General features: G+C 43.2%; 104 protein-coding genes (1 of these 104 cut by a window edge). 51 read left to right on the top strand and 53 right to left on the bottom strand.

The window, feature by feature from the left end:
- Positions 1-1,012: 1,012 nt before the first annotated feature.
- Positions 1,013-2,173, top strand: a complete 1,161-nt coding sequence (locus NO992_RS08615) for an exo-beta-N-acetylmuramidase NamZ domain-containing protein (RefSeq protein WP_371376153.1) — start codon at positions 1,013-1,015, stop codon at positions 2,171-2,173.
- A 55-nt stretch (positions 2,174-2,228) separates the two neighbouring features.
- Here NO992_RS08615 and NO992_RS08610 read toward each other — a convergent pair whose 3' ends face one another.
- Complete coding sequence (locus tag NO992_RS08610) at positions 2,229-3,077, bottom strand: MurR/RpiR family transcriptional regulator (RefSeq protein WP_010375966.1); 849 nt, start codon at positions 3,075-3,077, stop codon at positions 2,229-2,231.
- Between the two features lie 212 nt (positions 3,078-3,289).
- Here NO992_RS08610 and NO992_RS08605 point away from each other — a divergent pair, with 212 nt between their 5' ends.
- Positions 3,290-4,666: a Na+/H+ antiporter NhaC family protein gene (locus NO992_RS08605; RefSeq protein WP_010375965.1), complete on the top strand. Its 1,377-nt coding sequence runs from the start codon at positions 3,290-3,292 to the stop codon at positions 4,664-4,666.
- A 13-nt stretch (positions 4,667-4,679) separates the two neighbouring features.
- On the opposite strand, the gene NO992_RS08600 is transcribed toward NO992_RS08605, so the two are convergent.
- The 3 genes from NO992_RS08600 to NO992_RS08590 all read right to left on the bottom strand — a co-directional run bounded on the left by NO992_RS08600 (position 4,680) and on the right by NO992_RS08590 (position 6,577).
- Positions 4,680-5,285, bottom strand: a complete 606-nt coding sequence (locus NO992_RS08600; RefSeq protein WP_010375962.1) for a hypothetical protein — start codon at positions 5,283-5,285, stop codon at positions 4,680-4,682.
- Positions 5,278-5,835 (bottom strand): RNA polymerase sigma factor, encoded by a 558-nt coding sequence (locus NO992_RS08595; protein ID WP_010375960.1) that lies wholly within the window; start codon positions 5,833-5,835, stop codon positions 5,278-5,280. Before NO992_RS08595 ends, NO992_RS08600 begins: the two co-directional genes overlap by 8 nt.
- 106 nt (positions 5,836-5,941) lie before the next feature.
- A complete protein-coding gene (locus NO992_RS08590) occupies positions 5,942-6,577 on the bottom strand; it encodes an energy transducer TonB (protein ID WP_371376148.1) in 636 nt (211 codons plus the stop codon).
- A gap of 168 nt (positions 6,578-6,745) precedes the next feature.
- On the opposite strand from NO992_RS08590, the gene NO992_RS08585 reads away from it, so the two are divergent.
- Both NO992_RS08585 and NO992_RS08580 read left to right on the top strand, forming a co-directional pair.
- The gene (locus NO992_RS08585) at positions 6,746-7,252 is read left to right on the top strand and encodes a DUF3087 domain-containing protein (RefSeq protein WP_017216312.1); all 507 of its coding nucleotides are present in this window, start codon (positions 6,746-6,748) and stop codon (positions 7,250-7,252) included.
- 110 nt (positions 7,253-7,362) lie between these two features.
- Entirely contained in the window at positions 7,363-9,177 is a 1,815-nt protein-coding gene (locus NO992_RS08580; RefSeq protein ID WP_371376144.1) for a DUF3413 domain-containing protein, read from the top strand.
- 66 nt (positions 9,178-9,243) lie between these two features.
- On the opposite strand, the gene NO992_RS08575 is transcribed toward NO992_RS08580, so the two are convergent.
- From NO992_RS08575 to NO992_RS08565, 3 genes are read right to left on the bottom strand one after another with little or no spacing between them, the layout of a single operon-like run.
- Positions 9,244-10,809, bottom strand: a complete 1,566-nt coding sequence (locus tag NO992_RS08575) for a sensor domain-containing diguanylate cyclase (protein WP_253107629.1) — start codon at positions 10,807-10,809, stop codon at positions 9,244-9,246.
- Positions 10,802-11,224: a hypothetical protein gene (locus NO992_RS08570; protein ID WP_017216309.1), complete on the bottom strand. Its 423-nt coding sequence runs from the start codon at positions 11,222-11,224 to the stop codon at positions 10,802-10,804. Before NO992_RS08570 ends, NO992_RS08575 begins: the two co-directional genes overlap by 8 nt.
- Positions 11,224-12,447: a hypothetical protein gene (locus tag NO992_RS08565; RefSeq protein WP_017216308.1), complete on the bottom strand. Its 1,224-nt coding sequence runs from the start codon at positions 12,445-12,447 to the stop codon at positions 11,224-11,226. The genes NO992_RS08570 and NO992_RS08565 overlap by 1 nt, the downstream gene beginning before the upstream one ends.
- 161 nt (positions 12,448-12,608) lie before the next feature.
- Between NO992_RS08565 and ribA the strand changes: the two genes are divergently transcribed.
- The 6 genes from ribA to csrA all read left to right on the top strand — a co-directional run bounded on the left by ribA (position 12,609) and on the right by csrA (position 18,877).
- Complete coding sequence (ribA, locus tag NO992_RS08560) at positions 12,609-13,235, top strand: GTP cyclohydrolase II (RefSeq protein WP_010375947.1); 627 nt, start codon at positions 12,609-12,611, stop codon at positions 13,233-13,235.
- A gap of 241 nt (positions 13,236-13,476) precedes the next feature.
- Positions 13,477-14,274, top strand: a complete 798-nt coding sequence (locus NO992_RS08555; RefSeq protein WP_017216307.1) for a BPSS1780 family membrane protein — start codon at positions 13,477-13,479, stop codon at positions 14,272-14,274.
- Complete coding sequence (locus NO992_RS08550; RefSeq protein WP_371376138.1) at positions 14,274-14,762, top strand: regulatory protein RecX; 489 nt, start codon at positions 14,274-14,276, stop codon at positions 14,760-14,762. The genes NO992_RS08555 and NO992_RS08550 overlap by 1 nt, the downstream gene beginning before the upstream one ends.
- A 4-nt stretch (positions 14,763-14,766) precedes the next feature.
- Entirely contained in the window at positions 14,767-17,370 is a 2,604-nt protein-coding gene (alaS, locus tag NO992_RS08545) for an alanine--tRNA ligase (protein ID WP_253107625.1), read from the top strand.
- Between the two features lie 7 nt (positions 17,371-17,377).
- On the top strand, positions 17,378-18,601 hold the full coding sequence (locus tag NO992_RS08540; protein WP_010375937.1) for an aspartate kinase: 1,224 nt from the start codon (positions 17,378-17,380) through the stop codon (positions 18,599-18,601).
- A 90-nt stretch (positions 18,602-18,691) separates the two neighbouring features.
- Positions 18,692-18,877 carry a carbon storage regulator CsrA gene (csrA, locus tag NO992_RS08535; RefSeq protein ID WP_010375935.1) on the top strand — a complete coding sequence of 62 codons (186 nt, stop codon included), beginning with the start codon at positions 18,692-18,694 and terminating at the stop codon, positions 18,875-18,877.
- A 75-nt stretch (positions 18,878-18,952) separates the two neighbouring features.
- Here csrA and NO992_RS08530 read toward each other — a convergent pair whose 3' ends face one another.
- A complete protein-coding gene (locus tag NO992_RS08530) occupies positions 18,953-19,447 on the bottom strand; it encodes a hypothetical protein (RefSeq protein WP_010375933.1) in 495 nt (164 codons plus the stop codon).
- Positions 19,448-19,905: 458 nt separating this feature from the next.
- On the opposite strand from NO992_RS08530, the gene NO992_RS08525 reads away from it, so the two are divergent.
- The 6 genes from NO992_RS08525 to NO992_RS08500 all read left to right on the top strand — a co-directional run bounded on the left by NO992_RS08525 (position 19,906) and on the right by NO992_RS08500 (position 24,783).
- A complete protein-coding gene (locus NO992_RS08525) occupies positions 19,906-20,154 on the top strand; it encodes an OadG family protein (protein ID WP_371376131.1) in 249 nt (82 codons plus the stop codon).
- 12 nt (positions 20,155-20,166) lie between these two features.
- Complete coding sequence (gene oadA, locus NO992_RS08520) at positions 20,167-21,948, top strand: sodium-extruding oxaloacetate decarboxylase subunit alpha (RefSeq protein ID WP_371376128.1); 1,782 nt, start codon at positions 20,167-20,169, stop codon at positions 21,946-21,948.
- A 10-nt stretch (positions 21,949-21,958) separates the two neighbouring features.
- Positions 21,959-23,089 carry a sodium ion-translocating decarboxylase subunit beta gene (locus NO992_RS08515; protein WP_045989904.1) on the top strand — a complete coding sequence of 377 codons (1,131 nt, stop codon included), beginning with the start codon at positions 21,959-21,961 and terminating at the stop codon, positions 23,087-23,089.
- Positions 23,090-23,321: 232 nt separating this feature from the next.
- On the top strand, positions 23,322-23,498 hold the full coding sequence (locus tag NO992_RS08510) for a hypothetical protein (protein ID WP_019647498.1): 177 nt from the start codon (positions 23,322-23,324) through the stop codon (positions 23,496-23,498).
- 274 nt (positions 23,499-23,772) lie between these two features.
- Complete coding sequence (gene bla, locus NO992_RS08505) at positions 23,773-24,456, top strand: subclass B1 metallo-beta-lactamase (RefSeq protein ID WP_371376123.1); 684 nt, start codon at positions 23,773-23,775, stop codon at positions 24,454-24,456.
- 9 nt (positions 24,457-24,465) lie between these two features.
- Positions 24,466-24,783: a hypothetical protein gene (locus tag NO992_RS08500; RefSeq protein WP_371376120.1), complete on the top strand. Its 318-nt coding sequence runs from the start codon at positions 24,466-24,468 to the stop codon at positions 24,781-24,783.
- A 60-nt stretch (positions 24,784-24,843) separates the two neighbouring features.
- On the opposite strand, the gene NO992_RS08495 is transcribed toward NO992_RS08500, so the two are convergent.
- Positions 24,844-26,388 carry a basic secretory protein-like protein gene (locus NO992_RS08495; RefSeq protein WP_371376118.1) on the bottom strand — a complete coding sequence of 515 codons (1,545 nt, stop codon included), beginning with the start codon at positions 26,386-26,388 and terminating at the stop codon, positions 24,844-24,846.
- Positions 26,389-26,637: 249 nt separating this feature from the next.
- A complete protein-coding gene (locus NO992_RS08490) occupies positions 26,638-27,645 on the bottom strand; it encodes an alpha/beta fold hydrolase (RefSeq protein ID WP_371376116.1) in 1,008 nt (335 codons plus the stop codon).
- Positions 27,646-27,857: 212 nt separating this feature from the next.
- Here NO992_RS08490 and NO992_RS08485 point away from each other — a divergent pair, with 212 nt between their 5' ends.
- Positions 27,858-28,040 (top strand): alternative ribosome-rescue factor A, encoded by a 183-nt coding sequence (locus tag NO992_RS08485; RefSeq protein WP_010606219.1) that lies wholly within the window; start codon positions 27,858-27,860, stop codon positions 28,038-28,040.
- Between the two features lie 3 nt (positions 28,041-28,043).
- Here the strand turns inward: NO992_RS08485 and NO992_RS08480 are convergent, their stop codons facing one another.
- Together NO992_RS08480 and NO992_RS08475 are read right to left on the bottom strand one after the other, a co-directional pair.
- Complete coding sequence (locus tag NO992_RS08480; RefSeq protein ID WP_371376113.1) at positions 28,044-29,618, bottom strand: diguanylate cyclase; 1,575 nt, start codon at positions 29,616-29,618, stop codon at positions 28,044-28,046.
- 87 nt (positions 29,619-29,705) lie between these two features.
- Positions 29,706-30,113, bottom strand: a complete 408-nt coding sequence (locus NO992_RS08475) for an MAPEG family protein (protein WP_010375915.1) — start codon at positions 30,111-30,113, stop codon at positions 29,706-29,708.
- Between the two features lie 94 nt (positions 30,114-30,207).
- Here NO992_RS08475 and NO992_RS08470 point away from each other — a divergent pair, with 94 nt between their 5' ends.
- Positions 30,208-31,164 carry a GlxA family transcriptional regulator gene (locus tag NO992_RS08470; protein ID WP_371376110.1) on the top strand — a complete coding sequence of 319 codons (957 nt, stop codon included), beginning with the start codon at positions 30,208-30,210 and terminating at the stop codon, positions 31,162-31,164.
- 120 nt (positions 31,165-31,284) lie between these two features.
- Here NO992_RS08470 and NO992_RS08465 read toward each other — a convergent pair whose 3' ends face one another.
- The 4 genes from NO992_RS08465 to NO992_RS08450 all read right to left on the bottom strand — a co-directional run bounded on the left by NO992_RS08465 (position 31,285) and on the right by NO992_RS08450 (position 33,669).
- Entirely contained in the window at positions 31,285-31,572 is a 288-nt protein-coding gene (locus NO992_RS08465) for a hypothetical protein (RefSeq protein ID WP_349197858.1), read from the bottom strand.
- 340 nt (positions 31,573-31,912) lie between these two features.
- On the bottom strand, positions 31,913-32,467 hold the full coding sequence (locus NO992_RS08460; RefSeq protein WP_371376107.1) for a hypothetical protein: 555 nt from the start codon (positions 32,465-32,467) through the stop codon (positions 31,913-31,915).
- A 117-nt stretch (positions 32,468-32,584) separates the two neighbouring features.
- Complete coding sequence (locus tag NO992_RS08455; RefSeq protein WP_010606229.1) at positions 32,585-33,319, bottom strand: YafY family protein; 735 nt, start codon at positions 33,317-33,319, stop codon at positions 32,585-32,587.
- 32 nt (positions 33,320-33,351) lie between these two features.
- The gene (locus NO992_RS08450; RefSeq protein ID WP_010375910.1) at positions 33,352-33,669 is read right to left on the bottom strand and encodes a hypothetical protein; all 318 of its coding nucleotides are present in this window, start codon (positions 33,667-33,669) and stop codon (positions 33,352-33,354) included.
- A 430-nt stretch (positions 33,670-34,099) separates the two neighbouring features.
- Here NO992_RS08450 and NO992_RS08445 point away from each other — a divergent pair, with 430 nt between their 5' ends.
- Together NO992_RS08445 and NO992_RS08440 are read left to right on the top strand one after the other, a co-directional pair.
- Complete coding sequence (locus tag NO992_RS08445; RefSeq protein ID WP_371376104.1) at positions 34,100-35,110, top strand: hypothetical protein; 1,011 nt, start codon at positions 34,100-34,102, stop codon at positions 35,108-35,110.
- 132 nt (positions 35,111-35,242) lie between these two features.
- On the top strand, positions 35,243-35,629 hold the full coding sequence (locus tag NO992_RS08440) for an MmcQ/YjbR family DNA-binding protein (RefSeq protein ID WP_010375908.1): 387 nt from the start codon (positions 35,243-35,245) through the stop codon (positions 35,627-35,629).
- Here NO992_RS08440 and NO992_RS08435 read toward each other — a convergent pair.
- On the bottom strand, positions 35,607-36,488 hold the full coding sequence (locus NO992_RS08435) for a LysR family transcriptional regulator (protein ID WP_174169916.1): 882 nt from the start codon (positions 36,486-36,488) through the stop codon (positions 35,607-35,609). The two genes, NO992_RS08440 and NO992_RS08435, sit on opposite strands and share 23 nt — an antisense overlap.
- A gap of 216 nt (positions 36,489-36,704) precedes the next feature.
- Between NO992_RS08435 and NO992_RS08430 the strand changes: the two genes are divergently transcribed.
- Both NO992_RS08430 and NO992_RS08425 read left to right on the top strand, forming a co-directional pair.
- Positions 36,705-37,088: a rhodanese-like domain-containing protein gene (locus tag NO992_RS08430; protein WP_371376101.1), complete on the top strand. Its 384-nt coding sequence runs from the start codon at positions 36,705-36,707 to the stop codon at positions 37,086-37,088.
- Between the two features lie 104 nt (positions 37,089-37,192).
- Entirely contained in the window at positions 37,193-38,638 is a 1,446-nt protein-coding gene (locus NO992_RS08425; protein WP_371376098.1) for a serine hydrolase domain-containing protein, read from the top strand.
- Between the two features lie 174 nt (positions 38,639-38,812).
- On the opposite strand, the gene NO992_RS08420 is transcribed toward NO992_RS08425, so the two are convergent.
- Positions 38,813-39,409, bottom strand: coding sequence for an ACP phosphodiesterase (locus tag NO992_RS08420; protein WP_371376095.1), 597 nt, complete (start codon positions 39,407-39,409; stop codon positions 38,813-38,815).
- 158 nt (positions 39,410-39,567) lie between these two features.
- Here NO992_RS08420 and NO992_RS08415 point away from each other — a divergent pair, with 158 nt between their 5' ends.
- Entirely contained in the window at positions 39,568-40,146 is a 579-nt protein-coding gene (locus NO992_RS08415) for a YqaA family protein (RefSeq protein ID WP_371376091.1), read from the top strand.
- 84 nt (positions 40,147-40,230) lie between these two features.
- Here the strand turns inward: NO992_RS08415 and NO992_RS08410 are convergent, their stop codons facing one another.
- Positions 40,231-41,715 carry a sulfotransferase gene (locus tag NO992_RS08410; RefSeq protein WP_371376088.1) on the bottom strand — a complete coding sequence of 495 codons (1,485 nt, stop codon included), beginning with the start codon at positions 41,713-41,715 and terminating at the stop codon, positions 40,231-40,233.
- Between the two features lie 54 nt (positions 41,716-41,769).
- Positions 41,770-44,217 (bottom strand): TonB-dependent receptor, encoded by a 2,448-nt coding sequence (locus NO992_RS08405; protein ID WP_371376084.1) that lies wholly within the window; start codon positions 44,215-44,217, stop codon positions 41,770-41,772.
- Positions 44,218-44,557: 340 nt separating this feature from the next.
- Between NO992_RS08405 and NO992_RS08400 the strand changes: the two genes are divergently transcribed.
- The 4 genes from NO992_RS08400 to NO992_RS08385 all read left to right on the top strand — a co-directional run bounded on the left by NO992_RS08400 (position 44,558) and on the right by NO992_RS08385 (position 48,574).
- The gene (locus NO992_RS08400) at positions 44,558-45,022 is read left to right on the top strand and encodes a CreA family protein (protein WP_371376081.1); all 465 of its coding nucleotides are present in this window, start codon (positions 44,558-44,560) and stop codon (positions 45,020-45,022) included.
- A 130-nt stretch (positions 45,023-45,152) separates the two neighbouring features.
- The gene (locus NO992_RS08395) at positions 45,153-45,326 is read left to right on the top strand and encodes a hypothetical protein (RefSeq protein WP_155940707.1); all 174 of its coding nucleotides are present in this window, start codon (positions 45,153-45,155) and stop codon (positions 45,324-45,326) included.
- A 409-nt stretch (positions 45,327-45,735) separates the two neighbouring features.
- The gene (locus NO992_RS08390; RefSeq protein WP_371376078.1) at positions 45,736-46,422 is read left to right on the top strand and encodes a transposase; all 687 of its coding nucleotides are present in this window, start codon (positions 45,736-45,738) and stop codon (positions 46,420-46,422) included.
- A gap of 283 nt (positions 46,423-46,705) precedes the next feature.
- Positions 46,706-48,574 carry a DUF885 family protein gene (locus NO992_RS08385; protein WP_222241157.1) on the top strand — a complete coding sequence of 623 codons (1,869 nt, stop codon included), beginning with the start codon at positions 46,706-46,708 and terminating at the stop codon, positions 48,572-48,574.
- 109 nt (positions 48,575-48,683) lie between these two features.
- Here NO992_RS08385 and NO992_RS08380 read toward each other — a convergent pair whose 3' ends face one another.
- The 3 genes from NO992_RS08380 to nfsB form a co-directional block, all read right to left on the bottom strand.
- Positions 48,684-49,745, bottom strand: coding sequence for an endonuclease/exonuclease/phosphatase family protein (locus NO992_RS08380; RefSeq protein WP_253103514.1), 1,062 nt, complete (start codon positions 49,743-49,745; stop codon positions 48,684-48,686).
- A gap of 124 nt (positions 49,746-49,869) precedes the next feature.
- Positions 49,870-50,982 (bottom strand): M35 family metallo-endopeptidase, encoded by a 1,113-nt coding sequence (locus tag NO992_RS08375; RefSeq protein WP_010375891.1) that lies wholly within the window; start codon positions 50,980-50,982, stop codon positions 49,870-49,872.
- A gap of 387 nt (positions 50,983-51,369) precedes the next feature.
- Positions 51,370-52,029, bottom strand: coding sequence for an oxygen-insensitive NAD(P)H nitroreductase (gene nfsB / locus NO992_RS08370; protein WP_371376073.1), 660 nt, complete (start codon positions 52,027-52,029; stop codon positions 51,370-51,372).
- A 96-nt stretch (positions 52,030-52,125) separates the two neighbouring features.
- On the opposite strand from nfsB, the gene NO992_RS08365 reads away from it, so the two are divergent.
- Positions 52,126-53,037 carry a LysR family transcriptional regulator gene (locus tag NO992_RS08365; protein ID WP_017216275.1) on the top strand — a complete coding sequence of 304 codons (912 nt, stop codon included), beginning with the start codon at positions 52,126-52,128 and terminating at the stop codon, positions 53,035-53,037.
- Positions 53,038-53,041: 4 nt separating this feature from the next.
- Here the strand turns inward: NO992_RS08365 and NO992_RS08360 are convergent, their stop codons facing one another.
- Complete coding sequence (locus tag NO992_RS08360; protein WP_371376070.1) at positions 53,042-53,890, bottom strand: sterol desaturase family protein; 849 nt, start codon at positions 53,888-53,890, stop codon at positions 53,042-53,044.
- A 121-nt stretch (positions 53,891-54,011) separates the two neighbouring features.
- Between NO992_RS08360 and NO992_RS08355 the strand changes: the two genes are divergently transcribed.
- Together NO992_RS08355 and NO992_RS08350 are read left to right on the top strand one after the other, a co-directional pair.
- The gene (locus NO992_RS08355; protein WP_371376066.1) at positions 54,012-54,980 is read left to right on the top strand and encodes an AraC family transcriptional regulator ligand-binding domain-containing protein; all 969 of its coding nucleotides are present in this window, start codon (positions 54,012-54,014) and stop codon (positions 54,978-54,980) included.
- A gap of 128 nt (positions 54,981-55,108) precedes the next feature.
- Entirely contained in the window at positions 55,109-55,234 is a 126-nt protein-coding gene (locus tag NO992_RS08350) for a hypothetical protein (RefSeq protein WP_371376063.1), read from the top strand.
- A gap of 15 nt (positions 55,235-55,249) precedes the next feature.
- Here NO992_RS08350 and NO992_RS08345 read toward each other — a convergent pair whose 3' ends face one another.
- From NO992_RS08345 to NO992_RS08315, 7 genes are all read right to left on the bottom strand, one after another.
- Entirely contained in the window at positions 55,250-55,612 is a 363-nt protein-coding gene (locus tag NO992_RS08345) for a hypothetical protein (RefSeq protein ID WP_371376060.1), read from the bottom strand.
- Positions 55,613-55,734: 122 nt separating this feature from the next.
- Positions 55,735-56,100, bottom strand: a complete 366-nt coding sequence (locus tag NO992_RS08340) for a VOC family protein (RefSeq protein ID WP_371376056.1) — start codon at positions 56,098-56,100, stop codon at positions 55,735-55,737.
- Positions 56,101-56,218: 118 nt separating this feature from the next.
- Entirely contained in the window at positions 56,219-56,341 is a 123-nt protein-coding gene (locus NO992_RS08335; protein ID WP_371376053.1) for a hypothetical protein, read from the bottom strand.
- Between the two features lie 178 nt (positions 56,342-56,519).
- Positions 56,520-57,386 (bottom strand): hypothetical protein, encoded by an 867-nt coding sequence (locus NO992_RS08330; protein ID WP_371376050.1) that lies wholly within the window; start codon positions 57,384-57,386, stop codon positions 56,520-56,522.
- A 99-nt stretch (positions 57,387-57,485) separates the two neighbouring features.
- Complete coding sequence (locus NO992_RS08325; protein WP_371376047.1) at positions 57,486-57,704, bottom strand: hypothetical protein; 219 nt, start codon at positions 57,702-57,704, stop codon at positions 57,486-57,488.
- Entirely contained in the window at positions 57,694-58,083 is a 390-nt protein-coding gene (locus NO992_RS08320) for a pentapeptide repeat-containing protein (protein WP_371376044.1), read from the bottom strand. Before NO992_RS08320 ends, NO992_RS08325 begins: the two co-directional genes overlap by 11 nt.
- Positions 58,084-58,425: 342 nt before the next feature.
- Positions 58,426-58,668 (bottom strand): hypothetical protein, encoded by a 243-nt coding sequence (locus tag NO992_RS08315; RefSeq protein ID WP_371376041.1) that lies wholly within the window; start codon positions 58,666-58,668, stop codon positions 58,426-58,428.
- A 307-nt stretch (positions 58,669-58,975) separates the two neighbouring features.
- Between NO992_RS08315 and NO992_RS08310 the strand changes: the two genes are divergently transcribed.
- Positions 58,976-60,424, top strand: coding sequence for a RimK family protein (locus NO992_RS08310; protein ID WP_371376038.1), 1,449 nt, complete (start codon positions 58,976-58,978; stop codon positions 60,422-60,424).
- Positions 60,424-61,533 carry a GNAT family N-acetyltransferase/peptidase C39 family protein gene (locus tag NO992_RS08305; protein WP_010375872.1) on the top strand — a complete coding sequence of 370 codons (1,110 nt, stop codon included), beginning with the start codon at positions 60,424-60,426 and terminating at the stop codon, positions 61,531-61,533. The genes NO992_RS08310 and NO992_RS08305 overlap by 1 nt, the downstream gene beginning before the upstream one ends.
- 66 nt (positions 61,534-61,599) lie before the next feature.
- Here NO992_RS08305 and NO992_RS08300 read toward each other — a convergent pair whose 3' ends face one another.
- Complete coding sequence (locus NO992_RS08300) at positions 61,600-63,438, bottom strand: di-heme-cytochrome C peroxidase (RefSeq protein ID WP_371376034.1); 1,839 nt, start codon at positions 63,436-63,438, stop codon at positions 61,600-61,602.
- Positions 63,439-63,622: 184 nt separating this feature from the next.
- Here NO992_RS08300 and NO992_RS08295 point away from each other — a divergent pair, with 184 nt between their 5' ends.
- The 5 genes from NO992_RS08295 (at position 63,623) to NO992_RS08275 (ending at position 70,309) form a co-directional block, all read left to right on the top strand.
- Positions 63,623-65,125 carry an ethylbenzene dehydrogenase-related protein gene (locus NO992_RS08295; RefSeq protein ID WP_371376030.1) on the top strand — a complete coding sequence of 501 codons (1,503 nt, stop codon included), beginning with the start codon at positions 63,623-63,625 and terminating at the stop codon, positions 65,123-65,125.
- A complete protein-coding gene (locus NO992_RS08290; protein WP_371376027.1) occupies positions 65,122-65,793 on the top strand; it encodes a DUF1566 domain-containing protein in 672 nt (223 codons plus the stop codon). The genes NO992_RS08295 and NO992_RS08290 overlap by 4 nt, the downstream gene beginning before the upstream one ends.
- An 11-nt stretch (positions 65,794-65,804) precedes the next feature.
- A complete protein-coding gene (locus NO992_RS08285) occupies positions 65,805-67,769 on the top strand; it encodes a pre-peptidase C-terminal domain-containing protein (protein ID WP_371376024.1) in 1,965 nt (654 codons plus the stop codon).
- Positions 67,770-68,025: 256 nt separating this feature from the next.
- Positions 68,026-69,753 carry a hypothetical protein gene (locus tag NO992_RS08280; RefSeq protein WP_371376021.1) on the top strand — a complete coding sequence of 576 codons (1,728 nt, stop codon included), beginning with the start codon at positions 68,026-68,028 and terminating at the stop codon, positions 69,751-69,753.
- Between the two features lie 88 nt (positions 69,754-69,841).
- Positions 69,842-70,309: a DUF4920 domain-containing protein gene (locus NO992_RS08275; RefSeq protein ID WP_010375863.1), complete on the top strand. Its 468-nt coding sequence runs from the start codon at positions 69,842-69,844 to the stop codon at positions 70,307-70,309.
- 3 nt (positions 70,310-70,312) lie between these two features.
- On the opposite strand, the gene NO992_RS08270 is transcribed toward NO992_RS08275, so the two are convergent.
- The 5 genes from NO992_RS08270 to NO992_RS08250 all read right to left on the bottom strand — a co-directional run bounded on the left by NO992_RS08270 (position 70,313) and on the right by NO992_RS08250 (position 74,736).
- Positions 70,313-70,801: a hypothetical protein gene (locus NO992_RS08270; RefSeq protein WP_017216263.1), complete on the bottom strand. Its 489-nt coding sequence runs from the start codon at positions 70,799-70,801 to the stop codon at positions 70,313-70,315.
- A 116-nt stretch (positions 70,802-70,917) separates the two neighbouring features.
- On the bottom strand, positions 70,918-71,595 hold the full coding sequence (locus tag NO992_RS08265) for a hypothetical protein (RefSeq protein ID WP_371376018.1): 678 nt from the start codon (positions 71,593-71,595) through the stop codon (positions 70,918-70,920).
- A gap of 113 nt (positions 71,596-71,708) precedes the next feature.
- Entirely contained in the window at positions 71,709-73,475 is a 1,767-nt protein-coding gene (gene phaC, locus NO992_RS08260) for a class I poly(R)-hydroxyalkanoic acid synthase (RefSeq protein WP_371376015.1), read from the bottom strand.
- Positions 73,476-73,537: 62 nt separating this feature from the next.
- Complete coding sequence (locus tag NO992_RS08255) at positions 73,538-73,885, bottom strand: phasin family protein (RefSeq protein WP_371376013.1); 348 nt, start codon at positions 73,883-73,885, stop codon at positions 73,538-73,540.
- Between the two features lie 101 nt (positions 73,886-73,986).
- Complete coding sequence (locus tag NO992_RS08250; protein WP_045964280.1) at positions 73,987-74,736, bottom strand: SDR family oxidoreductase; 750 nt, start codon at positions 74,734-74,736, stop codon at positions 73,987-73,989.
- A gap of 213 nt (positions 74,737-74,949) precedes the next feature.
- On the opposite strand from NO992_RS08250, the gene NO992_RS08245 reads away from it, so the two are divergent.
- Both NO992_RS08245 and NO992_RS08240 read left to right on the top strand, forming a co-directional pair.
- The gene (locus NO992_RS08245) at positions 74,950-75,492 is read left to right on the top strand and encodes a hypothetical protein (RefSeq protein WP_371376008.1); all 543 of its coding nucleotides are present in this window, start codon (positions 74,950-74,952) and stop codon (positions 75,490-75,492) included.
- Between the two features lie 115 nt (positions 75,493-75,607).
- On the top strand, positions 75,608-76,453 hold the full coding sequence (locus tag NO992_RS08240; RefSeq protein WP_371376005.1) for a hypothetical protein: 846 nt from the start codon (positions 75,608-75,610) through the stop codon (positions 76,451-76,453).
- A 25-nt stretch (positions 76,454-76,478) separates the two neighbouring features.
- Here NO992_RS08240 and NO992_RS08235 read toward each other — a convergent pair whose 3' ends face one another.
- Positions 76,479-77,996, bottom strand: coding sequence for a winged helix-turn-helix domain-containing protein (locus NO992_RS08235; protein WP_371376002.1), 1,518 nt, complete (start codon positions 77,994-77,996; stop codon positions 76,479-76,481).
- A gap of 138 nt (positions 77,997-78,134) precedes the next feature.
- On the opposite strand from NO992_RS08235, the gene NO992_RS08230 reads away from it, so the two are divergent.
- Positions 78,135-79,562: a serine hydrolase gene (locus NO992_RS08230; RefSeq protein ID WP_371375998.1), complete on the top strand. Its 1,428-nt coding sequence runs from the start codon at positions 78,135-78,137 to the stop codon at positions 79,560-79,562.
- Positions 79,563-79,678: 116 nt separating this feature from the next.
- Here the strand turns inward: NO992_RS08230 and NO992_RS08225 are convergent, their stop codons facing one another.
- Positions 79,679-81,307 (bottom strand): methyl-accepting chemotaxis protein, encoded by a 1,629-nt coding sequence (locus NO992_RS08225; RefSeq protein WP_371375995.1) that lies wholly within the window; start codon positions 81,305-81,307, stop codon positions 79,679-79,681.
- Between the two features lie 414 nt (positions 81,308-81,721).
- Positions 81,722-82,270 carry a hypothetical protein gene (locus NO992_RS08220; RefSeq protein ID WP_371375992.1) on the bottom strand — a complete coding sequence of 183 codons (549 nt, stop codon included), beginning with the start codon at positions 82,268-82,270 and terminating at the stop codon, positions 81,722-81,724.
- A gap of 113 nt (positions 82,271-82,383) precedes the next feature.
- Between NO992_RS08220 and NO992_RS08215 the strand changes: the two genes are divergently transcribed.
- The 5 genes from NO992_RS08215 (at position 82,384) to map (ending at position 86,839) form a co-directional block, all read left to right on the top strand.
- A complete protein-coding gene (locus NO992_RS08215) occupies positions 82,384-82,872 on the top strand; it encodes a hypothetical protein (protein WP_371375987.1) in 489 nt (162 codons plus the stop codon).
- Entirely contained in the window at positions 82,869-83,243 is a 375-nt protein-coding gene (locus NO992_RS08210) for a rhodanese-like domain-containing protein (protein WP_371375984.1), read from the top strand. The genes NO992_RS08215 and NO992_RS08210 overlap by 4 nt, the downstream gene beginning before the upstream one ends.
- 184 nt (positions 83,244-83,427) lie before the next feature.
- Entirely contained in the window at positions 83,428-85,701 is a 2,274-nt protein-coding gene (locus tag NO992_RS08205) for a TonB-dependent siderophore receptor (RefSeq protein ID WP_371375981.1), read from the top strand.
- 165 nt (positions 85,702-85,866) lie between these two features.
- Positions 85,867-86,067: a ParD-like family protein gene (locus NO992_RS08200; RefSeq protein ID WP_010606564.1), complete on the top strand. Its 201-nt coding sequence runs from the start codon at positions 85,867-85,869 to the stop codon at positions 86,065-86,067.
- A 1-nt stretch (position 86,068) separates the two neighbouring features.
- Positions 86,069-86,839: a type I methionyl aminopeptidase gene (map, locus tag NO992_RS08195; protein WP_371375978.1), complete on the top strand. Its 771-nt coding sequence runs from the start codon at positions 86,069-86,071 to the stop codon at positions 86,837-86,839.
- 12 nt (positions 86,840-86,851) lie between these two features.
- On the opposite strand, the gene NO992_RS08190 is transcribed toward map, so the two are convergent.
- Together NO992_RS08190 and NO992_RS08185 are read right to left on the bottom strand one after the other, a co-directional pair.
- Entirely contained in the window at positions 86,852-87,655 is an 804-nt protein-coding gene (locus NO992_RS08190; RefSeq protein WP_371375975.1) for a methyltransferase domain-containing protein, read from the bottom strand.
- 31 nt (positions 87,656-87,686) lie between these two features.
- Positions 87,687-88,442, bottom strand: a complete 756-nt coding sequence (locus NO992_RS08185; protein WP_371375972.1) for a Nif3-like dinuclear metal center hexameric protein — start codon at positions 88,440-88,442, stop codon at positions 87,687-87,689.
- A 191-nt stretch (positions 88,443-88,633) separates the two neighbouring features.
- On the opposite strand from NO992_RS08185, the gene NO992_RS08180 reads away from it, so the two are divergent.
- Positions 88,634-90,667, top strand: a complete 2,034-nt coding sequence (locus NO992_RS08180; protein ID WP_371375969.1) for a tetratricopeptide repeat protein — start codon at positions 88,634-88,636, stop codon at positions 90,665-90,667.
- An 85-nt stretch (positions 90,668-90,752) separates the two neighbouring features.
- Here the strand turns inward: NO992_RS08180 and NO992_RS08175 are convergent, their stop codons facing one another.
- Positions 90,753-91,826 (bottom strand): efflux RND transporter periplasmic adaptor subunit, encoded by a 1,074-nt coding sequence (locus NO992_RS08175; RefSeq protein ID WP_371375966.1) that lies wholly within the window; start codon positions 91,824-91,826, stop codon positions 90,753-90,755.
- A 14-nt stretch (positions 91,827-91,840) separates the two neighbouring features.
- Positions 91,841-94,951, bottom strand: coding sequence for an efflux RND transporter permease subunit (locus NO992_RS08170; RefSeq protein WP_371375963.1), 3,111 nt, complete (start codon positions 94,949-94,951; stop codon positions 91,841-91,843).
- Positions 94,952-95,236: 285 nt separating this feature from the next.
- Here NO992_RS08170 and NO992_RS08165 point away from each other — a divergent pair, with 285 nt between their 5' ends.
- Positions 95,237-95,701: a hypothetical protein gene (locus NO992_RS08165; protein WP_010375813.1), complete on the top strand. Its 465-nt coding sequence runs from the start codon at positions 95,237-95,239 to the stop codon at positions 95,699-95,701.
- A gap of 63 nt (positions 95,702-95,764) precedes the next feature.
- On the opposite strand, the gene NO992_RS08160 is transcribed toward NO992_RS08165, so the two are convergent.
- The 7 genes from NO992_RS08160 to dinG all read right to left on the bottom strand — a co-directional run bounded on the left by NO992_RS08160 (position 95,765) and on the right by dinG (position 101,470).
- A complete protein-coding gene (locus NO992_RS08160; protein WP_010375811.1) occupies positions 95,765-96,559 on the bottom strand; it encodes an NPP1 family protein in 795 nt (264 codons plus the stop codon).
- Positions 96,560-96,659: 100 nt separating this feature from the next.
- Positions 96,660-96,821, bottom strand: a complete 162-nt coding sequence (locus NO992_RS08155; protein ID WP_010375809.1) for a DUF2496 domain-containing protein — start codon at positions 96,819-96,821, stop codon at positions 96,660-96,662.
- Positions 96,818-97,090, bottom strand: coding sequence for a late competence development ComFB family protein (locus NO992_RS08150; protein ID WP_010375804.1), 273 nt, complete (start codon positions 97,088-97,090; stop codon positions 96,818-96,820). Before NO992_RS08150 ends, NO992_RS08155 begins: the two co-directional genes overlap by 4 nt.
- Before the next feature lie 27 nt (positions 97,091-97,117).
- A complete protein-coding gene (locus NO992_RS08145; RefSeq protein ID WP_010375801.1) occupies positions 97,118-98,023 on the bottom strand; it encodes a histone deacetylase in 906 nt (301 codons plus the stop codon).
- On the bottom strand, positions 98,023-98,622 hold the full coding sequence (locus NO992_RS08140) for a primosomal replication protein (protein ID WP_039496840.1): 600 nt from the start codon (positions 98,620-98,622) through the stop codon (positions 98,023-98,025). Before NO992_RS08140 ends, NO992_RS08145 begins: the two co-directional genes overlap by 1 nt.
- Entirely contained in the window at positions 98,619-99,398 is a 780-nt protein-coding gene (locus NO992_RS08135) for a TSUP family transporter (protein WP_010375797.1), read from the bottom strand. Before NO992_RS08135 ends, NO992_RS08140 begins: the two co-directional genes overlap by 4 nt.
- A gap of 2 nt (positions 99,399-99,400) precedes the next feature.
- Positions 99,401-101,470: an ATP-dependent DNA helicase DinG gene (dinG, locus tag NO992_RS08130; protein WP_017216240.1), complete on the bottom strand. Its 2,070-nt coding sequence runs from the start codon at positions 101,468-101,470 to the stop codon at positions 99,401-99,403.
- A gap of 167 nt (positions 101,471-101,637) precedes the next feature.
- Between dinG and NO992_RS08125 the strand changes: the two genes are divergently transcribed.
- The 3 genes from NO992_RS08125 to NO992_RS08115 all read left to right on the top strand — a co-directional run bounded on the left by NO992_RS08125 (position 101,638) and on the right by NO992_RS08115 (position 110,644).
- Complete coding sequence (locus NO992_RS08125; RefSeq protein WP_371375956.1) at positions 101,638-103,974, top strand: DNA polymerase II; 2,337 nt, start codon at positions 101,638-101,640, stop codon at positions 103,972-103,974.
- 380 nt (positions 103,975-104,354) lie between these two features.
- Positions 104,355-107,222 (top strand): TonB-dependent siderophore receptor, encoded by a 2,868-nt coding sequence (locus NO992_RS08120; RefSeq protein WP_045989197.1) that lies wholly within the window; start codon positions 104,355-104,357, stop codon positions 107,220-107,222.
- 497 nt (positions 107,223-107,719) lie between these two features.
- Positions 107,720-110,644 (top strand): TonB-dependent receptor domain-containing protein, encoded by a 2,925-nt coding sequence (locus tag NO992_RS08115; RefSeq protein ID WP_371375953.1) that lies wholly within the window; start codon positions 107,720-107,722, stop codon positions 110,642-110,644.
- 109 nt (positions 110,645-110,753) lie between these two features.
- On the opposite strand, the gene NO992_RS08110 is transcribed toward NO992_RS08115, so the two are convergent.
- Complete coding sequence (locus tag NO992_RS08110; RefSeq protein WP_371375950.1) at positions 110,754-113,090, bottom strand: helicase-related protein; 2,337 nt, start codon at positions 113,088-113,090, stop codon at positions 110,754-110,756.
- 303 nt (positions 113,091-113,393) lie between these two features.
- On the opposite strand from NO992_RS08110, the gene NO992_RS08105 reads away from it, so the two are divergent.
- The gene (locus NO992_RS08105) at positions 113,394-114,218 is read left to right on the top strand and encodes a M90 family metallopeptidase (RefSeq protein ID WP_371375947.1); all 825 of its coding nucleotides are present in this window, start codon (positions 113,394-113,396) and stop codon (positions 114,216-114,218) included.
- A 73-nt stretch (positions 114,219-114,291) separates the two neighbouring features.
- Here the strand turns inward: NO992_RS08105 and NO992_RS08100 are convergent, their stop codons facing one another.
- On the bottom strand, positions 114,292-114,739 hold the 3' portion of the coding sequence (locus NO992_RS08100; RefSeq protein WP_371375944.1) for a DEAD/DEAH box helicase. The gene runs 1,376 nt beyond the window's last position; 448 of the gene's 1,824 nt are visible here — the last part of the coding sequence; its start codon lies beyond the right edge, outside the window; its stop codon occupies positions 114,292-114,294.

Here is a 114,739-nt window from a genome sequence, read left to right as displayed (position 1 = left end):
GTCCTGCATCCACTACTTATCTCAAGTGGTAAAATAAAGAGATAAACAAGCCGACAGAAGTCGGTTTTTTTGTGCCTAAACATTTCGTGTAGGAGCAGGCTTACCCTGCGATCTTTTACAAAAGTTGAATATGATGGCGGTCGGAGATTCACTCTCCATAACACACGTCCTGCGACCGCCACTTTTCCTCAAGTGGTTAAAGAATGAAGGTAAAAGCAGGCTGTCGGAGGTTCACTCTTCACAATACACGTCCTGCATCCACTACTTATCTCAAGTGGTAAAATAAAGAGATAAACAAGCCGACGGAAGTCGGTTTTTTTGTGCCTAAACATTTCGTGTAGGAGCAGGCTTACCCTGCGATCTTTTACAAAAGTTGAATATGATGGCGGTCGGAGATTCACTCTCCATAACACACGTCCTGCGACCGCCACTTTTCCTCAAGTGGTTAAAGAATGAAGGTAAAAGCAGGCTGTCGGAGGTTCACTCTTCACAATACAGGTCCTGCATCCACTACTTATCTCAAGTGGTAAAATAAAGAGATAAACAAGCCGACGGAAGTCGGTTTTTTTGTGCCTAAACATTTCGTGTAGGAGCAGGCTTACCCTGCGATCTTTTACAGAAGTTGAGTATGATGGCGGTCGGAGATTCACTCTCCATAACACACGTCCTGCGTCTGCCACTTTTCCTCAAGTGGTTAAAGAATGAAGGTAAAAACAGGCTGTCGGAGATTCACTCTTCACAACACACGTCCTGCATCCGCCACTTCTCCTTAAGAGGTTAAATAAAGAGATAAACAAGCCAACGGAAGTCGGTTTTTTTGTGCCTAAACATTTCGTGTAGGAGCAGGTTTACCCTGCGATCAGTTACGAAAGTTGAATATGAAGGCGCTCGGAGGTTCACTCTCTACAGCACACGTCCTGCGTCCGCTACTGCATGATAAAACTCCCTAAACACTTTTCATTTTTTTTCTGACTGATACCCTAATCGCGTATTTATTTAGAGAAAGCGTTATATGTTTCAATCACTCAGAGTTTATTTACTGCTTGTTTTTTGTTGTGTTCCTTTAACCGTTGAAGCGCTTACATTAGGTGCTGAGCGCGCAGATGAGTATTTACCTGTGTTAAAAGGTAAGCGCGTCGGGTTAATCGTAAACCAAACATCCCGCGTTGACGACCAACATCTAGTTGATTACTTACTTAATAAAGAAGTGGATGTTAAAAAGGTCTTTGCACCGGAACATGGGTTTCGTGGTAATTATGATGCGGGTGCTAAAGTAGCTGATGCAAAAGATGTGAAAACTGGGCTACCAATCATTTCGCTTTATGGCAGTAATAAAAAGCCAAGGCCTGAGCAGCTCAAAGATATCGATGTGCTTATTTTTGATATTCAAGATGTGGGGTTGCGTTTTTATACATACATCAGCACTATGCACCTCGCGATGGAAGCCGCAGCCGATGCAAATATTGAATTTTGGGTTTTTGATAGGCCAAATCCAAATATCGCATATGTTGATGGCCCATTATTAGAAAAACCATTTCAATCTTTTGTTGGTATGCATCCCATTCCCGTATTGCATGGCATGACCGTTGGCGAACTGGCAACTATGATTAAAGGAGAGGGGTGGTTAACCTCGCTTAAAGCGCCACAGTTACGTGTATTTCCAATGCGAAACTATAGTGGCAGCACGGAATATAGATTGCCGATCCCGCCAAGTCCTAACCTACCAAACCAGCAAGCAATCTATTTGTATCCATCATTGTGCTTTTTTGAAGCGACACCTATTTCTGTAGGTCGTGGAACGAATTTTCCATTTCAAGTTTTTGGCTACCCAGCTCCTAAATTGGGTGAGTTTCAGTTCACACCTAGACCTGTGTTGGGGGCGGCTTCCAATCCTAAATTAAATGGTGTGACTGCGTTTGGCTTGGACTTAAGAAACAGCAAAGTACGAGGTTTTGATCTAACTTGGTTTGTCGCTGCATACGCACAGTTCAAGTACGAGAATAAAGCGTTTTTTCAGTCCCCCGATTTTCTCGATAAGCTTGCAGGTACGGACAAAATCCGCAAAGCCATTGAGTCTGGCCAATCGGCATCAGAGTTGAGAAAGCTGTGGCAGCAGGATGTACAAGATTTTTTAAAGCAGCGAAAAAAGTATTTATTATACCCGAGACCGTAACGGGTTTTTGCTAGAGGTAAACGGCAGCACGAGTCTGCCGTGAGCAGATTAAGTCTTACTCGCTACGCAATACTTGCATGTTTTCATTGGCCTTATCCACGCGTTTTTGCCAATGCAGGTTTGATTGTGCAAGTGCCGTGAATAAAACATCAATAAGGTAGGCTTGAGAAGTACGAGACAGCATACCTGAATGTTTAAGTGGCTCCCCTTCATTGATGCAATACAGTATCGCATCTGCCATTTCCGCAAGTGAGTGGCTACCATAACGAGAAATGGCAAGACATTTACAACCATTATCCAATGCTTGATTAGTCAAGGTTAGCAAGCTCTTACTGGTTCCTGTATTGCTGATCACAATAAAAAGATCGTCTTTCCCCATCGTTGCAATAAAGCTGGAGGCGCTGATTTCATCAACCTGAGCAATTGCCGGAATACCAAGCTTTTGGAGTTTCCAAGTTAAATCTTGGGCCATAGTGAAAGTACTACCAAGTGCACACACAATGACTTTTCGTGCGTTCTTCACCAACTGAATTGCGTTCTCAAACTGTTTTGCTGAGTTAAGTTTTCGAGTTTCGGAAATAACATTTTGCTGTTTTAGTTGTAATTTATCTGCGATTAACTCGATGGAGTCATTACTGGAAATTAACTCATCAATTGGTGCGCTGGTATCTGTTTGCTCGTTGAGCGCATCAACAACGGCAAGTTTAAATGCTGGAAATCCTTTATAACCCAGCTTTTGGGCAAATTTTACGACGCTAGATTGGCTGACACCGGCTTCGCGTGCCAGCTCAACGGAGGAAAGCGCACGGATTTTATCGCCCGAGTTCAAGGTAAAGTCAGCAAGCTTTGCTTCACTATTTGATAGTGATGGACGAAGTGCTTTTATTTTGACAAATGTAGACATGCGATACTCAATCCGAACTAAATTAATCTGTCCATATTATAGGTTCAATTGGAACGTTACGATAGACCAAAAAGGAATATCATTGCACAAAACACACTCATTGTACCAGTATTGGGGTTAAATGTTGACTTAAATTTAATTTAGTCGCAAAGACTTGGTGTTTTAAACCGCTTAACTTAAGCTAAGTGTTTTGAATTTATAGATTAAACTATATGGCTTGGTACTCGATTTTGCCACCTTTGATTGCAATTGCAGTCGTGTTTTGGCGTAAAGAAGTGATTATCGCATTGATTTTAGCGCTAGTTTCTTCCGAATTTTTATTGGCTCTACATGGTCAGCAGTCACTAGTCGCTGGCACATTCGTAGGCAGTATTGAACGTGTTATTGAGGTTGCAACATCGGCAGGTAACAGCCGGATCTTGATTTTTAGTATAGTGATCGGTGCATTGCTCGCCTACATCAGAGAGTCTGGCGGGGTTGCTGCAACGGTGAATATGCTGCTTAATCGAGGCGTCGCTAAAAGTAAACGTCAGGTTGGCTTACTAACCATGTTTACTGGCACGGCAGTGTTTATCGAATCAAATATGAGTGTACTAACCTCTGGTATTGTTGCGAGGGGACTATTTGATAAGTTCAAAATGAGTCGGGCTCGTTTGGCTTATATCATCGATAGTACTAGCGCTCCTGTATGTATTTTGATTTTACTTAATGGTTGGGGCGCTTATGTGCTTGGATTGCTGAGTAACTACGAACTTGAGCAGTCGGCAGTGAGTATTTTATGGGGTAGTGTTGCCTTTAATTTCTATGCGATTATTGCACTGTTAATTGTTCTCTATACGATTGTCTTTGATAAAGTTCATGGACCGATGAGGGCCGCAGAGCAAGAGTTAAAGCACCATACAGCTGAAATAAGTAGTGGGCCAAGTGCCACCAAATCGCGTTATATGCTGATCCCTTTGTTAACTCTGATTGTAAGTATGATTGGATTTATGTTTTGGACAGGCAACGGTGTATTGGCAAATGGTAGTGGCTCTAAGTCAGTACTTTATGCCACAATTTTAGCTTCAACCGTTGCGTACCTGCTGCTGTTAAGTGGTAAGAGATTTAGTCATCACGAGCTAATGGATGTTGGATTTAAGGGGATGGGGGAGCTGCTGCCATTGGTAAGCATTGTGTTACTCTCTTTGACTTTAGGCGCAAGTCTAAAAGAGTTGGGAACAGGGACTTTTGTTGCGTCTTTAGTTGGTGACTATCTGCCTATTTACTTGATAGTACCTGTACTCTTTATTACAGGTGCAATCATGTCATTTACAACGGGTACATCATGGGGAACTTTCGCCATATTAATACCGATTGGCGTGCCACTTATTCAAGCGCTAGGCCTGCCACCGTCGCTTGTGCTTGGTGCTATCTTAAGTGGCGGAATATTTGGCGATCACTGCTCGCCTATCTCTGATACCAGCGCGGTATCGGCACTGGCATCTGGATGTGACTTACTGACTCATGTTAAAACCCAGTTGCCTTATGCATTGGTGGGTGGGGTATTAGCAATTATCTGCTTCTTTATTGCCAGTCTTATTATGATTTAAAAGTAAGCGCCAGTTAGGGGCAAGCCAAAACTTGGTTTTGTCCCGTACTTTCAATAGCAATAATTTGCCCGTTGTTGGCGGTCGACAGTGCTAGCATAACTGGCGTATTAAAATTGATAACACTAGTTTTTGGCTGTGGCATCACGCTAAGTAGGCTTTGTTTTAACTCTATGAGAGTATGGGTATTACACTCTTCAATTAACCAAGCATCATCGTTAATCGCAACGAGTCGACCGTAACGCTGTTCTTGAACTTGTTGTTGCGTAGCCTCAAATCTAGCATCCAGCACTTTTTTCTGTTTATCTATACGGGCAAGATACTGGCCTTGCTGTAGCTCATGTGTTTCGATGTGTTGAAAATCTCCATAGCTGACTAAATGAGCACTTGAGTTATATTCTTTATCAATATCAACATGTTGATTTTGATACCATAAGGTGAAAAGTAAAGCGACTGAACAAGTAACCGCGCTCCATTGCCAAGTTTCTATACGACCCAAAAAATGATGGACAAAGCTAACTAGTCGCACCTTGATGCGAGTAGCCAAAGTTAACGGTTTGTTCTGCTTGTTGGCTTGGTAAGCCGCTTTTAACTTGGCGTCAAATTTGTCTAAATTACTCATGATTTTCACCCACTTGAGACTTAAGTGTCTCTTTTGCGTATCTAATTCGAGTTTTTACGGTCTCTTGTGTGGCCCCTACAATTTGTGCTATTTCAGCTAAGCTGAACCCCTCTAACTGTAAGCTTAGCGCTTCTTTTTGTAATAAAGGAAGTGCAGCAATTTGCTGGTATAGCCACTGTTCCTCCGAGGCTTTTGTAAACTCATTGGAGTTGGTCATACCTACTTTACTATCTGTCAACTCAGAGAGTTTACCTGACGCTCTGATTGAATCGATTAGCAGGTTACGTGCAATGTGAAACAAGTAAGCCTTGGGGTGGCCCTGCTGTCGATAAGCGCTTTTCTTTTCGATGACTTTTAGCCATGTTTTTTGACATATATCTTCTGCCGACGCCGCCTGTGTTTGTGTTTTCAGAAAGTGAAATAAATCACTTTGATAGCGCTCAATGACTTGCTCGAGGTATTTTACTTTACCCGTTGTTGCATATTCATAAAGCGGATCTTCTACGTTGCTGATGGCGCGAGCACGCCACATTTTCAAGCTACTCAGCATAGGCAATCCTAAGTCTCAAGGGTCAATAGACCCTAATATCAATAAGCTAAATTAAGAAGTTTACTTCGTGAATCAGCGACTCAAATTGATTACATATCAATGGCTGTTACTGTTCCAGTGTAAACTCTAATACAACGCGCTGAGCGTATTGCGGTTGCGGTTTTCCATCAACAATAAGTGGTCTATATTTCCATTTCCTTAGTGCTCTGACAGCAGCCTGATCAAATACTCTTTTAGGTTCCGCATTCGTCACTTTAACATCAATCACTTCGCCTTGTGGAGAAATGGCAAACTCCATTTCTACCCAGCCTTCCACTCCATCTCTCGCAGCCGCAGGTGGATAGTTAGGGTTGCTTCTAACAAGTGGAGTCGCTTGCCCATCGGTGGAGAATTGCAGCGTCATTGTGTTAGTAAACTTACCTAAATCTAAGCTAGGTGTCTCGCTACTAATTTGTAGATTATCTCCTGTATCAACGATATTTTCAGTAGGTCTAATCGGGGCCGTTATTGGTTTTGGTGGTTCTGGCATTATCCTTTTTTCTTCGACTGGAGAGTCCTCTCTATCTGCTGCAATAGTAAGATCAAATACTTCTATGTCGATAATGGGGCGAGTGAGTTCTTGAGAAACCAAGTTTTGCATAAAGCCAAAGGTGGCAAAAGTAATAATAACTGCGCCAACAAGTGCTAGTGCGAGTTTTGGAATTGCTGAGTTATGCCGTTGAAGAGTGGCTAATGTCGTCATGATTTTATCCCCGTTATGTTGTTTTCGTAAATAGAACGTTTGGGTAACGGAAACGGGGTGAAAGTTTTTAGATTTTTTTGATATGTATCTTGGTTTGGCTACAGGCCTTGGATTACAATGCACGAGGAGCAGAGTGCATTATTTAATTTTTCGTGATCATAGGTTGTTATGAAGTTAGTTGAGATCAACAAGGCGCGTTATCGCAAACATTTAAATCAAGTTATCATTGCTTGCGTTGCAGCGCTAACAATCGGTAGTTTAGGGGTTGCTCAGTTATTGATCCAATTATTTCCTGATGTAGATGGTAGCCATTTTCATTGGAATTTAACTGGTGTAGTCGTGACCTGCATCGTTATTGGGCTCGTGCTCAAAAAGCATAAAGCGCACCCCTTTATGACCGAAGTAAGTTATGTGTGGGACTTAAAGCAATCACTGAACAAAATCACTCGTAAAATGGCGAAGTTAAAACAGGCTGCGCAGCAGGGGGATGTGGACGCGATGACGGCGATTCAGTATAGCTATGCGGGATCTCGTCAGCTATGGCAATTGGATGACAATACCATAACGATGGATGATTTGGCGATGTGGCAAGCGGAGCTGGATTCACTGGCTAGCAAATATCAAGTTGAAATAAAAGCAGAAAACTATAAAGAAACGATGTTGAAACAGTACTAACAAAGCGGCTTGATTCGGCGTTAAACTTTTTCACAATTTTTAATGTGACACTAATGTGTCAGAACGGTAATATAATAGTCGAATTTTCTATTAAAGGAACAAATTGAACTGTGCTATTGCGTCATCGGTTTCACCAGTTCGGCTGGTTGGTTCTTATCAACTCTCTTTGCTCAATCTTAATTACCATAAACGTTGTAAATACCAATCCTGCCGATTATCAAGGACTGACATTATTTTACGTTTCCGTATCAACGTGGAGCCATATGGCTTTACTCACAGCTTTAGTGAGTATTGTTGCAATGCCTTTAATATGGTTACAGTCAAATAAAGTGAGATCCGTATGCTTTGCTTTATTTTATGCATTGTTTTTCGTAGCGCTTATTGCAAATAGCTTGTGCTTTGAGCTATACAAGTTTCATATTAACGGTGTTATTGTCGATATGCTGCTTGCAGGCCAAGTTATTGAGTTCTCAGCAATTGCATGGGCTCAAGCGATAGCTATTTTTGTTACGATATTTGTGATTCAGTTTTACCTGTCAACGTGGTTAAGTAAGCCCCGAGCCGTAATGCAGCTGCGCTTTGGTCGAAAGTTTACCAGCGTAACCATTATTGCCCTGTTGGCGAGCAATACAATTCATGCTTGGGCAAGTGCGACGGTATATCAACCAATCACAGGGTTCAGTAAGTACTTACCCCTCTACAAACCCGCAACAGCAAACTCTTTTTTGCGTAAATATGATTTGCTAAATGAAGCCGCATTGGCGCAGCAGAAAAGAATGTCTTTAACACAAGGACAATTTAACTATCCTTTACAACCTATTGAAGTAGAGCCAGTTAAGAAGCCTCTTGATATTGTTTTTGTGGTGCTGGATTCATGGCGGTATGATGCTTTTACAGCGCAAGTGACTCCCAATATTTGGCGGTTCTCACAACAAGGAGCGGTCTTCAATCACCACTTTTCTACTGGAAATTCTACACGTACAGGGATAACCGGGTTATTTTATGGCTTGCCTGGAACCGCTTGGCAGGACATTTACAATAATCGAGTAACTCCATTATTGATGGATAGAATGCGCGATTTGGGTTATCAATTTGGAATATTTTCTTCTGCTCAGCTTGTTCGCCCTGAGTTTAATGAAACCGTCTTTGCTCGCGTTGAGGGGCTAAAAACGCATACTGAAGGCGATGACGTATTAGCACGAGATAAACAGGTCACTAATAATTGGTCCTCTTGGTATTCAAAGCGAGATCCAGATAAGCCTTCATTTAGTTTTATTTTCTATGATGCAATCCATGGCTACGCAGTTCCTGAGGGTTACCATGCTGGCTTCGAGCCGATGCACGGTCCCATTAACCATATGCTATTGGACAACGATTATGATAGAGAGCCAATTTTAAATCGTTATCTTACCAGTACACACTTTGTAGATAGTCTTGTTGCATCGGTATTAGCGCAGCTTGATATAGAAAATACGCTGGTGATTATAACTTCTGATCACGGTGAAGAGCTTAATGACAATAAGCTTAATTACTGGGGACACAATAGTAACTTTACTGAACCACAGATAAAGGTGCCATTTGTTGTGGTTGGGCCAAAAAGCGAAAAGTGGCAGCATTGGCAAGCCTCAAATGCGGTAACCAGTCATTTAGACGTAGTACCGACTTTGATGAGTGAGTACTTAAGGGTTAAAAACACGCCTGAAGATTATAGTACGGGTTATAACTTAACCGGACCAGTTAAAGAGAGAAATTGGTTACTACTTAGCAGCTACAATAAATATGCGGTTGTGAGTAAGCAGCAAATTATTGAAGTCTCGCCCATGGGAACATATGAGACGCTCGATGAAACGAACAAGCCATCTGAGCAAGAACCAAACTTTGAATATATTCAAGAGGCGATGCAGCAGATAAACCACTTTCAGTAGATAAAGGAGAGTTAGGCGTGCAGGTGAGCTGTTGTGCATCGGTACACACTAACTCAAGCGGTATAACTAAGCGCTTAATGAGTAAAATTGAAAGGCGTTTTTCTTGTCTTTTTTAACCGTGTACATGGCGACATCAGCACATTCGATTAATTGGCTTAGCTCAATAGCGTCTCTTGGGTAGCTTGCAATACCTATGCTCGCGCCAACTCGCAGTGGCAGTGATTTCCCTTCTGGCGTTTGCCAAATCATTTCGGTGTTAATCGCCTCTAGCAGGTTTTCAGCGATGCGCTGCAGCTTTTCATTTTTGGCGCAGTGCAAGGCAATCAAAAACTCATCACCTCCCCAACGACAAACTACATCTTGTTCTCTAACCTGAGTACTAATTTGAGTGGCGATATGTTTTAACATAGCGTCACCGGCGTTATGGCCATAAATATCATTGATTGGTTTAAACTCATCTAAATCAAGAATAAATAAGCTAAACGGAGTTTCGTTATCTAACCACTCGTTGATTTTGATCTCAGTACCATGGCGATTGTAGAGGCCTGTTAGCTTATCGCGGTTAGCCTTTTTATTGAGTTCTTGAAACACGGTTTTTCTCAGCGTGATATCTGATAAAAATACCTGTAAATAGAAATGTCCGCTACTTTCCACTCTCAGCATGATGACACTCAGCCAAACAGGTTGCTCGGTCAAGGGGTTGATAAACTCAAACTCTGACTGAGTTGGCTGGTTAAGCTCCAAAGTATGCTCCGTAAAGGTATAAAGAATATCCGGAGTTTTGCAGTAGCGACCAAAGCTTTCTGGAAAATATTCATCAAGGTCAATCGCCATACCAGCCAGCAAATCACAAGCGGCATCATTAGCTAAGATCACTTCCCCTTTGTCTTTTACCAGTAGGGTGGGAGAAGATGAGCGCTCAAACATGAGTCTAAAGCGCTTCTCAAGGATTTCGATATCAGCTCGAAGTTGCCGTTCTTGCTCGAACATGGAAGCGGTTTTAGCAATAAGTTGATTGGTATTGCTTGCAATATCACCGATTTCGCTTGATTCATGTCCTTTAGGTACGATTAAATTTAAGGGGGCTCCAGGAATAACCCTCGCAATTTGGCTGCTCAAGTTACTCAGGGGCTTTGTCACGATAAAGTGTGTCACAACCGTGAAGATGATTAAGATGGGGATGATGACGACCAACAAAGTCTGAACGCTTGAACGAGCGATATCTCTAGCGTTTTGCTCGATAAAAACGGAGTTTGGTTGGATATAGATCTCACCAACGATTTCACTCAATAAAAACGGATGATTGAGCTTAATAATGGTAGCATTTTGCGGCTTAAATCCTACGCTTTGAGCGAGCCACTTTTCTTCACTTTTGATTGCGGCTGAAGAGATTACATCGTTACTGACTAGGCCATTAATGACTTCTACAGCCAGGTCTTTGTCATTGAGATAAGTTGCAATAGAGGAAGAAGACGACACGGTTTGGCCAATTTGCCCGATAATAGTATTAGAGCGCCGAAGTTCACGCTCAACAATATGGTCGTGATATAACTTAGCGTAAAGCATTGAAAAAATAAAAGTTGAGACAACCAGCACGAGTGCCAGTCGTACAATCAATCCATACTTAGTCATCGATTTGATAGATTACCTTTACATCACCCGTCACAAAGTCTGCTGGAATGTAGCCGATTGCATTTGGCGTATTTCTTATATTTTCAAGTATAGCTGATGGTGAAGAAAATGATTGTGGGGGAGAAACTTTGCCGCTGAATTTTATTCTCGACCAATAGGCGTTAATTTGGCTCTCATTTCGGCCAGTCAGTGCCAGAAAAAAAGGGCCTCTTAATGGATGCGATTTTTCGTAGTCATAGGTCACGGCTATATCACCGTTAGGAAAGGCAACGTATTTTCCCATATACATGTCGATGAGTTGACGCTGTGATATCGACTCGATGGGGTTGTCTTTGTTAACGATGACGGCAATATCAGCGGCTGCTGAAATAGGGTATGAAACGAGGAAGAAAACAGTAATAAGTAACCTTTTCATCAGAACACCCAATTAAAGCTAAGCGTAAAGGTATTAAACGAAAGGTCTGGGTTACTAAATTGCTCTATATTGTGAAGATAGAAAGCACTGGGTAGGTGATTTGTAGAAGTATGTTTCCAGTTAAGCTTCAATGCGAGTGTTGGGCTGAGTTCGCGCCGCCACGTTAAGGAAGTGCTGCGCTGATCCAATTGATAAAAACCAGAGTATGTTGAGGCTTCTTCATAGAGATATAATAATTCTGGTGATGGAGTCAATGGACCGGATTCAATCATTGTCTCATTATCTGATTCAGCGACAGAATAGGTAAAAGAGACCGTGTTTAAACCAAATCGCTTACCTAAGGTAACATACCCCGCCTTGAGATGGTTGAGGATGTTAGAGGTTGAGTCTGTTAGCGATATTTCACTTTGTATGAGCCAGTCTGAGTCATCGTATCTCATGCTGAGCGCACTGTAGGTAAAGCGCTCGTCAATAATGTATAAAGAATCAATTAGTTCGTTTTTGGTCGGCCAAATTTGCAATGGAACTTGCGCTAAAGCATCGCGTAACAATCTTTGCTGTTCATGCTCATTGGCGGATTTGGTCGTTGTGTAGTTTGCTCTAAACAGCCAGTTTAACGTTTCGTATTGCGCGACCATACCAACGATAGACTTGAGCTCTACATTCCAATAAAAGTCGATATCACTGTAGATTGGCGCTTCGGATCGTCCCCAATAAGCTTTGATACTTGCGATACCTTGTTCTAGAGGCACGCGATACTGAAGGTCTACGCCATCCAAGTTCTGATGAGGAATAATAGAATAAAACTCGACAGGAGGGTGTTCCATATCCATCGAATAACCGATATCTCGATACTCGGTCATCAGGAACAAGTCTAAACCAGTACGACCCGCACGGATTTGCCAGTTTGAGTTTAAATTATAGCGTAAGAAAGCAAGCTTTATTGCATTGTTAATTTGGTTATCATGCTGTTCTTTTAACAGCAGTTGGCCCACGAGTTCTAGATTGTCACTTGCATGCCACTCGGCTTGCAAGCCTAAAGAAGAAAATGAAAAGTTGAGTTCATCTCTTTCTACACCGTTGGGTTGTGAGATGGACTCTCTTATTTTGGCGGTATGGGAGTCTGTTTTAACCGCTTTGAGCGTAGCAAAGCCACTGAAATCGATGTCAGAGCCATAGCTGAATGGGGTTAAAAATAGTAGGCAGATAAAAACAGAGCGCATGAGTTATAAATGTATTCGCTTTCCTTTTTTATATAGCCTAGTTCGAATTTTGACATTTACCAATGCGATGTCCGCCTTGCCCTTGTATAATGAACTTAGAGACACCATATCCCATTTATGGTAGCATATTGTTATATTATCACATTAGGCAAGATTAAGACGTGGCAGAAGTAAGAGCGAGAGTCGAGCTGAATGTAGGGCAGCATAGTAATATCCCTGCAGAAATAGTTTCTTTTTCAGGGCTAAAAGATGGCCAAGAACATGTTGCGCTGGTATTTAATAGCGCAGACAGTCAGCAGCAAGTCCCCCTAATTCGTATGCACTCTGAGTGCTTAACCGGCGATGTCTTTCATTCTTCTCGTTGTGATTGTGGCGAACAGCTAAATGAATGTATCGAGGCGATGCATAAACAAGGCGGCATTTTATTATATTTGCGCCAAGAAGGTCGTGGCATTGGCCTGTACAATAAAATCGATGCTTATGTATTGCAATCGCAAGGGATGAACACCTATGAGGCAAACAATCACCTCGGTTTTGAAGATGACTTAAGAGATTTCTCTGATGCAGTATTGATGCTTCAAGCGCTAGGGTTAAACCATGTTAAGTTAATGACGAACAATCCAAGAAAGCTAAAGGCGTTAAGAGAAGCTGGTATTACCGTCGATGAAGTCGTTGGTACTCAGGCACATGTTAAGGCAGGGGTTTCTGGTAATGAACAGTATCTAAAAACGAAGATCCAACATGGCGCGCATATGCTGGATATCAAAAAGATTTCAAAAGCGGATTAGCCTAAGCGTATATGCTTATCACAACAAGCCGACTAGATAAGTGCTTCGGTTGGCTTGTAATATCAAACATTCTATTCTCATTCCAATCCCTTCAAACTTAAGATGCTCAAGTAGGTTACGTCTACCGCCAGTATTTGTTTAAAATATGCTAAAAAGCGCTGACAAATCCGCCTTTCATGCCTTTTCACTCGACGCGGTAATCAGTATAATCAAAGACGTTATAGCTTAAATTAAGTGGACTATGTCGACACCAATTAGAACATTCAAAGCAAGCATGGGCGTGCAGTGGCTAAAAGCCGGGTGGGCAATTTTCAAAACCCAGCCTATGACTTTCATGCTGATGTACATTTTTATGGCGGTAGTAAGTCTATTACCCCTGTTCGCACCTATTTTTCATATTATCGCTGCCTTGTCTGGTCCTTTCTTAAGTGCAGGCTTCTATCTTGCCGTTATCAATAAACAGATCAATAAACCAATAAAGTTGGCAGACATTTTTGAGCCTTTCGCAGCAAAAGGCCGTCGATTACACTTGTTCCGAGTTGGTATTTATCAAATGGCAGGTGCACTGTTGCTGACTATGGTTGCCGGTGTGCTATTCAGTGATGTGGCGAGTGCGCTAGAGAGTGTTGGCCCAAACACCGATCCGAATGAACTTATCGGGCTTATCGCGAGCAATATTAGTTTTGCCGAAGTTGCAGTATTTGTGATTGCACAATCGGTCATTATGATGGCCTTTGCTTTTGTTGTGCCACAGGTTTTTTTCCAAGGTGAAAAACGTATTTTTCACGCGATGAAGTGCTCGCTTGCCGCTTTTTATCATAATATGGCTGCATTGAGTATTTACGGTTTAGTCGTCGCAGCGCTTATCGTCGCGTCTATACCGCTGTCGATGATCCCGGCGATTATTATCATGCCGGTCGCCATGATAGGTTTTTTTGTTTCTTTCCAGGCGATGTTTATGCCAATTATCGTTGAAAAGAAGGAAAATGATGAAAATGCTGACATTTCTCAGTCTGACTCAGGACGCTTTGACGCCTGATGGATGAACAAGAAGTTAAAAAGCTAAAAAACTATGCGGTTTGGTTACTATCGAGACAAGAGTACTCTGAATCAGGACTGACGCAAAAGCTACTGCAAAAAGGGGCTACAGCGGCAGTCTCGGAACAATTGGTATCTTGGCTAAAGTCGCTCGATTATGTTAATGACGACCGCTATGCAGAGAGTTTTTTAAACCGCCAGATTGCAAAAGGACTTGGAGAAAAGCGTGTATTAATGGATGCAGGGCAAAAGGGTGTGAGCCGAGAGACTTTGCATACACTAATCGCCGAGCGTGAAATTGATTGGTACATGCAAGCCGCAAAAACCTATGAAAAAAAGTACGGTCTTTGCGCACAACCGATAGAATATAAAGAAAAAACTAAGCGCGTACGTTACATGAGTTATCGTGGCTTTAGTTTTGATGAAATAGATTTTGCAATTGAAGCTGCAATGACTGCAGCAGAGCAAGAAGAAATAAAGGGTGAATGATCACATGCAGCATATGACTACCGCACAAATCAGGCAAAGCTTCTTAGATTTCTTTGCTAAACAACAGCACCAAGTGGTGCCTTCAAGCTCGTTAATTCCGGGTAATGATGCCACCTTACTGTTTACCAACGCTGGTATGGTGCAGTTTAAAGATGCATTCTTGGGTGCGGAAAAACGCCCTTATACGCGAGCAACCAGTTCACAGCGTTGTGTTCGTGCTGGTGGTAAACATAATGACCTTGAAAACGTAGGTTATACCGCAAGGCACCACACTTTCTTCGAAATGCTAGGTAACTTTAGCTTCGGTGACTATTTTAAAACCGACGCAATTAAGTTTGCTTGGGGCTTCCTTACGGATGTGATCAAGCTGCCAAAAGAAAAGCTACTAGTCACGGTCTACCATGAAGACGACGAAGCATTTGATATCTGGTCAAAACAAGTTGGTGTTCCTGAAGACAGGATCATCCGTATTGCAACGGCGGATAACTTTTGGTCAATGGGCGACACGGGTCCTTGCGGTCCTTGTTCTGAAATCTTTTATGACCATGGCGAGCACATTTGGGGGGGACCTCCGGGCTCACCAGAAGAAGACGGTGATCGCTTCATCGAGATCTGGAACTTAGTATTCATGCAGTACAACCGTCATGCAGACGGCACAATGGAACCGCTGCCAATGCAGTCGGTTGATACCGGAATGGGTCTCGAGCGTATCTCTGCAATTATGCAAGGTGTGCATTCAAACTATGAGATTGACCTGTTCCAAGCGCTGATTAAAGCAGCTGCAAAAGTAACAGATGCTCAAGATTTAGAAGATAAATCACTACGTGTAGTTGCTGACCACATTCGTTCGTGTGCGTTCCTTATTGCTGACGGCGTCATGCCATCGAATGAAGGTCGTGGTTACGTGCTACGTCGTATCATTCGTCGTGCAGTTCGCCACGGTAATAAACTCGGTGCAAAAGGGGCATTCTTCTATAAGTTAGTTGCTGCACTCGCTGAGCAAATGGGTGAAGCTTACCCTGAATTAGTGAAGCAACAAGCAATTATCGAAAAAGTATTGCGTATCGAAGAAGATCAGTTTGGTAAAACCTTAGACCGTGGTTTAACTATTCTAGAAGAAAGTCTAGCTGGTATTGAAGGCGACGTTATTCCAGGCGATTTAGTGTTTAAACTGTATGACACTTACGGCTTCCCTGCAGACTTAACGGCAGATGTGGCACGTGAGCGTTTTATGACGATCGATGAGCGCGGCTTCCAAGCATGCATGGAAGAGCAGCGTAAAAAAGCGCAAGCGGCTGGCAAGTTCGGTGCAGATTACAACGAGCGCTTGAAGTCTGATAAAAACACTGACTTTAAAGGCTATGACGCTGAGCACTATACCGGTACTGTGGTTGAAATCTTTAAAGAAGGTCAACACACCAATACGTTAGAAGATGGTGAACAAGGCGTGGTTATCCTTGACCGCACGCCTTTCTATGCTGAGTCAGGCGGCCAAGTTGGTGATACGGGTGTACTAAAAGTAGCTAACGGCGAGTTTGTAGTTACTGACACGCAAAAGCTAGGTAATGCATTTGCACACCATGGTCATGTGGTTGGCCGCATTGGTGTTAACGATAAAGCCGATGCACGTATTGATGCTGAGCGCCGCGAGCGAGTGAAGAAAAACCATACTGCAACGCACTTGGTACATAAAGCACTGCGCGATTTGTTGGGTGACCATGTTACTCAAAAAGGTTCATTGGTACTGCCAGATCGTTTGCGTTTCGACTTTTCACATTTTGAAGGCGTCACTAAAGCACAGCTACAGCAAGTAGAAGATGCCGTGAACGCAGAGATCCGCCGTAACTTTGCTTTACAAACTGAGTTGATGGATATCGATGCTGCCAAAGACAAAGGTGCGATGGCGCTCTTTGGTGAAAAATACGATGATGAAGTTCGAGTCGTTTCAATCGGTGGATACTCAATTGAGCTTTGTGGTGGCACACACGTGAAGCGTGCAGGTGATATTGGTCTATTCAAGATTGTCTCAGAAGGCGGTATCGCAGCGGGTGTTCGTCGTATCGAAGCGGTAACGGGAGCTGATGCCATCGCTTATGTTAATGAGCAAGAGCAAGTGCTTTCTGAAATTGCGGCTTTGGTTAAGGGGGATACCTCATCTGTGCTAGAAAAAGTATCTGCGCTACTTGAAAAGTCAAAAGGTCTTGAGAAGCAAGTTGCTCAACTAAATGACAAACTAGCAAGTGCTGCGGGTGCAACGCTACTTGACTCTGTAACCGAAGTGAATGGGATTAAATTACTCGTTGCAAACGTTGCAGGAACTGAGTCTAAAGCACTGCGTGGCATGGTCGATGACCTGAAGAACAAGATTGGCTCAGGTGTCATTGCGCTAGGTGTAGCTAATGGCGATAAAGTAAGCCTAATCGCTGGCGTAACGAAAGACTTAGTTGGTCAGGTAAAAGCAGGTGAGCTAGTTAATCACATGGCTTCTCAAGTCGGTGGTAAAGGTGGCGGTCGTCCTGATATGGCGCAAGCTGGTGGTTCACAACCAGAAAACCTAGACGCAGCACTAAACAGTGTTCCAACTTGGTTAAATGAAGTAACGCAGTAATCAGCAAGTGGCGCTGATTGTACAAAAGTTTGGCGGCACCTCGGTAGGTTCGGTAGAACGTATTGAGGCGGTTGCCGAACACGTTATCAAAACACAACAACAAGGCCACCAAGTGGTGGTCGTGTTGTCTGCAATGTCAGGCGAGACAAACCGTCTCATTTCCCTTGCCCAACAAATCGATGCACGTCCGAGTTCTCGTGAACTAGATGTATTGATCACCACCGGCGAACAAGTTTCTATCGCGTTATTGGCGATGGCCATCATTAAGCGTGGGCATTCTGCCGTGAGCTTACTTGCCGATCAGGTTGGTATTAAAACCGATAACATGTTCTCTAAAGCGCGGATCACAGAAATAGACACAACCCGCTTAAAGCAAGAACTTGAGCATAACCGGATAACCATTATTGCCGGATTTCAAGGGCGTGATGGAGAAGGTAATATCACCACGCTAGGACGCGGCGGTACAGATACCTCAGCAGTTGAAATCGCAGGGGCTTTGCAAGCAGACGAATGTCAGATATATACTGATGTCGATGGTGTTTACACTACCGATCCGCGAATAGAGCCAAATGCAAGGCGTCTATCACATATTACTTTTTCTGAGATGTTGGAGCTAGCAAGTGTTGGCGCTAAGGTCTTGCAGATCCGTTCGGTTGAAGCGGCCGGTCGATATAATGTACCGCTGCGCGTACTTTCTTCGTTTTCTCCTGATAACGGCACCTTAATTAGCTATGAGGAAGGTAAGATGAAAAACACCAAAGTGGTCTCTGGGGTAGCGAGTGTCAAAGACGAAGCGCTTATCTTAGTTAACAATGTAGATGCAAAACCTAGTAATCTTGCCAATATACTTTCTCTTCTTGGTGAGCATAATATCGAAGTCGATATGATTAACCATTTGAACCACAGTGAGAAAAAAATAGACTATGCTTTTACTGTGCACACAAATGATTGTATTCTGGCGGAAGAAGTTTTAGCGCAACATGCACAAAATTTAGGTGGCGCAACGGTAGAGGTTAATGCTAACGTGGCAAAAATCTCAGCGGTTGGCATCGGGATGAAATCTCATTCAGGTGTTGCTGGTCTCTTTTTTATGGCATTGGCCGAAGAAAATATTCACACTCTATTAGTGTCTACATCAGAGATAAAAATCTCGGCACTAGTAGAAGAAAAATATTTAGAGCTAGCTGTACGGGCTTTACATGCCAAATTTGAATTGGAAAGTACAGAGTAAAAGAAGTTTTTGCTTACTTTTCTAGGAACTTTTATTTAAAATGGATTTGACGCGGAATCTTTTAAATTTTGGAATAACAGGAGCAAGAGAATGCTAATACTAACTCGTCGAGTAGGTGAAACCCTGATGATTGGTGATGAAGTGACTGTAACAGTACTAGGTGTTAAAGGTAACCAAGTACGTATTGGTGTAAATGCGCCTAAAGATGTTTCAGTTCACCGTGAAGAAATTTACATGCGAATCCAGGCTGAGAAATCTAGCCCGGGCAATATGTAATTGACCAAATACTGAATTACGATGTTAGTTAACATGGTTTAACTGGCATAAAAAACCCCGCCATTGCGGGGTTTCTTATTTCTGGCTTTGCTCAGATAAAAAGGCTATCGCTTCTTCGTTAAGTCCAGATTTACTGATATAGCTCGGTTTGTTTTGGTGAAATACCAAAAAACCTCTGTTCGTTTCAACAAGTTTATCTAAGTCGTCAAATAGGTAAGAAAATTCGGCATGTGTCGCTTTGGTGCTAATGCCTGCTTTAGAGATTGAAACCTCGACGATATTGCCGGCGGCACGAGAATATGACTGTCTTATCACCCACCAAGCTTTGCGATAGTAGAAAGCAACGCATTCAACTACAGCCAATAGAATAAGAAAGTTCCCGACGTAGTGCTCCTGCAATCCGTAAATAGCAAACAGCCCCAGTACAATTAGCAGTACAAGCAAGCCATATTTCGGTTTAACAGCAAGCCCATTGGCTTCAGACTCTTCAAAACACTCTCGATAATAGGCTTTATCTAACTTAAATTGGCTTTGAAAAGATAAATTTTCATTTTGTTCAAGGGAGGGCATAGACGTTCGTTTTGGTAAAAATTTCCCCTTATTATACCCATCTATATTGAAAAAGCTGTAACGCGAATAAATTGTTTGCAGCTCCCTTTTCCCACATCCAGCGAAATACGCGTTATACAGGGTGACGTTAACGTAAACGTTAATTGTTGGTCAGTCCAATTTACAATTTATCTTGCGTAATCAAAAATCCATTCTATATTCATTAAAATCTCAGTATTAGTTGGCGCTATTTTGAATATTTTTCATATTTATTACGTTAATTTTCCATATTTATTAATGTTTTCTTAGCTAACTCACTGATAGTTTGTAAGTTAAGTGCTTTGGTAATACCAATTTACAACACGCTTTACAGTGGAACATTTTTTGTTATAAGGTGAATAAATATCTACAAAAAGTGAAGGTTTATACCGGTTCGTTAACATCGAACAGGAAAACCAAACAGCAAGTAAGGGGTAAAAATGGATATTGGATCGCAGCTACTGCAAGCAGGAAATCTCATGCTGACCGGTATGGTTGGTGTTTTTGTTTTTCTGTCCATTTTGATTTTTGCGATGCGACTGTTGGCCAACTTTGCTGCTCAATTTGAAGAAGTAGAGCCAAGTACCACAAGATCAAAAACAACCAGAGCAACATCGTCACAGGGTGTGCCGCAGGCACATATTGCAGCCATTAGCGCTGCCGTTGCAGCCTACAGAAAAAACAATTAATAGGGGTTTTGCATGTCACAGTTAAAGCTAACCGAATTAGTGCTGCGCGACGCGCATCAGTCATTACTCGCCACCAGAATGCGCTTGGAAGATATGCTTCCTATCGCTGAGAAGCTCGACAATATGGGCTATTGGTCTGTTGAATCATGGGGGGGAGCAACCTTCGACTCGTGTATTCGCTATTTAGGCGAAGATCCATGGGAGCGGATCCGTGCACTGAAAGCTGCAATGCCAAAAACCAAACAGCAAATGCTACTGCGTGGTCAGAATCTATTGGGCTATCGTCACTATGCAGATGATGTTGTCGAAAAGTTTGTTGAGCGTGCCCACCATAACGGGGTAGATGTATTTAGAATATTCGATGCAATGAACGACGTGCGCAACTTAGAAACGGCTATTAAAGCGGCCATCAAAGTGGGCGCGCATGCGCAGGGCACGATTTCGTACACCGTAAGCCCTGTTCATACGCTGGAAATGTGGCTCACGCAAGCTAAGCAGCTCGAAGACTTAGGCTGTCATTCCATTTGTATTAAGGACATGGCTGGATTACTGAAACCCTATGATGCTGAAAAGTTAATCTCTGGGCTCAAAGCGTCCGTCTCTATTCCTATCGCAATGCAGTGCCATGCAACCACAGGGCTCAGTACTGCAACTTATCAAAAAGCCATAGATGCGGGTATCGATATGCTCGATACGGCGATATCTTCGATGAGTATGACCTATGGCCATAGTGCAACAGAAACTATCGCGGCGATTGTGGAAGGCACGGAACGTGATACAGGGCTTGATTTACTAGAGCTAGAAGAGATCGCAGCCTATTTCCGTGAAGTGAGAAAGAAATATGCAGCTTTTGAGGGCAGCTTAAAAGGAGTAGATGGTCGTATTCTATCTGCACAAGTGCCTGGTGGCATGTTAACCAATATGGAAAATCAACTGCGAGAGCAAGGTGCGGGTGACAAGCTTGACGCAGTACTAAAAGAAATTCCAAGTGTGCGTAAAGAGCTTGGCTATCTGCCACTCGTAACACCAACCTCACAGATTGTCGGGACGCAAGCGGTATTAAACGTACTTACCGGTGAGCGTTATAAGTCTATAACCAAAGAAACGGCTGGCGTGCTGAAAGGCGAATATGGAGCGACACCAGCGCAAGTCGACCAAGCTTTGCAACAACGAGTACTTGAAGGCGCAGAGCCTATTACCTGCCGTCCTGCAGACTTAATTGAACCTGAGCTAGATAGTTTACAAAGCGAACTAGTCGCGACGGCAAAAGAGGAACAAATTACCTTAGCCGACGAGGTTATTGATGATGTGCTTACCTATGCATTATTCCCGCAGATTGGCCTTAAATTCTTGAAAAATCGCAATAACCCAGATGCGTTTGAGCCAAAACCGACGCTTGTTGAAAACAAACAACAAAAAGCAGCAGCGGCGCCTGCTAAAGCTAAGTCATCAGCTACTGAGCGTTACAGCATAAAAGTGGATGGCAAAGTATACGATGTAGTGGTTGCGCCGGGAGGTGAGTTACAAGAAGTACAAGTCAAAGACAGTGAGCTCATTCCGCAATCAACTTCGGTGAGCTCCAGTGAAACTTTGAATGCGCCACTTGCCGGCAACATCTTTAAGCTTATGGTGCGCGCAGGAGATGAGGTGCAAGAAGGCGATGTAGTACTCATCATGGAAGCCATGAAAATGGAAACCGAGGTGCGTGCAACACACAGTGGTCAAGTCGCAGAACTACTCGTCTCTGAAGGCGATTCCGTCAGTGCTGGCGATGCCATCATGTCTTTAGCATAAGGATGTCGTGATGGAAGGGTTACTTAATTTATGGCAAGCGACAGGGCTTGCCAACTTCACCGTGCCTGCACTTTGCATGATGGCTGTGGGCTGCGGACTTTTGTATCTTGCGATCGCCAAAGGCTTTGAGCCGTTGCTATTAGTGCCTATTGGCTTTGGTGCCATACTCACGAACATTCCTGTTGCTGGGCTTGCCGATCCTGGTGGGCTTTTATACTACGTGTATTACATTGGTATAGACAGCGGAGTATTCCCCTTGCTGATCTTTATGGGGGTGGGCGCGATGACGGACTTTAGTGCACTGATAGCCAACCCCAAGATGCTGTTGCTTGGTGCCGCAGCGCAGTTTGGGATCTTTGCCACTTTGTTTGGGGCTATATTGCTGAACTATATTCCGGGCTTTGAATTTACCTTGCAAGACGCTTCAGCAATCGCCATTATTGGCGGTGCAGATGGACCAACTGCGATATTCCTCGCGTCTAAGCTTGCACCAGAGTTACTAGGGGCAATTGCGGTGGCAGCCTATTCGTATATGGCGTTAGTGCCAATTATTCAACCACCAATCATGAAAGCACTCACGACGCAAGAAGAGCGTCAGATTGCGATGCCGCAGCTGCGCCATGTATCAAAAACCGAGAAAATCCTCTTTCCTCTGGCGGTACTAGGTTTGACGATATTGTTTTTACCTGCTGCAACACCTTTGGTTGGTATGTTTTGCTTAGGTAACTTGATGAAAGAGTGCGGTGTAGTAGACCGCTTGAGTAAAACGGCGCAAAACGAGTTGATTAATATCACCACTATTTTCCTCGGACTGGCGGTGGGCTCAAAGCTGGCCGCAGATCAATTCTTAACGGTTGAGACGTTGGGGATTTTAGCGCTGGGTGCCGTGGCTTTTGGAATTGGTACCGCAGCAGGTGTATTAATGGCTAAAACCATGAATAAGTTTAGCGATACCCCCATTAATCCGCTAGTTGGCGCCGCTGGGGTATCTGCAGTCCCGATGGCTGCGCGCGTGGTCAATAAGGTTGGCCTTGAAAGTAATCCGCATAATTTCTTGCTGATGCATGCGATGGGCCCCAATGTAGCCGGTGTATTAGGCAGTGCGGTTGCTGCCGGTATTTTGCTTGCACTAGTAGGTTAATTTACACTTCTCCAACCATTTGCGTGGCGATTTTAGATTGCCGCGCATTTTTTCGACCTATAATACCAGCTCAGTTGGGGAAATAAGACGGTAGTAAGTTTTGTTGTCACTTTGATGCTTTTTGGTATCAAATTGTTTAAAAAAATCTTTTTTGTTTCTATTTGGGGGTTGTTTTTCTGTTTTTTTTGGGTACTGTATTACTTGAGTATAACAATGAAAATAAGGAAGTAACATGAAATTAACTATAAAAAAAACCAACTTAAAAAGCTTATTAGGTAAAGAAATTGCAGCGTCTCAAACTAAAGATGTTGCGGGTGCAAGAGGGACTGATACATTAACAGGCCTAATGGCATGTAATCCACCTCCTACAGGTAAGCACTACTGTCAGCGTCCAAAAGATATGCTTTAAGCGCTATCTGAACTCATTCAGATTACAACTATATTACGCCTGATGTGAAACCATGTTGGGCGTATATACAACCAATAACTAAACCATAGAAAACATAACAATCCACTCTCCCACACGTGTTTAACACCAAAAATAGATTTCCGTTATTTAGCAGTTTGACGTTTCATTTCGCTGGACTTTACATTCTGGAACTTGATAGTCTTTCGTCACTTTTAATTAACACGAACAACCTCAGATGAAGCTTTTAGCTCCTTTCTTATTTTTGTTACCCTGCATGACAGTTGCAACGGAAGCATCGACTTTAGTGGTAACGCCGATTGCAGAGCATGTTTATAAACATGAATCTTCGCTACATGTTGAACCGTGGGGGTTAGTGGCCGGCTCTGGTCTGGTTGTGGTTGACGGTCAAGATGCTTACATTGTTGATACTCCTTGGACTGAGCAAGACACAGAAGCGCTGCTATTATGGGCTGAGCACCGTAAGCTCAATGTTAAAGGGGCGGTGGTCACGCATTACCATCAAGATGCAAGTGGTGGTCTAGCAGTATTAAATAAACATCAGATCCCAACCTATGCATCAGCCCAAACCAATCATCTATTAGCCCGAAAACACAGCGCGATTGCGTTACATAATTTGCCGCAAGTCTCATCAGCGATTAAGTCAGGTGTCGTTGAAACCTATTACCCTGGTGCAGGGCACTCGGAAGACAATATTGTTGTGTGGCTGCCACAATCTAAAATTTTATTCGCAGGATGCTTTGTGAAAAGTATGGCGAGTAAAAGTTTAGGTAACTTGGAGGATGCTTCGGTTGATGAGTGGCAAGCGTCTATACACAATGTATTGAGCCGATATCCGCAAGCAAACATGGTTATCCCAGGGCATGGTAAAGAAGGGGATTTATCTTTGTTGCACCATACCGTTAAGCTAATCAAAATCGAGCAATCAAAAGGTAAATAAAGGACTGACATGAAATTTATTCCATTTCGTAATTTACGCTGTCCGGGTTTAGAAACTGCGCTGTGGTATTGTCGCTTGTTGTTTTTAACGGGCGTAGCCTTGATAGTGTTTGGGGTGATCAAAGAGGGGATTGCAATCTATCATTGGCTAGTCGCCATGATAGAAAACGGCGACGCGCCAATAAAAGCAGCTTACCTCTATGACTTAGATTTACTTTCACACCCAAACTTTCATTTGATCATTGTTGGAGTGGTGAAGATCTACTTCTCCTGTGGTCTTGCGATTAAATTGAAAACAATGTCCCATGAACAGGCGCCACAAAATTAACGGATACCACGTAAAGGAATCTCCTAGACTCTTTTACGTGGCAGGGTTACGATTTAAAAATTAATACTCCAGTTGTCCGCCATTTTGGATAAAGGCGACATATTCGTTCCAAACATCTTCAACACTTCGGCCCAAGATATGTTGAAATGCAGCATCAAATGACCAAGTATAATTGCCCATATCTTTCGCCGCTTTATTAAACTTGTAGATAAACTCTGAGTCGTGCTGTTGTTTGACGTAATGTAAGAAAAACCCAGTAGTGGTGTAGCCACTAAGCCAGCGTTTAGCGTTAATGATATCCGGTGAGCGTGATTTATGAAAACCAGCACCGATCCGCACGGCATCAGCTAGGCCTTCGGTGTATGCCCAATTTGCCTTGCCATCACCATAGCTGTCATGAGTCAGCGGCGAGTTATTGTAACCATGGGTGACTTCGTGGAATAAAATGCCGTCGATTTCATCACGGATCACGGCATCGTTGTTATTATTATCACGATAAATACGCTCTAAGTGCGCGGTGCTAACGACGATAGTCATCTCACCCGAACCGTCTTGTCCCATCTTATAGGCAACGAAATCCTTACCCCAATGATCTTTGGCTCTCAGCTCAAACTGCAATTTTCTAAAACGCTGGGATTCACTGGCGTTGCGGTATAATACTTTTGCTACATCCACACAGCGCTCGGCCATGTGTGCAGCTGGGTTTGGTATGATCCATTTAAATAATGCCGAGCCTTGTGTTTCAGGGTTTACATCAACAAAGTTCACTTCCGGACGTTGCCACGTGTCGTTTGGTGGTGTGCTATCGCTACTGACGGTTAATTCATAATTGGCGCTTTGGAAACCGTATACAGAAACATAAACCGGTGCGTTTGAGCTCAAATCACAGCGCTCGTTGGAGCTGGCATCATTGATACTTTGGCAGTCATAACTTGCGGTGGTCGGTTGGCTATTTGCTTTTAGGTATAGATCTGCATCACCGCTGCCAGTCAAGGTTGCTGTGATAGGAGCTGAGCTTGTAAATGGCCCAAAATGTGCCCATTGGCCAGGAATAACGCTACCACTTCGGTTAAATGGCAAGGTTGTACCACCGTTTGCCGGAGCACCGATAAATTCGATTTCTGCAAGCTGTAATAAATTGGCACCTTGCGTTGCAGTAACATTTAAGCGCACAAAGCGGTACGCTTGATTGGTACTGACATTGAACTGCTTAGCTTGATGTCTCGAAGCAAAACTTTGATTGTTTTGCGAATCTATAGTGAACCACACTTGACCGTCTTGAGAGCCTTGAAGCGTCCAATTTTTGGGATCTCTTTGTGGCGCATCGTTCGCAGAAGTGAGGGTGTAAGCTGTTAAATTCACCGCTTCACTAAACGCATAACTTATCCAACCGGAAGCTGAAAAAGTAAGCCACTTGCTGTAGTGGTTATTATCAAATGCGTTGACTTTGCCCTCATAGGGTTGGTTTTCTCCTGAAACGCTGATAGCTGCGGCATTGGCAGTTGTCAGATCGCTATTTGCGTGCGCCGAGCTTAAGCCCAAGCTTACCAAAGCGGCTGCTATAAAAGAACGTTGGAATCGCGTTTTAGCTATACTCATGTTCATGTTGACCTCTTTTGTATCGTTCCACTTTTTGTGGGTGGATATCTGTTGATGTTGTATCCATGGCTATTTTTATTTTGACGTCCAAATGGATTTGGAACGGTTTAATTGTTGTTGCTTTTATGTACGTTTGTCAAATAGAAATTTACTTTAATTTAACGATAAGGGCAGAATTGGTGTTCCTGATTTAGGTTGAATTGCGATGCGAAGGCTAGCTCTGTCAGGCGTTACAGGGCGTAATGTTAGGGAATGTTATTTATTGTGAACTGTGTTTTGTTGGGGCGTGTGTGATTGATTTTTCGGGACTTTTTTATTCGCAGTCTCCTTGGCTGCATTTTGTTTGTGTTGTTTCTTCTTTAATCGCTTTCGCTCTGCTTTTGTTACGTGTTTTGCCACCCATTTGGCAATCTTTTGCATGAGCATTGGAGGGAAGTCATGACCCATCCCATTGACCAGTTTTAGTTTGGATTTGCGAATAGTAGCGGCGGTTTGCTGGCCAGCGGCCGCGGGGAAAATAGGGTCGTCGGTACCATGGATAACAAGTGTAGGCGTTTTTATCTTTGCCAGCGTGCGCTTGCGACATTGGCTTGCGACAATCGCCGCAAGCTGACGCTTAAATCCTTGCGGGTTATGTGCGCGTTCAATACTGTGTTTGGCTTGTTGATGTAGCGTCCCTTCGTCTTGAGGGTAGGCGGGACTGCCGATCAGCTGGTTGAGTTTTATATTGTATTGAATGGCAGATTGGTGGCAGTCTGACTTTGGCCGTGCTTTTGCTAGTTGCAGCATGACTTTTACATTTGCTGCGGTAAACTTGGGATATGCTGAGGTTGACATAATTGAGGTCAAACTTACCACTTTCTTTTTATGCTTAGCGGCAACGATTTGTGCAATCATCCCGCCCATAGAAGCACCAACAAGGTGGGCGCGTTTAATCTTAAGTCCTGCCATCAAAGCGACAACATCTTCAGCCATATCTTCTAGGGTATAGGGAACAGAAGCGCGGATGGGAAGCTTTTTACTTAGCATGGTTTTTATCACACTCGGTGAACCAAGATGATCCAAGTGGCTCGATAATCCCGTGTCGCGATTATCAAAACGGATCACCCGAAAACCTTTATTGACTAGCCCAAAGTACAATTCATCTGGCCAAATCGTCATTTGTGCCCCAAGACCCATTATCAAAATAATGACGGGGGCGTGAGGCGCTCCCTCGTCCTGATAATGTATGCTGATCCCGGTTGCAATCTTGATATCGGTCATTGTCGCGAACGTTTAGCTTGACTTGAAAGGGCTGCATTTAAGTATAGAGTGTGGGTATGAACTTAACTTTAAAATAGCAGTCAAAAAAGACGAAAATTTATTGCTAAATACCATTGCGCTTTAAAACATTTAGGTTAATATTCGCGCTTGTTGATGGTCGGAAATTATGCATCAACACTATCAATTTATATGATTCTTATTTGGAGTAAGTCATGACTAAAAAAAGCAAACTTCAGCATGCGCACCAGCGTGGTGAAATTAAAGACAACGCACTAAAAGCGTTGGTAACCAGCCCGTTGTTTAAGGCGAAAGTTGAAAAGAGCAAAAAAGGCAAAGGTAGTTATCAACGTAGCGTAAAGCACAAAGGCCAAGAGCCTTACCTTAAGGCAGCCTAAGCTTTAAGATAAGGTTTTTTGCTGATACATTTGCTTGTCAGCTTGTGCGATTAAATCGCTGATATCTGTTATCGGGTGTTGGGAAAATGCTCGCCCGACACTACCTTGAATTGCTACCTCTTGTTTTCCATGACTAAATTGCAAGGTATTGAGTTGTTGTTGCAGCTGTAGTGCTTTTTCTTCTGCAGATTGTGTGTCGTCAAATAAGCAGAGCGCTGCAAACTCATCGCCACCTAGGCGTCCTACAATATCTTGTTTTCTGATACTTGATGACAAAAACGTCGCAACATGGGCAAGCGCCTTATCTCCAGCATCGTGACCAAATTGGTCATTAATCAACTTAAACTTATCTAAATCGATGTAAAATAATGCCAGCACACCACCACGCTTATTAAATTGCTCGACTAGCACATTGGCTTGTTTGTACCAGCCTCGACGGTTAAAAATGCCGCATAATTGATCATAATTTGCTTCATTTTCAGCTTGTTGCTTTTGCTGTCTGAGCCGTCCAATGCGTTTAGATACGGCAACGGCAAGCAGTAAAGACTCAATGGCAAACGCAAAAATAAGTGCATAGCGCTGCATAAATGGACTATATCCCACTAACAGCACGCGAAATACCATACCGACTAATACTAGGCTCAGTGCCGCAAAAACCAAACTTGCTTCGCCAATTTTGCGTTTGGTTTGAAGAGCAGATAGCACAAAGATAGTGGCGACAATAGCGAGGGTTATATAGGCCATAATTTGGCTTAATAAGTAAGACAATTGTGCTTGTTGAGTGGGAATTTTAAGTATGCTCAGGAGCATCACGATACCCGCGGCACTTTTAAGTAACAACACGAGTTTTGGCCACTGTTTGTCAACAAGTAGGATACTCAACATAAACCAGGTTGCCGAAACCACAGTGAGACCAATACTAAGTAAATATGCGTGTTTGAGTAATGATTTATACTGAGATGAAACAAAAAGATTTAATTGCCCTTCTTGGAATAATACAAATCCACAAAGGCAGAAGATATAAGCCCCGTAAAGCCTAAATATAGGATCATTGAGGCGACTACCCATGATCAATACATAGCAAATTAAGGTAAAGCAAAGGCCATAAAATGCGCCCATGACTAGGCTGGTTTTTTGACTTTCCCAAATAAATTTCGGCACGCTCATCAGCCTAAATCTTGGCGTATGAATTTGCATAGAATCTAAGCTTAAGGTTGCTGTGTACTTACCTTTTGGAATGATAAATGCGGGCTGTGAGAACTTAACGGGCGAAGGGGCATTGACTCGCCACTGATAGTGTTCAAGGCCAACATCTACAAATGAAATAACGCTGTCTTCATTTAAATTGCAGGCTATCGAGACGGTATTATTGCCGCGTTTAATTTTGCTATAAGACGTGGTATTGATAGCAAGCGAAATCGAGTTGCCGTGAGCAATCGTGAGTGAGCAATTGTCATCAAGCGCAAAAATTGAGGGGCTAAACAAAAATACAGCGCCGTAAATAACAGCGAGTAGGAGCGTAAGCTTCCCACTAAAGTTGCTGTATATTTTGACGCCATTCAACCTAGACTGCAGCACAACGAAAACCTAAGGTTATTGTTGTAGTTAATGTAACAAACTTGTGCGTAACTTAGCCAGTGTAAAAACCCTTTGACCAGAGACTTTTTACACCCTATCGAACAAGAAGCTAAACCAGGCAAAAAACAAGCAAAAGCTACTTAACCCAAATGCTAGGGTTCTTAATCGTAAGTTACTGCCCAGTACGTGCTCGTAGCTGTGCCAATATCTTGCTGCGACAAACACAGTGCTGAGCACAAACCAAAATTGTCCTGTCATTTGCTCAATATGCAAAAGTATCAGCAGTGCAATAAATAAAACGGGCTGCTGAAACTGGCTGTCATAGCTATTACCTAATAATCTTATGCGCTCGGGGAAGGCATGTTTTTCGACATAGCGAATATCTTGAAGTGCAATATCACCATTTTTGACTGCGCGAATTCTACTCGTTGCGGTCAAAAGGAATAATAACAGCGTTAGGCTAAGCAAAAATAAAATCGGAATATGGATCCACATAGTAAAGCTCCTGAGTTTGAAAGAGGTTTTACTTTAACTAGATTGATTGCTAACTTATCGTGTCAATAATGACTGATTTTGGTTTGATATTGCCATGAAAGTGATTTTGCTATGTCCTGAACATGTATTTGCGAGTGCATTAACTGGCGTAATTGATATTTTGAATGTGGCAAATAAAGTCGCTGGTAAGACGGTGTTTTGCTGGCAGACGGTTGCACTTTCTGGGCAAAAGTCGGTGATGAGTAGTCAAGGCTTAGAATTTGTTTGTCATGCTGAATTTAGCGCATTGGCTGATGCTGATGTCGTTATCTGGCTCGGCAGCCAGTTTTCGTCAGAGCCTTTGTTGTGGCAACAATGCCAACAAGTCAACGCCCAATTAAACAAGCATGGTATTGAATTTCATCCCGCGACTTATCAACTTGCCGGATGTTGCGGTACCGCATTTTTAGCCACAGCAGGATTGTTAGATCAAAAACAATTTACATGTAGCTGGTGGCTTACGCCCTTTTTTACACGATATTATCCCGTTTTAAAGCCCAACAGCCAAAAGGTAACAGAGCAAAGCGGTATGGTGTATACCGCGGGCGCGGCTCATAGTTACTTGCACTTGATGTTGCGGTTTATTACCGACGTGCTGGGTTCAGAAGTGGCAAAAACAATCGCCGCCTGGCTGGCGATACCAAACGAGCAAGCGAGTCAAAATGAGTTTGTGCAGCTCAGTGGCTTTTTACAACATAGAGATGCGCAATTGCTCAAAGCACAGCATCATATTAGCGATAATCTCGATGTTTCGCATAGCTTACAGAGCCTTGCGAAACAAGCTTGTATGTCAGAACGCACGCTAATTCGACGCTTTAAACAGCACACGAGTATGACGCCGTTTGAGTATGTGCGACTTGCGCGACTCGTTCGCACCAAACAGCTATTGCATAGCACTAATATGAGTGTGGAGCAGATAGCCAATCAGGTTGGCTACCAAGACAGTCAGGCTTTAGCGAAGCAATACAAAAAGCACTATAACCAATCGCTTAATCGAGTGAGAGGGTCGTAATAGTGGGTGTTAACCTTTCTCTTTGTGCAATAAAAAACATTGGCTGTTATCGCTATAGTTAACTGCAAAACATGACAACAGTTAACTATGGCAATACTAACTTGGACATGTGTTATATGTTTACTCGTAAAGTTTCTCTGTTGCTTCTTTAAGTCCCGAGTGGGGTAAAAATTGATCTGTGATTGTTAAAATTGAGTGCAGGTTATTTTTTAATTTATCAAGCTCTATGTTACCTGGTTGAATAGCCGTTTGTAATAAATGAATGGCCATATCAGCTAATAGAATACGCTGTTTTTCTAGCCATTCTTCATCGCCTTTGGTAGCGGGGTTGCCACGGTAGCTACTTTCTACCAAACTATGCAAATCCCAGCTAGTTTCGATTAACTTATTCCTTTCAATATCATTCACTGCCGACCTTCCGAACTATAGATATAATGACTCCCACACCGTGCTAGCCTTCTCTTTTTCGTGGGTTAGCTTTATATAAAGCAGAGCCATAATTAATTTGTTAAATAACTAAACAGCCATAATTAATTTGTTAAATAACTAAACAGCTGAGGCTAGCATGAACAAACATAACACATTTTATATGTGAACTAATACGCATAAAGCATTTCATGAAGTAGCCATATTTTGCTCAAAACCGCCTGTCAGCTAAAGTCCTTACTAATTTGTCTACATGGTAAGGCAAGTGATGAGCAAATACAGTTGGAGGAATAATTTCCTCCATTCAGTCAGTTCAACTTGCTTAGCTTGACGCGAGGCAACGGGCACTCTGGGTTTCACCGGGTTCGATGATATTAATATTGACCTCTTTTAAGTCACCGATTATGGGTTTTAACGCCTTATCAAAACGATTTGCTGCGGCTTCGATTTTTTCGGCATAGTCGTCAATGGCATCAAAATTAGCTGCGTGACTTTCAATTACTGCCTCAATTTGCTTGGCCTTTTCTTCTTGTTTTGCCAGTAGCGCTTTATTGATCACAAGTCGATCGTCGTCTTCTTGTATCGCCTCTTTATTAATGGCTTCCATTTCTTTGCTGAGCAGTGCGAGCTTGTCTTCAATATCTTTTATTGGTAACTCAGAAGCTGAGATATCAAGCTCTGCCGCTTTGAGTGCTTTGTATGCGGCCACCTGTTCGGCGTCCATGGTGTGTTTGATTATTGGGTTACAGTCTTGGTAAGCGATAAGCCGGTAGCTGCCTTGTGTTTGCGGCTCGGTTGTATTTGCATTGGAGTAGCCAATGCAGGCACTCAAAGCCAGTGTTACCGAAATAATGAGTATTGATTTTGTGGTTTTCATAAGCACCTCGAAGGAATAAGTCTGATTTACAAAATTAGTCGCGGTGCAGTCTGAAAAGGTTGATTTTAGATGCGCAAGTATTAGTAACAAAATATGAATCGGGCAGTGAGCTTAGAATTAGTTGCTACTTTTATCAGGCGCTTGGCATTGGTGCTGTGCAATTTCTTCGGCGTATTTGGCTTTAACTAATTCAACATAATGATTGAGGTTTTTATCAGGATTTACGGTAAAGGTCAGCTTACTTTTATGTATCGCGGTGATACGGTCCAAGCGAAATTCACGGTAATCACTGCGGAGCTGACAAAATGCGACCAGCGTCCACTTTCCACCCCAATAAACCAATCCGAGTGGCTCGATAATACGCTGGGTTTGTTGCTTTGCAACGTCTTGATATTCAAGTTGTACACACTGCTTAGCCGCAATGGCCAGCCTAAGTGTAGCGCTAAAGGATTGTTGTTGTGGTCCGTGTTTAAAACTCGAAACCAAATAAGGGGAGTGATCATGCTGTTGTTTGAGGTGAGCGGGTAGCACGGCCTCTATTTTGGCAATGGCCGCTTTTGCATGTGCGCTTAGTTCGGGATCCGTCCATGCTCCAACCATTTTACTGCCAAGTAATAATGCGGTGAGTTCATCATAGCTAAACATCATAGGGGGCAGTGGGTAGTCACCAATGATATAGCCGACACCTGCTTCCCCCTCAATTGGCACGCCAGAACTTTGTAAGTCCTGAATATCGCGATAAATCGTACGCTCTGATACCGTAAAGTGATCGGCCAATGACTTAGCGGTAACCGCTAATCGTCGACCCTTGAGCAGATCCACTAATTGAAAGAGACGTTCTGATTTATGCACGAGTTTTCCTTGTTATTCAAATCTCAGATTAATTAACCGCTACATGGCGTTTGAGAGAGTACATTACTGTGACTAATGGTGACACTCTCGCTGTCTATGTATTGCGTTAATCTTTGGCATACTTCGGTTGTTGGGAATTGCGCTGAAACCGCTTTTGCATGCTCCATCGATTGCCAATAAATAATATCTAAATACTCGCCAGTCTGACTGTCTTTAGTCAACGAACGATATAGTAACCCAGGTTGCTGTTCTACCCACTCGGTAAAAGCTGGGTTTACACCCATAATGTCGCTCTCTGTAGCACCAAGAGCCAATTTAAATTTTACAATCTCTACGACATTTTGTTGCATGGTCTTTCTCCTTTTTGAGTTCAAGATGAGTAAACCACGATGTTGTGTCAGGGAGTGTCAGTAGTGTTTAAATATACAGTGCATTTTATATCGAGGGCCTGTTTATCTTTCAAGTTTGTTTTTGCAGCAGCTTGATTGGTATTTATACAAGGCAGAGTCTGCGTAGCATAGTTGTTCTATGTAAGTCAGGCGATAACACAGTAGAAATGCCAATCAAGCACTGCCCTTTGGGTTCACCTGAGTGCGCTCTGTTCATTGTTGCTCAACTTTTGCCTAGATTACTAGGCGGCAAGTCGAGCGTCGCGACCAAAACACACTCAGGAGAACAAAATCAAACAGCAAAGGTCAACAGGCCCTGGCAAAACAAAGGATCTGTATTAGGATTTAGGGTACTGCAATTGGCAGGATTAACCGTGTAAAGGATAAGGAAATGAAATTAAGTACAAGCATATTTGCAACCAGTTTGGTTGCATCCGCTATCTGCGCTTCCCATGTTTTTGCAAAGGACACAAATGACAGCGATGTCAAAAGGCTGCATGTCTTGGCAAAGCAAGTCGCATCACAAAGTGCCAGTGGGTCGTATACTTTTGCTATCAACTGTCATACTAACCGCAGCTTACTGAAACGTGCCGTTGAGCAAGTAAGTTGGCCTGTCGATGAAATTACCTTTGCTATTCAAGGACAATGTCAGGGCCCAATTAAGATCACGAGACGTGGTATCACCATTTCAGGGTCTGATAATACTCAAGATGTTATCTCTGCGGCGCTAAACGGCGTGCAGCCGACCGTATTAGTGGAGTCTGGTTCGGTTAAGCTCAATAACTTAGGGGTTGTTAGCACCGCTCAGCAAAGTAGCGTAACGGTGACGGCGCAGGGAATGGCAAGATTGGATAATGTCGCGACTCAAGTGCAAGGCACTGAGCCTGAATACCACTATATCGTGACAGATAATAGTAATCTTTACTTAAGTAATCTAAACCAAGCCAAAGTGAAAATAGCAGGGGGCGCTTTTGCTGAATTTGTAGCCGGAAATCAGGCGATGACAGCATATGTGTTTGACACCGCCAATGCTAGAAGTACCCAAGGGAACCTGTTCGACGCAGTACAAGTTGCTGGAAATGGCTACTTTTTAGCAGATGGGCAGTCGCATATAAACCTATTGATGATCTGGAGTAAAGGCGCCGCCGAAATCGACCAGCAAAGTAGTGTTGGTGAACTGATGATGGGCGGCCAAACCTTGTTTGCTGCTTATCGAAACTCGACCTTATCAGGGCCTTACAGCTTCTTTGGTAATGTGGTTTTTGAGTTGGAGCACTCCTCTGCGACAAATTGGGTAACGCAAGAAAGGCCGCACTCGCTGTTTTCTGGTAATAATGCCGTCGTGAATGGCGAACTCTTTCCAAGTTGGAGCTGGCAAGGACAGGCACCGCAACCTGAGTAACCTGAGCTTCAAAACAATGAGTTAGCGTATTTCTTATTCAAACCTCAGGTTGCGTAATTTATGCTACTACGCCGCTTGGTATTATGCTTTACTACTAAGCGGCAACGATTAATCTAAAGGCAGAAGAATAAGATGAACCATCAACAAGTACACGACTACTTGCTTGCAAAACCTTATACCAGCGTAAGTCAGCCTTTTGGTGAAGGCGTGGATGTATATAAAGTGAAGGACAAAATGTTCGCGACGTTGGCGCTTGGTAAAATGGGTAAAGAAGATGACGAGCACTCCCATTGGCGCGTAAATCTCAAATGCGATCCTGATGAAGCGCAAGCGCTGCGAGACATTTTTAGTGCGGTGTTACCGGGTTATCACATGAATAAAAAGCTCTGGAACACGGTGGTGCTCGATGGCTCCATTCCAACTGGAGAACTTGAGCGGATGATGGATAACTCATTTCGCCTTGTAGTCGAAAAAATGCCGAAAAAGCAGCAGGGGATTATCCTTGCGCAGCATCAATAGATGCACAAACGACTTGGTACACGGCGTTCACTTTAGGCTCTGTGAGCGCTTGATTTGCCACAACAAAATGTACAGGGAGCGAAAAGTCTAGCAAACTAGACAAGGCAACCTCTGCTCCTTGATCTGCAATGGCGTTGGCTTCAATAAAACTCACGCCGAGTCCTGCCTTAACTAAAGCCAAGCGGGAGCGCTCATCTGCAGCATTAATATTTACCGCGTTTACTTCGCTTAGCTGTTGATCAAGTTGCTTATCAAAAGGGCAGCCTTTTCCCATACGTATCCACGTCATCTGTGCCAATTCGGCTTTATGTGATGGCGTAGGCCAAGATGCAGGATAAGCGGTGGTAACCGCAACTTCTGTGAGCGGTACAGCGCTAAAATGAGCAGGTACTTCGCCATAAATAACCCCACCATCAAGGAGGCCATCACTGAGTTTGTCGACGATGACACCACTTGAGAGTAATTCCAGAGAAAAAGAAAGACTTGGAAAGTGCTGGTTGAGGGTTTTTATCAGTGTGCCAAGTTCGCTCGAGGTGCCAATAGGGTGGTTCAAGCCAAGTCTGAACTCGCCGGTGAGCAGTGTTTTGGCTTGCGCTGCGGTGTGCATTAAATCATTTGCACTTGCAAGCGTTAACTTAGCTTTGTCTAGCAAGATCTTACCTTGTTCTGTGAGCTGCATCCCTTTGCTAGAACGGTGGAACAACACAGTATTGAGTTCCTCCTCAAGCGCTTTGATATGGGCGCTGATAGCAGGTGGTGTGGTGTACAGTCGTTTCGCTGCTGCCGTTAGATTTTGGGCCTCTGCAACCGCAACAAACGACCTTAAATGGTAAAACTCCATTGCACTAAACTCAATCACGTATTGAATACCACCAGTTTAAATGAGCTTGCTGCGATTGCCTATTCTGAAATGATGAACATCGCCTTCAAAAAATATGAATTCATTAACGCCTATCAAGTGCGTAACGTAGTTGACCTCGGGTGAGGTTAAATAACCTGAGCTAGCTCATTCCTTATCCAAACCTCAGGTTAAATAATTATCCGCAGCTCAGATTATTTAAATAGGAGTTAGAAGATGAAAGTAGATGTATCACAGTATTTTGCAATGAAGCTGGCTTGCGAAACGGATTGTGCTGATGTTTATCAGGCGATATTAACGGGGCAGCAGGATTTTGTGCTATTTGATGTCAGGTCGAATGAAGCCTTTGCCAAAAGTCATGCTCAAGGCGCAGTCAATATGCCAAGCGCAGACATAAGCGAACTGACGATGGCTAAGTATGACAAGGTCACACCAATCGTGGTTTATTGTTGGGGTCCAGGGTGTAATGGCGCGACAAAGGCTGCGTATAAGCTTGCAAAATTGGGCTATCAAGTAAAAGAGATGATAGGTGGAATTCATTACTGGGAGGATTTTGAGCGTTACCCCGTTAATCGCCGAGTGTCTCAGGCTCAAAGTTGATGTAGGTGCATTTTTCTTTATCTCATGATTATACTGTTATTCATTCACGGCACATTTATCAATGTGTAAAGTGAGTGAATAACGATAATAACAAGGGAAATATCATGTCGAAACTATTGTACTGCGCCATATTTTGCTCGTCTTTGCTAAGTCAGACATCCTTCGCCACTGACTCGGGCCAACATCAAGTTCAACAAGTTGCACAAAATCTTTTACCTAGAGTGCAATTGGAAGGCCAAAAATATAAACCTGTAGATTTGCAGACGCGTCTTCAAGAAACGCATTTGCCGGGCTTAAGCCTTGCCGTGATCAAAGATGGTAAAGTGGTGTGGGCTGAGGGTTTTGGCATTGCAGATAAAAAGCAAAATCGAAAAGTGACTACTGAAACGCTGTTTCAGGCAGGGTCAATTAGTAAGCCAGTTGCTGCGCTTGCGGTATTAAAGTTAGCGCAAGATGGTAAAGTCGATTTAGATGCTGACGTTAATCAATATCTCACCTCTTGGAAAGTACCAACGAACGAATTTACCAAAGCCAATCCTGTTACTTTGAGACAGTTAATGACTCACACCTCGGGGCTCACTCAACATGGTTTTCCGGGCTACGTGCGTGGTAGTAAAATTCCAACTGACGTTGAAGTCTTAATGGGTAAAGGCAATACCGACTTAGTGACGGTTGACACTTTGCCAGGTAAAGCTTGGCGCTATTCTGGCGGTGGTTACACGGTAATGGAATTGCTCGTGGCAGATGTGACAAAAATGCCATTTGAAGAGTATGTCCAGCAGGCAATTTTAACTCCGCTAGGGATGCACAATAGTACCTATGCGCAACCATTACCGAAAACGCTATGGTCAAAAGCCAGTGCTGCGTTTGACGATAAAGGCGAGCAAGTTGAAGGGGACTGGCATCTTTATCCAGAACAAGCCGCGGCTGGCCTTTGGACCACTCCGGTGGATCTCGCTAAATATATTATGGCCGTACAACAAGCGTATGCAGGCAATACCGTGGGGCCCATCACACCAGAGCTGGCGAAGCAAATGCTTGAAGTTCATCATGACGTATGGGGTTTGGGACCAGAGCTTGAACAGCGAGAGCAAGGGCTTGTTTTCACCCATGGTGGTAAAAATAAAGGCTTTAGCAATCGTTTTGAAGCATTTGTAGAAAAAGATGAGGGTATGGTGTTGATGTCCAATGGCGACTCAGCGAGTACCGTATTTGGTGAGCTTCGCATTGCCATCAGCGAACATTACGGCTGGAATTTTATACGCAGTAAAAAGATAACCGCGATTACATTACCTGAGGCACGCGCAAAGCAATTGGAAGGCCTGTATGCTTATGAGAAAGATCATCAGTTTAAAATGAAAATCACCCGAGAGGGGACGCGATTTAACGTCTTAGATATGGCCCGTGACAACCTGATGGCCTTTGTTGCCACAGAGGAAGACACCCTGATTGAGCTTGAAGGGGGCGCAGATGTCACCATTGAAACGAATGATAAAGGTGAGATCATCGCGGTGATTTGGCGTGGCCTATATCGTTTTGAGCGGATTTAATCGGAAACTTCACGTCAACGAGTAGTCTGTCTCTGGTATTGGTATAAAATACACCTAGCGTTTATGTACCGTTTTGACTGGTTAGATAGCAGCCAAAGAACAGGTGTCCAGCGGGGGGGCAGCCCTTCCTGGCAACCTTGCAATCGAGTTGGTATTGAGTAACACGGCGACAGTTTACTCTATTTTCTGGTGCTCTATGGATTGCTGCCTTATGTGCTCAACCAACTGCGGAAAAAAGGTTTGAAATCCAGATTCAAGTTGGTGGTAGTGCTCTTTTATATCCACTTCAGTGCCTGAGAATTGGTTTTGAAAACGAATACGTTGGGCGATGTTATCGAGTGCATGACCCACACCAGCTACGGATTCATAGGTGGCAAACCAATCATTTTGTGTCATTGCGCTAACGACTCGTTGCATGTGCGCAGGCATGATGTGCAAGTTATCGTGCAGCAATGAAAAGCTCTGACGTTTAAAGTCATCAAGCGAGGTGCTGTGATATTGCTGCCAGTGCTTAATCAAAAAGTGGTCATATAACACATCCAGTGCAATGCCTGCAAAGCGGCGACGCGCGGGCGAAAAAAGTTGTTTAGCAGATTTTGTTATCGAGTGGCTATCGGTAAATTTATCGACTTGCATATGTGTTTGTAGACCAAGTTGCACAGGTTTGGGCAGTACTTGTATATTCACGCCTTTTTGAAAGTCACCGAGCAAGTTGCCAAAGTGCGATGCGGCAGTTGGTTTGGCAAAGTACAAATGCGCCAAATAATTCACAGAAACATCCCCCCCCCAATAATTCACTCTAAAACAGAGTATCGCATTTGTCCGCACATACAAATACCAGCATATATGAATAACCATTTAATTCAGGAAGGAGAAACATAGCTTAGGCTATGCTTGTCTCCATTACTTAGAACATCAGGGGAAGTGTGATGGCGCTAACGGCTGAATTGAAGCAAAAGACCAAGCGATTAGTAGAATCAAAAAATATGCTCAAAGGGATCACGATTGCCTCTTTTTTAGAGTCAACCATCGTGCCTATTCCGCTTGAAGCTGTGATGGTGCCGCTAATGCAGGCAAGGCGAGAAAAACTATGGCTAATTGCGCTAATGGCGACGGTTGGATGTGTAATTGGTGCCTTATTTGGTTATGCGTTGGGTTACTATTTATTTGATGCAGTGGGGGATTCCGTTATTGAGCTGCTGTCGAGTCCGTCTCAGTTTGAGCAAGTGAAAGCGCAGATGCAAAGTCAGGGATTTTGGTTTGTGTTGACCTTAGGTATTGCGCCAGTACCTTTTCAGATTGCCATGCTAGCAGCAGGCGCCACAAAATTTTCACTATTACAATTTCTAATTGCAACCTGTATTGCCCGTTCTTTACGTTATTTTGGCTTGGCGGCGGTCGTTTACTTTGCTGGTAATCAGGCTGAAAAGCTAATTAAAAAACATAAAATAAAAGCCGTTATTCTCACAACGGCCATTGTGCTGCTCGCATGGTGGATAGCTAGTTAAGGCATCTTTATTTTAACCGTTTGGGAGAGCAAAGGAGCGGCTACTACTAGTCGTTCCTAGTTAATGGGACCATTCACGGCTAGGTTAGATCGCGTATTTTCCTCTGAATTTCCCAACACTTGAGTTATTCAATGGCTGTCTGATCTGCATTTTGCTGGCTGTCGCTGAGTAATAACCCTGCTTATAAAAGTGAAGTGCATTATCTTGCCAATCCAATTCGAGAAATTGACAGACTTCCTTCATCACAGCCTGGGGTATTTCTACCAGCGATTCATAATTCACAAACTTAATTTGAGTCGGATGTCTTTGTGCAGCATCTTGCAAAAACGCATAAGTATTATCATACATAACTTGAATATCTTGCATCCGGTATGAGTAGCCATGAAAGGGGCTATTCGTTTGATATAGCTGACGGAAGTTTGCGATACAAGTATCTGTTCTGTCTCGTTTCATCACGACAAACTTTGCGCGTGGAAACGCCTTTGCAAGCAAATCGGTAAAGAAAAAATGAAATGGTTGTTTGTCTATAAAACGTTGGTCACCAGCAACGGATTGCACGGTGAAGAGGCGGTATTGCTCAATGGCGTTAGCTTCTTCATAGGCGTGGCTGATGTGCTGAATATTGCTGTTATAGTCACAAGAAAACCTAAGTGCTTGGGGTAATACACTGGTTTCTCCCAGCGGTTGTAGCGACAATTGCGCTAAGATCTGCTCCATTAAACTGGTGCCCGAACGTGGCAGACCAATGACAAATATTGGTGCAAGCGTTTGCTCTGGAGCAAAATTAATAGGCTTGTCTAGAAGTTTGCCAAGTGTTTGAAAATAGCCAGTCATTTGTTCAGATGAATAGGAAACCTCAGTACTAATCGCTTGTTTACTGGCAATAAAGCTTTGCCATGCCTTGGGATAATTTTCCTGCTTTTCGTATTCGATTGCCTGCGCATGGTAAAGCCGTTGTAATGCAAGTGGTGCAGTTTGCACTGTTATCTCAGTTGCTAACTGAGTGATGCGAGTCGATGCTAATTCTACAGGAGTAAGCTCTGAGTAGGCTAACTGGCACTTAGCATTACTTGGCTTTGCTTGCACTAAAGAGGCAAGCAGCGTCCGCGCTTGTGCTAATTCACCAGACATCTTTAAATGCATTGCATAGTTGAGCGCGATTTCAGGACAGTGTGGTGAGCGTGTATAGGCATGGTTAAAATGCCAACCAGCGTCAGTGTATTGGTTTAATCTCAGTAAGATATTTGCGAGGGTATCGTGCTCTGACCCCGACAATTGTGTGTTACCTAGCAAATGCAGAATATAACGCTTTGCCACTAATGGTGCTTGGGTAAAAAGCGCAAGTTTGGCAGCACTTAGGGAGTAAAGTGCGCATGGAAATAAACTTAGGCACTTGTCGTAAATTTTTAGCGCTTTGCTGAGGTTACCGAGAGCGATATTCAAATCGGCCAATAAGGCGTACGCGTGGTGATCGTTGGCATTGCTGTTAATGCGAGCGACTAATGCGTGATGCGCCGCTTGAAATTGACGCTGTTGAATATAGCTTTGGATCTGATTGTATGATGTCATCGCAACGTAAAGAGAGTGAAGGTAACTTCACTCTCTATTTTAGTTTTTTGCTGATTATAACTCAAACTGGTAGTTAAGCTTGACCCCAACGGTGCGAGGTGTTGTGACGTAGTGTCCGTACACACGCTGCTGCTCTGGCAAGGCTTTATTTAACGCCGAAAATTTAGCTTCACCAGCCCAAGATTTGTCGCGCCTTACCGAGGTGAAAGCAAATTTGTCAAACAGGTTGTCGACATAAAAAGTGACGGCCCATTGCTCGCTTGAAAGCTTCGCACTGAGGTTAGACAAGGCAAATCCTGGCAATACCTCTCCGTCAGCTTTGAGTCCGACTTTCGTGTATACGTCACTCTGTGCGGTTACTCCATAATTAACGTTAAGCATTTTGTCGTCGAACACTTCCTGTTCGTAGCTTAAACCGAATGAGAACTGCTGTTTTGGCGCGCCAGGTAAGCGGTCACCGTCTGTACCGTCATAGTACGGCTGGTAAAGCGCGATTTCTTCAGCGCTATAGTCACCTTCTTTGAATACCGCAAACAGGGCTGGTGCATCATCAGTTAGCTGTGCTTTTGCATAAGAATAGGTTGCATACACCGTCCACTGGTCGTTCAATATCGCCCGGGTTGACAACTCAATCCCACTAGCGTTCGCAGAACCAGCATTGGAGGTAATGATCTCTTGGCCGTTTACCGTCACAGATGAGATCTGTGCATCTTCCCAATCAACACTGAATAATGCGGCATTAAAATGCAGCTTGTTATTTAGCCATGTTGACTTTAATCCCAGCTCATAGTTAGTGGTGGTATCTGGTTTATAGCTAAGCTCATGCGGCAGTGCACAGATGATCTGTTGCTCTGGTAGTGTTTCTGGACACGATTCCAAACCGTTACCACCGCCTAACCTAAATCCTTCACTGACAGTGAAGTACGTCAGTAGTCCATCTTGCCAAGTGTAATTGGCATTAAACTTAAACAAACTACCATTGTCTTTGGCACTGACTTGTTCAAATGAAATTTGTTCGAGGCTTGGCAGGCCTCCAGAATAGAGTGGGGTTTCAGCCGCTGACTCAGTTTTAACATCATAGCGATAGAAACGAGCGCCCACTGTGATATTAAAATCGTCTGAAAATGCATAGCCAATTTCGCCAAACAATGCTGACTCTTTGCTGGTGGCATTGGTCAGTGCGATATACTCAAGATCTTGCTCAATATTGTCGATTTCATCGCCCCAAAACTCCGTGAGTCCTGGCGTGTACTCTCTATCGTCCGAACTAATTTCTTGTTTGCTGTAATATACCCCTGCAATCCAATTTAGCGCGTCATCCCCTTTAGAGACTAAACGGATCTCTTGGGTAAAAGTGTCTTGATCAGTAGTATCTTTAGTCAAAGCGGTAAAACTAGGAAAATCCGCATAACCCGGCCAAATATCATAAAGTAGATCGGTTTGATCTCGTTGGCCTTGTTGTTCTTTGCTTGACCAACCGGATGCCGAAACTAAATCAGCAAACTCTAAATCGGCGTTGATTTCAAGGCTAAGCAGGTCGTCTTCTTGTTCGTTAGGTTCAAGCACACGGTAGGCTGACTCGTATGGTTTAATAGAATCGGCAAGCGGGTGCTGTGCTGCAAGACTTTGATATTGTGAAATTGAGTTAGCGCCATTTTCTTGCTTCTGATGAAAATAGTTTAGTGTTGTATCGATATTCTCACTCACCAACCAACGTAGAGAAACCCGTGTGGTTGTTATGGTCTCATCATTTGCATCCGCAACTGCGTTGATGTTTGCTTTTACATCCTCAGCATTGGACCAATCAGGATCTGGGTTTGAAACGCCAGCTTGCTTAACCACATAACCGTAATCCATAAAGCCGGGGTTGTGATAGCGGTTAATGCTCGCACGAACGGCTAATTCATCCATCACTACAGGCATATTGAAGACAGCACCCACTTCATGACCATGACTGTCACTTTCATTGATACTGAATAAGTCACCACTTAGTTTACCTTCAATAACGTCAAGCACTGGCGCTTTAAGCATGGTTCTAATCGCACCACCTAGCGTGCCTGCACCGTAAAGCGTACCTTGTGGGCCGATCAAGACTTCAACACGTTCGATATCGGTTAGTCGCAAATCCACATTGATTGGGATTTCGCCTAGGTAAGTTGCCACTGTCCCTGAGTCAGAAGCACGTTCCGACGAATTAGTATTCAAGCCACGAACAATAATAGGTGAGCCCTCACGGCCACCTTGTTCTGTGATTGTCAAACCAGGAACCCATCTTGCTACATCTTCAAGGTCGCCAATATTTTGGTCGCTCATAACATCGCTGTCGACGGCAGTAATGTTTAATGGCGCTTCTTGAACTGTGCCTGCGCGTCGAGTGGCTGTTACTTGAATTCGCTCAATTGACTTTTCTTGAATCTTACTTTCTTCAGCTTGTGATTGATTAACAACAAAAAAACTCGAACTAACAGCTAGTGCGACTAAGCTTGGATGGAGCTTACTCATGGATGGTGGAACCTCAAATTAAGAATTAAACGTGACGAAATTTCAATCTTTAGAAATGGGTAACTATGCAGGTGGTGCATTTATGTCCCGAGTTTAGAGAGAATTTCATACAACCGGTGGTGAATTAACTAGCCATGTTTTGTTCATGGTTTAGGTAAATTTAACCACCCTGAAACTGCGGCGCATGCTAACATGCTTATTCGTATTTTGTGAATAATTATTTTGATTTTTTGAATGGTTATCTCTTTTTTAAATAAGGTGATTTGCGAAAATTTTCAAATAGCTTAGAGTATTAACTCCGTATGTTTCTTTTGTACGTCGATTATCTTAAGGAAAAACAATGAAAAAGCTGATGTTTGCATTGTTGGCATCTTGTACGTTACTTGGTTGCTCTGACAGTGAAGTTGGTGATGTGTCACTCGGTCTATTTACGCTCAAAGATATAAAATTAGACTCTATGGTTGATCCCGTTGTAACGGGTGTGACCTGTCATGTGGCGAGTGTTGAAGATGATTTGAGCTTTTCGGACCCAAGCGATAGCTCTATTTCTTGCCGTCAAACGAGTGAAATAACACCGGCAATGCTGGCGAGTATAGATAAAAGTGATTCAGGCGAAGTGGTATTTAAAAAATCAAAAAGTGTGTTCTTTAAAGCAATGAAGGTGAGAAGGATCTTTGATGCAAAAAATCAAACCTTGATGTACTTAGCCTATACCACTAAGGAAACCTCTGGTAGCTTTAAGCATAGCTTATCAACGGTTCCATTATGGGGAACTCAGGCTTATCAAGGCGTTAAAACCAATTAACTCGAACGTTGGCTAACGCATAATCCCACACGCTTCGATAATTGCATTTAGTAAATTATTTTTTATTTGAATTAAACCTTTTTGCTCACGATTTCGACTAAGCTTAGTAGGAATAAGTTTAGGAGAAATCGTGATGTTAAAAACACGCTTTTTAGGGAAAACGGTCAATATTGCATTTGCAGTGATGACTGTATTGTTTGTTATTTTAACGTTAACAACTGATGCTCATAGCATCTCATCTCAAGCAACTCAGGTTGAGATGTTTAGCCAAGACGAGGTGATTACCGAGTCCAAATCAAAGTAAGTTTGGACCGTGGTTTATCTTGTTTTGCTGATTAGTGTCATTCGAAACGATGAAAATATAATATAGATATTGCGCTCGGCTCAGTCTCTATTGCGCGTGATGTTAAGTGCATAAATTTGCATGAAGTTTTTATGACATATACTCATGCTTCACTTATGCTCTGTATAGCGTATAAACTCTAAACTACCACCTCTGACTCATCTCATTAATAGTCTTAACTAGGCTGTCACCAAAATTGTAATTAATTTGTTGCGTTCTCCCCAGTCTGCATTAGCTTTAATTAGGGACTAAGAAAAAAGCAGCGCAGTTTGCAATCGGATATATGCAAGTTTCTGTTTTAAAAAATACGAATTTTAGCTGATGTACTCACTATTCGTCTGACTAAAACGCTCACACACAAGGAAGAAATATGGCACGCCAATTCGATAACTTTTATAGTCATGGGGCAATTAATTTTAGTGATTTTATTAATTGTGTTTCTAGCTTATATACTGGTCCAGACTGCTTGGATGATAGTACATTAAGACTACTTGCTGAGATGTTGTATCGGCTTTCGCAAAACAAGCAATTTCTCGCAGCTCAAGTTGCGGGCAGCAGTAATTACCAGCATCATGCCAGAGGGATGTTGGACAATGATGATCTATATGTACTTTATGAAAATAAACGACCATTTTTTAAAGTATGCGCACAAATTTGGCATCCAATGCCAAAGCGGGGGACTCAGCACTGTTTTATTCCGCAAGTGCGGGACTACAATTTTACGGCATTGACAACCAATTATTTTGGCCCCGGTTGTGGCAGCAAGCTCTACCAATATGAATATAGGAAGGACTTACAGCAAGGCGAGCATTGTGATTTACAGTTTGGGCAGTTTTATCAATTTACCCCTGAATCTGTACTCTTTACAGAAGCCTCGAGAGATGTGATAGCGCAGGCTTTACCTAAAAGTTTGAGTATCACCATCAGCTTACAGTTGGAGCAAAGGCCACATGCTTGCTTTGTGTTTGACAAGTCATCTGGTCGCGTGCAGCAGATTATTGCTGACTCTGCATTTGGCCACAACGAAATACCTGAACCTCTGTTGCTTGAAGACTAAGCACTCTATCTAAGGTTATGTACTTTAGTTCAGGTGTAGAGAAAGTAACTTATTTTGCAGGATTCTATCTTTTATAGCTGTAACAAAAGCGCAAATATGTTACTTGTAGTTGCATCTATGAGAATAGCGTGAGCACTTTATTGCATTCTGATTTCTCAATGAATGAAGTGCTTATATCAAATTGAACAAGTGTTCAGTCAAATTGGTATGACTATTCTATCACCAGTCTGATCTGCACTGGTATTTTTAGCTTTGACAACAACCCTAATGGAGCGGCGTAATAATGAATAAAATAAGCTTGGTAGCACTCTCTGTCGTGCTAGGTTTGAGCGGATGTGCTCAAGACAAGCCGGTAACGGAAACTACATCTGTTGCTAAAACCACTGAATCAACTCTCTCTCGTGCAGAAATCGACAAAGTCGTAGAACAGTACACCAAGCAGTTTATTAACCACGAACCCGCACTTGCCACTTCGCTCAAATTATCAAGTAATGAATATGGTCACTATGCTAATAGACTGCCGGATTACTCGGTTGTCGGAATGCAGGCGCTCCAGGTGGATATGAATGCAGCCGCAGATAAATTAAAACAATTACAATCGGGCGTGGCGAACTCTGATGACTTGTTGCACCTTAAAGTAAATGAAGTTATTGCACGTTATTATGCTGGTGATAAGGGCTTCTCAGCAGGTTATATTGATACTTGGGGCGGACACCTGCCATATATTGTCAATCAATTGTCTGGCCCATTGCTGGATATTCCGAATGTGCTTAAAGACCAACATGGAATAGAGAGCGAGCAAGATGCAAAAGACTATGTTGCGCGCCTAAATGCCTTTGTTGAAGTCACGAAACAAGTTGCAAGTAAGGTAAAAGCGGATGCCAATAAAGGCGTAATTTTACCAAAAGTTTTATTTCCGAACACGCTAGGTTATTTAGATAACTTCACGGCGCCAAGTGGTGCAGAACATCCTTTAGTTGCGTCGTTTAAAGATAAACTTGCGAATATTGATGGTATTACGGATAAAGCCGCCGCTGATTATGTTGCACAGGCAACACAAATTGTTGAGCAAAAGCTTTATCCTGAATTTAAAAATGTGTCTGCGATTATGCACGCTCTAGAGAGCAAAGCGCCTGAAAATGTTGGTATTTGGGCCCAACCAAATGGCGAAGCTTTCTACCAGCATGAGATCACCTATTTGGCCGATTCTGATATGAGCGCGGAAGAGATCCACCAAATTGGTCTTGCTGAGGTGGAACGTATCTCAAAGCGTATGGACGAAATTCTCAAACAAAATGGCTATGCACAAGGCACCGTTGGTGACCGGATGAAGCAGCTCAATGAAGAGTCGAGATTTTTATATGCGGATTCTGACGAAGGTCGTGAAGCGTTATTATCGTTCTTGCGTGGTGAAATAGGGACTATTTTACAAAAAGCGCCAGATTATTTTTCTACTATTCCACCGCAACCTGTTGAAGTGAAACGTATACCAAAAGCAGTGGAAGCAGGCGCGCCGGGTGGTTACTACAACGGTCCATCGCTTGATGGAAGTCGCCCTGGGGTATTTTCAATCAACCTAAAAGACATGAAAGCAGTACCAAGCTTTGGTATGAAAACCTTAACGTATCATGAGGCGGTTCCTGGTCACCACTTCCAAATTGCGCTTAATATGTTGCAAACAGAAATAGGTTTGATGCGTCAAAATGCTTCATTTAATGGTTATGTTGAGGGCTGGGCACTGTATTCAGAGCTATTGGCTTACGAAATGGGGATGTATAAGGACGACCCATTTGGAGACTTAGGGCGTCTGCAAGCTGAGGCATATCGTGCTGCTCGACTGGTGGTGGATACGGGCCTACATTATAAAAAGTGGACACGAGACCAAGCGATCACTTATTTTGCTGATGCAACCGGTACGGCGATGAGTGATGTGGTATCGGCTATCGACCGTTATATCGCTTGGCCAGGTCAAGCGCTTGGTTATAAGTTAGGTATGCTTAAGTTGGTTGAGCTCAGAGAGCATGCTAAGCAGCAGCTAGGTGATAAGTTTGATATTAAAGCATTCCACGACGTGGTGTTGCTAAAAGGCGCAAGGCCAATGGCGCTTGTTGAAGAAGATATCAAGACTTGGATTAACTCTCTGAAGTCGTAAATATACTTTTCGGCTTGAAGTCAGTGAGAGATGCTGGCTTCAAGCTGACGTTATTTAAAAACCTCTATTTATAGCGCTCGTTCATAACTCACCATACTTAAACTCACTATCATAATTTGCAATTCGGCTTTGCCACGGCATTTTCAATAATTTCTTTGCTGCGATGGATATCTTTCTTTTTCAGCTCAAGACCTGCTTCATCTTCATTTTTTACGGGTTGATAAGCGAGTTTTGCATAAAGCGCAAAGTGATCTGACCCTATGTTGTTGAGCCTTTTAATATTGATCACTGTGAAATGGTGACTCGCAAACAAATGATCTAGCGGCCAGCGTGCAAACGGGTACTGTGCATGAAAAGTGTTAAACATGCCTCGGCCAACTCTCGGATCAAGAAGCCCACTTATTTTCCTAAATAACCTCGTGGTTGGTGACCAAGCAACATCATTGAGATCGCCTGTGACTATGGTAGGCAAAGGCTCCTTTATGACGCGTTTGGCAACAACCACCAGTTCTGCATCTCGCTCAATGGCCGTTTCGTTCTCGGTGGGGCTCGGCGGTGCTGGGTGCAAAAAATGGGTTTGGATAGTGATATGGGGAGCGATCTTGAGTCTTGCATGTATCGAAGGCACGCCTTCTTCAACGATATACTCACATTTTGCCTCGTCTAGCGGGTAGCGAGAATAAACGTGCATGCCATATAAATTGGATTGTGGACATTTAACGCTGTAGGGCAGTATATCTAACAACGAGTCTAATTGTTGCTCCCATAACTCATCACTTTCTAACGTGACTAAAATATCAGGTTGATGTGTCCTAACTTGCTCCAATATCAGATTAAACTGTCGATTGGTTTGCAGGATATTGGCGGTGATCAAACTGATTGTGTGAGTATTGGTTGTCGCTTTTTTTACCTCGACCGGCCAAAGCGGGGTGTAGGGTAAAATCCACCACAGTTGAAAACTTAAACAACCTAATAGAGCAATGACAGCAAGCGCGGCTACGCTTTGAAGATTAAGGTAGAAAATGGACAGCAGTAGCGTAAATGCAGTAATAATAGCGAGCTGAAGCCGTGGGAACTCCATTGCTCTGACACTCCAGTGCGGATGCTTAGCAAGTGGCAATAACGTAGCAAGTAGGATAAAACCACACAGCGCGACGATAACCCAAGTCATGAAATTCCTCAGCAAATAGATGAATTTAAGAAGTATATTTCATGTTAGCTGAAATCGCTGTGAATAGTATCGGGTTTAGACGGTTGCCTAAACCCGATACTCGTTCAGGGATAACTAGTTGAGATTAGTTTTGGTACGGGGTGTTTTCCGCAAAGTATTCATGGCTGTCAGCATTTTGAATCGCTTGACTTGGGTTTGAGTTTGCTAAGTTTTTCGCGCCAGATTGACCATAAACGATGTCATCTGTACCCGCCACGGCGTTAAAGTGACTTAGCTCGTGAACAATCGTGCCTGCACGTGAATCCGTACCCAGCTCATTTGCGCTCCAAAATGCGCGGCATAGATAGACTTTGTATGGTTGATTTGGGTATACATAAGCAAAGTATGATTTGTTACAACTACAGTCAAAAGTGAGATCTTGGTTGTCGATTGCATCATTGATTGCATTGAAGTTAGATTTCACGGTTGCGTAACGGCTGCTTGTCGCTGCGCCAAACCAAGTTTGATAACGCGTAGATGGGTTGCTTGCTGAGTGGCTATTTAGGTAAGCAACGGAGTCATTAGTGATCTGGTCTGCAGCATTTAGTGCTGACAAAATACTGGTTTTTTCACTGTTACTACAACGACCTGTAAAACAAGTGCCATCAGTACAATCGGCCGCGCCTGCGGTTGGTTTTGCATTGACTTGAACATTGCCCTTCGTCATCGCAACGCCTTCAAGCCACAGATTTACCGAATTTGAGCTGAGTTCTGCTACATCGGCACGCATCATCGATTGCTGACCCATCGTTCTTGTAGTCATGCTCGGGATTTCTTTTTTACCGAAAAGATCAAATGATTCAACATCATAACTAATTTCGTAGTTACCTGGCTGGCTAAGATCATAAAGGCCTGAAAGCTCAAATGATTTAGTGAGCGTTTCGCCAGACTTTAACTTGATAAAGTCAGCTTCAGTAGGAGCTGGGCGTTTGTAGTGAGGACCAAAGAAATTAACTTCTTTACCATCACGCGTAATTTTGAAAATATGCTCTTCTTCAAGGTCTGTATACCAGCTTAAGATTTTTTGATTGCCTTTACCCTGATTGGTGATGTTTAGCGTCGCAACAACATCGCCATTGCTTTTTGTGTCGACATCAACACTTACCGCTAGGTTTTTATTCATTGCTTGAGCATTCAGTGATGCGGTTACGGCTGCTGCGAGTAACCCTGTAGATAGTGTGCGTGATAGTAGCTTCATTATTTCTTCCTGTTGAGGTTGCTACAGTCTCTCGGTTGGCAGGTACAAAACCAGTGGCGAGGACTGAGTTTACTTGTTGTCATTTCGTTATTTTTAAAGGTGAATTCACTCTTCACTTTTAATTAACAATAATATATTCAATGTTTCAAGCAGAATTTTCACAACAGAGCTAAAAAATTCACATTAAAAAATTACCAATAATTTCAAATAACTGTAATGTTATTGAAAAGTATGGATAAATTTAATACAAAACTGGGGAGAGGATAGTTGTGAATTTATTGTTTCATTCACATTGGTTTACATTGAGGTGTTTGAAATGGTATTCCAACCGAAGTTGGAGTGGCACTGACGTTATCTAGCTAGCCATTATCAGTGCCAAACTGGGTATTAGATTTCGGTAATGATATCGTCGATAGCAAGGCGAGATTTAGGTAATTTAGCATTAAAATCACCTTCGTCTCGATAGCCCAATGCGACAATGGCAAGAGCGTCAAAGCCTTGCTCAGTTAACCCAAGCTCATTGCTTAGGATTTCAGCATCAAAACCCTCGATAGGAACTGAGTCAATGCCAAGAGATGCCGCACCGAGCAAGAACTGTCCAAGATTTAAATAAACTTGTTTGCCAGTCCATGCTTTGATTGCTTCATCGCTGGTTTGATTTAAGCCGACAAAATAGCGACGGCCATTGTTCATTTGTGCCTCGATCTCAGAGCCTTTTTCAAACCGGCCATCGGCACTTTCTTTGGCAAGCACTTTATCTAAATGTGCATCATCTATATTTTGTTTTGAAGAAAATACAACAACATGCGATGCATTTAGTATTTTTGCTTCATTAAATTTGTAATTCTCTTGTGTGCTTTTTGCCACTTGAGTTTTGCCAGCCTCAGTACTTGCGATGACAAAATGCCATGGCTGAACGTTGGTGCTAGACGGGCTTAGTCTTAGCGCCTGCTTGAGTAGGTCAATATCTGAATCACTAATTTTTTTATTAGGATCAAAGGCTTTTGTGGAATAACGATTGTTAATTGCATCGCGTAACGTGTACATATCAGACTCCTAAAATTGCTTTAAAGACATAATATGGATTTACATAATCAATAAAAAGATGATAATGAGTTAAATAGTTTCAAAAATTTTTTGAAAATGAATACGCAAGATTTAATTGTCGTGATGAAAACGGCTAAACTTGGCAATATTAGTGCGGCGGCTGCGCAGTTAGATATGCAAGTTGCCACGGCGAGCGCTGCGATAAAGCGAGTAGAAAAGCTCCTTGGCTTTCAACTTTTTGTGCGTTCTACGCGCAGCTTAAGGCTATCAAAGCAAGGTGAAACTTACTTGCCAATTTGCGAGCAGGCACTTGCGCTTTTGGCTGATGGCAAAAAGCAGGTGCTCGACAACGACAACGAAATTGACGGTGAGCTAAGGTTAACCGCACCGTCAGATTTTGGTCGTAATATCCTCCTTCCTTGGCTAGACGAATTACTTGATGAATACCCTAAACTTGCCCTGAAGCTTATTCTTAATGATCACAATCTCGACTTTTATCGTGACGGTGTTGATATCGCGCTGCGCTATGGTGCGCCTGAAGACAGTAGCTTCTACGGCTTTAAAATTTGTGATGTGCCATTGCTGCTGTGTGCCTCTACGGAATACCTAGAAAAACAGGGTACACCAAAGGATCATGAGGATTTAAGTGAGCACCAAGGGCTATTCTTTTTGATCAGAGGCAGTAAGTTTGATACGTGGAAACTGACGAAAAATGAACAAACTTACAAAGTGGTGCTTAAAGGGCGTAGAACCAGTAATGATGCGGATGTGGTAAAGCGCTGGTGTGCGCAAGGAGCGGGTATTTCATTGCGCTCCGCGATAGATGTAGCAGACCAACTGGAACAAGGTGTGGTGCAAAGTATATTAAATGACTACCGCGTTGAATGTAAGCCACTGTGGTTGATCTGCCCGTCAAAGCAAATGATCAACCCAAGCGTGAGAGTGCTGCGCGATAAACTAAGAATGTATTGCCAAGCGCTTGTAGAAAAGGCCGAGCGATATAAATAACACACTAGGGCTTGACTGAAGCAGTATTCTTAGGCTTTTCGGATAAGTGGGTTGGATAACCAAATAGCGCTAACCATTTGCCCTTTAAGGTGTTTGCTTGTGAAAAGCAGTGGAACATATGGCGCCACTGAGCAAAGTTAACATCTAAAGGAGTCTGCTTTGGGGCTGCACCTCTTATTCCATAGCAAATTGTTATATCTTCACGCTCTTCAACAAAAGTGCCAAAAAGCTTATCCCAAATGATCAGCACCCCGGCAAAGTTTTTATCTATATAGTCAGGATTACTGGCGTGATGGACTCTGTGGTGGGAAGGCGTATTAAAAATTCGCTCTACCATCCCTAATCGATTAACCGTTTGTGTATGAACAAAAAATTGAAAAGCCAAGTTGATTGCGACGATGGCAAATACCAAGGTCGGGGTAAATCCAAGCAGTATCATAGGCAGCCAGAACAGCCACATACCGACAATAGGGTAAAGTAAGCTTTGGCGAAATGCGGTGGTAAAGTTCATGTTGTTAGAACTGTGATGGACCACGTGTGCACTCCAAAGCCAGTGAATACAATGTGATGCCCGGTGAAACCAGTAATACAAAAAATCTTGCAAGATAAACCCAAAGAGCAAAGTGAAGATATTTAATTCGATTGTGAATAAGGCAAATTGATGAAGCCAGTAAAAGAGCGGCATCAGTACAAGCAAAGCCAGCGCGTCGCTGCCTTGATGGAGCAACGCAAGTAGGGCATTGAGTAATGAATCTCGCCAATCATAGTATTCGTGGTGCTTAATATATTCCCATGCAACACAAAGTAAAAAGACGGGACTGAGTGCCAGTAAAATTAGTGATACATCAATCATATACAGCTCCTTCTTTAGCCAAAGCTTTGGTACTTTATATGCGTAAGCGTAGCGGGTTAGCCATTGACAATCCTGCCAAACTGCGCCAACAATTTGTCCAAATACGACAAAAGGAACTGCAATGCACTCCACTTCGTTTGTATATTTTTATAGTGCGTGGGTATATCTCCATGACCGTTTTACCGATAACAAGAGACTGCAAGGCGAGTTTGCTGAGCTAGTAGCGTCACGGCCTGAACGTGTAACACTCATTGAGTACGAGCGGTTGCTTGAGATAGGGCTGGAGTTAAGCGGCGATCCTTTAATTGGTTTTGAATTGGGTAAAGCCATTCAGCTGCATGACTATGGGGCGCTTGGTTATTTGGTCGAAACTAGTAAAGACTTACAGCAGGCTATTACCTCATTATTGCATTACGACGCCATTGTCGCCGATATTGGCCTCGCTGTATTCACAAGTGATAGTGACAATGCCAAGTTAACTTGGCAACCAAAAACCCCGCTGGGTAAGCAAGCCATTTTGCGTAATATGACCGCTTGGGTGAGCGCTGCACGGCAGCTTTTGCGATCAACTTTATCGCCTAACCAACTCCAGCTTAGCTTTAGCGTGTGTGACCTAGAATTACAGCGGTTGCAAACTTGGTTTGGTTGCCCCGTATCACAAAATTGCCCTGAAAATGCACTGTCGTTTCCGTTAGATTTTCTTACCATGCCAGTCGCTACCGTCGACAGCCTAATGCACGAACATATTGAGCAAGCGGTTGCAAAAAGCGTATCAGCGCTTTGTGATAATCATGATTTAAAAACGCGTGTTGCCAATTTACTGGCGGCAAAGCACTCACTGACTGGAGTCAACCAAGCAAGTATGGCTAAGGCATTAAACATGAGTGTGCGTTCGATGCAGCGTAAGCTAAAAGCACAACACACCAGTTTTAGAGCCTTACTCGACCAAGAGCGAAAGCATAGATTTGAACAGCTCATCGGCAACACCAGATTGCTCGATATTGTAGACGCGCTTGGTTTTACAGAGCAAAGTGCGCTGAATAAGGTTTGTTTAAAATGGTATGGGAAGTCACCGTCAAAGCTAAAGTGAAGAACCGAAGGTAGGTAAGTTTTGGTTTGTTAGTCAAATTCCCAGCTTCGGTGCAAATATTTAGTGGGTATCATCGATTTCCTATCGTGCTTGGATAGTTGCTCAGAACATCGAAACGATCTCGAGATTTGCCAGCAAGTGTTGTTAGTGGTGCAGGAATGTATCGAGAAGACTCAGCATCTTCGACAGTGACACTGATGTTTGCTATCGCTGAGCTACGTAAGACCAGTGCTGAAACCAGCAAACCTTTTTAAATATAAATTAATCATTTATATTTTATTGTGATAAAAACTCCCAGCTTCATAGGGGGTTACAGCAGAAAGCACCCCATACCGGTCTTTTTTAATAGCTAAATTTGATAGGGAGTCACTATTTAGTTCTATTTCGGTGCCTATTTGACCTGCTTTGAGTCCAAGCTGCTTGCCCAGCTGTTCCATCTCTTTTTCCATCTGAGGAAGAACTTCTGTTCTTAGCTGTTTTGCCGCCAGAGCATAACGCTCTTTCTCTTCGGCAGAAGAAGCGTTTTGGGCAATTTGCTCAAACTCAACAATACTCTCCTTGGTCCCTTTTACATCACCAACCCGGAAGTTGTAACCAAAATACATATCCATCATATTACGTGGTAGTTGCATAGCGTAGGCTCCTTGCTATTAGTAAACTCTATGAAAGATAAGCAAATATCACACCAATTAAATAAAATGCTTAATCGGTAAAACATAAAGTCAGTTATTGACGCCAAAGTCTTTTTGTTAGGTTACTGATTCTCGGCGATGCGCCACAACACGCCACTAGGATCAGTAATACAAAATTCGAGCATTCCCCATGGCCGCTCGACAAGTTCAGTTACTCTTACGCCAAACGCTTTGTCCAGCTCGAGTTTTAAAACATGTTCATACCAGCTTTGGGCATCTTCGACTAAAAGGTGCATCATAAAGTTGTTGCTGTGCAATGGCTCATAGAAATCTTGGAGCAAAAAAGAACAAGAGCCAGATTTAAAATAAGCGATATCCCCAGCTTCAAAAGCCATTTCAAAGCCAATCATCTGATAAAAGCGTTTAGAGCATTCAAAGTCTCTAGCTGGAACAAAAGACTTTATTTCTACGGTATTCAGGTTTGCCATATTTACGTCTATATTGTGGGTACTGCTTGTAGCCTAACATTATAGTATTTATGAGACACGCGGTTTGTGTTAACAATCGCTTGTTGGAGTACAAGTAGTGATGGGTGTCATCGATTTCTCAAGCGATATCTCCAGCTTCAAAAGCCATTTCAAAGCCAATTATCTGATAAAAGCGTTTAGAGCATTCAAAGTCTTTAGCTGGAACAAAAGACTTTATTTCTACGGTATTCAGGTTTGCCATCTTTATGTGTGCATTATGGGTACTGTTTTTAGCCTAACATTTTAGTATTTATGAGACACGCGGTTTGTGTTAGCAATCGTTTGTTGGAGTACAAGTAGTGATGGGTGTCATCAATTTCTCATCATCGATTTCTCATTTTAACGAAGCGCAATCCATACTATCGATTCCCTGTGCCCTGTTATAAGTAGCCTTGATGAACAATAAATTTCACATTGTTCTTTTTATCAAAGATAACTAGATCTAAAGCGTCTATTTTCCACTCTAGCTTGTACCTTTCTGGTGATGGCATATTTGCATCGTGGTATAACTGATTGGCAAAAGTTCTTTCAGGCAACTTCGAGTCATATTGCTCTACTATATTCATGTATTGATCGCCCATGGATCTAATTCCAGCTGGATGACCTGAAGTAGCTATTGGTCTTGTCATATAAACAGTACCTGGAGCCATGCCCATTGTGGTGTATTTTTCATGTATTTCCCACATGCGCCGTCTTTCAGATTCTAAGTTCCCATTCTCATCTGCAGGGGCAAATACTGAATGATCAAAAATCGCTACAGCGTGAAATTCTGTTCGAGTGATCTTCGCAAACAGTACTTCGTTTGTACGGATAGACAAACCAGTATTTTGAACTGTCATGTTTAAATGAAAGTGGTGAAAGCCTTTAGTGTTTAGTATTTGATCTTTGTCTTCCCACGAATCCACTTCTCCGTCTACAATCCTTTGTCGTGGAGTGTAGCCCTTTTTATGGGCTCGAAGTGATAAATAAGGGGATAAATCCTCGCCATTAGAAACTTTTTCTCTCAGCAGCTTAATCTGCTCTTTTAACCTTTTATATCTTCTATCCGCTGTAAGATCTGGATATACATGAACTTTTCTAATTCTGCGTGGTACTTGCCGCGTAGACCAATGTAAATAATAGAACATAACATCAACTAAGCCTTCGCTTTCCAACTGTTGCAGAGTTTCTCTGTCATCAGGAAAAAATGGCAGTTTCTTTATAAGCTCTGCTTTAAACTTTCTTCTTGTTTTTGATTCTTCTGTCATTATTCCAACGTATTGTGTTCGGTGTTGCCTAACGTTTGGATTTAAGGATGGCTTGGAGCGCAGCAGCAAACCAGTCCTACAACACGCGTTTGTTAACTTTTACGCCGCCTTCCCACCCAATAGACCCAAAATTGCACCAATACCAGCCTTCCAACCAAAATCGCATATCGCTTGAAAATTTGCTTGATTGACCGGAATATTTTGAGCATCTGTCGCATCGCTGCCAGCGAATGCTAGAGAAGCTTGGCCTACAAAACTAATTATAGTTAAAATAAAAACTGCCCAAAATATTATTTTAAAATTCGAATTAATCTCCATTATTATCACCTCCAACGACGATAACTCCGATTGGAGGAGAGTAAGCTCTAGCTCCCCTTATGACCCTTTCTCCTGTATCTAAAGTTGCTCCAGTAAAATCAGCTCCAGATATGTCTGCATTCCTAAACCTTACCCCACGCAAATTGGCTCCGTTAAAATGGGCATTTTCTACGATTGCATCTGTAAGATCTGCGCCCTCCAAATTAATTCCGGCTAAGTGGGCACCTCTAAGGTTGGCACCACGTAAATTCATGTTTCTGTAATTGCCCCCTTCCCTGAGTGTTACTAGCTTACCATCGACAACCGTCACATATGAGTCTTTAGTTGGAGAACTTAAAGTTTCGGCCAGAATGGCTTTTGCTTTATCAAAAATTCTCATGTGCTCTCCTTTAGAAAGTTAACAGCTAATTAGAATGAATTCTTGAATATCCTAGTTACCAACAAGTAAAAAACAACAATTATCAAACTAACTTTATTTAATAACTTTAGTTAGAATTAAAAAGTTGTCATTGCAATATGTAAATCACCTGCGACGAGCTAGTAATGAATTATCAAGCCTTCTTTTTGGCTAGCTAAGAACAAGCTGCTTCTAGCTAGAGTATTAAAAATACTAAATTTTAGATATCACAGGTGAGGTATTCGAGACCTTTCACTTCTCTTTGAATGTCAATTTTGCAACATACTTTTATCATTTATTTTAAACAATTGAAATTACACTGCATTACACATTTGCATTGCTTTCTCTTGACCACGACTCAAGTAACCCTATTGCTCGTATTCTTAACGATTCAAGCGGCTTAAAAATACCTGTCTTGAAATCATCAATAGGGTGTAGCTCTGTCCACTCTCGCTGTTTACTCACGACTTCTTTGCAGATGGACTTAAGGCTTATCCGCTCGCAAATATAAGCAACTACAACCAAAGCACTCATTGCTCGTGGGGTTCCTAAGCATGCATACCACATGCTATTTCATCCTTGATATCTGTTTGTAAACACGAGAAATCTTAATCGTTTCAATCAAATTTAATTGTACGTGCTTTTATGGTTTTTAACCTTTTGAAATTTAATGATTTTGTTCCGGTCGTCGACAGCAAGAAAGATTTATCTTGAGAATCAAAATTACTCAATTGCTAAGTGCTATATTTAAGATTACAACTACTCCACTTTAATGTGGGTCTTGAATTTGCCCACTAACCCTATGTTAAATCGTGGGGTGCCTAAACCATCATGTACTGATGTGCTAACGCATCGCCACCTAAGGATTATTTAGATGCTATCTACTCTATTCGTTGTTGATCAAAATGCAGATGTACTGCCTTTGGCAAATAACGTAGTGACGTTTGAAACGTATTTGCAAGAGTACCCAAAGCTCGGTGAATCAAAACTTCGAGTGATTAATTTATGTGACTGTGACCGTTATTTAAGCCAAGGTTATTACTGCTCTTTACTTGCTGAAGCGCGTAATCACCAAGTGCTTCCGAGTCTAAAGGTTATTAATGGTTTACGTGATGGCGATAATGCGTTGTTTTTATCGCAAGCTTGGTTTGATAAGCGTGGGATCGCAATTACCGATGAAGCTGAGCTGATCATTTGTATGGGCGAAACCCAACAGCCTGAGTTTAGTAAGTTGGCGGCGTATTTATTTCAGCAATTTCCAGCGCCTTTACTAAAAGTGACATTACAGCAGCAAGACAAAGGCGTGCGCGTGCAGGTGCAGCGTCGAGACTTTTCGACTCTGCAGGTGGCGCAGCTTGAGTTTTGTACTCAAGTATTAGGTCATGTGCATGCCACTCAGTGGAACAAACGTAAGAGCCACAAAAAGTATCGCTGGGATATTGCGATGTTGGTGGACCACGATGAAAAGTTGCCGCCAAGTAATAAAGGGGCGATCAGCCGCTTTGTAAAAGCGGGTGAAAAGCTTGGCATTAAAGTCCATCCATTAGAAGCGGCTGAGTTATACAACTTAGGCCAATACGATGGGCTATTTATTCGTGAAACCACAGCGATTGACCACCATACTTATCGCCTTGCGCAAGAAGCAGAGCAAAAAGATTTAGTGGTAATTGATGACCCAAGCTCGATCCTACGCTGTTGTAATAAGGTGTTTTTACATGATGCCTTTAATTACAAGAAGGTGCCAAGTTTAGAAACGCGATTTGTGAGTCAGTGTAATGAACAAGTAATCGATAAACTCATTGCTGAGTTATCGCTACCTATGGTGCTTAAAATGCCTGAGAGTTCGTTCTCAAAAGGCGTATTTAAAGTAAAAACCAAAGAAGAACTTGGCGAGCGTTTACAAGAGCTGATGAGCGTCTCTGCGATTGTGTTGGCGCAAGCTTACTTATACACGGACTACGACTGGCGTATTGGGGTATTAAATGGCCGTGCGATCTACGCATGCCGTTACCATATGGCACGTAACCATTGGCAAATCTATAACCATGAGTCAAAACGTAATTTCTCGGGTGGGTTTGACACGCTACCAACGTTTGAAGTGCCAAAAGCGGTGTTACGTGCGGCGTTAAAAGCGGCGGCAGTTGTGGGTAATGGTTTGTATGGTATTGATATTAAAGAGCACAACGGCAAAGCCTACGTACTTGAAGTAAACGACAACCCGAATATTGACCAAGGGGTTGAAGACAAATATCTCGGTGACGAGCTGTACATGCAAGTGATGTCTGAATTTTCAAGACGTCTTGAAGCGAGAGGTAAAAAGTAATGTTGCAAGCCGCGTTGGTGCTTGAAAAGGCGACACAGCACGATTTGAATTCACTTAACGCACTGGAGCAAAGCTGCTTTAGTGCAGATAGACTGAGTCGCCGCCAACTCAAGCATTACATCAGTTTTGAACATAGCTTGCTGCTCACTGCAAAGTTAGCAGGGGAACTTGTGGGCTATGGATTGCTTTGGTTGCACCAAGGGACGCGGCTAGCAAGGCTTTATTCATTGGCGGTATCGCCTCATCATCAAGGTAAAGGGATCGCACGCCAATTGATGTCTGAGCTTGAAGTCAGAGCGGGTGAAATGGGCTGGTTATATATGCGTTTAGAAGTGGCTAAACGCAATGACGCGGCCATCGGCTTATATAAACGCATGGGTTATCGTGTATTTGGCGAGTATCAAAACTATTACGCGGATCATGACGATGCGCTAAGAATGCAAAAATGCGTGCGTAAGCTGTCGCAAAAGGCGGTGTTGCACCAAGCTCCTTGGTATCAACAAACGACAGACTTTACCTGCGGTCCGGCGTCACTGATGATGGCAATGGCGAGCATAGATCCAGGCTGTATGGGCGATCAGGCCTTAGAGCTTGAGATATGGCGTGAAGCGACCACCATCTTTATGACCGCAGGTCACGGCGGCTGTCACCCATTTGGTTTGGCATTGGCTGCGGAGCGCCGTGGTTTTGCGGCAGAGGTGATGGTGAATACGGCGGGCCCGCTATTTTTAGATGGCGTGAGAAGCGCGCAGAAAAAACAGGTGATGACCTTAGTTCATGAGCAATTCCGTCAAGAGTGTGAATATCGTGATATTGCTATTCATCAAGCCGATGTAAAGCTTGAACAGGTTGAACAATGGTTGTTACAGGGCAGTGCGGTATTGGCTTTGATCAGCACCTACAGACTAAACGGCAAAAAAGCGCCACATTGGGTGCTTATTACGGGGTTGGATGAATTGTGTTTATATCTTAATGACCCTGATGTCGAGGACGATCAAAACCCTATCGACTGCCAGCAAGTACCCATTGCAAGGTCGGATTTTGAAAAAATGATGACGTTTGGCGCAAGCAAGTTAAGTGCGCTGGTGGTGTTGCACGAGTCATTTTAAATAACGTTTTCGGTTATAAGTCAAAGGGCCTGTATTCGGCCCTTTGTTTTTAGTGCTACATGGCGTTTATAGCGTTTTCAAAAACTCAACGATTTGCCATTTTTCATTGTCACTCAAGGTCGTGCCGTAAACGTGACCGCTGTTATCATTGCCCGGCATCACCTCGCCGCTGGCTTTGTTCACTTTGAACTCGTTCATGCCTTGATGAGTAACATAGCCAACATTGATAGGGTCGAATTCGCGACTGCCAACCCAGAAGGTATCTGGGCGCGACTCTGGTGATTGTAGTAGTGACCATAGGTTTGGCACCGAGCCATTATGTAAATAAGGCGCGGTTGCCCAAATTCCATTTAGCGGCCTTGCTTTGTAGACACCCGCATCGTAAAAACCATCAACACAATCTTCGTTAGTATTGGGCGTTAACTGTTGTCTATTTGCCAAATAGACTTTGAGGCGCTCTTCAATGGACTTTTTCACAGTGGTTTTCTTACCATCAGGCCCGGTGCGCTCTGCTATTAAGCCCGCTTCGATTGCTTTGATGGGATCTTTTAGCACTAGACCCACCACGCCATTTACTGGGATATCGATAGCGCTATCCACTGCTTGGAATTTGTCTCCCGCGATAATGTCGGTTTTTGTGCCTTCCAAGAACAGTGTTTTTGCCATGTGGCAGCTTGCGTTATTAGACATAGTCGGATCGGTACCTATCTCTTTTACCGGTACTTTTACTGCTTCGTAATCCTTGAGTAAGTTTTTGCTATCAATAAGTTGGTGGCAGTTGGCACAATTTGCTTGGAATAGCATTTTCCCTTGTGCCGCCTTATTGGTGTCAATCCCCGGAAGGTATTGCTCAGGCCAAGCTGGTGGCAGAAGTGTTTTTACCCAGGCTTCTAGTTGCCCTAACGCATGCATGTCTACCGTTGAGCTATATCGAGCATGTTTTCCCCAAACGCGCTGCCAAACCGGTGCTTCTTCAATGGATAACGAACCAAACACACCCACAACTTCACCAATGTTGCGTACTAATGGGCCGACCACAGGAATATTGGGGGCGGAAGCATTCCACTGCACAACATTTGACTGGTGCGTCCCCCATAAAAATGGATAGGAGACGGGCGCGGTGGGCGCATTTTTATTGTTAAGGTCGTCAAGCGCAAATGCCGTGCCGGCGTTTTGTATATTGCCAAATGCATCAAGTCGAGCATAGCTAGTAAAATCGTCTGGATAGTCTTCGGGCAAGTCATTAACGGTTTGTCGCTCGGCGGTTGCAAGCGCCACATGCTTGAGATCGTCTCGTAGATCATCAATCAATTCTTGCGATGCCCCTTCTTTTAATACGCGCATCGCGAAACGGCTAAACTTTTGATTATCGTTAAGGGTCGCTTCTAACGCGGCATTTAGGCGGCTAAAGAAGAGTACAAAGTTGGCGAGGGTGGGCGCACCTTCTACCAAGATTTTTGTGCCATTATAGTCAATTTGGTTAGTGTGACATGCTGCACAGGTCATCCCGACCCAAGCTTGTCCCGTGGTTTGATTGTTATGCACGGCAAAACCGATGGGCAAGCCTGAAGGGTTATTGGCGGCGGTTTTACTGGGCAGGTAGCGCAGCATTTCCATATGTTCGCTATCGCGAAAGAGCTTTTTACTATTGGGTTGCTCTAACCAAGTAAACCAAGTATAGGGAATGATTTGTGACCCTTGGCCTGTAAACCAAAAGTCTTGCCGAAGTTTATCTGACCACCCTTGATTGAGCCAAACTCGCTCAGGCACTTGACCAGATTCTGCAACCGGGTCGAGCGTTTCTTTGGGCACTGAAGGTTTTTTACTTGGTGAGCTACAACTTGCGAGAAACAGTGTGCAAGCCACTGCCGCACTTACATATTTTATTACTAGTCTATTGTTCATGTTGAACTGTCCGTGACGGTGGAAGTATCAACTACCTTAGTACAAACGAATTAACAATCAAGTTACACGACATTACACGCGCCGATAATTCTCAAGATGAGGAAGTCTCATCTTTCCAAATATGAAATATTTATGTAAATTTATTTGTTTACACTAAATTTACTTTATTTGTTTGGGAGCGGTTGTGCGTCGAAGTAGTTTTGCCATTTTTCATGTTATGGCGGTCATAGTTATCTTGGTTGGGTTACTGACAGGCCCTCGTTTGGGCATTATCAATCATGATTTTCTGGCGTTTCTTTCGCCTTTGCTTCCCCAAGGCGCGTTGCTGTCAGTGCATGTGTTATTTGGTTGCTTACTCACCTTGATTGCGATTGTTTTTACTGTGGCAACCATTCGCACACCGTTTCATGGCGCACCAAGCAAGTTTGATAAAGCCGTTAACTACTTTGGGTATCTTGTTATCGTGCTGAGTATAGCCACAGGTTGGTTACTTTGGCTCAATCCAGAGAGTCTAAATCTAGTCATTCATGGGTTATCAGCGACAGCCATTTTTTTGTATTTGATGTTACATGGCATAAAGCACACGGTGTTTAAGGGCAAGCAAGTACTGAGCGTGTTATTGCCCCGAAATGCGCTTATTTTGCTCAGTTGCAGTATTGCTCTGGTGTATTTTTGCGGACTTGGCATAAAGCTTATTGTTGCAGATCAGCATTTACGGTTAGAAGTCGCGCCGCTATCAAGGCAAAGTCACCTTGAAATAGACGGTAAAGGAGACGAGCCACAATGGTTGCGTGCTAAGCCTATTAAGTTAACTACATTTGGTGGTGCAAACTTCTTGGATGGGAGTAGTGAGGTCGAAATAAAAGCGTTGAGCAACCATGATGAAACCTTTTTTCTGATCCGCTGGCAAGATCCGACCGAAAGCCTAGAGCATCTGCCGCTGGAAAAAACCTCGAACGGTTGGCAAGTACAAGAAAATGGCTTTTATCGCTTTGACGAGCGCACTTATTATGAAGATAAGTTTGCCATTATGCTATCGACTACCTGTGAACTAGGAGGTGATGGCACCGTTCAATACGGCGATGCGCCGCTTGCAGGCAAGCCCCGTAACTGGCATGGCAAAGGCTATCATGCAAGTACGGACGGCCGCACGCGAGACTTGTGGCATTGGAAAGCGCTGAGAACCAATGACATGTACTTGGCCGATGATAATTTTTTTGGGCCGCCTCAAAGCGTTGCACTTGGGCAAAGACGCTACACCGCAGGGTATCAACCTGATGGCAAAGAAAGCGGTGCTTATGTGATGAACTGGCGCTGGTACTCACCGACTGAGGTTACGCCAAAGCGAATGCCAATCCCATCGCCTGATATCACTGAGCGCAAAGTCCTTGATTGGTTTGCCAGTGAAACCTACAACCCACAACGAGACATGGCGAAAATTGGCGAACAGCTCCCGTCCGTATTGTACCGTTCAAATCGCTTTGAGGGAGATAGAGCAGATGTTAGAGCTAGGGGAGAGTGGCGCGATGGTTATTGGACGCTAGAGCTGGTACGTAAACACCAAACGCATTCTACCCTTGATGTTGAACTGCGCTCTGGTGTTTGCATGTGGGTCTCCGCATTCGATCACGCACAAATCGCGCATACTCGTCACCACAGAGCGATTCAATTGAGGTATATGCGATGACCGTTGCCTCACGTTTAATACTTAGTTTAGCGATTGCCGCTGTGGCGATGAGCTACTTGTTATTCAGCGCATCTGAGCGAGAGACTCCAACTCACGCACGCTTTATTAAAGTCACCAATGACATGCAGTTTTTGTCTGTATGGCAGGGTCCTTGGCATTGTGTCTATGACAAAAAGCTTAATCTGCTCTGGGAAGTAAAACGAGATGATGAGTCTATTCACGATGGTTATTGGAGTTACTCTTGGTATGACGGTCAATTTGGTCATGCTGATCAAGGTGATTGTTATTTCGAAGCATCCCACTGCGATAGCCAAGATCTGATCCGTAAAACCAACCAAGCTTCTTTATGTGGTAGTGCCGAATGGCGCTTACCTACACCTGATGAGCTACGCTCTTTAATTCAAACGCCAAATAGTCCCGGACAACCCCATATCGCAAGTGATTTTTTCCCACACATTAAAAATGGTGACTATTGGAGTGGTGAGGCTGGCGTGCCATTACCCAAGTCGTTTAAGCGTGAAAAGTTAGGAGCAACGGCTGTGAATTTTCAATTTGCAGAGACGCTTTCGCTCCCTTATGCAAACGCCGCATTTGTCATGTTGGTGGCTACGCCATCAACACCACTCTCATTGGCTCAAAGTCGTGCTGAGCCTGTTACTCTAAACTAGGAACCAAGGAAATGAAATATACTCAAATGGCAACTTTTGTGGTTGCAGCAGGTCTATCTTGCAGCAGTTTTGCTGCGAGTGACTACCACCGTCTTGTGTGGGACACCAGTCCAAGCACTTCAGCAACAATAGGGTTTACACCTACATCAGGCACTAATCATATTGTAAAATATGGCAGCACAACGGATGAGCAGAGTTGGCAAAGTGCTGCGGTCAGCGCTACGCATACCTTTGACGGTGGCCTCTCAAGTTCATTTGTGAAATTAACCGGCTTAACCCCTGATAGTGCGGTTTATTATCGTGTTTGTGATTCACAAGGTTGCGGTCAGCGTTTGTGGTTCAGAACTGCGCCGCAAACGGCATCAGGGGTCACTGCTGTAGCTGGTGGTGATACGCGCACAGGTTGGACAACGCGTCGTAAAGGCAATGAGTTGATCGCTAAAATTCGACCGCTATTTATTATGCATGGTGGCGATTACACCAATGCAAACTCCGTTTCTGAAATGCGTGAGTACTTAAAAGATTGGCAATTAACCTTTTCGGATGATTTGATAGATGGCCTTGCATACAAGCGAATTTATCCATTTGTAGCAACACATGGCAATCACGAAGACGATAACTACAAAACGCTATGCGAAGTATTTGGTGTAGATTATGACCAAGATGGTGCGTGTACAGCAAAAGATACCTATGGTGCTTTTAACGTGGCGGGGCTTTTAAGGGTTTATACCTTAAACAGCCAATTTAAAAATAGTGGCTGGTCGAGCTATGCTACGGCGATGAACAATTGGCTGAAAAGCGACTTACAGTCTCAGGGCAACAGCGCAACGTGGCGTATCGCTCAGTATCACAAGCCGATGTATCCTCACTATTCTGGTAAGTCAGACAACACCATGTTACACACTTGGTGGGCACAAGACTTCTATAATAATGCGATGAACTTAGTGGTAGAGTCCGATACTCATATCAATAAACTGACTTACGCACTAACGCCTACCAGCAATGGCTTTACTGCAACGACCCAAGGCGGCACCGTTTATGTGGGTGAGGGAAGCTGGGGGGCACCGGCTAGAAGCGCCAATGATCCAAAAAGCTGGACTATCGACCTTGCGAGTATTCAACAGTTTAAAGTGTTGAGTGTGACAAACGATAAGCTCATTGTTCGAACTGCTGAGTTTTCAAGTAATGCAACCGCGTTATCTAAAGCGCAGCGAGATGCCGATCCGCTCGCGTTACCTATGAATATGACATGGTGGTATGCCGCAGAAATTGGTGATGAACTGAATCTGATCAAAGCAAGCAATAATCTATCTGTGATAGAAACTCCCATTGTTGAGCCGCCAGCTGCAATTGAACTTATCAGTGGTCAAACACAAGCGAATGTCACTGGTGCTAAGTCTTCTCAGACACTTTATTACATTGATGTGCCAGCAGGAGCGACGCAGCTAAAAGTTGAAACGGCGGGCGGCAGTGGGGATGTAGATATGTATGTGCGCTTTAATGCGGAGCCAACGAAACAAAACTACGATTGTCGACCCTATAAATCAGGTAATAATGAAGTCTGTGCGATTACTCCAGTACAAACAGGTCGTTACTATGTCATGCTTAATGGCTATGAGAGTTATTCAGGCGTTGCGCTAACGGCTACGGTTTATACTGACACTCCTCCAGATCAAGGCAATAGCCAGCAATGGTTGGATCAATCCGCCAGTAAAGGTCAGTGGCAGTATTATACTTTTGACGTGGCACAGGGCACACAGAGCCTGCAAGTAAAGGCATCGGGTGGTAATGGAGATGCTGATTTATATCTGCGCTTTGGTCAACAACCAAATAGTAGTACCTACGAATGTCGGCCTTATGAAAATGGCAATAATGAAACATGCACGATCACCAATCCAAATGCGGGAACTTGGCATATTGGGCTCTATGGTTACGCTGCTTTTTCAGGATTGACTCTACAAGCAGAAAGTCAATAACCCTGTAAATGAGAGCTTGGTGGTTATTGGTGTAACGATCAAGCTCATTTTAAAACTGACCGAATTTTGAGAGTAACTTGACCGTTCACAATTAATGGAATTGAGACAATAATCGAGGTACAATACCGCTGCATTTTTGGGCATGCAATTGTCTTTATGCAACGACCTCTGACGCGCGCAATCGTTGCGGTTCGTAGGGAAGAATAAATTTACCACGTGTTTGGCTATGTACCGTGGTGATAACAAGGAATCAATTATGAATACAAAACTTCTCGTTGGCTTAGGTGCGGTGGCTATTGCCGTTGGTGCTTATGTAACCACTCAATCATCTTCTTCAAGCATCGCGATGGAACAACTGGAATATGTTCCGGCTGATACCGCTGTATTTTGGGGGCAATTAACGCCTTTTGAGCAGCAAAAATATTTATCTTTTATGCCTGAATCGCTTAGAAAAGTACAAAACCTTGAAGAAGTAACTGGGTTGCTTAGAAAAGAAAATGACAAACATCTGAATTTTCTGGCGACGCTATTAGAGCAGTACAATCTAGCAATGACATCCCCTGAGCAAATGAAAGCTATCTTAGGTATGGGTGAGACAGTTAGAAGTGTATTCTACACCGTTGGATTGTTACCGACACTGCGTTATGAGCTTGCAGATCCCGAAGCTTTTCAGCGCACAATAAAAATGGCTGCAAAAGATGCCGAAATCACATACCAAGAAGATACGCTTGATGGCGTCGCATTAACGCGTTATCAGCTTGAGTTCGCGCCAGAAGCTAAAATTGAGCTTATCACATCCGTGCAGGGTCAATGGGTAACGACGACATTTAACACGCCAATTAACACCGAAGCAGATTTAAAAGTCGCTTTGGGTATTGCCAAACCAACCCAGTCACTGGCGCAATCTGGCAAACTTGAGCAATACAATACGCAGTTCAGTTTTGATGGTTCGTCAATTGCGTTTCTGAACCATGTGGCCATCGTCGATGGCATTACTGCAAATAAGCAGTCCGATTTGACTCGTATGTTAGATAACCTATTGCAGCTAGGTGGTGGTACTGAGAAATTAGCAGCGGTACGTGCTCCTGAGTGTCAGGCGGACTATAGTGAAATCGCCAACCTGTGGCCAGCAACGGTATTGGGTACCAAGAATATTCAATTTACTAATTCTGCAATCGACTTTGAAGTTGATACTGTGGTGGTGGGTAAAGATGCTGAACTGATGAAAGCGCTTGGGTCGATCCGTGGTTTTATTCCTGCGCACGTCACCAACGGCGAAGAGAAAGTACTCGGGTTTGGCTATGGTGTTGACGTTGCAAAAGTTGCACCGCTTGTAAACACCCTTTGGGGCCGCTTTACTAAAGCTGAATTCAAGTGCTCTGAACTCGTTGCACTACAGCAGCAGGCGAAACAAAACAGTCCAATGGCTATTGCGATGATGACAGGCATGGCGAACTCGGTTAAAGGCGTGAGTGCATCCATTTTTGATCTTGTTATGGAGCCAAACGACCAAGGCATGCCGGAACCTAAAACGTTTGATGCTCTAGTCACATTGTCGGCCGAAGATCCTTTAGTACTTGTTAATACGGTGAAAGGGCTTGCACCTATGCTGGGTCAAATTCAAATCCCAGAAGACGGCACACCGGTTTCAATTAACCAGTACATTCCATCTCCACAGCCTTTAGACGTGGATATTAAACTAGCGGTTAAAGGCGATCACTTGGTATTGTTTACGGGTGAAAAGGCGACGGTTATTGCTGATAAAATGGCAAACCAAGCGCTAGAAACCAATGGCATGACGCATTTCAGCATGGATATGCAAGCGTTTTTAGCACCAATGTTAGAAGCGGCAAAAGCGACTGGTCAACCAATGCCGGAAGGTATTGATGCGCTTTTACAGCAAAATATGGTGTTTGAGTTTAGTATGGATGTTGCAGATCACGGCCTTGTATTTGGCACTGATATGAAGCTGAAAAAACTATAACGAGCAAAAGCTAAAATGATGTTAAAAATGCCGACGTTAAGTCGGCATTTTTGTTTATACTGGCTGTAATTTTTGAGAAGGAGGTTTTATGAAATTACAAAATAGGTTGCTGCTGATGTTGGCATTGCTTAGCACTATATCTTATGCAAGTGATACCCAGTTTGGCGGTGGTGCAGACATGAGTAAGCTCGTTGCGGGCAAAGACGTATTGAAAAATACTGAGCAGTTTGTGGGGAGTCAGATCACGCTGTCGGGTGAAGTGGTCAAGGTGTGTAAAAAACGCGGTTGTTGGATGACACTGAAAGTAGATAACGGCGAGGAAATAAATGTAAAGGTACGGGATGGCGATATGGTTTTTCCAATGTCCGCCATTGGAAAGCAAGCCTATGCGACTGGAATACTTGAGCAGTTCGAGTTAGACATTGAGAAAACGAAGCGTTATTTGGCTCATAGAGCACATGAAAACGGTGAAGTGTTTGATGCAAGCAAAGTCACTGAGGGAATGAATCTAGTTAGGCTCAAACCGGACTCAGTAACGATTTTAGAAGCGCAATAAAAGCTATTTCACAAGTACGGCGTACTCGAAGTTTGTGCGCTGTGAATTTGGGCTGATCACTACTTGGTAAGTGTCAGCGCCAAGCATCACATAATTCACCTTACCCACCTTGAGCGGTTTTGGTGTGCTATCTAAATCCATTATCCAGACACCAGTTTCTGTATCCGGAGCCAAGTTTATTAAGGTTCTTCCTGCGTTATTTGGAATATATAAAGCGGCATTGCTACTTTTACCCCAAATCGCTTTGAGTTTGTGGTTTTCCGACACCAATGTGTAATCCGCAGGACCGGAAGGGCGCATATCGGTCTGACGTTTGATTTCACATTGTTCACATTGAATTGAGGGAGCTGACAGGTGCGTTTGCAGCTGCCCATCAAAAATGATGCCTTCTGAGGCGATTCTCCACAAAGATTGACCTTCGCCCAGCTGGTGGCATCCCGACATTAGTAAGGCTGAAAATAGCAGGCTGTAATGTTTGTTGAAAATAGGCACCGGATCACCAAAAGAAAACTAGTTAAACCGGTACAAATAGTAGCTAATCTTTGGCGCCAATATAAGGCCTTAACGTTAACGAATGTAAAAGGCCGCATCCTAGAAATACTTTGTGTTTAACTACTACAGCCGCTACCGCAACTTGAACCACTACTACAACTTGAGTTTGAAGAGCTTGAGGAAGTGCTGCTGTCGCCACTGTCCATTGACGTACACCCGATGTGCCCGGCATAGGTTGTGCTGCTGGAGTCGCCTTTGGCAATGGGCTCTCGAAAATCAGTTGCCGAGTAGTAATAGCCATTTGGGATGTTAAGTAAGGCATCCAGTGCGAATAATATAGGTAAAGTAGCCGGTCTGCGCGGAGATATTCCTTCGATGCTACAGCAGGCTCTCCATGTTTTACGCAAACTGAGTTGAGCTTTGTTTTTCCCTTTCATTGCCTCAGATGGACAATGGTGTAAGAAACGGTCAAAGGCCTGGTAGCAAAAGGAATGATACTCTTGTGTATGTAAAATAAATTCATGCCACAGCGCATCGACAACCAGAGAGGGCATAGCCAAGGATTGATCTTCGAGCAATAAGTTCGCTTGAAAAAACTGCTTAAGGCCTAGCTCAACCTGTGTCAGTTGCTCATTGGTAAGCTCAGGGTAATGGTGGCTGAGTTTGGGCCTTAAATGTGTGAGATTGTAATCTTGAATAAAACTACGTCTACGTGCCGTCGTTTTTACTTTTTGATATTGTAATACGCCAACAAAGGCTACGAACGCCGCAACAAGTATAAGAAATCCAATCATGTTATTTCCCTATATTTTTGCGTCCTAGACTGACCGAATGTATAGAATGTGTCAATAACGGGAAATATTAGAAGCAAGATTTCTTGCCTCTAATTGATTTGATTGTAAGTTTCTTAAATACTCTGTTTGACGTATTCTCCGGGGGCATCGTAAATCCCCGGTTGTTCATCACTTTGTGCGGCACGGGCTGTGACTTGCTCTGGGTTTATTTGATGTAACCACTGTGCCCAATGGGACCACCATGACCCGCTTTCATGCTTTGCCGAGGCCAGCCACTCAGCGGGGTTTTCTTGGTCTTGTCCATCAAACCAATAACCATATTTGTTTGCATTTGGCGGGTTGACCACACCAGCAATATGACCAGACTCACCAAGCACAAAGGTGACCGGGCTGCTGAGTCTTTTGGCTCCTTCAAAAGTGCCTTGCCACAGTGCAATATGATCGTCACGGGTAGAGAGAAAGTAGACTGGCTGCTTTACTTTACTGAGGTCAATTTTAGTGCCACGAATACTGACAGATTTGTCTTCAATAAGCTGATTATTGAGATATAAGTCTCGTAAAATAAAGTTGTGGCAGGCCGCTGTTAGGTTCGTGCTATCACTATTCCAGTAGAGTAAATCTAAGTCGGCGGGCGCTTTGCCTTTGAGGTAGTTATTGACGAAGTAATTCCAATACAAGCTGTTTTCTCTCAGCATACTAAAAGAAGTACCGAGCAAGTGCCCAGACATCACGCCATTTTGATTATTATACTGCTCTAGCGCATTAATGGTGGGCTCATTGATAAATGCGCCAAGTTCTCCAGGCTGCGAGAAATCTAAAATCGTAGTTAGCAAGGTTGCACTTTTTACTCTTTGTTTGATGCGCTTAGCAGCAATATAGGCCATACACGTAGTGAGTAGAGTACCGCCGATACAATAACCCACAGTATGGATTTGGGTTTCGCCTGTTTGCTTTTCAGTTTGCTCTAAAGCACATAACACACCGTCGACGACATAGTCTTCAAACGCAATATTTGCCATGCTTGGATCTGGGTTTTTCCATGACATCATTAATACGATATAGCCTTGTTCAAGTGCCCATTTAACCATCGAGTTATCAGCTCTCAAGTCCAAAATATAGTACTTATTAACAAATGGCGGCACGATAAGCAGGGGAGTCTTGTGTACTTGCTCCGTTGTCGGATGATATTGGATCAATTCAAACAAGTGGTTTTGGAATACCACTCTTCCCGGTGTACAAGCTAGGTCTTCTCCAAGTGTATACGCATTTTCATTGGTCATGCTGACTCGGAGCATTTCAGTGCTTTTGGCTAAATCTTTTTTTAAGCGCGCCAGTCCATCGAATAGGTTCTGCCCGTTACTTTCTAGCGTCAGCTTGAGTAATTCTGGGTTGGTTGAAACAAAGTTGCTCGGCGATACTGAATTAACGGACTGTCTTGCAAAAAACGCTAATCGCTCTTTAAGTTTTGGGTCGAGACCTGGGGTATTTTCAATGGTGTTTTGTAGTGATTGTCCAAACCAAAGATAGCTTTGTTTAAGGTAGTTAAACCAAGGATTGTCCTGCCAATCTGGGTCTATAAAGCGTTTGTCTCCACGCTCAGGGCTAATAATGTCTTCTTTCTCATCAATCGTTTGTGGCATAAAACTGTTTTGAAAAATTGCAAACTGAGTTTGCCACCACGCATTTTGCTGTTTAATAAAGGTTTCTGGTTGCTGATTGAGTGCACTGAGCCAACTTTGTAAGTCGGCTTGGTTTTGCTCATTTAATGCATTTTGTAATGGATTCTCTTTACCAAAATTTGTCGCTGCGAGCTGCCACAATTCTTGGTTATATTGCCACCACGCAGTTAACCCTTGCTCAATATTTTCTTGAGTGCCCATACAGGTAGATCCTTTGTGTTGTTTGAACGGGTAAGGCGACCTAAGCCGCCCAAAATTGCAGGTTATTGCGCTTTCGCTGTTTTTAGCGTTTCTTTACCAAGAGATTCTAAGCTGTCTTTAAATTCTTGACCTAACTGAGAAAGCTTTTGACCATCTTGGATCATCTGTTGGCTTAGTGCGTTTAACGCGTTCAACTGACTTGCGTTAAAATCCATCATAGATTTTGCATCTTTGATTTCAGTCGCTTGCTTTAGCTGCTCAATGGATGTTTTAGTGATCTGTTCAGCCGAGTGCAGCTGAATTTTAGATAGTGCTTCGATGTTTTTTGCCACGATTTGGTTAAACTGTACCGCTGGTGCAAAGAATCGCTCAGTTTGTTCGTTGAATGTTTTGAATAAATCGCTGTACATGGTCTTTTCCTTGTTATCGATTAAGTTAACACAATGGATGATAGTGAATAGTTGGCACCACCGAACATCAGGTACAGCTCGCTCCCTCAGTGGTACTTAGGTTATTGCATATATAGGCCGCCATTGAGCGACAGGGTTTCGCCAGTAATGTAACCGGCTTCTTTTGATGCTAAGTAAGCAACTGCAGCTGCAACTTCGTCAGGCGTGGCTAAACGCTGCATCGGTACTTGTGCTTTTATGCTATTTAATACGTCTTCACGCATGGCGCTCACCATAGGCGTTTCTGTGTAGCCTGGCGCTACTGCATTGACGGTGACACCGCTTCTCGCACCTTCATAGGCTAGCGCTTTAGTAAAGCCAATCATGCCCGCTTTTGCAGCGGAATAATTTGCCTGCCCAAATTGACCTTTTAGGCCATTAACGCTAGAGATATTAACGATACGACCTTGCTTATTTGCGCACATTGCCGCAAAGACCGGGTTGGTCATATTAAAGAGGGAATTTAAATTGGTGTTGATCACCTCGCTCCATTGCGCGTGGGTCATTTTTTTAAACGCTGAGTCGCGTGTGATCCCGGCGTTGTTTACGAGTAAATCGATATTACCAAATTCTTGTAGGACCTGAGTCATCGCTGTGTGGCACTGCTCAGCATTAGTCACATCCAAGAATAGAGGTTTTACTGCCGCTGGATTGATTTGTAGCGTGTTAAGCCAGAGATCAAAGTCGGCCTCATTACGCCTTTCGCTTGCTATCGCGACAACAAAAAAATCTTTCTCAATGAGTGTTTTCGTAATAGCAGAACCAATCCCACCAAAGGCACCAGTTACCACCGCAATTTGCTTGTTTTCCATAACGCTCCCGCGAAAAAAGAGGCTATACCAACATACTTCCTAGCCGAGTTAGCTTATTGAGTATTTTTGCTGGTATTTATGACAAATTAGTCGCGAGTTGATGTCAATTTGAAGACAGCGGAAACGAAATTAGGAACGCACAACGTAAATTTAATTAAGTTTTATCCAGTTTTTCCGATATATAGCAAACAGTGTCTATCCCAAGGAGAGAAAATGGATATTCAAATACATCAAAGTGGCTTATCACCGTTAAAGCAACAGACTGAATTGAAATCACAAGGCTCAGCTCAAGTAGCTTCCAACAAAGTAAAGACGAATTCACAAAGCGATGTGGAAGAGAAGCAAGAGGTGCCCGCGATGCTCTCCAAAGAGCTTGATGATGAAGCAGCTGGTTATAAGGAAGATAACCCTGTATTTAAAGAAGATTATGAAAACTTAGAAAAGGCAATGGACCTTATTCAAGCGCAAATTCGTAAACTCCAAGAAAGAATTAATAAGCTGATGCAATCCCAAGAGCAGCGCTTTTTAAAAGTCGAACAGCACCCAGACGCGACTAATGATGAGCAGCAAGCTTTAATCGAACATGTAGGCAGTAAAAAGTACCGTGACCAAACAAAAGTGGATGAAGTGGAAGTACTTGAGGAACAACTCTCTGAATTTAAACAACAAGAAGCGGAGCTTCGCATCCAGATGTTAAAGATGATTTTGGCGGAGCGCGAGCGATTAGAAGAGCTTAAACGCAAAGGAAAACGGTAGAAATCAGATAAAGGTCATTAATAAATCATCAGAAATTCAAGAGAATTTTGCTGAAATTGTTACCTTACCCACTCTCAAAAAAATAATCTCTAACCGAAGAAAGTGAGTAATAAAAATGAAAATAAACATTGGTCTAGCGCTGTTGATGATATCAATATCTGCTAAGAGTTTCGCGCAGCTTAGATCCGGTCCTTATCTTGGCCAAACACCTCCTGGGGACACACCTCAAGTATTTGCGCTTGGCACGGTGTCAACAGAGCACAGAGATCACAATGCGTTTTTCTCCCCGGACATGAAAACCTTTTATTTTACGCGAAAGGATCTGAACGTGAACCGTTGGAGTTTAATTGCATACGAGCAGCGAGGTGAACAGTGGCATGATACGGTTGTTGGTCCAAGAGTTGGCAGGCCATTATTAGCTCCAGATGGCGTGACCATGCATATGGGTAAATATGTTATGACACGTCGAGAGGGGAGCTGGTCTGAAGCCAAAAGTCTAGGCCCTATGTTTGATAAAGAAAGTTGGGGGATCATGCGGTTAAGTGCATCTGCGAGTGGTACGTATGTGTTTGACGATTATAAAAGTGGCGATGTTATTAGGATCTCTGAGGTGAAAAACGGTCAGCGCCAACGACCGGTTAAATTAGGTCCTGAAATTAATACTGGCCTTTATAATGCCCATCCATTTATCGCGCCCGATGATTCTTACATTATATGGGACGGGGTTCGAGATTCAGGGTTTGGTAACTCGGATCTTTATATTAGCTTCCGCTTGAAAGACGGTAGTTGGGGCGAAGCGATTAATTTGGGAGACAAAGTGAATACCAGTGCGCGGGAGGCGTCAGCGAGTGTCACGCCCGATGGTAAATATTTGTTCTTTAACCGTACCACACCTTCACGAGATGCTGATATTTTTTGGGTTGATGCTCAGGTAATCGAAACGCTAAGACCTGCTAATTAACTTATTGGTATACAGCGCACAGTGACTACTTTGGTGTGCGCTTTATTCTTTTCTTTAAGTTAGTCAGAGTAAGCTGCTCAACAATGCTATCTAAAAAATGAGCTTGATCTGCCGTGATATTGAAGGGTAATGCTTTAAACCTAAACTCGTCACTAAATCCCAGTTGAATAGCCTGTTTGAAATAGTCCTGAGCCTTGTCATTTTGCTGATGGTAAAGGCTGATGAGACCGAGGCTAAAGACTAATTCAGGGTCTTGGTTGCCGGCCTTTATCTGGTTGGCAATATCATTGGTGTATTTACTTATTGATTGATGCTTAGCAGTGAGGAGTGACAAGTATAATTGACTGAATAATGCGTATTTACCGTGCTTTTCAACAGTCAGCGCTAAAACATCGGTCGCTTTATCATGATGATTGTTACTTAGATAAGAAAGGGCTGTGAACCAGTTTAATGTCTGGGAATTTGGTGCGGCTTTGGCTAATAAGTTAAGTTGTTGGATGGCTTGTTCGTGCCGCGCTTGTTGCTGCAAAAACTGGATGTGTTCTAGTTGTATCCAAGGAGAGCCCTTTACTTCAGGGCTGGCATTGACAAGTACCTTGCTAAACCAGTTGGCCATATACATTTTGCGCAGGCAGTGGAGGTAGCTAGCAACTACCTTGGGTTCGGTGGGAGAAGCCTCATAAGCTTGGCGTGCTAGCGGGTATGCATCAATGGTATTGCCTTGCAAGAGATAGGTCTCGGCTAGGTGTGACTTTAACAAAGGCCAATTAGGTGTATTTGCTATGGTGTCATTTAGAAGTTTTTGTGCTTGATGGTAATGCCCTTGAAGCGTCTGTGCTTGAGCCAAAAGCAGATTTGCCGATGGACTATCAGGTGTTAAGTCCAGCGCTTTTTCTGTATTGATCCTGCTTTTCGTCAGCGCGTCTGCAACCTGATTATATAAGTTGTAGTCGCTCAATAATGCCCGACTCAAGCCCTTATAACTCTCATCTACATTTTGTGATGTTGTGGTGCTTTGCTGATACAGCGCTATCGCCCGCAAATTATCTTCTAAAGTTTGTTGGGTAAAGTGTTGCTGGGCGATGCTCAATGCTGTATCCGAACTTGTTGAAGAAAATGGTGAGGTAAAAGGGGAGTGATATATACAGATTGCAGACACCAGAATTAAGCCGATACTTCCGCCGGCTAGAGTGGTAAATCGTTTTACTACTGGCGCTTGCGCTTCATGATTTATCATATTAACGGTTGCGCTAAAGCGGTATCCGAAGCTGCGTTCAGACACGATATATTCTGGTTTATTGGCATCATCTTCAAGGAGCTTTCGTAGCCTTGCTATTTGTTTTTTAATCGCATCATGAGTCACGACTCGACCAAGCCAAACTTGTTGTTCTAATTGCTGGTGGCTCACAAGGTGAGGTGCATGCTCAATCAGGTTCAGCAACAATCTGTGCGCGAGCGGTGTCAGTACATGAGACACATCGCGATGACTGATGGTGCGAGAAGATACATCAAAGTCCCATTTTTGATTCAACTGATACTGCAAGTCATCAATCCTGTATTTTTTATTTTATTGATTTAAAAGCTTTTAATTGTTCCGTCACGCAATGTCACCAAAGCACACTGGCAAGCCAACATTAGATACGTAGAGTAAGACTCGTCATAACAATAAACAAGGATTTACATGAAAGCATTACCCCATTTACTGTTATTTTTATGCTTGTTTTCTATGCCTGCTCAGGCGACGACTCAACTGCACAAACAACTAGATGACTATATCGCGCAGTATCACCAAATTAAAGAGTTTGATGGTGCCGCTTTGGTTGCTCGAGGATCTGAGGTGTTACTGCAACAAGGTTATGGGTTTGCCAACGTAGAGTGGCAAATAGCAAATCAGCCCAATACTAAATTTAAGCTAGCATCAGTGACCAAACAGTTTACCGCGCTTTTGGTATTACAACAGGTTGAGAAAGGAAAGATTGAGCTTGATGCTAATATTTCCAGTTATTTACCTAAATACCGAAAGGATACGGGAAACCAAATTACCATAAGGCAATTACTTAATCACACGTCAGGCCTACCTGATGTGTTTAAACACCCTGAATTTCGCCAAGTGCAAAGTCACAACCCTTATAACCGCGATGAGTTTATCGACCATTTCTGCTCAGGAGACTTGTTGTTTGAGCCGGGCTCTGCGTTTCGTTACAGCAATGCCGGTTACACTATACTTGGGCGTATCCTTGAGCTTGTGAGCGGAAAAAGTTACTGGCAACTACTTGAAAAGCAAATATTAGTACCGTTAGATATGAAAGAAACTGGATTTGCCGATGATGAGCAGGTAATTAAAGGCTTAGCCAGTGGTTACGATACCACGTTAAAGGGGTTCAAACATGCCGATTTTATTGACATGACTGTGCCTTTTTCCGCGGGTGCAATGTATTCAACGGTGCTAGATATATATAAGTGGGACCGTGCATTATACACAGCTAAACTATTAACGCCTGAGACCAAGACATTGTTATTTACCCCCTCTAAACATAGAAATTACGGGTTTGGCTGGGAAATCACCAACAAAGAAGATGCCAGTCAAACTAAAACGCTGATTCACCATGCCGGTGGAATCCCAGGGTTTGGGGCTAAGATTGCAAGAGTATTGGAGGACAAAACGGTTATTATTTTGCTGGATAATACAGGTGGTGCGCCATTGACACAGATGGTTGATGGCATACTTGAAATCCTTGCAGGTAGGGCTGTAGCAGCGCCTAAGTTAAGTCCATATCGGCTGCTTTTTGCAACGATTCTATCTGACGGCGTTGAAGTTGCGATTAAAAACTATCAACAACAGGTTCGCGAAGGGAAGGGGCTGAGTGAGCGCCAGCTAAATCGCTTTGGGTATCAATTATTGGATGTCGGTTATTACGACGCCGCGATTGAATTTTTCAAATTGAATGTTGCGGCACACCCAAAAAGCGTGAATACCTATGACAGTCTTGCTGAGGCGTATCTAATTAAAGGAGATAAAACCAATGCACGTGTTACTTACCAGCAGCTATTGCAATTAGATAATAACCATGAGGTGGCTAAGAGATTTGTAGAATCAACCTTGAAGTGAGCACAGCAATCAACTTTTGCTATGTCTGTTACCGAGCATAGTTTTCTGATGATAGAGTGCCTCAATTATATAGCGCCTAGCCGTTACCTAAGCGCTATTAATTTCGTCGGGTTATCTTAGAGCGTAAACTTGTCGACTTGTGACTTTAAGTCATGGGCAAGTTTACTCATTTCATTACACGCCGTCGCGGTTTGGTTGGCACCTTCGGTCATTTCAACGGCTGAGTAATTGATAGTCTCAATATTTTTGTTCAGCTCTTCTGAAACCACTGATTGCTGATGACAAGCTGACGCGATCTGTGTACTCATGGCTGCGATGCTATCAATTTGAGATTCAATTTGATGGATCATATTGCCAGCGACTTCCGATTGCTCAACACAAAGTGCAATACCTTGTTCACAGCTTTTGGTTGCCACGCCAGTTTCCTTCGACTTGGTTTGTAGGTCGTTGACGATTTCAACAATTTGCGTGGTTGAATCTTGGGTGCGTTGGGCCAGTGAGCGAACTTCATCCGCAACAACGGCAAAACCACGACCTTGCGCGCCTGCACGAGCGGCTTCAATGGCGGCATTTAATGCCAATAGATTCGTTTGCTCTGCGATCTCTCTGATTACGTCAACAACCACATTAATGTTGTGTGAGTTTTTCTCGAGATTATTGGCAAGCTCGCCTGCAGCTGTGACTGTTTGTGCAACGTCTGAAATATGATTAATATTTGATTTAAGTGCGTCGCTGCCTTCTCTGGCTTTTTCACTTGCCTGATTTACTGACTCAGCGCCCATTTCTGTACTTTTTGCTACTTCACTAATTGCCGCTTGCATTTGTGTCATCGCGGATGCGACGGATTGCAGCTCATTTTGTTGTACATTCATACCTTGGGCATTTTGGTAAGAAATAGCATTTACTTCTTCTACCGCTGCAGTTAATTGAATGGCTGAGTCATTGATCATGGTGATCAAGGCGTGTAACTGTGAACGCATTTTTTCTAAAGATTGGGTCAATAAACCTAGCTCGTTCTTGCCTGTATCTTCAAGTGTAATCGCATGATTTAGCTCACCACGGGCGATTTTACTCGCAAGATCTACGGATAAAGCAAGCGGTGTCTTAATCGCTTTACTCAACAGCATACAAATAATGACTATGGTTATTGCAACGAGTAATCCAGAAATCGCTAAAGTAAATAGGGTGCTATTAACGGCTGATATAGCCGAGCGCTCAGAATTTTCAACACTGCTATCATTTAGTGCTTCCAGTTCACTAAGCTCAGACATGGCGTTGGCAAACAGGGGGTAGCTATCCAAAATAATACGATTTGCTTCTTTTGCGTTGCCACTTAAGATAAGGCTTTCATAATGATAGGTCGCATTGACGTATCGCTGCCAAGCTTTAATAAATGCGTCGAATAACGCTTTTTCTTCTGTGCTGACCGGTAATGATTGATAAAATGCTATCTTGTCATTTAATGACTTCTTCAGATCTCTTAATATAGCGAGCCAGTTTTGTACCTCTGAGTCTTCAGGGTTTAATGCAGTACTAAACTCATCTTTACGTATCGTTGCTAAGTCAATTTTAATGTCTTTGATGGTTTCCATCGATGGAATACTGGTTCTGACTATGTCGTTCAGATTGGCGTTTACTTCTTTCATTCCTTGGTAGCTCATCAAGCCAACTCCAATGAAAATGACAAAAAGTAAGGTGAAACTTAACGTTATTTGGTTAGAAATAGATAGTTTTTTTAACTGCATTATTGAAGCTCAATGAATCCATGGATGATGATTGATATTTAAAGGGGCGGTATTGTATTTGAAAAGCAGGTGATATTAATAATTAAATGTTCTTTGCTAATGTTTGCAGTTTGTATTATTTGTTGATTATATTTTGTGTTTTAGATTTGTGATTTTTTAGCTGAAAGGTGGTGTGGTTTTTTATCCTCTTTTTGTGATTTTCTTTTCTAAAAAATGTCCGGTTTTTAACTTTGCCACATCACTTACTTTTTTGTTCAAAACCTTTACGTTATGGAGACTTATAAATAGCGTTGAAGGACAAAGTTGAGGTATGTAGCCTAAGTGAATTAAAATTCACCTAAATTTTAGTTGTAGAAATCTGCATAATATTGATTTAGTTAAGTCGTTATAAAGTAATAGAGGCGCTAGGACTATTTAGACTTCATACCTTTTATCTCGTTGCCTAGTCATTTCATCAAGTACCATTTGGATCATCTGTTGCTTTATATCAGCATGCTGTGATTTAAGCTCATCAAGTTGTTGGGTTAAAATCTCGATTTCTTTTTCTGTTTCATTATCGCGGTACTGTTTTGCGCCGGTATGTTCATATCTCAGGGTATCTTCTTGTGTCGTTGGGACATCAATATCACTTACTGTGGATACTTTTATGGCCCGCTGCAGAGGTGTCTTTTTTAACTCGCTAATAAGCTGTTGTAAATGTTGGATTTGCTCTTTCATTAGGGCTTCAGACTGTTCTAACATTTCATATTGTTGCTTAAAATTAGGGTTGTTACCTTTGTATTTCTTTGCCTTTTTATCCATAAACTCAGTCAGTATGGTTTCATTTTCATTTTCATTTTCATTTTCATTTTCAGGTTCAGGTTTTGCTTCCGTTTCCTCTGTGGAGTTACTTGTGGCAGTGGATGTTTCGTTGTTTGCGTTTAGTGCGTCGGCAAAGTGATGTAGCTTCGTTTGAATTTCCATAACGTTATCCTTGTTATCTCTATTTCTAACTGTATCGGAGTATTTTCTGATTTCTTTAGCTGTTTGGTTAATCCCCGCTAAGCTAACAAGGTTGGATATAAGGAGTCAGTGAAATGAAGGTATGGTTGGTTATTAGTATTTTGTTTTTTAGCAGCAACAGCTTAGCTAAATGTGAAGAGCAAGTATTTAGACAGTTTGATTTTTGGCTTGGAGATTGGTCGGTAACGAGCGTAGGAGGCCTTGAGCCTGGACATAATCGTATCACCCGTGAGTATGATGGCTGTGTTATTAAAGAAAGTTATACCACTGAACTTGGGTATCGTGGTGAGAGTATAAATATTTATGATGCTTCCACTCATCGTTGGCATCAAACTTGGGTGGATAATAGTGGGCTGTTGTTACAGTTGGATGGTGAGTTTCATGAAGGGAAAATGGTATTACAAGGGGATAGGAAAAATGCAGCAGGTATTAAGGTGACGGATAAGATAACATGGACTGCGAATCCAGATGGTACGGTACGTCAAGTTTGGCAGAGTAAGCAAGGGGCTGATGAGTGGCAAATAGTATTTGATGGATTATACAAAAAGGAGACTAAAGAATGAGAAAACTGATTATTAGCTTTATGTGGTTTGTTAGCAGTATTTGCTATGCTCAATCGGAAACGATCACACAGCAAGCGCTGATGATAAATCAAATGTCTGCAGACGCTTACACCATAGTGGACGTACGAAGCCCTGAAGAGTTTGCCGCAGGACACATCAAAGGGGCAATAAACATTCCTTTTAATGAGATTGAAATGCATCAGGAAGAGCTGACTAAATTGACTGATACACCACTCGTTGTGTACTGCCGCTCAGGGCGTAGGGCTGGCATCTTCATTAAAGCACTAGCGCCAAAAGGTTACACCTTAAAACACCTAGAAGGTGATATGAATAAGTGGCTTGCAGAGTCTTTACCTGTGGTGAAAAAGTAGGGGCTCCCTACTTTTTGAGTAAATAGCAGAGGGTAAAAGGCAAAACTCAATAGGGTCTGGTCGCTGGCACGTTTGAATAGCACTTAAAATATCTTCATATAACTAAAAAAGGGACTTGAAAGAAATATTAATATAAATGATAATCACTATCGTTTTCAAAATGAAGTTAATTTAGGGAAAAACGATGCGCTCTTCATCTCCACGTACACTACACCATTCTTTAAAACTCTCTCTTTGCGCCACTTTTGTGCTGCTCTCAGTACACGGCAATGCACATGCCGCTGAAGTTGCCGATGATACGCTAGCAGCCGATGCTGCGGGTGACGGCAGGGCTCAAGAACTAGAGCATATTTATGTGACTGGCACGAGTGTAAAAAATTACACAGAGTCTGCGAACAAAGCAGCATTAAAAATGATTTTATCACAGCGTGAAACGCCTCAAGCGGTAACCGTTATCACAAATCAAATGATGCAAGATTGGCAAACGGTTAACATTGATGAGATCTTGGAACATGCAACGGGCTTTTATGCAAAGCGTGGAGCCAGTCTCGATAGGACACGTTTTTCTGTACGTGGCGGTGATGTCAATTTAATCCAAATAGACGGTGTGCAACAGTTCCCTGGTGGTCGAAGACCAAATGTAAACGGGGATGCGGTTGCTTATGAGCGCGTTGAGATTGTACGTGGTGCAAATGGTTTATTAACTGGCGTTGGTGACCCAACCGCCACCGTAAACTTAGTAAGAAAACGTGCAACAAGCGATGAGTTTAAGGGCAGTGTGGCGGTTTCGGCTGGTAGTTGGGATAATTACCGCGCAGAGGTGGATGTGGCGAGTGGGTTAAACCAAGAGGGCAGTATTCGCGGCCGCTTTGTTGCTGCACATTATGAAAGAGATTCTTACATTGAGCGGTATAGCCAGGAGAAGACTTCCATATATTCTACTGTTGAGGCAGATCTGACCGATTACACCTTATTACGACTCGGTGTGGAATATGCTGATACTGCTTCAAAAGGGGCGATAAATAGCCATTCTCAACCTTACTTTTACGCTGATGGGAGTCGCTATCAGGGACGCCGTGGTGACACCGGGATGACGGCAAAGTGGAGTAGCTGGCCAATCGAAGAATACACCTATTTTGTTGGGCTTGATCACGCGTTTGAAAACGATTGGCAACTCCATGCCATCGCGACTTACAATACTATTGAGATGCAAGGTGGGCAGCTGTTTTTCGTCTATCCAGATGGGCCTATCAACCCTGATGGCAGCAGCGATAATGGATTCGGTTACAGTGCTGTAATAAGTAGCTCCGAAGATGAACAAAAGACAATAGACTTGTCACTCCAAGGCCCAGTAGAGCTATTTGGTCGTACGCACGATGTCATTTTCAGCTACAACCAATTCAAGCGAGAGCGTACGTCATTTGGTAATGAAGCAGACCAAACCACGATTTCATTAGAAGGATTAAATTTTCACGATTGGACTGGTGACGTGCCGCGCTATCCGTTTAAAGATTTAGGTCGTGATAGTTTGACGGTAACAGACTCTAATGGTGGATTTGTGGCCGTGCGTGTTAACCCGCATGATGATGTTAAACTTATTGTTGGCGCTAGGATCACCAATTGGGAGTACGATATTGACCTTTATGATCCTAACAACGGTAAGTTTCTTCGTAACCGCTATCATGAAAAGGTGGATACAGAAATTACGCCTTATGCCGGAATCGTGGTTGATATCAATGAACAATATAGTGTTTACGCAAGCTACACAGAAGCATTTCAGCCGCAAGCCTATTTTGATATCAATGATAAAATGCTCGACCCAAGCACAGGCGAAAGCTACGAGCTAGGGGTAAAAGGTGAGTTACTCGATGACACCTTGAACTTTACGGCAGCGGTGTATCGCAATGTTGAGAATGGACTTGCGATTGCCGATCCAAACTACCCAGACAGCTATCTAACTCCGCAGGGCAATAGACCATATATTCAGCGCGGTGAAGGCGATACGACAGAAGGTTTTGAAGTTGAATTTACGGGCTCTATCAATGAGCAGTGGAATATCAGCTTAGGGCTATCAAAACACAAAACTGAATCAAAAGATGGCAAAGAGCTGTTAACAGATCAGCCCAAAGAGCTCATAAACCTGTATACCACCTATGACTTTAGCGAGTTTGTTGACGGCTTTACTGCGGGAATTGGAATTAATTGGCAAGGTAGCTTTTATGCAATACCACAAAGGCCATTGCCGGGCGGCGGTAGTGAGGCGTATAAGATCACACAATCTTCCGGTGCGTTACTTAATTTAATGGCAAGATATGAAGTGAGTGAACAGCTTAGTGTGTCGCTTAACTTCAACAATCTACTGGATGAAAGTTACTACAACAGTATTTCATCTTGGGACGGCTACGTAATGCACGGCGAACCGTTCAATTGGCAATTAGGGATGCGCTATAGCTTTTAGTGAGTCAGCCTAAGCTTGAAATACGGAATGCACCGCCGAAGCGGTGCATTTTTTTGCCTCAAATTATTTGCCTCAAAACAATAAGCAAATTGGCATTAGATTTTGCATTGTTCCGCAACTTCGTTATTATATAAAACATATGTGATATGTATATGGTTTATATAAATGGGTATAGTAAAAATTTCAGATGAACTACACGATGAGATCCGTGAAGCGAGCACTGTGATGTCGCGCTCAATCAATTCACAGGCTGAGTTCTGGATTAAAATTGGGCGACTTGCCGAGCGCAATCCAACGCTTACGTTTACAGAGATCATTACGGCAGAAATGACGCGAGTGAAGTCACAACAGCCAAAAGGAAATTGAGATGCAAGAGGTTACCTTCAAAACCGCTGATGAGATCCAATTGATGCGCGAAAGTGGGCGATTGCTTACGCAGGTGTTTGACTACATTGATAGTTGGATTGAACCCGGAGTTTCTACGCTAGAGATTAATGATAAAGTGCACAACTTTATTGTTGATGAGCTTAAAGCGCGTCCTGCCAGCCTTGGTCAATATGGTTATCAGTTCGTCCTTAATAGCTCTGTAAACGAGGTTGTGTGCCATGGTGTGCCGAGTAAATCACAAATCTTAAAGTCTTCAGATATTGTAAACATCGACATTACGCTTGAGAAAAATGGCTTTATCAGCGATTCCAGCAAAATGTACGTGATGCCAGATGCATTACTCCCAGCCAAAAAGTTAGTGGCAACGACTTACCAAGCGATGTGGGCTGGGATAAAAATGGTTAAACCTGGAGCAAAACTTGGGGATATCGGTGCGGCTGTACAGCAAGTGGCTGAAAAAGCCGGTTACACTGTGGTACGCGAGTATTGTGGTCATGGGATTGGTAGAGAGATGCATGAAGCGCCAAATGTATTGCACTATGGCAAAGCAAATACCGGAATGACGCTAAAGCCGGGGATGACCTTTACCATTGAGCCGATGATCAATCAGGGAAGTGCAAAAATTAAAACCAAAAAAGATGGCTGGACTGTGGTAACCCGAGATAAAAAGCTATCGGCGCAGTGGGAGCATACTGTGTTGGTAACAGACGACGGCGTTGAAGTGTTAACCCTACGAGCGGAAGAAGCGTAAGTAGTGCTGTACTTACGCTTGTTTTAACATCAAGTGAGTATAACGACCTAAGGATGAATAGGGCTCTTGGCGATTGTATTTAAGCTCTAAGGCGAGCAAAGCGTCAAAATCTTCATCCGCCTTACTCAACTCCCTTAAGTAGTCATGAAAACAGCGAACACCGGTTTTTTGCATAACGCTGAGCTTTGCCTCATTAAGCCAAGTCGCCATATCCGTTTGGCTAATTGGTTTATTGGGACTGAGACCTACTTTTTGCTTTACCTTAAGGCCTTTTTGCACATAGTCGAAGTTACCGTACACCATATTGGCCATCAGATGCGCCTCATGGTTGAAATACATTAGCGAAAGCAAGCCAGTTTCGCTTAGCTGCGACTTTAGCAGCATAAGCGCACTTTGTTGCTCAACCAGCCATTCAAGCACCGCATGGCACAATACTAAGTCGAATTGTCCTAAGTTCAGCGTATCGAGCGCTTGCAGGGGCGCGTGGATAAAATGAAGCTGGTCATTTAGTCCAGCTTCATGCGCGCGCGTTTTGGCAAGTTCAAGCATCTCTTCTGAAATATCAATCACAGTGACATGGTGGCCAAGCGATGCTAAATAGAGCGCCAATTGCCCTTGTCCGCCGCCAACATCTAATATGCGTTTGCCACTTGATTGCGTTAACCAGTTAACTTGTGCGCTCAAGTCACGCTTGAGCACTGCTTCTCTGATTTTGCCTTTATTGGTGCCATAGATATTGTTTTTAAACTTGTGCGTTAGTTCTGCAAAGTTTTTATCTGTCGGTGCCGGTTTTTGTTGCTGCTTTTTTCTAGCCATATGCGAGATCACTTAATTAAGCAAAGTGGTATTAAACCGGGTTGTCGATATCAATAAACTCAACATCCAAACCATATTGCGCAGCCAAATATTCACCAAGTGCCTTAGCGCCGTAACGCTCTGTGGCATGATGTCCTGCCGCGATAAAATGGATCTGTTGCTCGTTTGATGAATGAATGGTTTGCTCTGATGCTTCACCCGTTAAGTAGGCATCAATGCCTTGGCTTGCCGCGAGATCGATAAAGCCTTGTCCACCACCGGTACACCAAGCGATGGTGCTGATTGGGTGATCGCCTGCAACATTTAATAGCGGCTTTCTACCGAGTTTCTCTTCAACTAAAGCGGCAAAATCAACAGCAGTCATTGGTGTCGTTAATTTGCCTTTTACCGCTACGCTATTTTTATTCCAAGGTTCAAGCGGTCTTTCATATTCAAGCCCAAGTAACTTAGCGAGCTGTGCGTTATTCCCGAGTTCAGGATGAACATCCAGTGGAAGGTGGTAAGCGATTAAGTTGATGTCATTGGCAAGCAGGGTTTGTAGGCGGCGCTTTTTCATACCAGTGACACATTGATCTTCCCCTTTCCAAAAATAGCCGTGGTGAACCAAAATGGCATCAGCACCACGTTCAATAGCAGCATCAATTAAAGCTTGGCTGGCGGTAACACCCGTGACGATTTTTTGGATTTCGTCTGCTCCTTCCACTTGTAGACCATTTGGACAGTAATCATTAATTTGAAATGGCTTCAGTAATTCCGTTAATTGATTCACTAATTTGGTTCGTTTCATAACACCCCCTAACTCTTAGATAGCGCTAGTTTAACTGGTTTTACGATAGATCAAAAAGGGAGATTACACCGATAGATGCGTGCAGTATGAAGGAATAAAGGCAAACAGCTCGGATCTGATTGTTCTTTTATTCGAAATAAAAATAAATTACTGTATATCTTTAGTTCTTTATTATTAGTAAAGGTAAATATATGTTTAAGTATGCAGTGTGTCTGCTGCTTTTGTGTACGTTTTACGTTCAAGCAGAACTGAATGAAGAGGGTTTTGAGTCTCTTCGGCTGCAAATTAGAGAACAATATACCGTTGACCCTAAAGTTGCACTTCAGCTCACTGAGCAAGCCTTAAATACTAGCCGTTTGAGTGCAGACCAAAAAATCAAAATCCTGAATTATAAAGCCTGGTTTCAAATGGAGCTGAATCAATTTTCGGCTGCTATGCGCACGATAAATGAAATCAAACGACTGATAAGTGGCGCTCAAGATAAATCACTGATTTATGCTTACTATAATTTGTCGGGGGGAGTTTATTCTAAACTAGGACTGTATGAGCTTGCTTTGGTGCAGTACAAGGATGCATTGATTGTTGCGGAGCAACGAGGCGACGACATGGTATACCAAACAAAAAGTAATATTGCTGACGTTTATTTTTTGCTCGGCCAATATGATGTCGCGTTAGATTACTATAACGAGTACCTGCACTTTCTGAATTCAAATAAAGATGAGCTGTCATTATCATTACTTTACAACAACATTGCTAAAGTCTATATAGCTAAAAATGATTATGATAACGCTACAAAGTTTATTGATAAAGCACAGCAAATTCAAAAGAGTGGTAAGTCTGACTACCATCTAGCGTATTCGTCAAAGTTTCGAGGAAAAGTCGCGCTTGCTAGAGGGCAACTAGATGCTGCATCGGCCTATTTCAGGAAAGCTATCTTAACCTTTCAGCGGCTTGGCACCACGAATGAAGTCAATGACGTTAAGCTGGATTTGATTTCACTGGATATCAAACAAGGAGATATCTCTGAAGCTAAAAAGTTGGCAGAAGAAGTCTTGGATTCGACAGTGCAAACAAATACTAAAAATAAACAGGCAAGTGCTTTGTCGGTGCTAGCGAAAATAGCCGAGTTACAAGGAGACAGTAAATATGCATTGGCTTTAACGCAGGAATTGAGCCGAGTGGAAAGAGATATCTATGCTCAGCAGCGTAATATTACCTTATCTCGCGCTTCTTACGAGCTTGAGATGGTTGAGAAAGAACTAGAGATTGAGTCGCTTAAACGTGTGCAAGCGGTTCAATCAGCGGAGGCAAGCGCACAACAGAAATGGCTGCTGAGCATTATAGTGTTTATGCTGATCTATGCCGTATCAACTATCTTAGTTATTCAGATTATTCGTCGTCGTAATGGTAGTTTGAGATCTACATTAAAAGAATTGACGAGTACCCAAGAGAAACTTGTTGAAGCGGAAAAAATGTCCTCACTAGCAGGATTAGTTTCGGGAATGGCACATCACCTCAATACGCCTATTGGTCTGGTGATCACCGCAAACTCTTCCTTAAATGGATCACTTCATGACATTCAAAATAAATTTGAGCAAAAAACGTTGTCGCCAAATCACCTTAGCCATTTCATCGGAGATGCGTTAGTCGCCTCCGATATTGTTGACCGCAGTGCTAATCGCCTTAATGCCACAGTCGAGCGCTTTAAAGCAATTAATACCTCAATTGGTAGTGCGGAAGTTAAAACAATAGAGTTGTCTGATTTTTTAAATTTACATATTCGCGAAATTCTAGTTCGTATTGCACCAAAAGCGAAACTTAGCTTAGATAACGATAAGCTTGAGGTTCAAACCTACCCTAATATCCTGCTTGAGGTATTGAAAGAGTTTATACACAATTCAGAGCAACATGGTTTTACGGACAATTTACTAGAAGATCAGCCTAAGATAGCGATTCGCTTGAGTGAATATGATGAGGCATGGCAGCTGAGCTACAAAGATAATGGTAGGGGTTTACCTGACCATAATACCGAGCAAGTATTTAATCCTTTTTTTAGTACTAATTTAGCGATGCAATTAGGACTTGGCTTAACTATCGTATTTAACAGCGTTGTCCATGTTCTTCAAGGCACGATTAAGGCGTATTCAAACGATGATGGTGTCGAGTTTTTATTGACCTTACCGAAACAGCTCAAAAATGGCAGGCGTAAAGCAGTGGATAATTAATTCAACCACTTTTGGGAGCTGTGATGTTTTTAAAAATGAGCCGCTCATCCATGAGTGAGCTCATTGGGCTAGTAACTGGTTGCTATTAAGGGTTTGTCACCTCTACGTCTTGTCCGGTTTGTAGGCGCTCTGCGCCGCGAACGGCGACTTTATCACCTGCATGTAAGGTATCTTTGGTACGGGGAGTAATCTCAACCCATTGGCCTTTGCCATTGCCGACGGTGACAGGAATTTGTTCGGCTTTATTTTGCTTATCTATTTTGACGATATGGGTGCCTTGCTTGCGTAATATCAAGGCATCACGGTCAACCAGCAGTACGGGTTGTTTGCTGGTGAGCGGCACTGCCACATCAACTAATTGACCAATTGCCCACGTATGGGTTTGATCTGCTGCCAGTGTTGCACGCACTTCAACGGTCTGTGAGCGCGGATCGGTTGAGGGGATCACCGCTGTGACTTTCGCTGACGTATTATCTGGCTGGGATAAGTCACCAGAACGGATTGGCAGCACTATACCTTTTTGCAAAAACTTTAAGTATTTAACGGGCACATATAAGCGAACTTCAAGATGATGGATATCTAATATGGTGAGCAGTTCATCGGCGCGATTTATTTCTCGCCCTGCGCGTTTAAAACGTTCACTGATAACACCATCAAATGGAGCACGGACCGTTGCGCGAGACAACTTATCGTCAATAACCTTAAGTTCGACTTCCGCTAAGGCGATATCCGACAGCGCTAGGTCATGTTTATTTTGCATTTCATCGACTTGACTCTCTGCCGCACTGCTGGTTTTTGCGAGCTTCTTTAATCGAGTCAATTCTTGTTGATATAAGCGTAAATTGATCTTGGCTCGATTTAATAATTCGGCTTGACGGGCCTTATCGAGTTCCAGCGGGAGTGTGTCCATACGTACTAAGATTTCGTCTTTTGCGACACTGGTACCGGGTTCTGCTACGTACAACAAACGGCCACTAACCCCAGCGGTCAGCGTCACGTCGTCTTTTCCATACAGTGTGCCACTAACTTCAATTTCGCTCGTGAGGGGGGCTTTTGTCACTTCAGCTACGGTGACTGGCACGACGGCGACGGCGTGTGGCGCAACGATCCCAGCACACAGTGCTAGGGCCTGAAGTGTCTGTTTTATTGGGTTTTTCATTCTGTTCTCACTACTCACTGATTGGCAACTAGGCTGAGCGGGGCTTTGGCCGTTGATTTGTTTGTTTCGGATGGCGGAGTTTGCCGCCCAAGTTGCAATAAACTCGGCATCAACACTAAAGTAAATAGTGCACTGATAGCCATGCCACCGACGATGACGGTCGCAAGGCCACGGTAGATTTCTGAGCCTACGCCTGGCATGAGCATTAGTGGCAGCATGCCAAACAGACTGGTTAAGGTGCTCAAGTAAACGGGCCTTGCTCTTAGCAACACCGCTTGTCTGACCGATGCTTCACGACTCATGCCTGATGCCATCGCAACGCGAGTCTGATCCACCAGCAAAATGGCATTATTAACGACCAGCCCAAGCAAGATGATAAAGCCTATCATAGTCAGTAAATCCAAGGACTGGAAGGTAAAGAGGTTTAAGATATACAGAGCCAGCACGCCACCTGCGATAGCCAGTGGCATCACTAATAATACCAAGGCGCTGTCTTTGGCAGACTTAAACAGCGCGGTCATCAACAAAAACAAAATGAACAACGCGAGGACAAAATTCAACGCCATTTCTTCCATTGCGGAATTCATCTTTTGCGCATTCCCCGCTAAAATAGCACCCGCACTGGCTGGTAGGCTTGCGCGCACTTTTGGCATTACCTGTTCACTCAAGATGGTTTGCACTTGCTGCAGGCTCATATCAGCCGGAGGCGTGACAACAATGCTGACCGTACGGCGACCGTTCACACGCCGCAGTTGCGTCGGGCCAACTGTACGTTCTATATTTGCCAACTCGCCGAGAGTTTGAATTCCTGACTGAGGTGTTACGATAGGCAAGGCTTTTAGTTCCTCAGGGCTTTGCCAAGGGATACCACGAAGAATAACGTTCATACGCTCGTTACCATCAAAATACTCATTGACGAATAATCCACCGGTATAAGCTTGTACCGCTTGAGATACATCTCGACGCGTTAATCCCGCTTGGGTGATCCTGCGATCGTTAGGCGTTAATCTAAGCTCTGGCTCTGCCATATCCAGTCGTGGCTGAGGTCTGGCAGTTGCCTCTGGTAGCGCGGTTTGTACTGCCTGCAAAGCCACTTGAGCACCTGAGATTAAGTCGTCCATATTGGGACCGGTAAGATCAATATTAATATCGCGACCATCGCCGCCATTGGCGACTTGGATCATGGAGCCGCGAAAGAAAAACACTTGAGTATCGGGAAGGTCGACGAAGATTTCTTCTCTGGCAACTTTCATCAGTTCTTCAACACGTTGAGGGTCGGCTGAATAGATAAAACCGCCAGCATTAGAACCAAACGCATAGAAATTAAAGTCTTTAATACCTGGCTCTTTTTCGCCTTGGTAATAGGGCATTAAGCGCTTTTTCACGCGCAGCAGTAGTTCTTCTTCCATAAACTGCACATTGCCACCAGGTGGTGTCACTAGGTTAAAGAAAAAGCCGTCGGTGGGGGCTCTTGGCATAAAGTCAGTTTTTGGCAGCATGGTCAAGGTTGCAACTACCGAGCCACCCAGTAATACGCCAATCCAAGTAAGTTGCTTTACTCTATTATTGGTCAACTTCATGATGAAATTGGTGAGTTTTTGCCAGTATTGATGGTAAGGATCTGGTTTTAGTTCAGAGTCTGGCCACAAATGGTTTGCCAGTGGAATAAGGGTAATTGCACACAACATTGACGCAATAACGGCAATAGAGAGTGTCAGTGCTAAATCGGAGAATAGTTGTCCCTCAATACCCGCCATAAAGAGAATAGGTAAAAAGATGGCGACGCTGGTGGTTGTCGAAGCAAATAATGCTCCGGTCACTTGTGCTGCGCCTTTTAAGGCGGCTTTTTTGTTATCGAATCCTTCTGCTCTTAAGCGTGAGATATTCTCTTGAACTATGATAGCGGCGTCTAGTACAAGGCCCACTGCAAATGCCAACCCCGCCAACGAGATCACATTCAGACTACGGTCAAAGATATTCAGTGCGAGGAAGGCGACCATCAATGAAATGGGGATTGTAGCTGCAATCACCAAAGTTGCTTTTAAGCCTCTAAAAAATAGCCACAGAATTAAACAAGATAAGAGTACCCCAAGGCCTAAATTACTTTTTACTAAAGAAAGTGCATTACGAATGTGGACGGAGGCATCAAAGCTGAGCTCAATCGACAAGCCATTCTCAGCCAGCGGCCCTTGGTTTAGTTCAGCAATTGCAAGGTTGATCTCATCAAGCAAGGCAACGGTATTTGCCTCGTTGGCCCGTGAGATCCGAATATAGTAGGCTGGTTTACCATTGCGGCCACTCATGCCCAAACGGTCTGAGAAGGTGCGTTCCACACTTGCGATATCACCTAAGTAGATTGGCCTGTCTCCTGAATAGCCGACACGCATTTGGGCCATACTGGAAAGGTCGTATTGGCCGGTGAATCGCACGGTATATTGACGACGTCCAACGTTGGCAAGACCTCCAGAGGTATCGCGAGAGCTCGCAAGTACATTACTGATTTGATCTAAACTAATACCAAGCGCGGCGGCTTTGTGCGGGTCGAAAGTAATACGCAGCTCTTTTGGCCGCTCACTCGCGAGATCGACACGTGCCACGCCGGGAATACGTGCAAGTCTTGGTTCAATAAACTCGTCGATTTGCTTTTGAAACTGCGCCATATCAAAGTCGAGACTATTTGATTGATAGTCTTTAGGTGTGACCAGCAAAGTGGCTGCAGCTTCACCGTTATTACCGCCGGCGAATACGACTGGATCTAGCGCATCAAGTGGCAATGGTGGGGCCTGATTTAAGCTTGTTAGCACATCTAACATCGCTTGTTGCATATTCGCACCCACCGCAAATGTTAGCGTAATAGAGCCATTACCACGATTGATGTTGGTATTAACTTCAAGTGCGCCGGGTGTGTTTTTTACCGCATTTTCTAGCGGTTCGATGATCACTGATTCTATTTCTTCTGGAGCGGCTTGGCGCCATCCCGAGAAAATCGTGATCTGTGGTTGCTCAATATCTGGCGTCAACTGAATAGGCAGTTTAAATATACTTAACAGCCCAAATAAAACAATCAACACCAAGATGACAATTACACTCGCTGGATTTTTTAGCGAACCGCGTGTCACGTTCATTTGGTATATTCCAATCTTGCTTTTTCTGCATTGTAGTGGGATGTAAAAAAAGTGCCAGTAAGGTGAAATTCACGTTTGCTAAAGTTAGCGCTAAATCGGCAAAAATAAGCGACAAAGCGCATTTCTGTAATACCTTGTAACGCTTTTTTATAGTTTGAAAAACTTTTTGATCTGAATTAAAGGCAACTGAACTTGTACTAGTAAGATCAATAGAAGTGGCTAAACTTAGCCGAGTATGATCAGCTCTTTGCAATAATTGATAAATGATGTTCATAAGGAGGTTATATGTACGTTGCGTTAAAATGGGACCATATTATCGGAGCACATTTTGTGCAGTGGATCGTCGTAAAGTGCAGTGGCGTAACGGACAAATTTGGATTGCCACAAGCCTTACCCCCTCGGCGTGATATTGCCTATTTCACCGATCCCCAATCTGCTGAGCAAGATGCTAAACAATTTGCGGATTACAAAAATACTGGGCAAATGGCGCATATTGAAAAAAAATACTCTCCTAACTTGGGGGAGCACCATGGCTTTTGTCACTATGCGTGGGATCACACCTATCTGGGGGAATTAGTAAAGCACGCGGTGCTCTACTGGGAAGACGGCAAACACTTTTCACCTGAACCACACCGAAGCGATGTTGCTTATTTTATCGATCCGCAAACAAGTGAAATGGATAGTATTTTCTTTGCACAATATAAGCTAGAGCGAGCAAGACAGCTTAGGCAAAAGCAAGACGCAGGTTAATACCTATTGGTATAAGCATATCGACTCACCTCACCGATGGGTGAGGTGAGTATGTCTTCGCAATTACTGAGCGTTATCTACATCACTTTGTGAGTACACTGGGTAGTCACTGGGTTTAAAGCGATTAAGGTTATTGAGGAAGCGACTGTCTTTAACGGGCAAGGTGGCGGAGCCATAGTCATATTGATTGAGCTTTTCTCGTAATTCCGTGTTCGAAATTCCATCTCCAGCCATTTTGTACCAACTGATGATAGCGGGTGTGACAAAGCGGTAATAGTTGTTTTCAGCGATTTCGTTTGATTTGGCGAAGCGCAGTGCATGGGTCAAAATACCGTCTTTATGATAGACAATTTTTAAATGGCCATTCTCGAATGGTAGCTCATTAGCAGGTTTAGTGAATAAGTCGCCATGTGCGCTATAACTACCGTGTGTAACTATCCCATCTCGAGTCCATACCGCTGCATACTCCCAGTCATGGCGGTGACCACCACCAAAGTAATCAAACACTTGGTCTTTTTTGAAGTAAAGTGCATAGAAGTGTCCACAATACTCGCCGCTAGTCGTTGTTTTACAGGCGTAGCGATGCACAGTATTAGAAGTATTTAAAAATTGATTATCTCGGCAATCACCAGTGATGCGACCCGATGTTTTTAGCCCTGAATTTTGCACACCAGTTCTACTGATCCCTGCACTAGGCAGGCAACCATCACCGTCAAAATCGAACACAGGTTCGGTACCATTGATAATGTAGGGGGCTGGTAGGGCTTCGTCTAATGCCGCAAAGTCATTGGCGTAAGCGTATTGTGTACACGCTGCAACAATTGCGAGGGACAATAAAGGGAGTTGTGTTGTTGTCATACTGCTTTCCTTAATAAATGCAGTTGTGCCGTTTTGCACAACCGCTATCGATTAGAATCTAAGGTTAAAAAAGAAGTATGACTTGAATGTATATTTAATGTTAAGTTTTTTGTTGGTTATTTAACTTTTTTTGAAAGTCAGATCTGACAATTTCAAGTGCAGCCATGACTTCTTCTGCTGGAAGATCATGCTCTTCTAACAACATAATAAGGTCGACGGCAAGTTTTACATGAGTTGGCGCTTGTTCTAGAGGGGTGCTCATACTTGAAATTGTTCCTTTTTAGCGATTTGTGAAATGGCAAAATCAATCGCACTTTCTACCGCTTGTTCCATTTTTACACGCTCGGGCTGAGGCAGGTAAAACTCCATGTCGACATCGTAGCGAATATAACGCGATGGAAGTTGGTTCAAAACAGTACAACAAAAATCGGCCATTACGTCTTCATCATAGATTTTATCTAACTTACGACGGACGATATGTTCGACTACCAGCTTTTCATAATAATTATGAATATCATCATGTAACTTCATACAGCCTCCTGCACATTCCTTTTAAGTTTATATCATAATAGCGGGGTTATCGAACAAAGCCAAAAAGGTTTGTTGATGTATATCTACAAGACGATCAACGTCGCGCTGATAGCCCCCACCAAGAGCAAAAGCTAACGGAATATTGAGGTGATGAGCATACTCAAAAACAATCGAATCTCGAGCCCTAACGCCTTGCTTTGAAACACTAAAGTGTCCTAGTTCATCACCTTGATACACATCTGCGCCGGCGTTATAGAGTATGATGTCTGGCTGGTATAATCGAACCGCCAGTTGTAAGGCTTCGCGGACGGTTGCCACATATTGTGCGTCCTGTGTATTCACAGGTAAGGCAAAGTCCAAATCGGATTGCGGTTTAACGCGAGGAAAGTTACTTTCACAGTGGATGGAGCAGGTAATGATATCGTCTCTATCTGCAACGATCGTTGCCGTGCCATCGCCTTGATGCACGTCACAATCAAAAATAAGCACTCGCTCAACCCGTTGATGGGCAATGAGCGTTGCTGCGACCACCGCCCAATCATTAAATATGCAAAAGCCGCTGCCAAAATCGCGATGTGCGTGATGATAGCCGCCGCTTAAGTTTGCTCCAAATCCATATTCGAGCGCAGACTGTGCTGCTGTTAAACCGCCACCTAGAGAAATCAAAGTGCGCTGCACGAGTTGCTCACTCCAAGGAAAGCCCATTTTCTTAATTGCTTTTTCGCTCAACGTGCCGTTTAGAAAGGCATCAACGTAATTACTGTCGTGGCAAAGTTGCAGTGCATCAGCTGTGATTTTTTGCTCGGGCTCTTTGATAAATTTAGCAAATTTACTGGCGTTTATTCGTTGGTATAATTTTTTATACTTGCTGATAGGGAAGCGATGCTTTTCAGGTAGATTTAGCTCGCTATAAATAGGGTGGTAGTAAAGCATTAACGGCTCTGACTTTTCTCAACTTCTTGAATTTTTTGCTCGGTGGCGGAAATGGCCTTTCTGCAGCGGCCAAGGCGGGCATGAAGGGCTAATATTTCGGCATTGAGTTTGGCAGCCTGAGTGGGATCTGCTTTGTCCATCTGTAGTCTTCTGAGATCAATCATTTCTTGCAGTCGACGCTCAAATTCATGATTTTGCGACAGTTCCTGATATAACTCATGGGACGACTGCATAATCTTCTGCACTGCTTTCTTATACACTTTGGCTTTTTTTGGTGTATTTAGTTTGTTTTCTTTCGCCCAGACCGGGGTTGATTTTAACACCTTCAACACGGCTTCCATTTGCGAGCCTATCCGCTCGATGGCAAATGTAAAGGCGTGACGTTGTTCACTTGGCGGCAGGTGAGACATTGCTTCTGCTATTTCTTCAACATAGTCGCTGAGCTTTAAGCTTTTAGTTCGAAATACACGGGCATCAAATAAGCTGGGCTGTGCCTGCATATAACGATTCTTATCAAACCATTTCGCAGAGTCAAATTGCGCTGCTTGTTGCTTTAAGCGGCTGACTTGTTGCTCAAGCTTGATAAGTCCTGTACTCACGAGAAATAAGCCTCAAAAATGAGCTTGCCCGCAAGTACAATAACCACAGTGTTAAAGAGTGGTTTGATCAGTTTGTTACCAAACTTAATCGCAGAATGCGCGCCAAGCCAAGCACCAAACATTAAAAAGGCGCCCATGGTGACACCAAGCATAAAGTTAACATGGCCCAAGGCTACAAAGGTGATAAGCGAAATAAAGTTGGAAACAAAGTTCATTGAACGAGCAAGACCACAGTTTAAAAGTAAGCTCATTTTATAGAGCATACTGTTAGACGCAGTCCAAAACGTGCCAGTACCAGGCCCTGCCATGCCATCAAAAAATCCCAACGATAAACCTTGCACCCATTGCTTGATTTTGAGTGCTCGATTCGCTTCAGGCAAAGTATGGGAATCTGTAGGGCTTAGTCTACCGACTAAGCTATAAATTGCGACAGCGATGATAATAACGGGGATAAGTTTATTTAAAAACTCGATACTGAGAAAGTCGACAAGCAATGTGCCCAATACAGCACCTATCGCAGTGGCAATAATAGAGCCAATCCAAAAGCTAGGTTTGAATAACTGCTTTTTGTAGTAGGTAAAGCTCGCGGTTAAAGAGCCAAAACTCGCGGCAAGCTTGTTGGTACCTAAGGTTAAGTGCGGAGGAAGGCCTGCAGTAAGCAAAGCTGGTACGGTAAGCAGCCCACCACCACCTGCAATTGCATCAATAAATCCAGCAGCCAGTGCGACTAAGCAAAGTAACCCCCAAGTTGTGGGATCTAAAGCGAGTTCAAACATTATTAATCAATTTGCCTTTTGTATGGTGGCAGAGTATCAAGCATGGCTTTGCCATAACGTTTTGTAACTAAACGTCTATCTAAGATGGTGATACGGCCGGAGTCTGATTCTTTACGCAGCAGTCTACCACAGCTTTGCACTAATTTCTTTGCAGCATCGGGTACAGTGATAGATAAAAATGGATTCCCCCCTTTACTTTGCACGAATTCCGCTTGGGCTTCTTCAATAGGGGACGTTGGCACGGCAAAAGGGATCTTAGTCACCACGAGGTTTTCTAAGTATTTTCCGGGTAAATCTAGCCCCTCGGATAAGCTTTGTGTACCAAATAAGATACTGCCGCGACCTAAGTCGATATTTGCTTTGTGACGAGTGAGTAGGGCGTCACGGGAAAGCTCACCCTGCACCAAAATATTGAGATTTTTACCTCTTAATTTTTCTACCACATGGTTCATTTGCCAATAAGAAGCAAACAGTACAAGGTTGGCCTTACTGGTGTCTAAGTAGGTTGGCAGGGCATCCGCTAAATAATCGCTAAAGGCTTTATCCGTTGGATCTGTTTGGGTTTTTGGCAAATGCAATGTTGCTTGATTGGGATAATCAAACGGAGAATCAGCCTTGATATATTTAACACCAGGCTCTTTTGCCAACCCGCTTTCGTGGGCGAAATGATCGAATGTGCCTAAAGCGCTGAGGGTTGCGGAGCAGAGCACCGCGCCTGCACACTCTCGCCAGAGGTTATCTTTCAAATAATAGCCGACTTCGATCGGGCAATCGCAAAGTAAATGGTCGTGATGGTGTTTGTATTCTAAGCGTTTTATCCACCTCGCATGTGGCACGCTGTCGCCTTTTCGCGCATAGCTAAACCAGAGTTTGTTGAGTTGCTCAAGCCGATTGATATATTGACCGCTTTCAACCAATAACGGGTCGGCTAAAAAAGCTTGCACATCGCCGTCTGAAACATCGCCCGACAGTGCATCATGCATCTTGGTAAGGCAACGCAGTGCATCTTGCGTGGCATCTGCGATATCTTTTGCTTTTACGGTGAGGGCTTCAGGTACTTCGCCATGACTAAAGCGGTAGGTATCGTCATCGTTATAGGTAAAGTCGCTCTGATCGAGTATATCCCTTACCGCTTTGAGATATTTCGCAGCGTCATTGGCTGCATCATTCAGTTTGAAATTCTGCCCAATGGCTTTTTGCGAAACCACAGTGTTTGCCATCTTTCCGCTAAACTTAAGTAGCTTTTCAAGCCACTCGATAGTGCCTTTAATCGTCGCCGCAGCAGAAGAAAAATCTCTGGTAATATGAGGCAGGTGGTGCGCTTCATCAATTACGTAAAATGTTTCTTCTGGTTCCGGTAATATCGTTCCGCCACCTAGTTCTAAGTCGGCCAGTAACAAAGCGTGATTAATCACTAGCACATCCATTTGTGCAATCTTTTGTCGAGCCAAATGAAAAGGGCATAAGTGATGAGATTTTAATTGCCGTTGGCAGGCGTGTTTATCACAAGCGATAACATTCCAAACTTTATCTGGAATTGTGTCTTCCCAGCTATCTCTGTCACCTTGCCAGCGCTTTTCCTGGTATGCAAGTGCTAACTCTCTTAAGCACTTTTGCTCCATTTGAGAAAGCGGACTGCTGGTTGTCGGCATCATCGACATTTGCATCTCATCATCACTGACAGCAGCCATCAGTTTTTGTACACAGATGTAGCGTTGACGGCCTTTTACGAGGTCAAATTTAAAGTCTATGCCTGAATGTTCTTTTAAAAATGGCAACTCTTTGTTGATCAGCTGTTCTTGTAAAGCGACGGTTGCAGTTGAAATGACGAGTTTCTTTTTACTTGAGAGTGCAACAGGAAGCGCGCCGAGTAGATAGGCTAAAGATTTTCCGGTGCCTGTTCCTGCTTCAATCACGCAAATACGTTGAGTGCGGTGATAATCACCTGAAAGTGTTTTTGCAATTTCGGCGACCAGATAATTTTGACTCGGACGAGGACGAAAGCCATCTAAAGCGGAGGCGACATTTTGATGTGCTTGGCGGATGGTTTTTTTTAGTTTGTCTGAGAGCATAATCTATTTAGCCTAGAGTTCTGATATGAAGCAAGCCTACCACTTGAGTCTCGATTTTTAGTTAATCACTGCGTTAATGGGTAGGTTTTATTCTGTTTGTGACTTTATGTTCAATAAACAGGTGGATATAATTACAGTGATTCGTCTATTTTAGGGTGGTATTGGAGTTGGCACAAGCGATATATCAGGGCTTTGTTTTATCGAGACAGCAGATGCAGGTAAATGGCCAACTGCGCTTGTGTTATTGGCTCAAATCGCAACATCAGTTACTCAAGGTGTGGGTAGAGGATGAGCAGCCCCTCTTTTTCATTAAACAAGATAAAAAAACGGAAGTAGAGCTGCTGCTAAGTCGCGCTCAGTTGCAGTTTAGCATCTTGCCAAGTCAACTAAAGCACTTCGATCAAGCCCCTGTTTGTGTTATGAAATTTCGCACCTTGAATCACTTCTATGAGGCAAAACAGCTACTTGAAAATAAAGTCGCATTATATGAAGAAGATATTCGCCATTCCGACCGCTATTTAATGGAGCGCTTTATTCGCGGAGCCGCTTGGGTCAAAGGTAAAGCCATGCAAAAGTCAGGCTACATCGAAATTACTCAGGCGCAATTTAAAGCTTGTGATGATTATAGGCCACACCTTGAAATGCTTTCTATCGATATAGAATGTAACGGCGAGGGGGTCTTGTTTTCGGTGGGCTTAGTGACCGATACGGAAAAGCTGGTGATTATGATAGGTGAGGCACAGCATGCTGCCGTCAATGTCGTTTGGGTTGAAGATGAAATTGCGTTACTAGAAGAGCTAGTCAAGCAAGTGAATCGTTTAGACCCAGATGTGTTAATCGGGTGGAACGTGATTGAGTTCGATGCCGCAATACTTGTGGAACGCGCACAGGCTAACGGCGTTGCACTTGCGATAGGACGAGATGGCGGAGCGATGTCGACCTTCAAAGGTAACTATACCCGGGTATTTATTCCGGGGAGAGTGATGCTAGATGGCATCGATATGATGAAAAATGCGACCTATCATTTTGAAACATTTAAACTGAGCTTTGTAGCTGAGAAGATTTTGGGTACTTCCAAGCTTATCGCACAGGATGACAGGCTTGAGGAAATCATCAGGCAGTTTCATCATGATAAGCCGGCGCTCGCAGCGTATAACTTACAAGATTGTCAATTGGTGCTCGACATTTTTAGTAAACTTAACTTGCTTGACTTTGCCCTCGCTCGAACTCAGTTGACGGGTTTGGAACTCGAGAAAATGGGTGGCTCAGTCGCTGCGTTTACTAACTTGTATTTACCATTACTGCACCGTAGTGGTTACATTGCACCAAATTTATCTGAGCATGGCATTAACTTTGACAGTCCCGGCGGTTATGTCATGGACTCAAAGCCGGGCCTCTACCAAAATATTTTGGTACTCGATTTCAAAAGCCTCTACCCCTCAATTATTCGCACTTTTTGTATTGATCCGATGGGGTTAATAGAAGGATTACAGCATCCTGAACATGCCATAGATGGCTTTAATAAAGGTAAATTTAGTCGCACGGAACATCATTTACCGGGTTTAGTCGCAGCGCTTTCCAGCGCACGTGAACAAGCTAAATTAGACAAAGACATGATGCTCTCGCAGGCGATAAAAATCATCATGAACAGTTTGTACGGCGTACTTGGGTCTAAGGGGTGTCGGTTTTACGACCCTCGTCTTGCGAGCTCGATAACGATGCGCGGTCATCAGATTATGCAGCAAACGCGAACCTGGATTGAACAGCTTGGATATGAAGTGATCTACGGCGATACCGACTCAACTTTCGTCTGTTTACCTGAGCCTTTGAGTAGCGAAGCGTGCCAAACAATCGGCAAGCAGTTGATGATGGAAATCAACGAGCGCTGGCGCGCACTGCTGATGGACAGCTTTGGCCTTCACAGCCATTTAGAAATAGAGTTTGAAACACATTATAGCCCTTTCTTTATGCCCACCATTCGTGGCCAAGAAGTCGGCTCTAAAAAGCGATATGTTGGGCAGATCACCGAGCTTGGTAAGCAAAAGCTGGTTTTTAAAGGAATGGAGACCGTGCGTAGTGATTGGACGGAAATTGCAAAGGAATATCAACAAGCAATTATTCGCGCGCTGTTTGATGGGCTCGACACCGTTGAGATCACCCACCAATACATAAATGAGATTTTCGCTGGAAAAGTAGACGAAAAACTCGTTTATAAAAAGAAGCTTGGTAAGTCTGTTGAACTATATACAAAAAATATCCCTCCCCAAGTAAAAGCGGCGAAACAGGCTATTGAAGATGGATTGTTGCAAACCGCCAAAAAGGGGGCACAAATACCGTACTATTTAAGTACCGATGGACCCAAGTTTGCGCAGCAAGGCAAGCTCGTAGATATTGATTATTATCAATACGTTGAAAAGCAAATTCTGCCTATATATCAGATGCTTCCCAATGCTTCTAAGCTATCAATTCGCTCTGATGGGCAGCAAAGTTTCGATTTGCTTTAATTGAGATCGTGCTATCAAACTTTCTGCGTCCTCCACTCTTAAAATTAATTAGTCAGTTAAATACACTAAAATAAAGTTCCCTTTTTGTTAACTAAAACTCCCTCCTTTGCTCGTTTATTGCTCTATTGTTTCGTTTTTGAGGATTTTTCGATTTTAATTTCAATTGAAAGTGTATTTTATTCTTTTAATTCAGCTTGTTGTGGTTTGTTTTTGTTGTGCCTTAAATTGGTAATTGCAAAAAACAGTATAATTAACCTTGATCATTGGTCTGGAGTTTGTTTAATATCTTGCCCCTAATGTTGCTATTTTAGAAATTAACAAGGCAACAAAATAATAATTAATACAAGCTGTTTACAATAAAACAATCCAGGGTGATTCACATGCTAAACAATAAGTTAACTAAGGCGGTTCGCTTAGCGATCGCGTTTGGTGGCGCTAGCGCTGCCGTGTTTGCAACCAATGCAGTTGCTGAAGAAGAAGGCGCGAAAAGCGTTGAGCGCATTGAAGTTACAGGTTCTCGCTTAAAACGCACTGACCTTGAATCTACTGCTCCAATCACAGTTATCGGCGGCGAAGCGCTAGGCGATATGGGTATCAGCAACGTTGGTGAATTTGTTCAATCAAACCCAGTTATGTCTGGATCGCCAGCAACAACAACGCGTAACAACGGCGGTAGTGGTGGTGTATTCGTAGAACTACGTGGTCTAGGTTCAGAGCGTACGCTAGTACTTATCAACGGTCGTAAGCCTGTAAGCTCAGACTTCCAGAATATTCCTGCTGCAATGATCGACCGTATCGAAATTCTAAAAGATGGTGCTTCGGTTGCATATGGTTCTTCAGCAATGGCTGGTGTTGTAAACATCATCACCAAAAAAGAACTTACTGGTGTTGAAGTTAAAGCAACAACGTCTTGGTATGACATGTTTAGTGGTGGTAAAGAGCAAAGCTTCCAACTAGTTGGTGGTAAAGAGTTCGATGCAGGCCATATCACAGTAGGTTTCGATTATACCAAGCAGGATCCAATCTATCAGGGTGATGTGAAAGACGTTAACTTCTTCCAGTATCCTTGGCAGGTGCTTTCAGAAGAAGGTGCTAAGAGTTTTTACGAGAACGGTTTAATCCCAGATGGTGACAATGCGAACGTATTCATTTTAGGTTCAGGTTCTACTCCTTGTGGTAATTTCTACGTTGAAGGTAAAGGTAACTTTACTAACGATAAATGCCCAAGTGGTGGCGACGGTAAGCCTTCTCTAAGTGACATGCGTCCATTTGTCGGCGGTGGTGAAGTAAACGATACTTACAACTACAACCCAGTAAACTTAATGCAAACACCTTTTGAAGTGATTAACTTCTTTGTTGATACTTCATTTGAATTAAACGATGACCTTGTTGTATATACAGAAACACGCATCAATAAGCGTACTTCAAAACAGGAACTTGCGGCTGTACCTTTCGACACAGCCTATGATCCAGGTTATGTAGTTACACTTTCAAATGGTTCTACGGCTAACGGTGTATCAGCTGATAACTACTACAACCCATTCGGTGAAGATGTTTATCGCTCTCGTCGTCGTATGCTTGAAGGTGGTCGTTACTTTGAACAAGATTATGTACGTTTCCAACAAGTTGCAGGTCTAAAGGGTGCAATTAACGACAACTGGCAGTTCGATGCTTACTACAACTATGGTGCAAATAGCCTTCAAGATACTGACTTTGGTCAGCTTTACGGCCCACACCTAGCAAAAGCTTTAGGTCCATCATTCAAAGATGACGCTGGCAATGTGGTATGTGGTACGCCTGACGCACCTATTTCTGATTGTGTATCGTTAAATGTATTTGGTGGCCCTGGTACTGTGACTCAAGAGATGCTTGATTACATTACTGCACCACTAGGCGATCACTACAATGATTCATTCCACCAAGTTCGTGTAGACGTGTTTGGTGAGCTATTTGAAGTTCCAGCAGGGTATGTTTCAAGTGCATTTGGCCTTGAGTATTACACCACTGAGTTTGAACAAGTAAATGATTCCGGTAAGTTCTTTGATTCAGTGACTGGTAATACCAGCAAGCCACTAACAGGTCTATCTAAGAACTACACAGCTGCATCAGCAGAGTTCTTAATCCCATTAGTGCGTGATTTAGGTGTTGAATCCGCAGATTTGACGCTAGGTGCACGCTATGACGACTTTAGCACAACGGGTTCAAACTTCTCTTGGATGGCTAAAATTGAGTCAAACATTTTTGATGGCTTAAAGTTCCGTGCAAACTATTCCGAAGTATATCGTGAACCAACACTAAGCGATTTGTATTCGCCAGAGCTTGATTCATTTGAAAGCGCTTCAGATCCGTGTTCTGCGGCAAACATTGGTGGTTTATCTGCAGCGGGTCAGGCTAAATGTCTTGAAATGGGTGCTCCAGCTGGCGGCCACAACAGTGCTGATGCGCAAGTTCGTACACGTTTAGGCGGCAACACAGGTGTTCAATCTGAAGAAGGTGAAACATTCACTATCGGTTTTGTTTGGGCTCCTGACTTTGTTGAAAACTTAGGTATTACTATTGATTATTGGGATATCAACATTGACGGTAAAATTGGTTCTCTAGCAACTGATGATATTCTGCAGGGTTGTTATGCCGGTCTTATCGAAGATATGTGTGCAAAAATCTCACGTGGCTTTGATGGCTCAGTTGACCGTGTAGACAGTCGTACAACAAACTTACAAAGCATGACTGCTCGTGGTATCGACCTTGATGTGAACTATTCATTTGACACAGACTTCGGTGCATTTGTAGCTAGCGTATCATGGACTCACTTCCTAGAGCGTGGCGAAGAAAACTTTGATGGTGAAACGGGTACATTTATTGTTGAAGATTTAGTTGGTAGGTTTGAAGATGATACATCTTACTTTGAAGACAAAATCTTATTCAATTTACGTTATGACCTAGACAACCTACGTGTTGTGTGGGCTGCAAACTACCAGTCTGGTCTTGAGTACGGTGATCTAACTTACATTAAGCGTGATAACTATGATTCATTAGCAGGTTTAGTTGCTAAAGTTGATTCGTACGTGTACCACGATTTAACGGCACAATACTCATTTGATACAAACACAACGGTGCAAGCAGGTATTCGCAACCTAACAGACGAACTACCTCCTTATATCGAAACAGCGTTCAACGCGAACACTGACGAAAGTAACTTCAAGCTATTCGGACGTCAGTTCTTCTTAGGTGTAACTCAGAAGTTCTAACCGAAATTTAGCAATTTTGACCCAAATCGGCCTCTGTTGAGGTCGATTTTTTAATTTCCCACTCGAGCTTGCCTCTTCTTGTAGTAACCCCACCCAATTTATAACAAATTCTTTGATGCGTGTTTATTTTATTGTAGATATGAATTTTCTATGTTTATCGAATGTTATTCATTACCGTGTGTAAATGTAGTGTTTGTGCTTTTATTGTTGCGTGAAGTGTGCTTTTTTGCGATGAATTACAAAAGTGATAAAAAAAGTGAACTTATTTTTATATTTATAACACCATGAAAACAAAAGGGAAAAGTGGGATTTAATGTTAAAATTATGCCTTTTTGGGTTTATTTTATGAAATGATTGTTGACCCTATGTTGGTACTAAAAGTAGTATAACCATCGATACGATAACTTAACCAACTCTGAAAATGATATCTAAGTGTGTTTAAGGTGTTGTTTTTAAATAGGTTTTTTTATACATAAAAATAAAATCAGGGATCAATCATGTTGAATAATAAAGTAAGCAAAGCTGTTCGTTTAGCAATCGCTTTCGGTGCAGCTGCTACCGCTGCAGTAGCAAGTTCATCTGCGCTAGCTGAAGAAAATTCAGAAGCAGGTGTAGAGCGCATTCAAGTAACAGGTTCAAAAATCAAGCGTCAAGGCTTAACATCTCCAACACCTGTGACAGTAATTACAGGCGAGCAATTAGTTGCTCAAGGTATTACAAACGTAAATGACCTTTTACGCGACTTACCTGCTGGTGAAGTTGGTAACTCTCCAGAAACAACAACAAATACTATTTATGCGAGTGGTTTGAACACTTATAACCTTCGTAACCTAGGGTCTAGCCGTACACTAGTTTTGGTTGATGGCCGTCGTTTTGTTGGCTCAGGTCCGACAAATAATGCCGTTGATTTAAATAACATTCCAGCGTCAATGATCGACAGAATTGAAGTAACAACTGGTGGTGCATCTGCTGTATATGGTGCAGATGCTGTTGCAGGTGTTGTTAACATCGTTACTAAGAATTCTTTCGACGGTGTTAAAGTTCAATTAGATACGCGTCGTCCACAACAATCTGGTGGTGAGCGTGATAGTATCTCAATTACTGGTGGCTACGAGGGAAGCGATTTCAGCTTTATCTCTACACTAGAATACAACGACGCAAAATCGCTAGCTAAGATGGATCGTGATTTCTTCAGAACGCCTGTAGAAACATTTAGAAATCCAGCAAATAAGACAGATACAGACTTCATTCCACGTATGCTTTCTCACGAACGTCGTGAAGGTTATGCACTATATGCAAGTCAAGGTAACTTCTTACTAGGCCCATTTAATGCTGATACGATTGATAACCGTAACTACACATTCGATTCAAATGGCAACATTAGAAGCTTTGACTATGGCGAAGGACGTTTACCTGACTTTGATCCAGCAAACCCAGTATTAAACTACGTCGAGACAGATGAAAACCCTGGTGATGGTATTCGTCATGGTTATCGTGAATTCTTTAATACGCCGTTGGAGCGCATCACTTTTGGTACAAACTTCGAGTACCGCTTTGCTGATGAGCATAGACTAACTGCTGGTGTTTTCTACGGTAAGTCAGAGTCAGCAACAGAGTCATCACCATCTTTCCACAGACATACTATTCGTCGTGACAATGCTTATATGAAGCAAGATATGAAAGACTTGCTTGATAACTATGAGAACGCAGATGGTGAAGTTAGCCCTGTTTCCAGCGTAACACTTTACCAAATGTCAGATAAGCTAGGTAACCGTGAGTTTACGCAAGACCGTGAGTCATTGAACTTCAGTATTGGTGTTGATGGTTTAATTACTGATGATTGGGCTTACAATGCCTATGTTCAATATGGTAAAAACGAAAACGAATCAGTTTGGAAAGGTGAAGTATACACTCAAAACCTAGCAAATGCTGTTGACGCTGTACTTCTTGACGGCAATGTTGTTTGCGCGGACAGAGATGCAGATGGCAATGTTGTTGGTGCTTTAGCAGGTTGTACTCCATTGAATGTAATGAACATTCAGGATCTGACAGCAGAACAAGCAAGCTACATTCTTACTGAAGCGTCTAACGTACGTAGCGCTGAAATGTATTCTGCAGGTGTGACTGTCGATGGTGTTGTATACGAATTACCTGCAGGTCCACTTTCAACTGCAATCTCACTAGAGCGTAGAAAGAACGAATCTGAAGCGACTCCTAGCGAAAATATGCAAGCGGGTACGATCTTTAACAATTCAAGTCAGCCTTTTAAAGCAGACATTTCTGTAACTGAAGCATCGGTAGAATTCTCTATCCCACTAATTACAGATATGGAGTACATTCAAGACCTGACTCTCGAAACTGCGTATCGTTACATGGATTATTCTGTAACAGGTAGTGATAACGCTTGGAAATTAGGTGTAAACTACACTGTGAATGATGAATTATCATTCCGTGCTACACGCTCTAAATCTGTACGTGCTCCAGACTTAGGTCAGTTGTTTACAAATAAGTCAACAACTTATGGTACAAGATCTGACGTATGTACTGCAGAATCTATTAGCAGCTCAACATCTCGTTATATCGATAACATTAAGAAAAACTGTGCGGCTGATGGCGTACCAGTCGACTTCCAGCCTTCGCAAGAGTGGAGAACTGGTGGTTCACTGAAAGGTTATATTGATGGTAACCCAGATTTAGAGAACGAAGTGTCTCAAGATTTAACGGTTGGTTTTGCTTATTCACCAAGCCAGCTTGAAGGCTTTGATATTACACTAGATTATTGGGAATTTGAGATCTCTGGTGCGTTAGCAACTTTCGACGAAGAAGTAATTGAACTTTGCTATGAATCAGAATCACTTGATAATCCGTTCTGCCCTAACGTTATTCGTGACCCAAATACTCACGAAATCACAGAATTCTATCAAAGAACACTGAATGCTGCAGTAATCAACAGAAAAGGTGTTGATTTTGAATCTCAATATCGCTTTGATGCACTAGGTGGTGAGATTGTTACTGGACTTACTGCGACTTATAATATTTTATCTGATGAAAATACAACTGGTCGTTTAGAAGACTATCGTATTTACACAGGTGAAGTTGGTACACCTCGTGTGAAAGGCCGACTAAACATTAAATATCAGGCTGATACTTATTTCGTAGGTGCAACAGTTAACTACCGCTCTGCTACTGTAAATGATCGTAATGACTGGACGCCTGAAACAAATAATTATAACGATGTGTCTTCGTATACTCGAGTTGAAGTGCGTGCTGGTGTTGATATTACTGAAGATTTCACAGTAACGGCTCGTGTTAAGAACTTGTTTGACGTTAAGCCTCCAAGAACTCCTGATACATATGATGATGGTGAATTCTTTGACATCTACGGACGTACTTTGTCTTTAAGTGCTTCTTACACGTTCTAACTTGAGATGCTCTAGAACTAGAGCATCAGGTTAGTACTGAGAACAAAACAAAGCGCCTAGTGTAACTCTAGGCGCTTTTCATTTTCATTAGAATCAATACACGGCTTCTCTAATTTACATCGACCACTTTACTCGCTTTACGATAGCGTATTTTGAAGCCACTCCAGGCTGGCAGTTCCCACCTCTTTGGTGCCTCTTTCCTAGTACCGCTGATATAAGTAATTTCGATTCTTTTCCCTTTAAAGTTATAGCTTACAGCCATTGTCAGAGCTGGAATTGACCAGGTTAGCGGAAACTTTTCAACAAATGGTGTTAATTCCCACGCTTCAATTTCATTGAATAACAAGTCTTGTTCGCTGATTAGCTCTACATCGTCATAGCTTTCAATACCAAGCGCCGTTAGCTTCTCACTTAAAAACGAGTCGAGTGTGGGCACAAGTTCACTGCATTCGTAGAATTGATAGAATAATGCAGTCTGCTCAATACTAGCTTCTATCTGCTTGGCCAAACCGGAAAATAGCGTATTATTTTGAATAAGAAATACTAAGGCATAAACAACATCCTTGGGTTTATCAAGGCGCTTAGTTTGTTGGCCTAAAACCTCGTCACTGTAATGTGTAATAAACTCACCCCAAAGCTCATCATTATCAATATAGGCTGAGCGTAATGTTTGGCTGCCGAGGCCCATTTCAAGTAATTGCTTTTTCGTTAGTAGCGCATTACACATCGCGAGAGTCTTGGCTTGCTTGATACCTTTACTTGCGAGTGAAAAAGTATCTAATACCAGTAATGCTTCTGCCTGTTCCGGTACGCGAGTATGGTTTGAAGGTATGACTTCAGCTAAGCCATTATTAAAACCATTACGACGGTTTTGCTTATTGATATAAACCCAATGTGGCATTAGCTTAGCTAACTCAATGACCAGTTTGTCATGATCAAAACTGGCTGCTTTATCCAAAGGAGGTAGTGCAAATGCTTCACGCAATTGCGTGCTAAATTGCTGTGCTTCTGTGAGCGCCTCAGGCGTAATATCAATTAATTCTTCAGTTTGTCCTCTCACCACCGCGATAGCGATTTCTATATCTGAGCCTCGAGTAAATCGGTTATTTAATCTTGTTAAGCGCTCCACATCATTCGGTAGCTGGTAGACTCGTGCTGGTACAGACAGTAGCGAAATTAGGTCAATAGCCGCTTGGCGTAGCGTGTTTGAGGTCAGTTTATGGATCACATAACCAAACTCAAAATCGACGGGCAGCGGGTACAGCAGCTTGCCAAACGGAGTTGCTATATTTTGTTCATCAATGGCTTCTAATGTAATTAGCTGTTGTTTAGCTTTATTTAGTGAGCTTTCTGGGAGTGGGTCGATAAAATCAATAGACGAGACGCCTGTTGTTGCACAGCCCGCCGCAAGCACGAGTTCTGCCAATGATTCTCTTTGGATCTCAGGCGGGGTGCTGTCTATCAAAGGCGCATACTGGCCATATAACCGGATACATAGTCCCGGTTGCGTGCGTCCTGCACGTCCTAGACGTTGCTTTGCCGAATCTCTTGCAATCGCATCTAAGCCTAATACGGTTTTTCCAAGGCGTAAATGAGTACGACGCTCAAGCCCTGAGTCAATCACGCAAGTGACATTGGGAATAGTGAGCGAGGTTTCGGCAACATTGGTTGCGAGAATAATTCGACGTGTACTTTGTGCGGTTAATGCCATGCGCTGAGCCTCTGGGCTGCAGCCACTATATAAACCAACGATAGTCGCTGGCAGCGTTTTTACTTTAGCTAAGCTTGCTTGGATCTCGGCCTTGCCAGGTAGAAAGACTAAAATATCGCCTTGGCAATGTTCCAATGCGTATTGGCAAGCTGCAAAAACGCGAGTATCGAGTTGCTCTTTCTGGGGCATAGTTCTTGGATCAGAGGCGTGAAAACACTCTTCAACGGGGTAAATGAACCCTTCTGACTCTAAGATAGGGGCGTCTAAATAAGAGGCTAATTTTTGGCTGTTTAACGTCGCCGAGGTAACAATTAGTTTGTGTGATTGAGCCTGCCTTAAGAGCGCTAATAATAAGTCCATGTCCCAGCGTCTTTCATGAAACTCATCCAACATAACGGCGCTGAATTCTGCAAGTTTGCTCTCAAAAAACCACCTTAATGCTACACCAGGCGTTGCATAAACTACCTGAGTGTCTGGTGAAAACTTCCCCTCAAACCGAATAGCAAAGCCCACCTTTTCACCAAGCGGTGAGCCACTTTGAGCCGCGACATATTCAGCCAAAGAGGTACAAGCAATACGCCGAGGCTCAATGACTAATACTCTGCCATGTTGTGAGGCCCAAAGCGGAAGTTGGGTCGATTTGCCTGAGCCTGTTGTGGCACATACCACAATCGCATTTTGTTCGTTTAGTGTTTGAGTAAACTGAGGCTGTAAAGATTCAATGGGTAAAGACATAGCAGTTCATTTGCATTTTTTCGCCATAGTACCAAAGTTTGCTTGAAAAAGTGGGAGTCAGTACCAATTAATATTTGATAGATTATTCAACCTGAACTCGGAATAGGAAGTTAGGGAACTGATATAAAATACGCTTTCTAACATTATTCAACTCTAGCCAGATGTTCTTTCGTAATACAAGGCAAATTTGAGCGTCAATAGCTAGCCTATTGCAAACAAATTTAACGCAGTAGTCAGGAATAACAACTGCTAGAGAACAAGTTATTATTCCTAGTTTAGGTTATTTTATAAAGGCCAAAAGCCATGATAGAAATATTGCTTATTGTCGGCCTTATTCTATTTGTTTCTCTGTATTGGAACTGGGAAAAAATTCAAAGACTGCAGTGGCAAAGGAAATACCGAGATCAAACACTTAGCGCGTCAGATAAGCAAGTATTGCTAAAATACATGCCTATCTATCGTAAGATGACAGATGCTGACCGCACACAGTTAGAAAAACATATTGTCTGGTTTCTTGGCGAGAAGCGGGTATTGGGTAGAGATGGGTTAACGGTGTCACGACCGATGACCTTAATTATTGCTGCAGATGCCTGTTTACTGGTTCTTAAGCAAGCTTGGCCACTCTATCCCAACGTCAAAGAAATATTACTGTATCCCAGTAGCTATTACGCGCCACAAACTGCTAGAGATGGTGCTGGTTTGGTTAGTTTTCACCAAACCGTTCGTCAAGGAGAGTCTTGGCCTGGAGGTACTTTAGTACTGAGTTGGCACGATGTACTTGAGGGAAATCGATTGCCTGAGGATGGTCACAACTTAGTATTTCATGAGTTCGCCCATCAACTTGACCAACAAACTGGTGCGACGAATGGAACGCCTGCGTTACCTGTAGGAATGAGTTACCAAGACTGGGGGAGGGTGCTATCAAAGGCCTACCAGCACTTAAAAATGCAGCTGTCTTACAATATGCCTCATGCTATTCATTCATACGGCGCAACAAACGAAGCGGAGTTTTTCGCCGTGGTCACAGAAACCTTTATTGAAAAGCCCCATGAACTCAAACAGGAAAACCCAGAGCTATATAATTTGTTAAAAGACTACTATCAGTTTGAACCAAGAGATTGGCAATAACATTAAAGCATAACTGACACTAGCTAAGATAAAAAAACCGCTCAATTGAGCGGTTTTTTCTTAAGAGCGTCGATTAAGAAAAGCTAATTTCTTTTCTTTCGCGCTTTTCTCTTCTTTGACCTTCAGGACGGCGTTTATCGCCACCGCCACTACGTGGGTCTTTAAAGCTACGCTTACGGTCTCTTTGCTCTTCGCCTCTGCCTTGACCTTGGTCAGCAGGGTGAGTGCTCTTAGTCATGTTCATAGGGCGTTGACAGATGTGAACGCTCTTGAAGTGGCTAAGTACATCACTTGGCATATTCTGTGGCAATTGAACCGTGCTGTGTTCATTGAACAGACGGATTTCACCGATGAACTTGCTTGAGATATCCGCTTCGTTTGCGATAGCACCAACGATGTTCTTAACCTGAACACCATGATCACGACCCACTTCGATGCGGTAAGTATCCATTGGACCTGATGCGCGATCACGGCTACGAGATTTGCGTTCACCACGCTCGCCACGTTCACCACGGCTACCA

Origin of the sequence: Pseudoalteromonas sp. DY56-GL79, from assembly GCF_041414765.1 — a bacterium.
In the GTDB taxonomy this organism is placed as follows: Bacteria; Pseudomonadota; Gammaproteobacteria; order Enterobacterales; family Alteromonadaceae; genus Pseudoalteromonas; species Pseudoalteromonas piscicida.
The sequence above is the reverse complement of the archived record's forward strand: the minus strand, read 5'-3'. Positions and strand labels throughout refer to the sequence as shown.

Bases quoted from the DNA above. Each gene is read 5' to 3' on its own strand.
- NO992_RS08205 (WP_371375981.1), top strand. From the start codon at position 83,428: ATGCGCTCTTCATCTCCACGTACACTACACCATTCTTTAAAACTCTCT.
- NO992_RS08145 (WP_010375801.1), bottom strand. From the start codon at position 98,023: ATGCTTTACTACCACCCTATTTATAGCGAGCTAAATCTACCTGAAAAG.
- NO992_RS08355 (WP_371376066.1), top strand. From the start codon at position 54,012: ATGCACTCCACTTCGTTTGTATATTTTTATAGTGCGTGGGTATATCTC.
- NO992_RS08570 (WP_017216309.1), bottom strand. From the start codon at position 11,224: ATGAAAAGGTTACTTATTACTGTTTTCTTCCTCGTTTCATACCCTATT.
- NO992_RS08305 (WP_010375872.1), top strand. From the start codon at position 60,424: ATGTTGCAAGCCGCGTTGGTGCTTGAAAAGGCGACACAGCACGATTTG.
- NO992_RS08365 (WP_017216275.1), top strand. From the start codon at position 52,126: ATGAATACGCAAGATTTAATTGTCGTGATGAAAACGGCTAAACTTGGC.
- NO992_RS08405 (WP_371376084.1), bottom strand. From the start codon at position 44,217: ATGAGTAAGCTCCATCCAAGCTTAGTCGCACTAGCTGTTAGTTCGAGT.
- NO992_RS08440 (WP_010375908.1), top strand. From the start codon at position 35,243: ATGAACCATCAACAAGTACACGACTACTTGCTTGCAAAACCTTATACC.
- NO992_RS08330 (WP_371376050.1), bottom strand. From the start codon at position 57,386: ATGACAGAAGAATCAAAAACAAGAAGAAAGTTTAAAGCAGAGCTTATA.
- NO992_RS08600 (WP_010375962.1), bottom strand. From the start codon at position 5,285: ATGAGTAATTTAGACAAATTTGACGCCAAGTTAAAAGCGGCTTACCAA.
- NO992_RS08255 (WP_371376013.1), bottom strand. From the start codon at position 73,885: ATGTACAGCGATTTATTCAAAACATTCAACGAACAAACTGAGCGATTC.
- NO992_RS08615 (WP_371376153.1), top strand. From the start codon at position 1,013: ATGTTTCAATCACTCAGAGTTTATTTACTGCTTGTTTTTTGTTGTGTT.
- NO992_RS08555 (WP_017216307.1), top strand. From the start codon at position 13,477: ATGTCGACACCAATTAGAACATTCAAAGCAAGCATGGGCGTGCAGTGG.
- NO992_RS08230 (WP_371375998.1), top strand. From the start codon at position 78,135: ATGAAAGCATTACCCCATTTACTGTTATTTTTATGCTTGTTTTCTATG.
- NO992_RS08475 (WP_010375915.1), bottom strand. From the start codon at position 30,113: ATGTGGATCCATATTCCGATTTTATTTTTGCTTAGCCTAACGCTGTTA.
- NO992_RS08515 (WP_045989904.1), top strand. From the start codon at position 21,959: ATGGAAGGGTTACTTAATTTATGGCAAGCGACAGGGCTTGCCAACTTC.
- NO992_RS08280 (WP_371376021.1), top strand. From the start codon at position 68,026: ATGAATACAAAACTTCTCGTTGGCTTAGGTGCGGTGGCTATTGCCGTT.
- NO992_RS08430 (WP_371376101.1), top strand. From the start codon at position 36,705: ATGAAAGTAGATGTATCACAGTATTTTGCAATGAAGCTGGCTTGCGAA.
- NO992_RS08290 (WP_371376027.1), top strand. From the start codon at position 65,122: ATGACCGTTGCCTCACGTTTAATACTTAGTTTAGCGATTGCCGCTGTG.
- NO992_RS08380 (WP_253103514.1), bottom strand. From the start codon at position 49,745: ATGACTTGGGTTATCGTCGCGCTGTGTGGTTTTATCCTACTTGCTACG.
- NO992_RS08110 (WP_371375950.1), bottom strand. From the start codon at position 113,090: ATGTCTTTACCCATTGAATCTTTACAGCCTCAGTTTACTCAAACACTA.
- NO992_RS08300 (WP_371376034.1), bottom strand. From the start codon at position 63,438: ATGAACAATAGACTAGTAATAAAATATGTAAGTGCGGCAGTGGCTTGC.
- NO992_RS08595 (WP_010375960.1), bottom strand. From the start codon at position 5,835: ATGCTGAGTAGCTTGAAAATGTGGCGTGCTCGCGCCATCAGCAACGTA.
- NO992_RS08610 (WP_010375966.1), bottom strand. From the start codon at position 3,077: ATGTCTACATTTGTCAAAATAAAAGCACTTCGTCCATCACTATCAAAT.
- NO992_RS08150 (WP_010375804.1), bottom strand. From the start codon at position 97,090: ATGAAGTTACATGATGATATTCATAATTATTATGAAAAGCTGGTAGTC.
- NO992_RS08585 (WP_017216312.1), top strand. From the start codon at position 6,746: ATGAAGTTAGTTGAGATCAACAAGGCGCGTTATCGCAAACATTTAAAT.
- NO992_RS08185 (WP_371375972.1), bottom strand. From the start codon at position 88,442: ATGAAACGAACCAAATTAGTGAATCAATTAACGGAATTACTGAAGCCA.
- map (WP_371375978.1), top strand. From the start codon at position 86,069: ATGCAAGAGGTTACCTTCAAAACCGCTGATGAGATCCAATTGATGCGC.
- NO992_RS08390 (WP_371376078.1), top strand. From the start codon at position 45,736: ATGGCACGCCAATTCGATAACTTTTATAGTCATGGGGCAATTAATTTT.
- NO992_RS08105 (WP_371375947.1), top strand. From the start codon at position 113,394: ATGATAGAAATATTGCTTATTGTCGGCCTTATTCTATTTGTTTCTCTG.
- NO992_RS08165 (WP_010375813.1), top strand. From the start codon at position 95,237: ATGTACGTTGCGTTAAAATGGGACCATATTATCGGAGCACATTTTGTG.
- NO992_RS08450 (WP_010375910.1), bottom strand. From the start codon at position 33,669: ATGCAACAAAATGTCGTAGAGATTGTAAAATTTAAATTGGCTCTTGGT.
- NO992_RS08275 (WP_010375863.1), top strand. From the start codon at position 69,842: ATGAAATTACAAAATAGGTTGCTGCTGATGTTGGCATTGCTTAGCACT.
- NO992_RS08285 (WP_371376024.1), top strand. From the start codon at position 65,805: ATGAAATATACTCAAATGGCAACTTTTGTGGTTGCAGCAGGTCTATCT.
- bla (WP_371376123.1), top strand. From the start codon at position 23,773: ATGACAGTTGCAACGGAAGCATCGACTTTAGTGGTAACGCCGATTGCA.
- NO992_RS08375 (WP_010375891.1), bottom strand. From the start codon at position 50,982: ATGAAGCTACTATCACGCACACTATCTACAGGGTTACTCGCAGCAGCC.
- NO992_RS08315 (WP_371376041.1), bottom strand. From the start codon at position 58,668: ATGTGGTATGCATGCTTAGGAACCCCACGAGCAATGAGTGCTTTGGTT.
- NO992_RS08335 (WP_371376053.1), bottom strand. From the start codon at position 56,341: ATGGCAAACCTGAATACCGTAGAAATAAAGTCTTTTGTTCCAGCTAAA.
- NO992_RS08200 (WP_010606564.1), top strand. From the start codon at position 85,867: ATGGGTATAGTAAAAATTTCAGATGAACTACACGATGAGATCCGTGAA.
- NO992_RS08180 (WP_371375969.1), top strand. From the start codon at position 88,634: ATGTTTAAGTATGCAGTGTGTCTGCTGCTTTTGTGTACGTTTTACGTT.
- NO992_RS08360 (WP_371376070.1), bottom strand. From the start codon at position 53,890: ATGATTGATGTATCACTAATTTTACTGGCACTCAGTCCCGTCTTTTTA.
- NO992_RS08320 (WP_371376044.1), bottom strand. From the start codon at position 58,083: ATGAGAATTTTTGATAAAGCAAAAGCCATTCTGGCCGAAACTTTAAGT.
- NO992_RS08245 (WP_371376008.1), top strand. From the start codon at position 74,950: ATGGATATTCAAATACATCAAAGTGGCTTATCACCGTTAAAGCAACAG.
- NO992_RS08155 (WP_010375809.1), bottom strand. From the start codon at position 96,821: ATGAGCACCCCTCTAGAACAAGCGCCAACTCATGTAAAACTTGCCGTC.
- NO992_RS08215 (WP_371375987.1), top strand. From the start codon at position 82,384: ATGAAGGTATGGTTGGTTATTAGTATTTTGTTTTTTAGCAGCAACAGC.
- NO992_RS08225 (WP_371375995.1), bottom strand. From the start codon at position 81,307: ATGCAGTTAAAAAAACTATCTATTTCTAACCAAATAACGTTAAGTTTC.
- NO992_RS08325 (WP_371376047.1), bottom strand. From the start codon at position 57,704: ATGGAGATTAATTCGAATTTTAAAATAATATTTTGGGCAGTTTTTATT.
- NO992_RS08400 (WP_371376081.1), top strand. From the start codon at position 44,558: ATGAAAAAGCTGATGTTTGCATTGTTGGCATCTTGTACGTTACTTGGT.
- NO992_RS08565 (WP_017216308.1), bottom strand. From the start codon at position 12,447: ATGCGCTCTGTTTTTATCTGCCTACTATTTTTAACCCCATTCAGCTAT.
- NO992_RS08175 (WP_371375966.1), bottom strand. From the start codon at position 91,826: ATGAAAAACCCAATAAAACAGACACTTCAGGCCCTAGCACTGTGTGCT.
- NO992_RS08415 (WP_371376091.1), top strand. From the start codon at position 39,568: ATGGCGCTAACGGCTGAATTGAAGCAAAAGACCAAGCGATTAGTAGAA.
- NO992_RS08310 (WP_371376038.1), top strand. From the start codon at position 58,976: ATGCTATCTACTCTATTCGTTGTTGATCAAAATGCAGATGTACTGCCT.
- NO992_RS08470 (WP_371376110.1), top strand. From the start codon at position 30,208: ATGAAAGTGATTTTGCTATGTCCTGAACATGTATTTGCGAGTGCATTA.
- NO992_RS08410 (WP_371376088.1), bottom strand. From the start codon at position 41,715: ATGACATCATACAATCAGATCCAAAGCTATATTCAACAGCGTCAATTT.
- NO992_RS08590 (WP_371376148.1), bottom strand. From the start codon at position 6,577: ATGACGACATTAGCCACTCTTCAACGGCATAACTCAGCAATTCCAAAA.
- NO992_RS08210 (WP_371375984.1), top strand. From the start codon at position 82,869: ATGAGAAAACTGATTATTAGCTTTATGTGGTTTGTTAGCAGTATTTGC.
- NO992_RS08525 (WP_371376131.1), top strand. From the start codon at position 19,906: ATGGATATTGGATCGCAGCTACTGCAAGCAGGAAATCTCATGCTGACC.
- nfsB (WP_371376073.1), bottom strand. From the start codon at position 52,029: ATGTACACGTTACGCGATGCAATTAACAATCGTTATTCCACAAAAGCC.
- NO992_RS08240 (WP_371376005.1), top strand. From the start codon at position 75,608: ATGAAAATAAACATTGGTCTAGCGCTGTTGATGATATCAATATCTGCT.
- NO992_RS08460 (WP_371376107.1), bottom strand. From the start codon at position 32,467: ATGAAAACCACAAAATCAATACTCATTATTTCGGTAACACTGGCTTTG.
- NO992_RS08170 (WP_371375963.1), bottom strand. From the start codon at position 94,951: ATGAACGTGACACGCGGTTCGCTAAAAAATCCAGCGAGTGTAATTGTC.
- NO992_RS08550 (WP_371376138.1), top strand. From the start codon at position 14,274: ATGGATGAACAAGAAGTTAAAAAGCTAAAAAACTATGCGGTTTGGTTA.
- NO992_RS08385 (WP_222241157.1), top strand. From the start codon at position 46,706: ATGAATAAAATAAGCTTGGTAGCACTCTCTGTCGTGCTAGGTTTGAGC.
- NO992_RS08160 (WP_010375811.1), bottom strand. From the start codon at position 96,559: ATGACAACAACACAACTCCCTTTATTGTCCCTCGCAATTGTTGCAGCG.
- NO992_RS08345 (WP_371376060.1), bottom strand. From the start codon at position 55,612: ATGCAACTACCACGTAATATGATGGATATGTATTTTGGTTACAACTTC.
- NO992_RS08190 (WP_371375975.1), bottom strand. From the start codon at position 87,655: ATGGCTAGAAAAAAGCAGCAACAAAAACCGGCACCGACAGATAAAAAC.
- NO992_RS08445 (WP_371376104.1), top strand. From the start codon at position 34,100: ATGAAATTAAGTACAAGCATATTTGCAACCAGTTTGGTTGCATCCGCT.
- NO992_RS08490 (WP_371376116.1), bottom strand. From the start codon at position 27,645: ATGACCGATATCAAGATTGCAACCGGGATCAGCATACATTATCAGGAC.
- NO992_RS08115 (WP_371375953.1), top strand. From the start codon at position 107,720: ATGTTGAATAATAAAGTAAGCAAAGCTGTTCGTTTAGCAATCGCTTTC.
- NO992_RS08485 (WP_010606219.1), top strand. From the start codon at position 27,858: ATGACTAAAAAAAGCAAACTTCAGCATGCGCACCAGCGTGGTGAAATT.
- csrA (WP_010375935.1), top strand. From the start codon at position 18,692: ATGCTAATACTAACTCGTCGAGTAGGTGAAACCCTGATGATTGGTGAT.
- NO992_RS08265 (WP_371376018.1), bottom strand. From the start codon at position 71,595: ATGATTGGATTTCTTATACTTGTTGCGGCGTTCGTAGCCTTTGTTGGC.
- NO992_RS08510 (WP_019647498.1), top strand. From the start codon at position 23,322: ATGAAATTAACTATAAAAAAAACCAACTTAAAAAGCTTATTAGGTAAA.
- NO992_RS08530 (WP_010375933.1), bottom strand. From the start codon at position 19,447: ATGCCCTCCCTTGAACAAAATGAAAATTTATCTTTTCAAAGCCAATTT.
- NO992_RS08500 (WP_371376120.1), top strand. From the start codon at position 24,466: ATGAAATTTATTCCATTTCGTAATTTACGCTGTCCGGGTTTAGAAACT.
- NO992_RS08250 (WP_045964280.1), bottom strand. From the start codon at position 74,736: ATGGAAAACAAGCAAATTGCGGTGGTAACTGGTGCCTTTGGTGGGATT.
- NO992_RS08120 (WP_045989197.1), top strand. From the start codon at position 104,355: ATGCTAAACAATAAGTTAACTAAGGCGGTTCGCTTAGCGATCGCGTTT.
- alaS (WP_253107625.1), top strand. From the start codon at position 14,767: ATGCAGCATATGACTACCGCACAAATCAGGCAAAGCTTCTTAGATTTC.
- NO992_RS08495 (WP_371376118.1), bottom strand. From the start codon at position 26,388: ATGAACATGAGTATAGCTAAAACGCGATTCCAACGTTCTTTTATAGCA.
- NO992_RS08605 (WP_010375965.1), top strand. From the start codon at position 3,290: ATGGCTTGGTACTCGATTTTGCCACCTTTGATTGCAATTGCAGTCGTG.
- NO992_RS08135 (WP_010375797.1), bottom strand. From the start codon at position 99,398: ATGTTTGAACTCGCTTTAGATCCCACAACTTGGGGGTTACTTTGCTTA.
- NO992_RS08220 (WP_371375992.1), bottom strand. From the start codon at position 82,270: ATGGAAATTCAAACGAAGCTACATCACTTTGCCGACGCACTAAACGCA.
- oadA (WP_371376128.1), top strand. From the start codon at position 20,167: ATGTCACAGTTAAAGCTAACCGAATTAGTGCTGCGCGACGCGCATCAG.
- NO992_RS08575 (WP_253107629.1), bottom strand. From the start codon at position 10,809: ATGACTAAGTATGGATTGATTGTACGACTGGCACTCGTGCTGGTTGTC.
- NO992_RS08340 (WP_371376056.1), bottom strand. From the start codon at position 56,100: ATGGCAAACCTGAATACCGTAGAAATAAAGTCTTTTGTTCCAGCTAGA.
- phaC (WP_371376015.1), bottom strand. From the start codon at position 73,475: ATGGGCACTCAAGAAAATATTGAGCAAGGGTTAACTGCGTGGTGGCAA.
- dinG (WP_017216240.1), bottom strand. From the start codon at position 101,470: ATGCTCTCAGACAAACTAAAAAAAACCATCCGCCAAGCACATCAAAAT.
- NO992_RS08425 (WP_371376098.1), top strand. From the start codon at position 37,193: ATGTCGAAACTATTGTACTGCGCCATATTTTGCTCGTCTTTGCTAAGT.